This is a genomic window from Pseudoalteromonas sp. NZS71_1 (genome assembly GCF_015864305.1).
Lineage (GTDB): Bacteria > Pseudomonadota > Gammaproteobacteria > Enterobacterales > Alteromonadaceae > Pseudoalteromonas > Pseudoalteromonas arctica.
The window spans coordinates 1-115343 of the sequence record NZ_JADYXM010000008.1 but is presented as its reverse complement, the minus strand read 5'-3'; the positions used below and the strand labels follow the sequence as shown (position 1 = coordinate 115343).

The following is a 115343-nucleotide window of genomic DNA, read 5'->3' as shown; positions in this document are numbered from 1 at the left end:
GTACTCAAAGTAGTTGCTCATCAACTGATAGACAAGTTACAAACTATACATACTGGGGCAATACTTATTTAGCAAGAACAGTAACTAAAACAAATGGTGTGGGTGCAGTAAAGCAAGTTACAACGTATACCTATGATAATGCTGGGAGAGTAGCGATTGAAGATGGACCACTGGCAGGTACTGATGATGCAATATATTATCGATATGACAATGCAGGTAGAAAAACATGGGGAATTGGTGCAAAAAACCAGCGAGGGTATCGTGTAGCACAGCGTTTCACGTATCGTAACGAAGATGACCAATTTCGCATCATCGAAACAGGTACGCTGACATCACCTACAAGCACTTCGTTGAGTGTTTATAATACCGAAACAATCGCTTATAACACGAGAAATTTAGCGACTAAAAAAGAAGTTAGCTCGCCATCAAAAAAAGAAGCCGTTACACAGTTTACTTACGACACACGAAATAGGTTAATGTGTACTGCTACTCGCATGAACGCCTCTACATTCAATAGCCTACCAAGCTCTGCATGTTCACTTGCGTCAGAAGGTGTCGATGGCCCAGATCGTATTACCCGCAACTATTACGACAGACTCTCTCGTTCGACAAAAGTCACCTCTGGGTATAACACACCAGATGCTGGTAACGATATTGAGATTGCGTATACAGCAAATGGTGAAATCTACACACGTAAAGATGGTGAAGGAAATGTCACGTCTTATACGTATGATGGTTTTGACCGTTTAAAGCGTACTACATTTGAAGATAATACCTATGAGCAAAATAGCTATGATGCAAATAGTAATTTAAAAACGTGGCGCAAAAGGGACGGTAAAATACTTACACACTATTACGATGCTATTAATAAGAAAACGCAAACAACTGTTCCGGGTGAATCAACACTGTATTTTAATCACGATGGTCTAGGGCGAGACACAAGCGTAATACGCAGCTTAAGCGAGGTAAGTTTTACCTATGATGAATTGAGTCGATTAAAAACAACGACTACGAACAACCGTACATTAGCTTACATATACGATATTGGTGATAGAAAAACACGGTTAACTCACCCAGATGGTTTTTATGTGACTTACGCATTTGATGCGACAGGGGCATTAACATCAATAAAAGAAAACGGCAGTAACTTACTTGCAAATTATACCTATAACTCTAAAGGACAGCTTACTAGTATTTTCAGAGGGAATGATACATCAAGTTCAGTAGGTTACGACACAAAAGGACGTGTTACAGCGTTTAATCATTCAGGTATAAATAATACTAGTTTTGGTTATAACTATGCGAACCAGCTTAGGTCAAAAACAGTTAGTAATAACAATTATCAGATTCAAATCCCTACAGTCGGTGAGCAAAATTATTACACCAATGATTTAAATCAATATACAAGTGTTGGCGGTAAAAGCCTAACTTATGACACTAACGGCAACCTAAAAACTTATGATGGTTGGGGTTATACCTACAATGCGCATAACCGCCTAAAATCAGCAATTAAACTTGGTAGCAGCCTAGCGCTTGGTTATGATGCAATGGGGCGTTTAAATTATACTACTTTAAATAGAGTTAAAACGACCTTCTTATACGATGCAAACGAACTGGTTGCTGAGTACAACAGCAGCGGTAGTCTATTACGTCGCTATGTTCATGGTATTGGCGAAGATGACCCGCTGGTGTGGTACGAAGGTAGTGGCACAGGTAACAAGCGCTATTTACACGCAGATGAACGCGGTTCAATTATTAGTGAAACGAATGGCTCAGGTTCAATTGTCGCTACGCATAAATACGGCCCATTTGGAGAGCCGATTAATACCAGCTCATCGCGTTTTCGATATACAGGGCAAATCTTAATTCCGGGCACTGAGCTGTACTACTACAAAGCACGGATTTATCATCCAAAGCTAGGTCGTTTCTTACAAACTGACCCTATTGGTTATGACGATGGCATGAACATGTATGCTTATGTTGGGAATGATCCAATAAACAGTATCGATCCTACTGGACAAAAATGTGAATCTGCTGATGGTAGTACTACCTGTACACCTGAAAATTCAGACTTCGAACCTTTTACCTTCCCTACACCAGAAGGTTGGGAAGATTTTGGCAGTGGCGACTATGATTATCACGACTATACATTTGAAGATGACGCAGGAAATGGTGGAGATGGATATGGCTCAGCATTAAAAAGTGAGTTAGTGAATAGTCCTACTAATGATAGCAATGCTGCAACTGAATCTGGCGCTTTAAATGACGTAGGCCCTCTTGCACGATTTTCAGGTGTCGATAATGTGACATCTTACACTACAGGTGAGGGGATAATGAATGTTACAGAAGCAAATCATACTGTAGGGTCAGGTTTTGTAATGCGTAAAATTGTACCTAATGGAAAAGGCGGCTTTAAAATAGTAACTTACGGTGAAGGTAATTCATTAAAGCAATTAGTTCCGGGGGCTGATGGCATGGCAAAAAGGTTTTGGACAAGGAATGCTAAAAAAATAATATCTGGGGCTAGGAATTAAAAAATGGATAAATTGAATAAAGGCTTAAAAGTTTTAGTTCCTGTATTAGTTTATTTTGTTGTTCTAATGCTATTCAGTATCAAAACGATTTACTATTTTAATGAAAACCCAATATGGTGGGTTTATGTAATATGTTTCTCTGTATTATTTACATATTTTGTTTACCTCTGCCATTCGTTAAAACTAAGTGGTATATGGTTGTTAATATGTTTTTCATTTGTTTTGGGGTACATGCCATTTGAAACTGAGGTACCAAGAATATTCGATTTAATTACTAACAAACACGCGACTTTAAGTGGGCTAGCGAGCAATATTGATATTTATCCCATAGGTGTCTTTGTAGATTTATTTTTCTACCCAGTGTTGATTTTTATTTTGTTGCTAGTTGTAAAGCGCACTTTAAAACCTTAGAGGCCAACTTAAATTTATTCGGATTTATTTGAATCCAAAGCCTCGCTAGCCGGGGCTAGGGTTCAACCCACCAATCTATTTGCTCTCAACCCAAAGCCAGCGGAAGCTGGTTTTGTTTTTTGGGGTTCAATGAAAATAGTCGTCTGGTGCTAAATTCAATTGGGTGATTTGCTCAGGACTGAATCCGTGGCGAAGGAGTTGGAAATCTCTCATCTGCACTTCGGCTTTTTTTCCTTCGCCAATAACTTGATAAAGGCTACCGCTAGCGGTTTTGATTAACTGATTGTTAGGTGATATTTCTACTATTCTTGATGTGCTAATGTAATCGTTTGGTGCGAATCGGTACGTCATGTCATCGACACAGATACCCCATAAAATTTATCCAATCATTTTCTTCACCATCAAAAATTGAAACTTAACGGTGTTTAAGTCTTAATGAGAAATATCTATTTCTACTAAATTAATCGGAATTTTTTAGCATTAAAAAACTGGCTTTGGTATCAGGAGCTTTTAATTTAAGAAAACCAGTCACTTTATGCCATTTTATGATTCAACTCTATGTCAACTTACGCTTCACTTACGACGCTGTAGCTCAGTAAAAGTATATGTTCTTATGTCAACTTACACTTCAAACAACATTGGGTGTTTAAATTAATAAGCTTAATTCTTCAAAAACATTTCATCTCATAAAATAATGCAATTAATTTATGGATTACAGTACAAGTTATTGTTTTATTTTTGTTGAAAGTATTAATAACAACCACGTCTTAATATTAACAAGTTGTAAAGTTGTTTCTCTTTTTAGCATATTGCTTATCCCCACTTCGTAAATGCGACTTAAGTCTAGATTGTTTAGTACGAAGTTAGGATTAGAATAATGTGAAATTTAGAAAGGGGCTCAAAATGAACTTGGAACGTATTCGCAATAGTAATCTACACAATAAAGTTATGTCTGCTGAGCAGGCTAGTCTGTTTATTAAAGATGGAATGACTGTAGGGATGAGTGGTTTCACTCGCGCCGGAGAAGCTAAAGCAGTACCCAGAGCATTAATTGAGCAAGTCAAAAAAAATCCAATCAAAATAAATTTAATGACGGGTGCGTCATTAGGTAATGATCTCGACAAGCTATTAACAGAAGCGGGCATTTTAGCGCGTCGTATGCCTTTTCAAGTAGATAGCACTTTACGTAAAGCGATTAATAACGGTGAAGTAATGTTTATTGATCAGCATTTATCTGAAACAGTTGAGCATTTACGTAACCATCAACTAACCATGCCTGATGTGGCTGTTATTGAAGCCGTTGCCATTACCGAAGAAGGGCATATTGTGCCGACTACATCGGTTGGTAATTCAGCGAGTTTTGCTATTTTTGCCAAAGAAGTAATCGTTGAAATTAATATGCTGCATAACCCGAATCTTGAAGGTTTGCATGATATATACATCCCTTCGTATCGTCCTACTCGCCAACCAATGCCGTTAGTTAAAGTAGATGATAGAATTGGTAGTACTGCAATTCCTATCGATCCTGCAAAAATTGTTGGTATTGTTTTTACTAACCAAAGCGACTCGTTTTCTACCGTTACCGACCCTGATGAAGATACCGCATCTATTGCGCGCCATTTAGTTAACTTTTTTAAAGACGAAGTGGCTCAAAATAAATTGCCAGCTAATTTAGGCCCGCTACAAGCAGGCATTGGTAACATTGCTAATGCAGTGATGATGGGACTACTCGACTCTGACTTTAAAGACCTAACAATGTACTCTGAAGTACTGCAAGATTCGACGTTTGACCTAATTGACGCAGGTAAGCTTAGTTTTGCATCGGGCAGCTCAATTGTTTTGTCTGAGCGTTGTAATGCGCAAGTATTTAATAATTTAGAACAATACAAAGACAAGCTAGTATTACGCCCTCAAGAAATTTCGAACCATCCTGAAATAGTGCGCCGTTTAGGAATTATTGCAATAAACACTGCGCTTGAGTTTGATATGTATGGCAATGTAAATTCAACACATGTTTGTGGCACACGGATGATGAATGGTATTGGTGGCTCTGGTGATTTTGCTCGTAATGCTCATTTAGCAATATTTGTGACTAAATCGATTGCTAAAAATGGCGCTATTTCAAGCGTAGTGCCTATGGCCAGTCATGTTGATCATAACGAACACGATGTTGATATTTTAGTAACCGAGCAAGGCTTAGCTGATTTACGCGGTTTAGCGCCGCGTGAGCGAGCGATACAAGTCATTAAGCATTGTGTGCACCCAGATTACCGTGACGATATGTTAGATTACTACAATCGCGCTTGTGAGCGTGGCGGGCATACCCCTCATTTACTTGAAGAAGCGTTTAGCTGGCATATTCGCTTAGAGCAACAAGGCAGCATGAAAAAAGTATCTGTAACCGATGCTCAAGTGCAACTGTCTGCATAAGCATTTTGGTTTATTAAAATTGAATTAGTTAGTTTTATACTTACTTTTGAACCGCACTAGTGTCAGCTCAATCAGCTTTGATTAGTGCGGTTTGATATAAACTGTAAGTCCAAAATAATTTTATACCTACTCTTTGCATACCTTTCCCAACCACCTTTTATTATTTTATTCACTTAGGTTTAAGTGCTATTACCGTTATTAAGTGTGTAATGTGCTTATTAAAAATATAGGTACTAAATGGCGTTTGATAGAGGATTAGAAGAGCGACCTACAGTAAAACCAGTTAAGGGCTTGGTTTATATTTTGCCTGAAGGTTTTGAGTCTGATTCTGATTTAGCATATTGGGTAAATACGTGCGTTAACTTTGTAGAGTCTTTACCGCCCAAACCTTTTAAAAAACGACCTGTACTTAAGTAAATTAGCGAAGTATCACCTTAATTAAAATAAGCACTGCAATCAAATTACTGGCGCTATGAGCATGAATACTACATAATTGAGCGACTGCTCACTTATGTGTTTTTTACTTAAGTATGATTCATACTATTTCAAAAGACGCTTTGAACACTAGTTTGTAAAGCTGTTTATTAGCACAGCTTTAAATTTTTTAGTAAATAAAAGAGAGAATGTAATGATTAAAGTAAGCGTATTATACCCAAATAATGAAAGTGCTACTTTCGATATGGACTACTACTGTAAAACACATTTACCCCTAGTTGCAGAGTTAGTTGGTAAAGCGCTTATATCAAGTAGTGCAGATGCAGGTTTAGCAGGTGGCGCACCGGGCGAAGCGCCAACTTATATTGCTATGGGGCATTTAGTGTTTGAATCGGTAGAATCTTTTCAGCAAGCCTTTGCACCTCATCAAGAGGCAATAGCCGCTGATTTAGTTAACTTTACTAACGTGTCTCCAGTAATTCAAATTAGCAATATTGCTGGGTAAATTACACGCTAAAACTAATTTAAGAATTACTTAATAACCCCTACTGTATTTAATACAGTAGGGGTTTTATTTTAACTGCAATAAAAGGGCTAGCGCTCTGTTTTAAGTAAAATTAGTTCTAATATTTAGATGTATTAAACCCGCCCTTGTGTTGATTATGAAAATGATAAAAGTTATCATTTAGGTTGTTGGCTATCTACACTTCTCCCAGGAATTATCATGTTTAACCCTAATTATTTGGCATTAAGTATTGCTGCGTCTTTATCTGTTTTTTCTAATATAGCTTTTTCACAACAAAACGACGACATTGAAACTATTGAAGTAACTGGCCGTGCCCAGCAATTTTACTTAGAGACCGAAAGTAAAATTGGGACTAAAACTAATTTAGATCTTATTAAGCTTCCGCAATCTGCGCAGGTTTTAACAGAGCAACTTATAATTGACCAAGCAGCGCGTGACATTACCGATTTGTACCGATCTATTGCGGGAGTGAGCGAATATAGCTACTCAGGCGTTACTTTTCGTGGTTTTAGAGATGACGCAAATGTATTTTACGATGGTGTGCGTGGCGACCCATATTCGGGCTTTGGTGTACCGCAGTTATTTAATGTAGAACGTGTTGAAGTATTAAAAGGGCCAGCCTCTGCTTTGTATGGCGGTGGCGAACCTGGTGGGATGATTAATTACGTAACCAAAAAACCAAGCTACTTAGAAAAGCGCGAATTAAAGCTCACCTTGGGTAACTACAATACGCGTGGCGCATCACTCGATATGACCGGTGGTTTAAGCGATACAATGGCTTATAGGTTGGGTGGTTTTTATGAAGAGCAAGACAGCTTTCGTAACAATGCAGACTCAAAAAACACCGAGCTAACAGGTGGATTGTTATTTGATTTAAGTGATTCAACAACGCTTACAACAAGTGTTGATTACATAAAACAAGACTTAGGTGGCAATCGCTTACGTGGAGTACCGGTAGATGATAACGGCAACTTTCTGGTAGATCCTTCGTATAACGCGAACGAATCATTTGACTATCAAGATATGGAAGCTTTGGTGCTTCAAGCTGAGTTAAATCATAGTTTTTCTGATGATTTCTCTGTTAGCACTACTGTGCGATACCTTGATAATGAGCGCGACCAAGCGTATCACGAGTCGCAAAATTGGGTTGACGTAAATGGTGATGGCGTTGCTAATATAGATGATGAAACCATAAGACGAGAATACCGCAAACAGTTTCGAGCAAACGAAGAAATAAGCTTAACAACTGATTTTGTATATAACGTTGAGCAAGGTAATTTAGAGCATCAATTTTTATTTGGTGGCGATTACCATGTGGTAGAAACGCAGTACGATTACTTGCGTGCCCGATATGAGGCTGATGGTGTAGCAAACTTAAATATTTATACACTTAATTACGGTGAAACAGACCCTAGCACCTATAACTTAACCGATTTAGATCGTGATGGTGTAGATACCGATCGCTTTGGTGTATACGCTCAAGATGTTATAAGTATTGGCGAACAATGGACCGTAATTGCAGGCTTACGCTACGATTATTTTAAAGAATTAAATAAGGAAACAGGCTTTAGCTATTCTGACAACGGTGTAACGCCTCGCGTTGCAGTAACGTACCAGCCAATAGAAAACACCTCTGTTTACATAAACTACTCTGAAAGCTTTAACCCAACCTCGTCGGGCGATCAGGAAGATGTGGTAGGCGAGGGCAACTTAGACCCGGAAACAGGTAAGCAAACCGAGTTGGGCATGAAAAACAGATGGTTTGATGGCAAAATAATGAGTACATTTGCTGTTTATCAAATTAATAAAGAAAACGTGGTAATGAGCAACCCAGACGATACTGGCGCGGGAGATGGCATTGCTGCACTTTTAAATATAGGTGAAGTAGAAAGCCGTGGATTTGAAACAACCTTAGTAGGCGATTTATCCGAGCACTGGACAATAACGGCTAACTACGCATACAACGATACGCAAGTAGTGGACGGCGTAACGGGTGATACGCTTTCAGATACATTTGGTGATGGCTCGCGCTTTGCTAATGCGCCGCGCCATCAGGCGGGTTTATGGTCACGCTTTGGGCTCGATTCGATTAATTCCTCTATTGCGTTTGGCGCTAATTATGTGAGTGAGCAAGTAAGCTCCGATGGTCAAAAAGTAAAACCGTTTACCGTATTTGATATGAGCTGGACGAGTCGCTTTGATGACGTATTACTAAGTGTAAATATTAACAACCTGTTCGATAAGGAATATGCTGTAAGCGGATTTAGCCAGCGTAACGGTCACTTTCCGGGTAGCCCGCGTGAAATTGTTGGGCAAATAACCTACAAGTTTTAATACTTATTAGCGCGAGAGTCTCTCGCGCTTTGTTTTAAGTATCGCCTTGCACCTTTTTATCACTATTAAATTTAGCGGATTCTTGAGTCGTGTTAATAGCCGTAATAGGGAAGGGGATTACAATACCTTCTTTTTTATAGCGTTTATGCAAGGCTTTTATAAAAGCAGATTTAACCCAAAAGCGATTAAAGTATTCTTTTGCGCGCAGCATAACCGTAAAGTTAATACTTGATCTGTCAAAGGTATGAAAAACCACAAAGGTATTGTAATCATCAACGCCCCATTCGTGTGAAATAAGTATTTCACGAGCCACTTCAAGTGTTACTTGCTCAACAAATTCTAAATCCGAATCGTAATGCACGCTTATATCTACAGGGACGCTTAGCTCTCTTTCAGGATAAAAGTAATTAATAATACGCGATTTAGATAATTGGCTATTAGGTATAATAATCATATTATTAGGTAGCATTTTAACCCATGTAGAGCGCCAGCCTATATGATCTACAAAGCCTTGTTCTTTTGATTCAAGCTCAATAAAATCGCCCACTCTTATGGGTTTATCTATCACTAGCTGCACGCCAGAAAAAAAGTTTTCGAGGGTAGGTTGTAAAGCAAGGGCAACAGCCAGTGATGTAATGCCTAACGAGGCAATAATGGGTGTAATAGAAATACCTAACGTGCCCATTAATACCAGCAAACCCACTGACGATAATGTAACGCGTATCACGCCTTTAATTATGCTTTTTGAATTAAAAACCACGGCTGATTGTTTACCATAGTAATTAATAGTGCCAATAATAAAGCGGTCTAAAAACATAATAAGTGCAAGCAGCGCTAATACAATATTAATGCTATTAAAAGGGATCTGCTGAGAAATAGAAGTACTAATAATGAAGGTGTCGTGCTCTAAAATGGTGAGCAGCACAATAATTGTGCACAGTGTTAGCGGCTTAGATATTGACTCTATTAGTAAAGTATCGAATATAAATTTGGTTTTTGAAGTCCATTTTTTTAGCCAGTACATTACAAAAAAACGAATTAAAAACAGTAGTATAGCTATAAGTAAAAGGGAGGACGCTGCGCTTAACCAAGGTGTGCTGTTAGAAAATTCCAGCGCTTTATTTAGCATAACTTAAACCTGTTCAATATAGTTTTATATATATTGCAGCAAGTTATGTACCTTTGTTTGGGTAAAAGTAGCTGCCGAGTTTAGTCGGCAGCAAATATTATACTTTTTTGGCTAACCACATACCGCCTAGCACGGCTGCAAAAAACAATAAAAACTCCATTTTAAGAGATACTAATTGAACCAAGCCCGGGCCTGGGCATATACCACTTAAACCCCAGCCTAAACCAAAAAGTACCGAGCCGATAATTAAGCGCGCATCAATTTTTTTTAAATCACTTAAATTAAACGTTCCTGAAAGAAGTGGCTTCTCTTTTTTTGCAACCCATAACCATGTAAGCATCATTATTAGCATGGCAACAGCCATCACTATAATTAAGCTTGCGTCCCATTGGTTTCCATACGTAAGAAAGTTAATCACTTTAGCAGGGTTTGTCATCCCGCTAATAATAAGTCCTAAGCCAAATATAAAGCCTATAACAACCATCATAATTGCTTTCATTATTTATCCTACAAGGTTTGCTGTAATGAAGGCGACAAGCATAAATGTGCATGTTGCAACCCAAGAGCGAGTAGAAAAGCGCGACATGCCGCACACACCATGGCCACTTGTGCACCCATTAGCTAACGTTGTACCAGCGCCAACTAAAAGCCCTGCAACAACAATAAGCCAAGACGGTAATTGCAATTCGCCTTCTAATAAAGATGGCGCAAATACCCTTACAGCGACTCCTGCCAACAATAGCCCTAAAATAAAGTATAACTGCCAACGAGAGTCTGAATTTGCTTTAGCGAATACAGACTTAACAATGCCTGATATGCCCGCAATTTTTCCGTATAAAACCAGTAATAACGTACACGCAATACCTATTAACGCCCCGCCTATTGCAGCCGATACTGGGGTGAATTCTGTTATCATTTTTAAATTTCCCAAACAATAGAAACGCCTAAACCGGTTTGTTTCATTTCGATTGATAATTGTTGATTAGGTGCTAAGTAGTTAGCACCCGTTACTTTTTTTGCTGGCGAATAAAAAGCCATAGCGTTTAATTGTACCTTGTTGGTAAAAGAATGGCTAAAGCCAGTAGTAAAATGCCACTCTTGAACACCCGGCGCTAAAATATTTAATATAACTTGAGAAGAAGGAATAGGCTGCTCGGTGTAAGACACCCCAAAACGAATCTTTTGTTGCGATGTACGCTGCCATTGATAACCAAGCTTATAAATAGTCATATCGTTCCAGCCAAACCCAGCTCCTGCATCAGCCCCTAAAGGCGCTGACATCAAGTTATTAACTGGATTTGCAATACTTTTTACTTCGCTGTAATTTATTTTTTGCCAATCAAATACAACCTGATTACTAGGGGTAAGCTTATAAGCAGCCCCAAGTTGAAACGAACTTGGCAGATCAAATCCGCCTTGCTCTGCAAACAAACCTTTATAGCTATCAAACTCTTGCATAGACACTGATGAGCGGTAACTAGCCCCCCAGCTTAATGACGAATTTATATCTTGGCTAATACCCAGTTGAATGCCTACGCCTGTGCTTGTATCGGTACCATTATTTGTAAGCGCTTCTGGTGATTGCGAAAAAGGAGCAAAGTTTCCAAGCCCTTGCGCTTCAAACTGTTGCACCACGTAAATAGGGGAAACACCAAGGCGTGTTTGTTCATTCAACCTATAGCTTACTGTTGGGCTAATAAAGAGTTGTTTTAAATCAACGCCCGTTGTACCAGCGTAAAAAGTCCCCTCAGGAGAGGATTCTGCGCCGTACTCGGTATTCATACCGCCGTTGCCATACACTAATAAACCAATATTTACTTTTTCATTTAATTGATGGCCAATAGCAAACTCTGGAATTGCAAATACGGTGTTGTCGCTTTTTTGTGTTTTTGCTTCAAGATAAAATGCGCCAGGGTAAAAAGTATCTACTTTTGATGCAGTATATTTTCGTTCAGGTGAAAAAAGCTCTAAGCCCAGTGATAGCTCTGTTCCGTTAGGTAAAAAGGTTGCTGGATTATTAGCGCCAGACATTAACTCTTCTGACAGCGCTACACCTGCGCCAGCCATGCCTTTGTGGGTCATGCCATAGCCGTGAGTAAAATAACCATTAGTAGCAAATGCACTGAACGAACCTAACGCACACGTTAAAGCTAAGCCTGAAATTAACTGTTTTTTCATTTTAGTAAATACATAAAGTTGGAATGGGCGGACAATAGCTAATTTTTGATATTCTAAAAAGGAATTTAAATAGATTAGTTATAATAAAAGGTAATACGGCAATGGTTATAAAGTTAAAATAAATGAGCGTAGATTGCCACTCAACCTTAGCTTAAGTTAAAAGTTTCACTAACGTATTGAACTATAATGATATTTAAGCATGCAATCGGTCGCTATACATTTTGATAGTAAAAGCTTAGTGCTAAAAGGATCGTTTACGCATTAATAGCTGCATAAAGTAGATTTATTATTTAACGTTTAGCTCATCTAAACAATCACTCTTAAATAACGCCATTGTATGTAAAAGTAAAGCGGCGATTAATATCACCGCTTTTAAAAATCACATAGATTCGAGCGTTTTACCGCGTGTTTCTTTAATATATTTAACGACAAAAAATATGCTTATAAGTGCCGATAACGCATAAAAGCCATAAGCGCCTGCAAGTCCAATGTTAGCCAGCATAATAGGGAAGGTCATGGTAATTGCAAAGTTAGCAATCCACTGCGCACTGGCAGCAACGGCAAGGGCAGCACCACGAATACGGTTATTAAACATTTCGCCTAATAATACCCATACAATTGGGCCCCAACTTAAGCCAAAAAATACCACAAATAAGTTAGCCATAATAAGCGCAAACGTACCCATGTTATCGCTAAGTGCAAGTTTGCCTGCTTCATCAAGGCCTGCACTGCCAAATATATAAGTAAGCGCGCTTAAGCTAATAAACATACCAATACTGCCTACTAATAGCAGTGGTTTACGGCCAATTTTGTCAACTAGGGCAATGGCAATAAAGGTCGATACAATATTAGTAGTACCTGCGAGCACATTTATAAATAGCGATTGCGACTCATCAAACCCAGCGGCTTGCCAAAGCTCAGAGCCGTAATAAAACACCACGTTAATACCCACAAATTGCTGAAACACACTCAGCGCCACACCCACCCAAACAATTGGGTGTACCTTTTTACTGTTATCAATAAATAAATCGTGAATACTTGGCTTTGTATCGCTATGCAATGAGCGTTTTACATCGCTTATTTGCGCATCAACATTGTCGTTCGATATTTTACTAAATACCGCTTTTGCATCATCCACTTTACCTTGCGCCACTAAATAACGAGGCGACTCGGGAATAAACAACACACCGACTAAAAATAGTACAGCAGGCACAAGCTCTGCCCAAAACATCCAGCGCCAAGCGGCTATATCAAGCATTAAAATATTTTGCGCACTGCCTGCTGCATCAGCAATTAAGTAGTTACTTAAAAAAGCAGCAAATAAACCCAATACAATAGCGAGTTGTTGCAATGTAGCTAAACGACCACGTAGTGCTGGTGGCGCAACTTCAGCAATGTAAGCTGGCGCTAATACTGATGCAGCACCAATACCTAAACCACCAAATAAACGGTAAAAAATAAACTCCGCAGAGCTTTCGCTAATGCCTGAGCCAAATGCACTAATAGCAAAAATAATCGCAGTGATGATCATAATTGCACGCCGACCAAACTTATCAGCCAGCGGCCCCGCAGCAAGCGCACCTAGGGCGCAGCCAAGTAACACAGACGCTACATTAAAGCCCGTAGCTACACTGCTTGAATTAAATGCATTACCGAGTGCCGACACCGTGCCGTTAATAACGCCCGAGTCAAAACCAAATAAAAAGCCACCAATAGCAGCCACGGCAGAGATAAAAATTACGTAAAAAAGAGAAGTGCTTTCAGCTGTGTTGGCTGAGTGGGAAGGCGGTGTGTGCGTTGTCATTATATGCCCTGAAAGTTAATTTAAATTCAAAGGATCATAATATCGTAAAGCGTTATGGTTGAATACATTTGTGCAGATACAAAGGGTTTGGCGAGTATAAATTAAGTTGTTTTTAAAGGCTTTAATTTAAGGGTATTAGCTTAAAGGCGTTAGACTCAATACTTTGAAATTAAGTAGTGCCTTTTTAAATAACACATGCTGAATTTAAATAAACAATGTGCTTTGTATGGGAAGTAGCTGTTTGACCAATATTACTGTTCTCTACCATTTGAGTGTTTTTTTGCAATAACATAAACTGATTGGAAGTTAGGTAATTGTTTACAAGTGATTATTTGGTGGTTAAGGTAAATGCATTGAATATAGGGACATTTGTCGGCTTATAAAGCAACAAATGTCGTCACCTAAATTGTTATAAGCCTGGACTCTCGAAGCTAAGGACGGAGTATGAAAAAAAGATTAAACCGCGCGTATTGGATGCTAGCAGATACAGAGCTGCCCATTTCAAAAGATTTGTCTTATAAAAACTCTTTTGAAGCTCACTTTAAACATGGCTTGTTGTTTAATGAAAAATTAATGATTTCGGACGCTCAAGCGGTTAATTGTGTTAACTTTCGAACTTTAATTAATGAAAGCACAGAGTTTAAGCAGCTTATGTCGAACGATCTCTTATCAATTGCTGTTAGAGATCCTCTAGGCACACACAACTGTGACAGACTTACACAAGTTAGAGATGCTTTCCAAACAGAAAATAAACGTAATATGGAGATGCAGCAGTTTCTTTCAGATATAGATTTAGACTTCGTGAATGAGAATTGTGAAATTATTCCCTACACTTACTCATCGTTAAGAGAAAATTATACAGAAAATATATTTGAAATATTTAAAGGTGAAAATGCCAATCAAGTATTTGGGAGTGATATTCAAAAATTACTCATAGAGCGATTATTAAACGAGTCTGAACGTGATCAAGGACTTGGTAGAGTTTTTTTACATAAAAACTTTGAATCTGATTTACGCAAAGTTGGCAAGCATGAAATATGGGCTAAACATAAGAGCGACATAATTAGACTTTCTGATGCACCGTATGTGACAGGTATTTCTAAAGTACTTAATACAAACCCAATATACTCTCCTCTTCACCAAAGCAGTTTCGAGTTAGCATATCCGAAAAAGCCACAAACAATTGAGAAAAAATCATCCATAGAAATAGCGACAAATTTAAATTTAAGTAGTTATGAGCAAGCACTATCGAAGTTAATGCCTGAAGATATTTTATACCTTAGGGATAGCTTTGAGTTTAAAGAATATCAGAAAAAAATTAATTATGGTGTATCGAGTGAAAACTCACTAGAAAATACATTAGATGCATTAATTGCATATCAAAACCTTATTGATCAATACATAATAAGGCGCCATCTGGGTTTAAAGACATCTAAGCAGTTTAAAGCTAAAAGATTTTTAGAACCAATGAGAAAAATATCGCAAGAAAGCGGAGTCTTTGCGCTTGGTCTTGCGCTCACTGATGCAGTTTCCGGTGGGGCGCTTTCTATAGCTAACTTTTTTGTTAGTGAGGTTATCGATCGCCAATCGACAATGACAGAACAAAAAATCACCCGAGAGAAATATAAGTTACAAGCGGCGATAGAGAATTCCGCTGATAATGATAAAATCAAAGCACAACACTTTTCTAAGGGTGATGTAAATGAAACTATTTACACATCATTAGATAAATTCTGAGCAATAAAAAACATAGTCATAGGATCAATAATTTCTTTACTCAATAATAGTTCCTGCAATTCATGAGCTGCAAAGAAGCGAACATCAGAGATAGCTTCTTTGTTCTCTTGGTTCCTGATTGATGTTCGAGCATCAACTTCTACGTTGAATAGATAAGTATTTGATTGCTTCTCTGTGATCTTTTTATAAAGTGTCCAGTTACTCCCTATACAACCTGTTTCTTCGAAAAGCTCCTTTTTACTGCACTCTAAAGGAGTTAGCTCTTTTTCACCAAACCCTTTTGGTATTTCCCAAGACCAACATCTATTTTCATGCCTAAAATTCTTAACCAGTAGCAATCTCCCTGCTAAATCTTTAGCGAATATCATTACACCATATGGAGCGTTCCAAACAAATCGAAGATACTTGCCATGATTGCCAGAAGGAAAAATAACATCATCATTGTATAGAGTTGCGTATTCATTCTTGAACTCTATTATTTCTTGCGCTATTTCTATCTCGCCTTTTTTGTGATTACCCTTTTTCATTAAGCTTATTCCTTTAGTGAGTAAGTGATTGTATGATGGCATATCACAAGTTGTTTCTCACGGAAAATTATTCGCTGCGCCCGAAAACTAATTAGGATGACACCCATCCTAATTAATACGAAAAAAACGTGAAAAGTGCATCATCATAAATAATGAAACATGCAAAAAGCTGATCTACACCTATAAAATAAAGGAGGTAAAAAATAGACTTTACGAGGTAAAACCAAATTGCATACGCAATGGCAGCTGTATTGTCTTGTTCATAATATAGAAAAGCTGCAAAATACGATGCATTAAAAAGAGTAGGCCCTTTTAGCCTAAAATAAAGCCACTCAAATACCTGTAATCCTTCCAAAATGCCAATTAAAGCAATATCAAGCACTTCTTTATATGCTACATAAAAGTACAGTAATAGATTAAACCAAAATAGAAACTCAGCTATGGTTTGTTTACCAATAAAAACAAATAAAAAAGAGTAAATCTACAGGCTCGTTATGTTTCTCAAGGTGGTTATGCAAACTATTATCAAATCTCCAAGTGAGTGTACTGAAATAAAAATTAGTACTTTTGAAAAATTGACTGAAGATGGTGGGCAAGTTGTTAGCTACATACTTCGAGAAAAAATTGAACGCACACAAAAATTGGTATTCATCTGGAACGGTGATGTTTGCGTCGCAATTGGAACTCTAAAAAATCCAGCCTCGTCATACAAAAACAAGCTATTCAAAGCTGCTGGCGTAAGTGAAAAGTCATCGCTTTATAGTTTCGAAATAGGGTATATTTACGTAACAGTTAACGGCGTTGGCAATAAATTAATGGAAACTGTCTTAGAAGCTAATTACGATGTTATTACTTTTGCAACTACAGGGGACTCTAATGGTGCAAAGCAGCATTCATTTCCAAAGTTTGGTTTTAAAAAGTTAGGTAATTCTTATAATAATGAATCAGGTGAATACCTTCTTGGCTTATTCGGCAACGAAAGCTAACAAGTGGCTAAACTCATCAACGTTAATCTATCGCCATCATAAAAGTACTTTTAGTGCTATTTATACAGCTAAACCCTACCTAATCACTGCCTCACTACTCAAAGTTATCAAAGTACTCTTTTTGCAATTCTATAGTAAGAGCTTTAGGGCGAATGCCTTGTACTAGGCTGTACACATCATCCTTTGTGTAACCTGCCGAATTTAAAATAAGCGCAGCGACCAACCCTGTGCGGCCTGTACCGCCTTTACAATGTATGGCAATGGTTTTTTGTGTTGTATGGCCTGTAATATGTCGGTTTTGTGGGTGTTCCAGCTTGATGTAAAAGGCTGTTTGGGTGCTTCGTCGTCATTTATAGGTAAATGAAACCAGGTTATATCGTGCTTATTGCACTCACTATTAATTGTTTCTACGTTGTTTTTTTCAAGTTCTTTTTGCGGCATAAGTGAAAGCAGCATGTGAGTGCCAGCCGCCTTTAATGTGGTGATTGAATCCGCTAGGTTTTGCGTTTTTGTGCCAGGGCAGGGCGTAAAAATAATATTTGCGCCGTTGTTGAGTGATAAAACATCGTACGGGTGTGCGCTCATGGTAAGTCCTTTATTTTTAATGAATTTACTTTTATACGCTCACTATAGCGTGTTTTAGTTACAAGTTTAAGATTGAATAATAAGCACAAATGCTAGATACTGTTTTTATATACAGTTGTGGCGATATTATGAAAAAAGAATTACCAGCAAAATACTATTTAGCGCATTTTAGAGAGCTTATTGAGTTTGTAACAAGTAAATGTATGCATTTGCTTGAGCCCAAACATAGTGAATTTATTAGTAAAATTAATCAGCTAGATGAGCAAAGCCAGTGCATGTTGGCGCGTGTGTACTCGCGAAAGCCTTATTTAGTGCAGGCGCAATCGCTTAATTATGAAGAAATAACCTCGCCGCATCAGGCTATTTATACGCTAAAAAAAGCCGGTATTTTATTTGAGCCAAACGAGCAGCATTATTCGCAGCTTTTAGCGCACTTAACTAAGCCTTCTTTGGTTGAGTTGCTAAGTAATTACAGTGAGCAAATAAGCTTTAAAAAAAGCGCCGCTAAAGGCGCGCTGGTGGATGTTGCGCGTGAATTTTTTAAAGCATGCCCACAAGGGCTTGCGCCACTTTATAGCCAGTATGTAATTAACAACCGCAGTGATTACTACGAATATTTTGAGTTTTTATTTGCAGGCAAACTAAGCAGTGGCGATGTGAATCATCAAAACCGTTTTGTAATGCGAGACTTAGGCTTAACCGCTACGCGCGAAGGACACAGCGAGAGCTTGTCGCGCTTTGAAACACTTGACGAAGCGCAATCAAACTATTTATTAAACCGTTACCGATTAGCATTTAAAAATATTACAGATGAGAGCGATTACGTTGCTTTAGCGTCGCAGGTTTTAGTGCAAGCTGCACAGGGTGCAATTGCCGTTGCATTAAAAAACAAACTATTAGTTAGGCTTTATAGGCAGCTAAAAACAGTTGATAGCGAACTTGCTTTTAGTTTACTTGAAGGGTGTGTGGATGATAGCGAAGCACAAGAAATTCAAATAAGAGAGCAATACAGGCTTGGCAATAAAGAGTGGGTAAAAGCTCGATTAGAAGCCATTATCGAAAACCCACTTACTGATGATTTACTTTATTTTGCTGACGATTTTTTAATGCGTAAGTTTAATAAAAAAACACGTTCGCGTTTAAGTGCCATGCTTACCGATACTCAGTGCGTGCTAGAAATAGATGAACTGTACCGAGGTGAAGTAGAGCAGGGCGTAAACGATTATTATACTCGCCAAGGTATGGCTGTATTTAATACCGAAAACACGCTTTGGCAAAGTTTGTTTGGTTTAGTATTTTGGCATGAGTTATTTGTGGAGTCGCCTTATCCGCCATGCAATGAGTTTGATATTTATCCGCAAGTATTAAGGCTTGGTAATTTTTATGAAGCGCAGCAAACACAGATAAATGAGCGCTTAGCGCAGTGCCAAACGTCGCAAGCATTACTTAATTTAGTATGCAAACATGCAGCGCAATACTTTGAGCAACCTAACGGTTTGTTTAGATGGCGCAGCAATTTATTAGAGCCACTAGAGGCGCTTATTTTAAACAGCCCTATTAAGGCGCTAATTGCGCACTTAACGGCTATGAGTAAACATTATTTACAGCTAAAAGACGGCTACCCCGATTTAATGGTTATTAATAATGGCCAAGTACATTTTGAAGAAGTAAAAGCCCCAGGCGATAAGCTTAGGCGCAACCAATTAACCACCATAGATAATTTAAAAAATGTGGGCTTTACGGTACATATTGCCGCAGTTAAGTGGTTTGTAGACCCAAACCGTGTTTACAGCGTAGTTGATATAGAAACCACGGGCGGCTTAAAAGGCGGCAACCGAATTACCGAAATTGGCATAGTTAAAGTGCAGCACGGTAAAGTCATTGATACTTGGACAAGCTTAGTTAACCCCGAGCGCCATATACCTGGCTTTATTACGTCATTAACCGGTATTAGCGACAGTATTGTTTACAACGCGCCTGTATTTGTCGATATAGTTAAGCCGCTATTAGATATACTCGCAGGCAGTATTTTTGTAGCCCATAACGTTAATTTTGACTATGGCTTTATTAAAAAAGAGTGCGAGATGGCAGGGCACTTTTTTAAAATGCCAAAAATGTGCACCGTGGTTGAATCGCGCAAAGCGTTTAAAGGCTTAAAGTCGTATTCGCTTGGTAATCTCTCATCGCATTTTAATTTAAATTTAACTAGTCATCACCGCGCACTTGCTGATGCAACGGCTACTGCTGAGTTATTGTTACTTATTCAGCAATCCCAAATTAGTGAATAAGCAGTAAATCTTAACGCAAGAAGTAGTATGCAATTTAAAGCACTTAGCTTGTTTTAGCTAAGTGCTTTTTTCGTGGTAAGAAACCAGTAACCAGCATAGTGCCTACAATTACAAATAGTGCGCCTAGTAATGTATTTGGCCCTATTTGCTCATCTAAAAATAAATGCCCCCAAAATATGCCAAATAATGGAATTAAAAATGTAACCGTGAGTGCTGAGGTTGGGCCAATATCGTCGATTAATTTAAAAAATAAAATATAAGCAAGGGCGGTACATACTACGCCCAGTACTAATACACCTAGCATAATGTTGGTGCTTGGTATTTCTCGAATTGGCATAAATAAGATAAGCGGTAATACCATAAAGCTCGAAGCCCACATTGAGCCATGGGCGTTATCGAATGGAGCCAATTTGGGCGCATTTTTAGTGTAATGCGATGCAATGGCATAGCAAAGTGAAGCGCTTAATGCCGCTACTATAGCTATGATTGATTGGCTATTTAATACAAAGTGATTTTGCCCAACGAGTATTGCAACGCCTATTAAGCCAAGTAGTAAACCAAGCACCATACTTTTATTGGGCTTTGTTTTCGTCCATAAAATTCCAACGACAACACCCCATATTGGTGTTGTAGAATTTAAAATTGAGAGTGTGGATGCGCTAATAGTTTGGGCTGCGTAAGCAAAAAATAAAAACGGAAGAGCAGAGTTAAACGCGCCTATAATAAAAAAGTGTTTTTTATGTTGGACAAACGCTAAGCGGCGTTTTAAATACAAAGCAACAATAAATAAAGTAACTGCAGCAAAGCCTACTCTAAACTCAATTAATACCGCAGGCCCCAAGCTGTTAGCTGCCATTCGCATAAATAAAAAAGAAGCGCCCCATATAGCGGCCAGAAAAAATAATCGCAGTAAGCTTGCTAAGGTCATGATAGTATTTTAATTATGCTGATTGGTTTTTAGAATAACAGGGTTTATAAAAAGTGTAAGCCATATTCGGAACTGGCATATAAAAATAATACATTAAGGATAAGAATGAAAAAGTTCTCAGTAGTTTCTATGGTATTTATCACTTTTTTGGGTGGATGTAATTCAAGCTCAATCAACCTTTACAGTGATACCACCATGAAAAAGAATGAATACAATGGTATTAAAGCGTATCGAAAAGGACAGTTTGAAGCCGCTTTCAATTATTTAAAAGAGCCTGCTGGGCTAGGCTATAAAAGCGCACAATACACGTTGGCGTTTATGTTTTTGAAAGGCCAATACTTGGAGCAATCTACTAAACTAGGGATGGGCTGGCTAGGCGTTGCAAAAGAAGCGGGGGTTGAAAATTGGTCTGCGCAATACGATGTATTTTACAGTGCAGCGACTACGCAGCAAAAACAACAAATAGACGAAACAGTTGCGTTGTATATAACGCAATTTGGCGTTAAAGCACAAAATATGACCTGTCGTCGTTCAACTTCGCCTAGGCGTACATTTGGTGAAGTTAAAATTGATTGCACTAAGCACGAAGGTAGCGTTACCGAGCACGACATACAAATAATAGAATAGAGTTATGGCTTTTCTAGCTTTTTTTCAAAGTCGCTTTTAACAATATCGAGTGCTTTTAAGACCTCTTCTGGAGCAACATCGTGTTGCTCTAGTATCATAATTAAATCTACTGCAAGTTTAATATGTGTAGGGGCTTGATCAAGTGGGCTTGTCATTTAACTCTTTCTTTTTTGATATTTGGCTAATGGCGACATTTATTGCTGTTTGCACACGTTGTTCAATATGTATGCGTTCTGATTGCGGTAAATAAAACGCCATATCTACATCGTAGCGAATATATCGTGGCGGGAGCTGATTTAGTACCGTACAACAAAAGTCAGCCATTACATCTTCATCATATTTTTCATCAAGTTTAAGTTTGATGATTTCTTCAACTACAATCTTTTCGTAATAGTTGTGTATGTCTTCGTGTAATCGCATATTCCCACCGCTTTAAAATAATCCGTTTAACTGAGTCTATACTAAGGCTTACTATAAATCGATAGCGGCTTTAAATAGTTGTTTATGAACATTAATTAGTGAACTCAAATTACGCTGATAACCGCCGCCTAAAGCGCACATTAGTGGGATTTGATGTTGCTTACAGAAGTTGAGAACAAACAAGTCGCGCTCATATACGCCATTGAGCGATATATTAAACAAGCCTAACTCGTCTTTAGTGTAAATATCAACGCCTGCATTATACAAAATAATATCAGGGTTATGTATGCGCACGCAAAAATCGAGTGCTTGCTTTAATGTAGCAAGGTACTCATCGTCGGCTGTTTTAGCGGGCAATGCAAAGTCGTAAGTGGACTCTTGCTTATTACGAGGAAAATTTTGTTCACAATGAATTGAGCAGGTAATAATTTGGTTATGGTTTTGAGTGATTTGTGCTGTGCCATCGCCTTGGTGTACGTCGCAATCAAAAATTAAAACAGTGTCGGCTTGCTCTGTATTTATTAAATGTGCTGCTGCAATAGCTAAATCATTAAAAATACAAAAGCCACTGCCAAAATCACTATGAGAATGATGATAACCACCGCTTAAATTGAAGGTTAGATCGTGACTAAAAGCCGCTTCAGCAGCTTGAATACTCCCGCCAATAGATAAAAGAGTACGCTCTACAAGTTGTTGCGAATAGGGAAATCCCATCTTTTTAATTGCTTTATCACCTAGAGTCCCATTTAAAAAGTCATCTATATAACGTTGGCTATGACATAGCGAAAGTTGAGATTTAGTTGCTTTTATAGGCTCTTGAAAGTGAATAGCCGAAACACCTAGGTTTTCTATTTCTGTTTTAAGTAGCTTATACTTTTGAATAGGAAATCGATGACGTTCTGCAAGGATAAGGTCTGAATACAATGGATGATAATAAAGCTGCATAGTAAAGTTCGGCTTAACGCAGCTGCTGTTTTTCTACTTGTTGTATTTTGTCCTCGGTGGCAGAAATTGCTTTTCTGCAGCGGCCTAATCGAGCGTGTGTGCTTAATATTTCAAGGTTAAGCTTTTGTGCTTTAGCTGGCGATGCTTTATCCATTTGCATTTTACGCTCTTCAATCATGAGCACTAAACGGCGTTCAAACTCATGGTTTTGTTTTAATTCGTCGTAAAGCTCGTGCGATGATTGCATTATTTTTTGTACCGCTTGCTTATAAACGGTTTGCTTAGGGCGTGGTTTATAATGGCTTTTGTTTTCTTTAATCCAAATAGGCGTTGATTTAATAACGTTGAATACAGCTTGTACCTGAGCTCCTATACGTTCAAGCGCGTAGGTATAAGCATGGCGATGCTCACTTGGCGGTAATCTTGACACTTCATCTTCTATTTCTATTACGTAATCGACTAGGTTCATGCTTTTGGTACTAAAAACTGCGCGGTCAAACAAGCTAGGTTGCGCTTGCATGTAACGATTTTTAGAAAAAAGTTTAGCTTTATCAAATTGCTCAGCTTGTTGTTTTAGCGTTGCAACTTGTTGGCGTAGTTTATCTAAAGCTGTAGGGTGCATATTAAAAGTAAGCCTCGTAAATTAGTTTTAATGCTAAAAGTATAACCATAGTATTAAATACAGGGCGAATAAATTTACTACCAAAACGTATTGCTGAATGTGCTCCAAACCATGCGCCTAGCATAATAAAAAAGCCCATTGTTATGCCAAGTAAAAAGTTTACATGGCCGAGTGCTACAAAGGTGATGAGCGATATAAAATTAGAAACAAAGTTCATTGAACGCGCTAAACCACAATTGAGTAGCAAGTTCATTTTATAAAGCATGCCATTAGAAGCGGTCCAAAATGTCCCCGTACCTGGGCCTACTAAACCATCAAAAAAGCCTAATGCTAAACCCTGTAGCCATTGTTTTATTTTCATCGCTTTGTTGAGTTTAGGGAGTTCATCGCCTTCTGTGGTACTTAAATTACCAAATAAGCTATAAGCGGCAACTAAAATAATAATAATAGGCAGTAGTTTGTTTAAAAAATCGATACTTAAATGGTCAACAATAACAGTCCCTATCAATGCACCTATTGCGGTAGCAATAATAGAGGCTGCCCAAAACTTTGGACTAAATAAGTTCTTTTTGTAATAAGTATAACTGGCTGTTAAAGAGCCAAAACTTGCCGCGAGTTTATTGGTGCCTAGTGTTAAATGTGGAGGTAAGCCTGCAGTTAATAAAGCGGGCACAGTTAACATACCACCGCCACCGGCGATAGCGTCTATAAAACCTGCGGCAAGTGCAACAGCACATAAAACAGCCCAGGTTGTTGGATCGAGTGCGAGTTCAAACATTAATAATCAATTTGTCTTTTAAAAGGTGGTAGGGTGTCGAGCATGGCTTTACCGTATCGCTTAGTAACTAAGCGTCTATCGAGAATAGTAATACAGCCTTCGTCACTCTCTTTTCGCAGCAGTCTACCACAGCTTTGTACCAATTTCTTTGCGGCGTCGGGCACGGTAATCGTTAAAAACGGGTTACCGCCTTTGCTTTGTACAAATTCTGCTTGCGCTTCTTCTATCGGCGAAGTAGGTACAGCAAACGGAATTTTAGTAATTATTAAGTTCTCTAAATATTTACCAGGTAAATCAAGCCCTTCCGAAAGGCTTTGTGTTCCGAATAAAATACTGCCTTTGCCTTCGTCTACATTTTTAGTGTGTAATTTAAGCAACGCTTCTCGCGACATCTCACCTTGTACTAATAAGTTAAAACCTTTTGTTCTAAGAAACTTTGTTACGTGGTCCATTTGCCAGTAAGAAGCGAATAGTACAAGGTTCGCTTTTTTATCATTTAGGTACTCTGGTAAAGTTTTAGCTAAGTGATCACTAAAATCTTTATCGGTAGGTTCTACTTTAGATACCGGAATACGTAAAGTGGCTTGTTTGGGGTAATCAAAAGGAGAAGGTACTTTAATAAATTTAACGCCTTCTTCTTTAGCAAGCCCTGTTTCGTAAGCAAAGTGATCGAACGAGCCCAGTGCACTTAATGTAGCAGAGCACAAAACAGCGCCCGCGCATTCTCGCCACAATTTATCTTTTAAATAATAACCGACCTCGATAGGGCAGTCGCTTAATAAGTGATCGTGATGGCTTTTGTATTCAAGGCGTTTTATCCACCGTGCATGAGGAGCACCTTCGCCTTTTTTTGCGTAACTAAACCAAAGTTTGTTTAGTTGTTCTAACCGGTTTATGTATTGACCGCTTTCGCCTAGTATTGGGTCGGCAACGTAAGGTTTTATGTCGCCATCACTTACATCTTGGGTAAGGGTGTCGTGCATTTTGTTTAAACAGCGCAGCGCATCTTGCGTGGCTTCGCTTATATCTTTTGCTTTACTGTGCAGCGATTGTGGAATTTCACCGTGTTCAAAGCGATAAGTATCGTCTTTTGAGTATTCAAAGTCGGCATTATCAAGAATATCGCGAACTACTTTTAAATCTTTATTCGCGTCATTAATGCTGTCGCAAAGTTTAAAGTTTTGCCCAATAGCTCTTTGCCCCACTAAAACCTTCGCCATTTTCCCGCTAAACTTGGTGAGCTTATCAAGCCATTCTATTGTGCCTTTAATCGTTGCTGCGGCCGATGAAAAATCGCGTGTTATATGTGCTAAATGGTGTGCTTCATCAATTACATAAATGGTGTTGTCGGGCTCTGGTAAAATTTTACCACCGCCTAGGTCTAAATCGGCAAGTAATAAAGAGTGGTTAATTACCAGCACATCCATTTGCATTAATTGATTACGAGCAAGCTGAAACGGACACGTTTGATGGGCCTTCATTTGGCGTTGGCATGAATGTTTATCGCACGCTATTAAGTTCCACACTCTATCGGGTACAGTATCGGCCCAGCTGTCTCTATCGCCTTGCCATTTTTTATTCACATAGGCGTTATATAGCTCATTCAAACACTTGGTTTCCATTGCGCTCAATGGTGAAGTAAGCGTTGGCATAAAGTCCATTTGTGTTTGGCTATCGCCGTTTACAGCATTATGTAATTTGTGGGCACAAATATAACGATGGCGACCTTTTACTAAATCAAATTTAAAGTCGAGGCCTGAATGCTTTTTAAAAAATGGGAGTTCTTTTGCTATTAATTGTTCTTGCAGTGCAACGGTTGCGGTAGAAATAACTAGCTTCTTCTTTTGCGCTAAGGCAAGCGGTAATGCGCCTAAACAATAGGCAAGAGACTTACCTGTACCGGTGCCTGCTTCAATTACGCAAATGCGCTGCTTTTTATGGTATTCGCCAGCAAGCGTTTTTGCTATTTCGGCTACAAGGTAGTTTTGACTGCTACGAGGGCGATAATCGTTTAGGTTGCTAGCCACATGCTGGTGTACTTGCCTAATTGTTTTTTTTAGTGAGTCAGAAAGCATGGGATGATTTACCTAAAGTATGTATATAATTACAGTGCTATGGATTTTAGAGTTATAAGAGTGTAACTACAAGAAGTGATGAGATTAATTTAGCAAATAAAGTATCTGAGTGTTTATTTAGGTTGAATGTATGGCTTTAAAGCATTTTGAATTAAGTAAAAACTTACATATATATGTATAAGGTTTAGTAATAATGTACTTAACAGCCGGTTTTATTGTTTCTTCTCATGCTTATGATACTGCTAACGGCATCTGCTACGAAGCGTGGTTTTGTAGTAATAAAGGGCCTATAAAAACTATATCAGTTAACGAAAATGCGCTGTTTTTTATCAAAAGTAAAGATGCTGAAATAGCGCATGAAATATTAGCAGCTGAGTCACTTATCTTTAATATTAAAAGTCTTGGGTTAAAAAACTTTCAGCAAGAAGATATGTCGGCCTGTTACTTCAAATCACTAAAGCATTTTTATTCTGCTGCTAAAGCTTTAAAGCAACGTGGAGTTGTATTATTTGAAGAAGATATTCGACCAATAGAGCGCTACCTAATGGAGCGTTTTATAAAAGGAGGTGCTTGGATAACGGGTAATGTTTTTTATCAAAATGGTTATACATTAGTAACAGAGGCAAAATTAAAAGCAAATGATGAGTATTCACCAGCTCTTAATAAACTCTCATTAGACATTGAATGTAACGAAAGTGGCGTGTTGTTTTCTGTTGGACTTGTGGGCTGTAATTTAGACTGTGTTTTAATGATTGGCGAGCCAGATAGAGAGGCTGCAAACCTAGAGTTTGATATTATTTGGTGTGTAGATGAGGCTGAGCTGCTAAAGGGGGTAGAGCATTTTATTAAGCTTAGCGATCCTGATGTAATAATTGGCTGGAATGTAATTGAGTTCGATTTTTCGGTTATTCATGAAAGAGCTGAAGCACTAGGCATTAAGTTATTACTGGGTAGGGGAGATCAACCTTTATATGTTCGCAAAGGACACTTTACTCGAGTATCGATCCCTGGGCGATGTGTGGTTGATGGAATAGACACTTTAAAAAATGGTACATATAGCTTTGAGAGTTTTTCTTTAGCTAATGTTTCAAATCAAGTGTTGGGTGAGTCCAAATTAATCGACACGGCTAATAGTCTGCAAGAAATTATTAGGCAATTTAATGAAGATAAGCTTTCTTTAGCAAAATATAATCGACAAGATTGTATTTTGGTAAATAAAATTTTTGATAAATTAAAGCTACTCGATTTTTCTATTATAAGAACAAAGCTTACAGGATTAGAACTTGAAAAAAAGGGCGGCTCTGTCGCTGCTTTTATTAATATGTATTTACCATTACTGCATCGCAGCGGTTATGTTGCTCCTAATATGGGCGATCATGGACTTACATTTGAAAGCCCAGGCGGTTATGTAATGGAGTCTATTCCTGGGCTTTATAAAAATGTCATTGTTTTAGATTTTAAAAGCTTGTACCCCAGTATTATGCAAACTTTCTACATTGATCCACTTGGACTGATAGAAGGTTTAAAAAATCCAAACAAAAGTGTGCAGGGTTTTAATGAAGCCCTATTCTCGCGAGACAAGCATCACTTACCTTTACTTGTTAAAAGCTTAGCGTCCCAAAGGCAGCTTGCCAAAGACAATCAAGATCAAATGCTTTCTCAAGCAATTAAAATAATAATGAATAGCTTATATGGTGTTTTAGGCTCAAAAGGGTGCAGGTTTTACGATCCCAGGTTATCTAGCTCTATTACGTTAAGAGGGCACGAAATAATGCTACAAACTAAAAAATGGATAGAAGAGCTTGGTTATAGCGTTATTTATGGTGATACCGATTCTACATTTATTAAGTTGGATGATGAGCTAACACCAGATGAGTGTAATGAAATTGGCATGTTTTTAGCTAAAAAAATAACTACAGATTGGATTAACGAGATTAAACAAACGCACAACTTAACAAGTCACTTGGAGATAGAATTTGAATCTCTTTATAGCCCTTTCTTTTTGCCAACCATAAGGGGAAAGCTAGTTGGCTCTAAAAAGCGCTATGTCGGTAAATTAATTAAACCAAACGAATCAAAACTAGTATTTAAAGGATTAGAAACAGTAAGAAGTGATTGGACTAAACTTGCTCAACAATTCCAGTTCGAGCTATTTACTAGTCTTTTTGATGGAAATTTAAATATAAATGACCTTGTTAAAGACTATACAACAAAGTTATATCAAGGTGATTTTGACCATTTACTTATTTTCAAAAAGAGATTAGGTCAAAACTTAATCGATTATAAGAAAAATATCCCCCCTCATGTTCAAGCAGTTAAAAAACACCAGAAAAAAAATAGCGAATTTACAGTTAATAGAGGCGAATTTGTTACATTCGTTTACACAACTGCTGGAGTTGAACTGTATCAAGGCCTACATAGCTATGACTATGCAATTTATGTAGAAAAACAGATTGTACCGTTAATTGAAATGGTTGATCTTGTTTCGCACTCAAGTGTTTCTTTTGGGTTAAATTTACAAGAGAAACTTTTTTAATAACACCATAAATAGCAACATATCTGTGTTTTCATACTGTCCACATCTTATTTATTCTAGTTTATTGCGATTTTAATTATTATATTCGCAAATATTTCTTTTTCCGCAAAGGTTTGTTAACTTTTTGTTGGCTTTTTGGTGGTTTTTGTTTATTATTTGCCTTAGTTACTGTTAATCTTATGTAACTAAAATAATTAAATAATGATTACTACTATAAAGTAGTGACACCAGGGAGAATCAAATGTTAAACAATCAAGTAGCTAAAGCAGTGCGTGTCGCACTTGCATTTGGTGCAGCTTCAACAGCTGTATTTTCAGGTAATACAATGGCAGCCGAAGGCGCCGATAAAGTAGAAAGAATTGAAGTAACTGGTTCACGTATCAAAAGAACTGATATGGAAGGTGCGAATCCAGTACAAATATTAACACGCGATGACCTAATTGCTTCAGGTATTGGTAACGTAGGTGACATTCTTCAAGAAATTCCTTCAGTTGCTGGTGCGGGTACTAATGCTTCTGTTAATAATGGTGGCTCAGGCGCGGTGCGTGTATCTTTACGCGGTTTGGGTTCTTCAAGAACGCTAGTATTATTAAATGGCCGTAGAATGGTTGCGTCGGGTAGCGGTGCAAACTCTTCTGTAGATTTAAGTACAATCCCTACAGCAATTATCAAGCGAGTTGAAATTCTAAAAGACGGTGCTTCTGCAATTTACGGTTCAGATGCTATTGGCGGTGTAGTTAACGTTATTACACGTAATGATTTTGAAGGTTTTGAAGCTACAGCAAGTTACGATGCTTCGACACATGGCGGTGATGGCGAAACTAAAAGCTACGATTTTACTGTAGGTTTAGCAAGCGATAAAGGCAGCGTGGTAGCTAGTGCATATTACGTTCAGCAGGGTTCTCAGTCTTCTGGTGATAGAGATTGGTCTAAATTTTCTTTAGACATGGATCATACAGGTGAGCTTTCTAAAGGTGGTTCTTCAGCTCCACCATGGGGTCGTTACAACGGTATTGATGGTTCAGTAGCTGGTGAAGATTGTTCTTCTTTTACTCACGGTGCAGCTAATGGTCCTGGTCAATCAGATCCAAGCGATTTTTCTAATCCAACTGGTTATGATTGTTGGGATTGGGATAAAGATACTTACAACTTTGCGCCTGTAAACTTTCACTTAACTCCGGCTGAGCGATATGGCGTATTTGTTCAGAGTAACTATGAGTTTTCTGATCATGTTCGTTTCTTTTCAGAAGTTAGTTTAAACCGCCGTATTTCAGATACTAAGCTTGCTCCATTACCTCTAGCACCACTTGCGTTCTTTGGTGTGACAAATGCAAATTATTCTGCAGATAACTACTATAACCAACAATTTGGTCCTAAAGACAGAAATGGTGACTCAGTTGAGATTTCTGATTGGCGCCGTCGTATGGTTGAAACTGGCGGTCGAGATACTCAATTTCGCGTAGATACAGTTCGCGCAGTAGTTGGTTTTGAAGGCGATATCAATGACGATTGGGGTTATGAAGTTTCATACATCTTTGGTTCAAGTGATTCTACAACTAAACGAGCTGGTGGCGTAAACTTTGAAAAAGTTTCACAAGCCGTAGGTCCTTCATTCCAAGACGTTGACGGTAGCATTGTATGTGGAACTGTAGATGATCCTATCGCTGGTTGTACATCATTAAATGTATTTGGTATCCCAGGAACTGATACTCAAGTTACTCAAGAAATGTTAGATTTTATTTCGTTTGAAGCTCACGATTTTGGTTCAAACGAACAGCAAATTATTAGTGGTAGTGTGTTTGGTAGTGCATTTGAATTACCAGCAGGTAGTTTAGGTATGGCATTTGGTCTAGAGCATCGTGAAGAGAAAGGTGGTGATTTCCCTGATGCACTAATAGCATTAGGAATTACATCTGGATCTAGCCGTCAAGAAACATCAGGCAGCTACACTGTAGATGAGGCTTATGCTGAGTTTAATGTACCGCTATTATATGACGCACCTTTTGCAAAAGTGTTAGAGCTAGATTTAGCAATTCGTTATTCTGATTATGATACTTTTGGCGATACTACAAACCATAAAGTAGGAATTAAATGGTCTCCTATGGACGGCCTTATGTTCCGAGGAACATCATCTACTGCATTTAGAGCACCTTCAACTTCTGATTTATTCTCTGGCGCATCAGATAATAGCCCTGAAGTTTCGGACCCGTGTGCTACTAACCCTACATCATTCTGTATAGCTGACGGCGTACCAGCAGCTGGTTTTGAACCTATTGGCGACCAATTATCTTCTACTCTTGGTGGTAACCCAGAGTTGCAACCAGAAGAAGCTGATATATTTACAGTTGGTGTAGTTTATAGCCCTGAGTTTGTTGATGGTTTATCTTTCACAATCGATTACTGGGATATCGAGCTGGAAAATGCAATTAGCTCTGTAGGCGAGCAGTTAATTTTAAACAAGTGTGCTGAAAGCGGTACATACTGTGATCAAATAACTCGTTATACATCAGGTATTTTAGCTGGTAACTCAAGTGACATTGATAACAGAAACATAAATGTTGGTGGTGTAGAGTCATCTGGTTACGACTTTAATGTTGCTTATACAACTGATACGTCAATTGGTTCATTATCAGCAAGCTTAGATGCAACTTACTATGACGACTATACAATAACTCAAGCCGACGGTTCAACACTTCAAAATGCTGGCTACTACCGCCGAAATAGTGGTGATGGTAACTTCCCTGAGTGGAAAACTAACTTCAATGTATCGTTAGCTCAAGAGAATTGGTCTGCAACTTATGCATTGCGTTACATTGGTGAAGTTGAAGAAAACTTTACAAATATTGACCCTGATGATTTAGCTGATGTTAACTCTTCATTTAGAACTGAAGCCGTTAATATCAGTGGTACTCTTGATTCTTATGATGTTATTAGAACCGTTGACTCACAAGTAATACACAATGTTCGCTTTAGTTACTTCCTTGATAACTACACAGCTACTGTTGGTATTAATAACGTATTTGATGAAGATCCTCCGTATGCAGCAACAGGGTTTAACGATAATACAGACCCTCGTACTTACAATACAACTGGTCGTCATATATTCTTGACTCTTAACGCTAAGTTCTAGAGTTCAGAAAAACAATAATAAAGCGCTAATATTTATAATATTAGCGCTTTTACTTTAAGGGAATAAAATGAAAAAGCTAATCGTAATAATCATTTCAAGTTTACTATTTCTATCTGGTTGTAGTTCACTGAGTGAAGACTCTCTAAGCAGTAATGAAAATATGGTATGCGAAAAAATAGCGGTGACAGGTAGTAATATTAAAAAGCGTACATGCATGTCAAAAGAGTTGGCAGAAGAAAGACGCAAAAAAAACCAAGAGGCAATGAGAGAAATTAACAAAAGAGGAAATATTTACCAAGATAGGAACTAATTTTACTACTAAGTTTAATTGCAATACTTTAACTTATGTTTGAAATCTTGATGTGTTAGTACTAATAATAATACGGACAGGTTATCTATATTAAGTAAACTATTTGCTATTAAACTTACCCCTCCTCCAGGCTACATTATTTCATTGAATTTCGACTATCTGCCAAACCTTGTCAACGTGGTAACTTTGTATTTAGTTGGTGTTTTCTCGTATTTCAATAACGTATGTTTTACAAAAATATTATATGTTATTTATCTCTTCGTGAAATTAAGTGGTTGATTTTAATGGAAGTAAGTGTTTTAAGTGTTTGTCGTGATTTATAATTCATAGCTTATTTATTCTGAGTAACCATAAACTTTAGTTGTTCTATTTCTAGCGATAATCATTGTAGAGGCTCCCGGCAAAAGTATCTGTAAATATGAATATAGAGGGTATCCCGCATTACACTTAATAGGGGGCAACTCTTCTTAAGTACATCCAATATTAACAGTTAAGGCCGTATCAAATACATGTAGCTTATCTGATAATTTTGGATGTTTTAACTTTGATTTACCGGTTAATGTGATACTCAAGTGAATGTTATCAAATTAGTAAATAAAGAGATGATTTCAATATCATTAGAACAAGCCTTAAGAAGTAATATTGGCCAGTTAATAACCAAATGTTCAAGCACTACCTTCACAATTGAGTTCATAATTTCCTCTCATTAAACAAACACTCATCAGTCGATGCTCTTTTCGAGTATAAAAATGATAATGAACATTTTTTACGACATATCAAAGAAAGTTTATTTATGATTTGCAGCTGGCTAGCTCAATAAATCAGGTTAAACACGATGTAGGCCAAATTACAAAATAATATAACCAAACTTATAATCTGACATGTGTACCCAATAGTTCTAAACTGAATTTTTCAAACAAATTAAATGCAGGCAGTAGTAGGTATTTACATAAAAGCCACACAGGTAGCTTGGTTATAATCTGCTTATCCTAAAAAGATCAGGATAAAATTTAAGTGACTACTTCAAAAGGTTTTTTCCACATATCTAAGTTAAAAAACATAAAATTTACAACTCAGATTGCAAAATAAGGAAGGAGTAAGTAATTATGTATGTTTACACATTAATTGGGTCCATTCCTATAATAAATTTTACAAGCATACTATAAGTCATATACTCGAAAAGACTAAAGTAATCGCATATATATCTTATTGTTAAGGTATAAAAGTGAGGTTATCTAATTGATAGTAAGGTTGTTTTTTATTTCACCTTAAATAAAAGAGACACTTTTTTAAACCTGCAGCTTTAGATATTTCTACTAAATATGAATGTTTTTATATATTTTAGTGATGCTTTGTTACAAATCTTTACAAACATTCAAGTTGTTGTTATTAAAGTATTTTATTTTAAGGTGATATAAGCTTTAAATATACACATATTACTTTTTCAATAAAATCAGCTGCTTACTGTTGATTTTATTGTAATGGTGAAAGATACATTTGTTATTTTTACTGGTTTAAAGTTAATAATGTGTTGACCTCTTTGTTTCTCTAGTACTATCATCCGTCACACAATAAAGTCCTACTGTACCTTCATATAGGCATTTTTAGTCTTATTAAGTGGCTTTATTGCGCATTAATTTTAAAAATTAAGCATAAATAATAAAATAGTATTCTAGGGAGAATCAAATGTTAAACAATAAAATTTCAAAGGCAGTTCGCTTAGCGATTGCTTTTGGTACAGCATCAACGGCTGTTTTCGCTGCAAATTCAATTGCGGCAGAAGAAGGCGTTGAAAAAGTAGAACGTATAGAGGTTACAGGCTCGCGTATTAAGCGTTTTTCAGAGGTTTCACCTACTCCTGTAACTACAATTACTGGCGAAGAGCTATCTAATGCCGGCATCACAAACATATCAGATTTGTTACAAAAGCTGCCTTCATCTGGCGTAGGCTCTGCACCTACAACAACTACTAACACTATTTTTGGTGCGGGTATAAATACTACAGATCTTCGTCAGCTTGGAGAAGGTCGTACTTTAGTACTTGTAAACGGTCGTCGATACGTAGGTGCTTCTGTAGATAATCCTGCGGTAGATTTAAACGGCATTCCGACTGAAATGATTGAACGTATGGATATTGTTCATGGCGGCGCGTCAGCAGTTTACGGTTCAGATGCAATTGCGGGTGTAGTTAATATTATTTTGAAAAAGTCTCAAGATACTATGGACTTCAACTACAAAAAATCTATTACAGAACAAAGTGGTGGTGAAGAAGAGTCTTTTTCATTCACATTTGGTGGTGAAAGCGACAAAATAAGTTTTATTACGAGCTTATCTTACTCAGAAACAGAACAGCTTGAAGCTCAAGACCGTGACTTTCTTCGTAACCCAGTTTCTGGGATGTTAAACCCTGATAATGTTTCTGACACAGATGGAATTCCACAGAATATTTTAGCTACAGGTGAGTTTGCCGGTTTGCAAACACTAGGCTATTACGATCGCGCAGGTGATGCATTCTTACCTGATGGCCATGTTGTATTTGGTGATAATGGTGAGTTTAGTCCCGTTATAGTTGGTGGTGTAACAAGACCTGCGCCGAATAATCAACTTAGATATTTTGGTGACGGCTTCTCTAATGGTTACAAATTTATTGAACATCAAGATCTTGCAACACCACTTAATCGTTTTAATGTTTTTACAAACATTGTAAATAATTATGCTGACGATCATTCAATGAATTTTGAAGTTTCTTTCTCAAAAGCTAGTGCTTATGCAGAAAGTAGCCCAATTTTCCTTGCTGAATCGATTCGTTCAGATAATGCATTTTTAGACCCAGCTGCTAAAGCACAATTAGATGAAGCTGGTAGAGATTCAGTTACAATTTATAAGCTCGCTTCGGGTTTTGGTAATCGTACCTATGAAGATGATCGTACAACACTTAATACAACTCTTTCTTTCCAAGGGTTACTACTAGAAGAGTTCGATTACGAAGTATATTTTAGTTACGGTCGCAATAAAAACGACACTACATGGAACGGTGAATTCCTTACTGAGAACTTTAACAAGGCTATTGACGCGGTAGAAATTGACGGAGCAATTCGTTGTGCAGACCGTGATTCAGATGGTTCTTTAGTTGGTGCGTTAGATGGTTGTCAGGCATTGAGCCTGTTCGGTCTTAATGGTGCATCTCAAGAAGCTTTAGATTACGTTACTACCTCAGCATCAATTTCTAAAGTTAAACAGCAGCAAGTTATTGGTGGTGTTATTTCTGGTTATGCTTTTGATATGCCTGCCGGTGGTGTTTCTTTTGCTTTAAGTGCTGAGCATCGTAAAGAAACTGGTTCTAATGAACCTGGTGCAGCAATGCAGAATAATCTAGTGTTTGGTAACTTTGTAAAAGCATGGGATGGTGAATTTACAGTTGATGAAATTGGTGTTGAAATGTCAGTTCCATTATTAGTGGATGCACCATTTGTTGATTCATTAAGCCTTGAGTTAGCCGCTCGTTACATGGATTACTCTTCAGTGGGCGATAATGTAGCTTGGAAGGTAGGCTTTAACTATGCAATGAACGATGAACTTCGTTTCCGTGGTACAAAGTCTAAGTCGGTTCGTGCTCCATCATTATCTCAACTTTATTCTGCTGGTACTCAGTCATTCGCGTCTTATGGCGATCCATGTGACCAAACTAATATATCTACAGCGAGTGATAGCAAAAAAGCAAACTTAATTGCTAACTGTCAAGCTGCAGGTATTCCAAACCCAGGTACTACAGTTGGAGATTGGAGACCATCTGATGATTGGCGTAGTGTTACTCCACCAAGTGTGAATTCAGGTAATGCAAACCTTCAAGAAGAAACGTCTGACGATACATTATTTGGTGTAATTTATACCCCAACTGAAAATATCACGTTAATTGCAGATTATTGGAGTTTTGACGTTGAAGATGCAATTAACTCTTTAGGTGCACAGCGTGTAATTGATGATTGTTACGAAGCGTCTAGTTTAGATAATAGTGCTTGTGACTTAGTTGACCGTGATCCTACGACTCTTGATATTTCTGAGGTTCGTAATGGACCATATAACTTAGCATCTTACTCTCTTAAAGGTGTTGATTTAGAAGGTACATACAAGTATGAAACGAGCTACGGTTCATTTAACTTCCGTTTACTAGCAAGTTACCTTGAGCATAGAGAGTTTAATACAGATGTTTCTAGCGAAGGCTATGAACCAACACCTACAGTTGGTGAAGTAAGATACCCTCGTTGGCAGGGTAACCTAACGGTAGGCTATACTTACGATGATTTATACGTAGGTATGATTGGTAAATACCGTCATTCAACAGTATTAGACAGAGAGTGGACTGCTGAAAATAACAACTATAATGATGTTCCTTCTTATACAGAATGGTCAATAAATGGTCGTTATACTGTTAGCGAAATGCTTGAAGTAAGATTAGGTGTTTCAAACTTATTTGATATTACACCTCCTAGAAACCCTGGCACATACGATGAAGGTGAGTATTACGACGTATACGGCAGACGTTTCAACTTAGGACTAAACTTACGTTTCTAATATCTTTAGTAAATAAGTTTATAAACGAAAGTGTTTAATATTAAAGCCTACTGAAATTTCAGTAGGCTTTTTTTATATTTTACTTGCCCTAATATGTGTTTATACCAACCGGCTTATATATGGGGTTTATTTAACGATAAGTAAATTTCGCTATAACTAGGCAAAAATTTTTTATATCTAGTTGATATTACGTTTCTTTAGACTGGAAATTGTTGGATTTACTTAGCGGTTCTTCAGAAGTTTAAAAACATAATGGATATCAACAAAAGATTATCTTTCATTACTTAAGCTGAAAATGTGGTGATTGGATATATTATTTGGTAGTACAGCCCTCAACCTTGATCATATCTGATATGCCAATTACTGTATTGATAGAGTGATTACGTGCTTCAAAGCTACGTTAACAACGTCTTCGTATCCTTTAAAAGCCTATTCTAAATTTATTATATTCTAATCTAATGAATAGGGTGGTGCTTTAATATCTTTGAGTATTAAAGCTATCAGCAGCATCACATTACATCACGCATAACAGCAGCTCTTTCATTTTTTCGTTTCAGTATTAAGCTTGCGTCACTCGAATAGCGTCTTTATCTATATAAGGAGTTATTAACACTCCTACCTCGCCGACTTTCTGAAATACAGACTAAGCATTTATACATATTTAATAGTAATTACTATAAAAAGTGACTCAGCTATTTTAGTTAGCCTGCCATCGGTGTGCGATTTTTGAAATCAATGAAAATATAGCTTATGGATTCTTTCTTTTTTAGAAAGGCCAAGTAGTACTTTTTCAGATAGTTGAATAGCTATTGTTGTCTCAATCATTTTTGTTAATTTTATGTAGGTAATTTATTTTTTTGCATGCTTTTACACCTACATAATTCGCCACAATAAGGAAGTAAGTAACTTGTTTGAGGCGAGACTTAGATATGATTTCTTCAGTAAATAGCACTTATTCTAAATCAAGTTTTTGCAATAATGCAATAATGCAATAATGCAGAAAGAGCATTGTGTTTGTTTTTTGTTACTTTAAGGCTTTGTAAATAAAGGGTTTTATTTGGTTAGCCAAGTGTTGACCTTTTGCATAACTTGGGACTACTATTCAAATCGAAACAGGTACTGTGATTAATTACAGACCGTTTTGAAAACAAAATAATTAAAATAGAATTCTAGGGAGAACCATATGTTAAATAATAAAATTTCAAAGGCAGTTCGCTTAGCTATCGCTTTTAGTGCGGTATCCACCGCTGCTTTTTCTGCAAGCTCTATGGCAGCAGAAAAAGAAAAAGTTGAGCGTATAGAAGTAACTGGGTCTCGCATTAAGCAAGTTGATATGGAAACATCATCACCAGTAACTGTTATTACCGCTGCAGATCTACAATTATCAGGTGAAGCATCAGTTGCTGATGTTTTAAATAATACTTCTGTAAATAGCTTTGGTTCATGGCGTGGTATGTCTGGCTACGGTAACGGCGCAGCAGCAACAAGTAATATTAACATGCGTGGCCTTGGGGCTGAGTACACATTAGTGCTACTTGACGGTCGCCGTATGCCTGGTACAAGTTCGTCTTCAGGCGCTGCCGCAGATACTTCTCGTATTCCAATGGCAATAGTAGAAAGAATTGAGATTCTTCGTGAAGGTGCTTCTGCTGTATATGGCTCAGATGCTGTTGCAGGTGTAATTAACATTATTACAAAAAAAGACTTTAACGGTTTAAGTTTTTCATATGATACCGAGCTACCTAGTGCTGAAGGTGGTGATACAAATCGTTTTAACGTAAGTACAGGTTACTCTGGTGAGAAGGGTAATATTACATTAACTTATGAATATTATGATGCTGAATCAGTATACGATAGAGATATTTGGAAATTAAATGATGAGACTTATGCTGATTATTCGTCATTTAGCTCAGTTCCAAATGGTAATGGTGCTAGTGGTTGGGTTACAAGCCCTACTATGTGTGCAGAATCAAATAACACGGTTGATGGTGGCACTCGCTGTTTATATAACTATGGTGCAGTAACTAAGTTATTTGGTGATACTACTCAGAACTCAATGCTTTCAAATTTCAATTATGAATTCACTGATAACTTAAAGTTCCGCGGTCGCGCAAGTGCATCACTTTCTGAAACTGATTCTCGCTATGCAGGTACACCTGTATCTACAAACCAACCAACTATGTTGGCTGATAATCCTTTAAACCCTGTAGGCGAAGATTTAACTCTATACATGCGTTCAGCTAACATTGGTGAGCGAGATACTCGTACTGAAATTAATAGTATTGATTTCTTAGGTGGTTTAGTCGGCTTTGTAGATGTTGCAAATGGTATTGACTGGGAATTTAATGTACAACACAGCCGTTCTACAACTAACTCATTCAATACAAACCTGATAAATGATGATGTTGTTCAGAAATTAATTGATAGCGGCGAATATGATATCTTTAATACATCAGGAATGAGCTTTGCTAACTGGGATAGCAGCATGAAAGACTTGTATGGGCAAGCTGCTCACACAGGTGTGTATCAAGCTCGTTTTACAAGTACTCAATTTGATACGGTAGCATCTACATTATTGTTTGATAATGGTGATGTTTCGATTGCTGGCGTAGTTGGTGCTGAATTTGAGCAAGTAGAATTTGAACAAATGAGTGACCCTCAATCGGCTTCAGGTCGAGTGTCAGGTGGCTCAGGTGGTGACGATGTTAATGCAGAACGTGATAGAACATCTGTATATTCAGAGCTTCAAGTAAACCTACCATACAATGTTGATATTAAAGCAGCTGTTCGATACGACAAGTACGAGCAAGAAGGTGACGTTGGTTCACAATTTGTATCAGGAACATTCGATAATGTTGCCCCTCAAATTGGTGTTGCATGGCGTCCTTCTGATGCGCTATTAGTGCGAGCTAGCTGGGGTGAATCGTTCCGTGCACCTAACATGGGCGAAATGTTCTCTAGTCAGGCACTAAGCTTCGAAAAAGCTTACGATACAATTTGGTGTGATACGCAAGGCAATGCAGGTTCTGATGCTATTTACTGTAACCCAAATGCTTCACAGCAACATAAAACTTGGTTTGGTGGTAATCCAGATCTTGAGCCAGAAGAAGGTGAATCATTTACAACAGGTTTTGTTTGGAATGTAACAGATGACTTATCTGTAGAGCTTTCTTACTATAATATTAAGTTAGAAAACAGAATTGCAGCAGTAAGTGTTGAACGTCTATTAAAAGACGAGCAAGACAATGGTTCTAACCCTGCAGTAGTTCGCGATCCAAATACAGGTCGTATTGATGTAATGTACAGCTTTGACCAAAATATGGCGAGTTTAGAAACATCAGGTTTTGATTTTAAAACAGCTTACATGTTTGAATCTAGCATTGGTAACTTCGCTCTTAAAGGTGAGTTAAGTTATGTAAGTGACTTTGAAGAAGTAACAGAAGAGGGTGCTGACGCATTCGATTACGCTGGTTTACAAGAGTACCCAGAGCTTCGTGGTAATGTTACCTTTGATTGGACAAATGATGCATTTGGTGCAGCATGGACTACATACTACATAGGCGACCAAGACTCAGGTAATGAAGAGTATGGTGTAACATATTTAGCTGATATTCCAAGCTATATTAAACACAATATCCAAGTATCATATAACCATGAATGGAATGGTAAGTTTGTACTAGGTGTGAACAATGTGTTTGATAAAGAAGCACCACAGCTAAACGATGGCACTAGAGGTTATCGCGATGCTTCAACATCATTATATGATGTTTTAGGCCGAGCTGTATTTTTAAAAGTTGAACAAAACTTCTAAAAATCGTTTATAGATTATGTTTCGTCTTTAATACGTTGACGATTATAAAAAAAGGTCAGTTGCTTATGCTTCTGACCTTTTTACATTTGGTTTTCTATTTTATCTTTTAAAATTTTAATTATGGTTTGTATGTACTTACTGGCCCACTTTATTTTTAAGTTTGTTACCTTGTGATTTTCCGATTATATTCACCTGACACGAAAAATAGATAATGTGGTTTTTTAATAGAGTCGAAGTAATGATATTTGCAAATTACATATAAGTTCATAGCTGCTTTATTGTACTGAAAGCTGGCATTTATTATTCAACGGATTAGTAGTGTTTTTATCGACTATATATTTTATAAAATGAAGTTCCCTTATACATCGACAATTTATATTAAATTACTCCCAATTTAATAAGGTAGGACTAATAGCGTATATTTAACAGAGGGATTATTTAGTTTATATCTTGTAATAGTCATTCCTGAAAAATACCCTTATACTTAAAATGAATATTTAAACAAATCCAATCACACAATTTAGCGAGATATAAATGAAAGAAGTCCGATCTTTTATTAAAACAGCATCATTAACGGATCTTGAAAAAGCCCAACAGCTTATCAATGATGCAATTTCAAAATATACCCAGCAGCAAAAAGCGAAACAGGAAGTTTTGGATCTTTTAAAAGAAAAAGGACTTACGCTAGAAGATTTACAAGATGGAGCATCAGACAAACGTACTAAAGTTAAGCCTAAGTACCGCATGGAACTTAATGGTGAGACTATTGAATGGACAGGCCGTGGCCGTCGTCCTAAAGCGTTTGAAGGTGTTGAGCTTGAGAAATTTTTAGCCTAAAGCTAAATATAAGAGAAGCTTCGGCTTCTCTTTTTTGTTTCCCCCTCAATAAAATATAATTAAAGTTTAAAACTCCCAGCTATTATTTGCTAAAATCTCTTCACTCAAACCTATTTGTTTTCCCATGAGCTATAAACTAAGACCTTACCAGCAAGAAGCCGTAGAACGCACCGTTTTACACTTTAGAAAGAGTAATGATCCTGCCGTTATTGTACTACCAACCGGCGCAGGTAAGAGTTTGGTTATTGCTGAACTTGCCCGTATTGCTAAGCAAAAAATATTAGTACTTGCTCATGTAAAAGAGTTGGTAGAGCAAAATTCGCAAAAATATAAAAGTTTTGGTTTAGAGGCGAGTATATTTTCAGCAGGTTTAAAAGAAAAGTCATTAAACCATCAAGTAACCTTTGCCAGTGTGCAATCACTTTCTCGTAATTTAAATAAATTAAATGAGCATTATTCGTTACTTATTATTGATGAATGCCACAGAGTAAATGGGGATAAAAAAAGCCAGTACGGAAAAGTAATAAGTAGTTTAAAAGAATATAACCCTCAGTTAAAAGTATTGGGTTTAACAGCAACACCTTATCGGCTAGGGACGGGGTGGATATACCATCATCATTATCATGGCTTTGTTAAAGGGACTAATGAAAGCCTGTTTAAAAGTTGTATTTTTGAATTGCCGCTCAGGTATATGATCAAACATAATTATTTAACGCCGCCAAACGAAGTTGATGCAGCGATTAGCCATTATGATTTTTCGTCTTTAGATAGCAATGCATTTGGGCAATATACGACTGATGATATGAATGCGCTTTTAAAAAACAGTGAGCGCGCAACGAAAGCGATATTACAGCAAGTAATTCAATACAGTGAAGAGCGTGAAGGTGTTATGGTTTTTGCAGCCACGGTAATGCATGCTCAGGAAATATTAAGCTACCTACCAGCTCATCAAAGTGCACTTATAACAGGTGATACGCCAAACACTGAGCGCGATAAAATCATTAAGCAATTTAAAGCTAAGCAATTAAAGTATCTAGTTAATATATCGGTACTAACAACCGGCTTTGATGCGCCACATGTCGACTTTATAGCTATTTTAAGACCTACAGAATCAGTTAGTTTATATCAACAAATTGTGGGGCGAGGTCTCAGGTTATCTGAATCAAAAACGGATTGCTTAGTAATAGATTATGCCGGCAATGGTTTTAATTTATTTCACCCAGAAGTAGGCGATAAAAAAGGCGATAGTGATAATGAACCTGTGCAGGTACTTTGTCCTGGCTGTGGTTTTGCGAATATATTTTGGGGTAAAACTGATTCCGCAGGAAAAGTAATCGAGCACTTTGGCAGGCGCTGTAAAGGGCTGTTAGAAGATGATGATGGGCATAAAGAGCAGTGCGATTATCGTTTTAGGTTTAAAGAGTGTGAGCAGTGCGGTGCCCAAAATGATATTGCTGCACGTAAATGCCATGATTGTGGCGCGGTTATGGCCGACCCTGATGATAAGTTACGTAATGCATTAAACTTAAAAGACGCACTTGTGCTTCGATGTAGTGGGTTATCGGTAACTCAAATTAAAGATGAACTTATTAAAATAACGTATTTTGATGAAGATGGTGCAAGTTGCGATGAAGTATATAACCTCGCAAATAAAGGCGGGCAATTTATATTTAATAAGCAATTTGGTCAACGTGTGGGGCTTGGGCAAACACCTATTAATTTTAAAACTGCAGCGCAAGTAGTAAACGCACAATTTGAATTAGTACCACCGGATTTTGTTATTGCACGAAAAAGCAAAAAGTATGGTTGGAAAGTGGCTGATAAGCTATTTGACTATAAAGGGGGTTTTAGAAAGGCAAATCAGTTAAGCCGCTAAGCTTAACTGATAGAGTACATTGAACTAATACAATTAAAAGGCAACTAAGCCTCGTCACCGTCCATTAATCCCCAGCCATCACCGTATCCATTAAAGCTATTAGCAATACTTTCAATGTATTGCTCTGCTTGTCCTAGAAGGGTGTGCTCTGGCACCATTTGTACTTGAGTGATTACTTCCCAAACGCCAGTGTCTTTGCATTTTTCGAGCTCAGCATTTTGAACTAATGCATCAGAGACTATTTCTTTAGCAAATTTTTCAGCATCGGCTTCTTGTTCAAATAAAATAAAAAAATCGACTTGGTGCATTTTATTTAAATCAATGCCAGCAGCGGCTATTTCGGCTAAAAGTTGGCCGTTATCATCATCAGGGAATTGCATTAAAAACTCATTTAAAATTAATTTTTTATTCGTAGGCACTATTGTAACTAAAATATTGTCTTAACGCGTACTAATTTTAATTATGCTGATATTTATTCAAAGTTAAATTTACGCGTTAGATTGTTATTAAGTTAATGTGTTGCTCATTATGGCTATGCTAATATGCGGGTAATTAAACAGTTTTTTGTAAGATATTAAAAGTAAGGATATTTACTTGTTTATTAAGTTTTTACGTTGCATGTGTGTTGTGAGCGCTTTAATTGCGACAAATAGCTATGCGGCAGAAAAAGTCATAGAAGATTACGAAATTGAAGGGTTAAGTGGCGATTTAGAAAATAACGTAGCTCTTTACCTCAAGCAGTTAATTGGCGAGAAGCCAACCCGTACACTTCGCCGTTATGCTCAAAAACAAGTACAAAATAGCATCAAAGCACTTGGCTATTATAGCCCGACCGTCGAGGTTATTTATGATAAAGACGACAGCGAACTAATTGTTAAAGTTGAACGGGGGCCTGCAACTCGCATAGAAGCAATTAATATTACGCTAAACGGTGATGGTCAAAGCGATACCCAATTACAGGCATTGATTAAAAGCAATCACTTAAAGCAAGGTGATGTTTTAAATCATGGTAAATATGACTCTGCTCATAAAAAAATAGAATCTATGTTGCTGGAGCTTGGTTATTTTGATGCTAAGTGGCCAGCGCGCAAATTAGAAGTGTCGCTTAAAAAAAATAGTGCTGTTATTACTTTCATAATTGATACCGGAGTTAGGTATGAGTTTGGCGATATACAAATTGCCAGTAGTACACCCGCTGAAAAATACATACGCTCTATAGCGCCTTTCTCGCAGGGCCAACCTTATAAATCAACACATATTGCTGACTATAACTTGGATTTATCAAGTACCCCTTATTTTGCCAGTGTACGTGTTTATGCTGACATTGCAGCGCGCAAAAACAGCCAAGTACCGATTAAAGTTGAAGTATTACCCAAGCCAGCTAACAGCTATGAAATTGGCGGTGGTTTTAGTACTGACTTAGGGCCCAAGGTGCGTTTTAAATGGAGTAAACCGTGGATCACAGAAGACGGCCATTACCTCGAAACTAATTTAAATGTGGCACAAAAGCAGCAAGATATTTCCATGGCTTATACAATTCCGGTTGATGATCCTAATGATGATTTATGGCGATTCTCTGTCGGTTATAAATTAGAAGATGAGCTCACAAACGACACTTACAGTGAAATATTAACAGGGCAAGTTCAGCGCCAATGGTTGACCGAAAATAAGTGGGTGCGTACTGCATTTTTACGCCGCGACCAAGAAACCTACCGTATTGGTGATGAAGACGAAGAAAGTACCGAAATGTTAATGCCGGGCATTAGCTACGCGCGCAAAAAATCAAAAGGCGGCACGACTCCCTATTGGGGAGAGCAGTGGCTTATATCTGCTGAGTTTGGCTTAGATGATGTGCTTTCGAGTACTAATCTGATTAGGGTGCAAATGCAACATGCATGGCTACGCACTTATTTTGACCGCCACTTGGTTTTTTTAAAAGCGAATGTGGGAGCAATGCTTGTTGATGATATTAACAACGTGCCATTTTCACTTCGGTTTTACGCAGGTGGCGATCAAAGCGTTCGTGGTTTTGCGTACCAATCAATTTCGCCTGAGAACGATGACGGCGAGCTAATAGGTGGTAAGTATTTACTATCGGGCACGATGGAATATAACTACCAGTTTGCTAAAAATTGGCGAGCAGCTTTATTTGTTGATGGTGGTACTGCGACTAATGATTTTTCTGATGATTTTGAAGTAGGTGCTGGTTTTGGTTTTCGCTATTTAACACCCGTTGGCCCAGTGCGTATAGACCACGCTTGGGGATTAACAAAAGAAAGTAAAAGCACACGTTTAAGTATTACCATAGGGCCAGAAATTTAATGTCAGTATTAAAAAAGATAACAGCCGCCGTAAGTGCTATTTTTGTCACGTTAGTTGTTGCACTATTTTGTTTGTTATTTACCGCACCCGGTAATCAATTTATTGCTTATAGTGCAAACAAAGCGGTAGATGGACTACATATTGAAATTAAAGATGGCCGTTTTATTTATAATGATGCCTTTAATATACGCTTTGCTAGCAACGGATTGGACTTTAATGCACAACAATTGAAAATTGATTTGTTTTGGTGGCAGTGCGATGGAATTTGTATAGATAACTTAAGTGCTAAATCTATAAATTTAACATTACCAAAAACTGCAGAGTCACAAGAAGAAGCCGCGGCAGAGCCGCTTGAAAAAATCAGCTTACCTTTTAATATTGCTGTAAAAAACATTGCGATCAATAAATTTACTCTAGAGCATCCAAGTGCAAACGTAAGCGTTAATAACTTTAAACTCTCAGCAAAAGCAGAGGGTTCAAAGCTGACGGTTAAAAGCCTGAATATTCCCACCATACTTGTTGCCTTAAAAGAGCAAGAACAAGATGCGAAAACACAAACGGCGCAAAATACTCAAGCGCCTTTAACGCACCTACCCGCATTGCCTAATATAGAATTTACTTCGCCACTTGATTTAGTTGTTGAAGACTTTGAAATAGCTAAAATTACGATTGAGCAAAACGAAGCCCAACATGTTATTGAAAACATCTCGCTGCAATTAAGTGTGGAAGATGCGGTTATTAATTTAGAGTCATTCTCAGCAAAGTATGAACAGTGGCAGCTTAATACGCATCTTAATGCTGAGCTTGCAGGGAATTTGCCCGTGAAAGGGGATGTTGTTTTACAAAGTGACGAGTATCAAGCCAATTTGCAGTTAAATGGCGATTTATCAAATCTAAACTTAAATTTAGAAACACAGGGGCAATATCCTCTTAGTTTAACGGCAACGGCAAATTTAAAGCAGAAAAACTATCCGTTTGAGTTAAATGGCAAAATTAAACAGTGGCTTATTGATGCACAAAGTAATGAGCTTAAAGTGCGAAATGTAAGCCTTAACGCACAAGGTAATGCTGACGACTATCAGCTTAGCCTTCAGGCGAATAGCCAACTAGGCGCGTACCCAGCTGTTGACTTAAATACCCAATTAAAAGGCAGTCTTACCAAAGCAACTTTACAAGCGCTAAGCATTAAAGCGAACGAAAGCAGTGCAACTATAAAAGCCAATGTTGATTGGCAAAAAGGAATACAGGCTAACTTTAATGGCACGCTTGCTAACTTAAAAGCGCAGTACTTAACTGATGCCGCTACCAGTGATATTTCAGGACAGTTTAAAGGCTCGTTCAATGCAGCTGACGACAAGTGGCAGCTACAAATGAATAATACAAAGTTAAGCGGATTACTTAACGACGTGCCACTAGAATTTGCCTCAAACTTTAAGCTAGACAACACGTTAAAAGCTAATATTGATAGCTTTTATTTAAGTAGCGGCACCAATAAATTAGCACTAAGCGGGCAAGTTGACGATACTTGGCAGGTTGATGGCAAAGTAACGCTAAAAAGTGATGAAAAAGCTAATATTCCATTTACTGCTGACGGCAACGCAAATTTAAAAGTAAGGGGGGAAAGGTTAATGCCCTCTGTTGATTTAGCACTAATACTCGATCGCTTTATTTTTGATGAAATAAATATTAATAAATTATCAGTAAAAGGGCAGTTAGATACCGCAGCCGATTGGCAAACCGATGTTTCGGTAAGTGTTGGTTCGGCGCTTGTGGCCGAACAGCAAATTGATAGCGTTAAAATTGATATTAGCGGCGACAAAACAGATCACCAACTTACGGCATCTGTAGATGCTGAGCAAGGCAGTATAGAGCTTGAAGTTAATGGCAAAATTAATAATACCACTTGGAATGGCGAGCTTAGTAATGTAACGCTTAGCGATAAAAAGCTTAGTTTTAGTAATACTAAAAATATTGCCATTATGATTAATACACAAAGTGGCGACTTTGATGTAAGTGCACATTGTTGGGCATCTGAGCAAAGTAAATTATGCATAGACACCTTAGCGCAGTCAAAAAATCTCGGTCAGCTAAATGCTAAACTAAGCAATTTAGCACTTGAGGAGCTTAAGCACTTTTTACCTAATAGCATTCGTACTCGCGGTAATATAGCTGGCGATGTAGCACTTAATTGGCAAAGCGGCGCGCTTAAAACATTACGCGCAAATATCGATTCTAGCGACTTAGAAGCAGTGCTAACCTCGGAAGAAGATCGTTTTAAATTACCAATCGAAACATTAAGTATTAGTGCGTTTTCGGATTCTCAAATTGGCAAGCTTGAAGCTAATTTAGAATCAAGTGTATTAGGCAAAATTAATACACAAATTAATATCGACGATATACAAAATACGCAAGCTCTTAACGGCACTATTAATATTGATAAAATACTCCTTTCAGACTTACAACCATTTCTTGAAACCCTCGAGCAGTTAAAAGGAGATATTAGCGGAAAAGTCGCGTTAGCAGGTACGTTAAAAGATCCATTATTAAATGGCGAGCTTAATGTGAGCGATATTAGTTTAGAGGGCGAGCAATTACCTATAGCGCTGCAAAAATCAAATATAAACGTATTGTTTGATAAAACAACAGCCACAATAAAAGGCAACTTAAACGACAATCAGGGCGGTAAAATAAATCTAACTGGTGATGTTGATTGGCAAGGTGCGCAACCTGCTGTAAATGTGGCGGTAGTTGGCGAGCAGTTTTATGTACGCGCGCAGCAAGGGGTTACTTTTAAAGTATCGCCAGATTTAAAAATAGGCTTGGCTAATAATGCACTCAAGCTTGCTGGTGAGGTAGTTGTGCCTTACGGTCGTATAATGATTGAAGAGCTTCCTGAGGGCGCGGTGCAAGTTAGCGATGATGAAATTATTGTTGATCAAAAAACCGAGGCCACAGAAACAGTCCCGTTTGATTACGACATAGATTTAAAAGTGATTGTTAAAAACGATGTAAAAGTAGAGTCGTTTGGCTTGGAATCAAAAGTTGCGGGTGATTTAGCGATAAAAATGAGTCAAGGTGCGCCAATCATAGCCACAGGTGAGCTTAACTTAATTGAAGGTACTTACTTAGCCTTTGGGCAAGATTTAATAATCAGCACCGGGCAAGTAGGTTTTAGCGGTTCAATTGAACAACCATTTTTAAATATTAAAGCAATACGTAACCCCGATACGACTGCAAATGGTGTCATTGCAGGGGTTACGCTCACGGGTAATGTTGAACAACCAACGCTTAAAATATTTTCTGAGCCTGCGATGGATCAAGCTCAAGCACTCGCATATTTACTTAATGGCCAACCTTTAGGCGATGGAGAAAGTTCGTCAAGCGATGCTATGCTTACGCAGCTATTACTCTCTCAAGGTGTTAGCCGCAGCGAAGGGGTTGTTTCTAAGGTAGGTGAAACCTTTGGGTTGTCAGATGTAAGTTTAAGCTCATCAGGTAGTGGTGATAGCACCAAAGTAGAAATATCAGGTTACGTAGCACCTAGCTTACAAGTTAAATATAGCGTGGGTGTATTTGATTCGCTCAGTGAAGTGGCTGTGCGTTATCAGTTACTTTCACAGTTATACATAGAAATAACGAGCGGCCTATACCAAAATGTTGATGTGCTATATAAGTTTGATTGGGAATAACCAAAACTATAATAATTATAAGGATATAAGCGATGAAAAAAATTATATTGCCAGCTCTGCTTAGTGTTTTGTTGAGTAGTTGCGCTCAAAAAATAGGCAGTGATGTTACTAATCAAGAGCTACCTTTATTGAGCGCGAGTGAAGTAATTGCTAGTGCAACAGATAATGACTGGCGAGTAGTGGACGCTCAAAATACTTTAAAGTTAACGCTGCCAACGGGCGATGCGTACATTGAACTTAATGAACTGCTTGCCCCAAAGCACGTTCAAAACATTAAAAAGTTAGCGCGAGAAGGGTTTTATAAAAATACTAGCGTTTATCGGTTTGTTGAAGGTTTTGTAGCGCAAGGCGGGGACAGCTCGGGTAAAAAGTTAATTAAAACGGCAGATAAAACAGTCCCTGCTGAGTTTTATTTAACAACAAACAAACCACTTTTAATTACTGAGCTAAATGGCGACGGATATGCACCAGTTACTGGCTTTTTAAACGGCTTTGCAGTTGCTCAAAACTCAGCACATACGCAAACATGGCAAGTGCATTGTAGTGGTGTGTTTGCAATGGCGCGCGATAACGATATAAATAGTGCGAGTACGGAGTTTTTTGTAACGATAGGGCAAGGCCCGCGCTACCTTGATAAAAACATTACGGTGTTTGGTCTAGTGCTCGAAGGTATAGATCATTTTAATCGTTTAGCGCGTACACCAACTGAAGGAAAAGCATTTAACCCAATTACAAATATACAAGTGCTTGGCGATGTACAAAGCGATAAAAGTATATTTAAAGTGATGAAAACAAACTCACCGGTGTTTAAAAACTTAATCAGTGCTCGTAAAAACCGTGTTGAGCCATGGTTTGTTAAAGCACATAATTACGTTGATGTGTGTGGTATGCCCATACCCACTAAGCGTGAAGTTATACCAATCCGCAATAATACTTAATCATTTTGCGGGGCTAAACGTGTCGCTACCTGCGTTAAAAGATTCTCATTTACGACTGCATGGATGCAGAAGGTAGAGCAATGCAGGAGCAATTGCCGAGAACAACTAAATAGCGAATTTTTTGCCTAGCTATCAACACGTTTTCCCAGCCTCAAAATAGCTCACTTAATTAAGCGAATTGGTATTAATTAAATATACAAATAGAAAAGGAGCCTAGGCTCCTTTTTTAATATTCATATTCCAGTTTAAAATAACCTACTGACGATTAATTTTAACTGCAAATGGCGTGTCGTTATAATGCGTAGAGCGGTACGGGTTTATATCAAGCCCGCCGCGACGAGTATAACGCGCGTAAACCTCTAACTCTTTAATATTAAGTTGTGTTGTTAAATCGCTATAAATACGCTCAACACACTGCTCATGAAATTCGTTATGTGTTCTGAATGAAATTAAGTAACGCAATAACGACTCACGACATATTTGCTCGCCTGTGTATCTTACAATCACACTTGCCCAGTCAGGCTGGGAGGTAATTAAACAGTTCGATTTAAGTAAATGGCTATAGAGCGTTTCTGTAACTACGTTATCACTTTTTGCTTTAAGTGAATTAGCATCAATATCGTAATTATTAATCTCAATATCTAAGTCATCAATACATTCACCTGGCAGCGCTGTACACGGTAAGCAATTGTAATCATCAGGATTATATAAAGTCACTTTGACAGGGCTGTTAACCGCGTTTGATAAATCATCAATTAAATGCTGTTTTACTATATCAATGCTTTCAAATCGGGTTTGGTTAAAGCTATTCAAGTAAAGCTTAAACGACTTTGACTCAATAATATGGCTGCTTTGGCACTCAAAGGTAAATAAGGCTACGGCAACTTGCGGTTTACCTTTATTGTTTAGCCATGAAAGCTCGTAACCTGTCCAAATATCTTGGCCTTTAAATGGAAGCTCTGCTTCGTCAATATTTAAAGCATCACGATTTAGTTTGCGCGCAATAGGGAAAAGCAAGCTTGGCGTGTACACATCTACATACTCAGTAGATTGGCCTAATACGCTACCTTTAAGGTCTGGAGAATTGCTGTAATCTGTCATGTTTGCTCTTAAATAGTTACAATAGGGACATTATATCTAATTTAAATGAGTTTCACAGTATGTCTGTTGCATTGCTTATAGAACAACTTCATCAAACATTTAGCGAAAATATCCTGAAAAACACTACAAAGTACCCACTTATTGCGCACGACGAACAATGGCCAAGCCCATGTGAAGTTGGTGAGGTTGACGAGCAAGGAAACATTCAATGGCAGGGGGCGCGTCAGCAACCTGCAGGTTCGCTTAATGATTTAGCCAGTGCACTTGAGCTTGAGTTTCCAAAAGAGCTTAGCGAGCTATATGGGCATATGTACGGTGGAAGCATTTCAGCAAGTATTGATGGGCATCAGGTTGAATTACTACAAGCATGGAACGAAGAAGACTTTAATTTGTTACAGCAAAATATAACGGGTCACGTTTTAATGAAACGCAAGCTCAAGCAGCCAGAAACGGTATTTATTGGTTTAACAGATCAAGATGATTTACTAGTGAGTGTATTGGTGCACACTGGTGAAGTATGTTTAGAGCACGTAGGCAAAAAAACACACCATGTACTTGCACCTAACATTAATGCTTTTTTAAAGGCATTAGAGGTTTAAAACGTGTTTAATAAATCAGCTTAGCGTTATCACTAAGCTGATTTTTAGAGCCATTACTAGGGCGTGTTGACCTTTCGTGGTTGATTTTGCAGCTGTATGTTTGGTTTTTAGGCAAGGCAGAGCCTATGTAGTGTGGTTACTCCCCATAAATAGGCGATAACGAAGCATAAATGCCAAACATGCCTGCCCTTTGGGTTCTTTCTAGGGACGATTTACTCTTTGTTGCTCGGTTTTTACTTAGCCCACTAGGTTACAAACCTCGCGCCGCGATTAAATCGCCCCTAGATTGAACAAATTTCAATCCACAAAGGTCAACACGCCCTAATGGTTACTGAAAATCCCACGATATATTAGACACTAAGCCACACGGCTCACATCTAAAATCGAATAACCCAAACCACGATTCAGGTAATTTCCAGTCGCCATGACAGCTAGGGCATTTTCGTTCAAGTTCAGACGCTTTATCTACGCCGCCTACACGGTATAAATAATAATAGGTTGGCTTTTTAGTTAAAAAACTAATTCGCTTTGTTATGTCTTTTCCGCGTCTGTATAAGTCGCTTTGGATACTCGATATTTCTTCAAGTGCCGGAAACTCACAACGGGTTGCGCCATTAATTTGAATTTGATCGCAGGCTTGCCAATCTTCTTGCCATTTTATAAGCGTTTTATAGTCACCATTAGCAATTGCCGGAATACGAAATAACGGCACAGGCAAAAAGTCATCACCACAATAAAGCGGGCTACACGTATGCACATAGGTTGTGTATAAAATATAACTTGATGGTTCTTTACAGCAGTCAGCGCCGTTGGAGTGAATATCTTGCCCAATCACTTTTACTTTTGGCGCAAGTAGCCCCGCACTATGTAACTTTTCGATACTGTGCTTAACAAACGGGCTGTTATTTAGCGGGTGCATTGCATCTTCAGTAGGGCACATTACACGGGTAATAAAAAATCCATCTTTTAAAACGGTTGGAAATTCTTCGCCCATTATTTGACCATTAAAACGCAGTGCATTTACTAAGCGATTTATTGCTTGTTCGGCTTGTTCTAGGGTGGTGTCTTGGTAGCAATCAAAAGTTAAATCAACAACGAACATTTATAGTCTCAAATTATTTTTGTTCTAGCAGTGCAAGAAGTTTATCGAGTTTTTGCTCAATTCTATCTAATTGACTTGTTTTAAGCTCAGTACTATCTGACTGCTGTGGGTTTCTCATGAAGTTATTTATTGAATCAGGATTGTTTTTATATTGGCTTACTGCTGCAATAATCATCGGCATAGGAACCGGTTGCGCCAAACGGCTTTTAGTTAGTGCTACAGTAGGGGTTTTGCCTTCATCAAGAAGGGCTTTAATTGCATCAAATACAACTGAATTCATTAGATATATAACTCTTTAATAAAATAAATACGCAGCATATAAATGCTGCGCAGATGCTATGTTAGCAATAAATAAGGGAGGGTACATTAAATAAAATTACTTACTTTGACGAATGCGTACATCTAACTCGTCAATTACTTCACTCCAATCACCGTCTTGTGCAAGCGATTCAGCTAAAAAGTGCTGTTGTGCCTCATCCCAAAAAGAAGCTTCTTGGAGTAGTGTTGTGTCTTCTAATTCATGTGAGGCAATAAATGCATCTATTTGTTCATCAGAATTAGGTAATCCAAGCTGTGCAAATAGTGTATTGATGTCGTGTTTAGTCGTATCCATGATATTGCTCCTTTAAACGAATGAAAACTTATTCTAAGGATTAACTCTACTCCTAGCTAGTTAAACTCTCGCTGAATTTACGGTTAATAATTTTAGGTATATAGTTAGGTATAAAGTTAAACAGTCTACAGCTAAAATAATAAAGGAAATACAATGAGTGTAACCACGCCAGCTGATACGTTCAGCGTACAGTATTTAGCCGCAGAAGATATTAGCACTGCAGCAAGCCTAATTTATCAGGCTTATCATGACGATCCTGTATTACAAAACATGCTTAGCTACAATGACGAAAATAAATCAGTATACGAAAAAAAATTACGATCATTAATTCGCGAAGAGCTCAGTAGTTTTTGGCAAGAAAAGCAGCCATTAATTGGTTTATACCGCAACGATAAATTAAAAGCAGTAGCGTGTGTATTTGAATCTAATAGCCAATTACAAGCGCAGCGTTATTGGCACTGGCGTTTAAAATTAATGCTGAGTGCGGGCTACTTACAAACAAATCAATTAATAGATAAAGAACAAACAATTAGAGATGCCCTTAAAGAGAAGGGCAATTACTACTTTTTAGCTTTTATTGCCGTAGATCCACATTTTCATGGGCAAGGGTTTGGTCGTTACTTACTACGAGGGCTTGATGATTTAGTTAAATGTAACGCTGAGTCAACGGGGATGGCTGTATTTGTAACGCGTAAAGAACACACTGAATTTTTTAAAACCGAAAAGTTTGAAGCATTTAAACACCTTACTTTTAACCAAGTAGAGGGCGAGTTACTGTTTAAATCAATAATTGAGCCAACTATTTCAAATTATGATGTAAGCCAATGCGCCCAAACGGACATAAGGCCGTGAGATATATCTCACATTATCGTGAGCATTGTCAGTTAAAGGCTATTAATATGCAGCCTTTTTTCATTCAAGCTATTGTTATTTAAAGTTTATTTTTATTTTTCATTTTTGTGACGTTTATTTATTTAGTGTTAAGTCCTATTTCTCCCCCCTGATTGCTTTAAACTTCTCTTTGTCAAGACGACATAGCTCAATGATTGAGTTACTGCCAAGGATACGGAATAGGCAACATAGCAGACGCTAGCAGGAAGCATAAAGGACAAGCTAAAACGGATACAAGGAAGAATAAGGAAGTGCATGAAGCACTTAGTAGCTAGGAGTTACTTTAGGATAATCACGGATGACGCTACAGGAAGTAGCAGGAGCGTTAGTTTACGCAGGACGGCCAAGATGGCAAGTGGACATTGCAGGATGCAAAAGTGGCAGGAGCTACTTTAAAGGATTACCAGGGATGATGCTACGGGATGTAGCTAAACGATAGATTTCGTGGGTTTGCCAAGATGGCTATGGATATTGCAGGATGCAAAAAGTGGCAGGAGCTACTTCAAAGGATTACCAAGGATGATGCTACAGTATGTAGCCAAACGATAGATTTCGTGGGTTTGCCAAGGTGGCTATGGATATTGCAGGATGCAATGTGAGGGTAAACAAGGTTGTTTACTCGTTCAGGGGATGATAATACGGATTTAAGATAATGGATATCTAGCAGGATGCAGTCCAATTGGGGCGTAACTTTAGTTACGCCTTAGTTTTTTGTGTTGAATTAAATTTATCAACTTAAGACAAATACTCTTAAAGTATATTCAGTTTTATATTTTATGCGGTGGAACAACCACACTTTTCAAAAACTCATTTTCCATAATTAACACACCTTGATAAGCATTTTCACCATCGCTTGAAAATTCAAATATAAATTCACTTTTGATGCCTGGCTTGCCGTTCTTTAAAAAACCAAAGCGGCGTTTTGTGCATGCAACACTCATCAACTGCACCTGCAATTGCTCACTTTGACGTTTAGCATGAACGTTCGCCGCTTCAGCAACCTTTCGGTTAAGCCAAAATAAGTAAATTACACTACCAATAAGTATGAACGTCCATAAACTTGCCATTTAAGAGAATAACCTTCCAATTGCACGCGCGAGGGTTTCGCTACGATTTTCTTTACGTAATAAGCCTAATAAATGCGGGCGAATAGTCGGTATTGCAACTAAGTCAGCAAAAATACTTGGAAACAATTCTTCAATTTTTTGATGATGTGCGCAATTATCCATAAATACATGTAAGCGTTCAGGGTTCTCTAATTGCTTAAAACACCGCCCAGCTATTGTTAGTAACACGTCAGAGTCGTGCCTTACCGGCGAGCTTAGTACAGTATCAACTAATTGAGCGCATAACCCTTGAGCTTGACCTTTTGAAACAGATCTTAGTGCTGCGGTTATAGCTAATGTATCGTTATTACTAATTGCGGTCTGTGTGTAATCAACAAGTAACTCACTCATTGATGTTGGTATTTCAACGTGTTCAAGCATGGCACTGAGTGGTTGCAGTACTTCTATAGGTAAATGCGCCCATGCTTTTTGCAAATTACTTAAGTTTGTATCGCTGTCTAAGCGTAGTGCAAAATCGGCAATACCCTGCAGTGCAACACCTTGCCAATTATCAAAACCAATTTTACCGCTAAAGTATAACTGTGCATGCTCGTAATACTGCGACGTAGGCTGTTTTAATAGTACTTTTACTTGGGCGTTAAATGCCGCTAATTTATTTGCGTTTGGTGTAAAAACATAAGGGTTATTATCAAGTTTTCCATCGGCTTGCTCACCTGTGATTTCAGTGCCTAGCGCTTGAATAACCATATCAGCAAAGTGATCGCGACTTGCACTTACAAGCATGCTTTGCTCATCAAGTGGAAACTTTAAAAACCATACATACGGTTCTTTACTGGCTTTAGTATCCCAAAATTGAATAGCGAGCCAAGCGTGGCCAGCAAGAGGATAAGGGTAAGGCACTTGAGCTTGTTCAATAGCTAAAAATTGTTTTTTATCAAGCTTAGTAATGTGCCTGCCAATATCAAAAGCACGCCACTGAGTACCCGCACCATCTAAAAGCTGACCTAATGTAGCTATTTGATCACTCATTGTTTTCTCAACTGTTTTTACTGCAAAATTACGTTAATTATACGTCATAGCCGCCTATGAGGGAACAGGGTATAATTGCATTACATATATAAAAGAGGGTGGTTATGTACCAGCAAACCCAAACTTATTTAGTGCAGCTAACGGCACTTTTACAAAAACACGCGCTTTGGCAAAGTGAGCCAATAGACGCTGATGCACTGCTTTCAAATACTCCTTTTTGTCACGATACAATGGCGTTTGAGCAGTGGTTACAATTTGTATTTATTAATAAAATACAGCAATTAATAACACATAAACAACCATTGCCTCGTAACTTTGCTATTGCCCCTATGGCGCAAATGACACTTGTGAATAAAGCAGGGAGCGATGAAATAATTGAATTGCTAACAGCCCTTGATTCCTTTTTAGGAGAACCAAATGAGTGAGCGTCCGGCGCCTATAGAATATGGCGAGCTGACTATTTTGTATCAAGATGAAAACTATGTGGCTATAAATAAGCCTTCAGGTTTATTAGTGCATCGCTCGTTTTTAGATAAACACGAAACCCAGTTTGCCATGCAAATGTTGCGCGACCAGCTAGGGCAACATGTATTTCCAGTACATAGGCTCGATAGACCTACGTCGGGCGTATTGCTGTTTGCACTGAGCTCTGAAGCTGCTCGCGATATGAACCAGCTATTTATTGAAGGCACCATTGCTAAGCGCTATTTGGCCTTAGTGCGCGGCTTTGCGCCAGAGTCAGTATTTCTAGATAAACCGCTTAAAGAAGAACTTGATAAAATAGCCGATAAATTTGCAGATCAAGACAAAGCACCGCAAGAAGCGCAAACCCAGTTTAATTGCTTGCACCAAGTTGCATTGCCTATTCCTATAGGTAAGTACCCAACAGTGCGTTACTCGTTGGTTGAGTGTTTTCCAAAAACAGGGCGCAAGCATCAAATTCGCAGACACTTAAAGCACTTATCACTGCCTATTATTGGTGACGTAAATCACGGTGATAACCAGCATAATCAATTTTTTAGGGAGCATTTTGAGCTAAGACGCTTAATGTTATTTGCAACAGAGCTTAGTTTTGTGCACCCTTATAGTAATGAATCAATAACAATTAAAGCGCCACTAGGTGAAGACATGCTTGAAATATGTAAGCAGCTAGGTTGGCCAGAGCAAGAAAAGGATTATTAATGGCACATATTAGTATTTTTGTAGGCAGCGTTAATGGCGGTGCAGAGCGTTTAAGCGATGAAGTTGCAACCACAATTGAGCAAGCGGGTCATACTGCTACAGTAATTACTGAAGCATCACTTGATGATATAAAAAATGCATCGCATATTTTAATTGTTACCTCCACAACAGGGCAAGGTGATGTACCGAGTAATTTGGCAGGGTTGTACTTTGCAATGAATAGCACTTTCCCAATGCTTACCGATAAACCGTTTGGCGTAATTGCAATGGGTGACAGATGTTACGGCGATACATTTTGTGGAGCAGGACGTAGCTTTGACGAGTTACTACGCGATTTACAAGCAAAGCCTGTGGGCAACCGCCTAGAAATAGATGCATGTGAAGATTTTGAACCATGGCCAGTAACTGAGCCTTGGTTAAAAGTATGGCTAGAAAAACTACCTGCTTAATCCTTAACTTTAAGGTATTAAAAAAGGAGCGCATGCGCTCCTTTTTGCTTTTATAGCTTTATAAATTAACTACTTCTAACATCTACTTTAAGTTTTAGCTTTTGGCCAGGTTGTAAGTATTTTTGACCTGCTAAATTATTCCACTTAATAATTTCGTTAACGCTTAGATTAAACTTAGACGCAATACGTGCAAGTGAGTCACCACGGCGTACTTTGTATGTAATAGTACGGTTGGTACTTGCCGTTGCTTGTGGTTTATTAGCTGACTTATACACAGTTAGTTTTTGATTTAGGCGCAGTACAGAGTTTTTCTTTAGCTTATTCCATTTAGCCAGCTCATCCATAGTTACGTCATATTCGCGGCTAATGTCCCATAATGTATCGCCACTTTTAACTGTGTGCGAAAGCTTTGTGCGAGTTGCTTTATTAGCAGCTAAACGCATCTGCTTTGGTAAATGCTCGCTATTTATAGCGCCATCAGTAAGCGGGACTAATAACTCTTGGCCTACTTTAATCGTATTTGATTTGAGTTTATTAAGCGATCGGATTGCACTTGAGCTTGTTGTAAACTTTTTGGCAATTACCGATAAGCTGTCGCCTCGAGCCACAATATAACGCTGCCAGCGTAATCTGTTTTTAACATCAGTGTTTGCTAGTTTTTGGCTAAATTCCTCTGCTTTATCAACAGGCAATAATAAAGAATGAGGGCCATTAGGATCAGTTGCCCAGCGGTTAAAACCAGGGTTTAATCTGTATAACTCAGTAAGCGTCATATCAGCCATATCAGCAGCAAGCGCTAAATCTATTTGCGATCCAACATCAACCACTTCAACCACTTGTGCATTAATTACTGGTTGCCATGTAACGTTAAAATCATCTGAGCGTTTTAATAAATCGGCAAGTGCTAATAACTTTGGTACGTAGGCTGTTGTTTCGCTAGGTAAATCAAGAGACCAAAAATCGGTAGGTAAATGCTTTTTACGATTCTTTTTAATAGCGCGCATCAAGCGCCCTTCACCCGAGTTGTAAGCAGCAATCGCATTTAGCCAATCGCCTTCAAGTGTTTTATGTAAATACGATAAGTAGTCAAGTGCTGCGCGAGTCGATTGCACTATGTCGCGACGACCGTCGTACCACCAGTTTTGCTTTAAATCGAATCGCTCACCGGTTGCAGGCATAAACTGCCAAATGCCAGATGCGCTGCGATTAGAATAACCAAACGGGTCAAATGCACTTTCTACAATAGGCAGTAGTGCAATTTCGATTGGCATTTCGCGCTTTTCTACTTCTTCAACGATAAAGTGTAAGTAAGGTTCTGCACGTTTAGAAATACGATCTAAATAGGCTTGGTGGCGAGCGTAATAATTACGTTCAGTAACAACAGGGCGGTTTTGCGGTATTTCGATAGAAAGTTGGTAGCGAATTCGCTCCCATACATCATCAAACACGGGAGCTTCTTGCTCATCAGGGTCAACTTGCTGATATTGTGCGTTTACCATCAATGCATTGTTAATGTCGTTAGGACTTGCGCCTTCGAGTTGTTGGTTTGCTTGCGTGGCGACTTGAGAGTCTGAGTCTAGAGTTGTCACAGTTTGACAACCACTTAGCGCTAACGCCAAGGCTACTAATAGGGGAGATTTATTCATAAATACCAATACATCGGGTAAAAAACTCGGCGAATACTACCTGTTATGAGTTAACATTGCCACTTAATGACTTTTTAAAACGCAGAAATAGAATCATCACTATATCTTAAGTTAATGATTCTAATAAAATAAATATTAAAGTATTAGTTTGTGCATTAAAAATTGTCTTTGAACTGTCTCAGACTAGCAAAGTTTCCCCAAGGTTCATTGTTTTTTGTAACCGAGATGAATTTTTCTGGCACTAACTCTGTAATGGTTGGCAAATCGCTACGCATAAATGGATTTATTTTTAGCTCCTGTCCAATAGAAGTGGGTAGGGAGATTTGGTTATTACTGCGTAATTCATCTACTTTTTTACTGTACGCAAGGAGTTCTGGGTTACGTGGTTCAACCGCTTTGGCAAAGGCAAGATTAGCTTGCGTGTATTCGTGCGTGCAATACACACTGCAGCTTGCAGGCAGCTCTCTTAGTTTATTAAACGATTCCCACATTTGCTTTGGCGTGCCTTCAAATAAGCGCCCACATCCACCGCTAAACAATGTATCGCCTGTAAAAGCAAGTTCATCATTTGTATAGCAAATATGATCAAGCGTGTGCCCAGGAGTTGCCAAAATATTAAAGTTAATATTAAGCACACTGATGCTTTGACCATCAGTGAGTGCGTGAGTGACGCCTTTAAATGGACTATTTGCGGGGCCATAAACCGATATATCTGGATAGGCGTCAACTAATGCAGCTACGCCATCAGTGTGGTCGTAGTGATGATGCGTAATTAAAATACCACCAAGCGTTAGTTTGTGCTCAGCTAGATACGCTAATACGCTCTGTGCTTGGCCTGGATCGACTACCCATGCTTGGTTACTGTTATCGGTAGTTAAACACCAAATGTAATTATCAGAAAAGGCTTTAATTGCTTTGACTTGCACCATGGTAAATTGCTCTATAAAGTGACACTTACCGCATAGTATAACGAGCTCAAAAAATGAAACCAGCCCTTAGTTTTCAAGAAGGACCCAAACCACTGTCGTGGCAACAGTTTCCTCATGGGGATTATTTGCGCAAAGATATTGAACGCAAAATGGAGCAATGGCTGCCGCGTATGTTTGGCTATCATATGCTTAAGCTAGGTAATTTAAGTGGCGAATTAAATACAAGTATAAGTACGATTAAACACCAAGTGTGTGTTGCAGAGCCTGGGCCTTACACTGGGGTAGTTGCTGACATAGATGAACTGCCATTTTACGAGCACAGTATTGATGCATGCATACTAAGTCACTGCTTAGAGTATCATTCAGACCCACATCACATTTTACGAGAAGCACATCGCACACTTATTCCGGGCGGCTATATAGTAATTACGGGATTTAACCCGTTTAGTTTGTGCGGACTTGCACAAATGCTGCCTTTTAGTGGTCAGAAATTACCATGGACGGGGCGCTTTTTTACACCTGCGAGGGTTAAAGATTGGCTAAACTTACTTGGTTTTGAAATTGTAAGTGACGAACGTTTTATTTATTCATCACTGGCAAGAGGTAATAGGCTATCAAGGTTTGAGTTTTGGCGGACTTTTGCAAAACAGTATTTAAAACCGATGGGCAGTGTTTATATGCTGGTGGCACGAAAAAGAGTTGCGCCACTTACGCCAATAAAACCTAAGTGGCATGCAAGGCCGCAGTTTGCGCCAGTAAAAGGGGCAGGGCTTAGACAAACGTCAAAGCAACACTTTAAATCGTGCGAGCAAGAAAATAATACCAATTGCATTAAATAAGTGATCTATTATAGCGCTAAGAAAATAGCACATTAACAAGGCGAAATTGTGACATATAGTTGTTCTATATGAATAATTATTAACGCAGTTAGTGAGTTATATAATGCGATAGAATGAACATGTTTTTAATAAAATTGGTATAACAGCAACTAGCTTAGAATAAATTAAGGCTGGTAGCCTACATCTTCTAGTAAATCTTTACTGCCAGCGGCATCGCGCGCTAAATCGTCAACTATTTCGTTGTACTTATGGCCGCTATGCCCTTTAACCCATTTCCAGGTTACATTGTGCTCGCTACAGGCTTTATCTAGGCGTTTCCATAAATCGACGTTTTTAACCGGCTTTTTAGCTGATGTTAACCAGCCACGTTTTTTCCAGTTAGTGATCCACGATTCAATACCTTGCTTAACATATTGGCTATCGGTTGTTAGATTTACTTCGCATTCTCGAGTGAGTGATTCTAGGGCTACAATAGCCGCGAGCATTTCCATTCGGTTATTCGTTGTGAGTTTATAACCTTGGCTCATTTCTTTTTCGTGGCCGTTATAAATCATAAAAATACCATAACCGCCGGGGCCTGGATTACCTAAACATGAGCCATCGGTGTAAATCTCTACGGTTTTTTGCACTGTTTTACCTTGATCTTATGTACAATAAAGTGATTATAGAAAGATACCAGAATCAGGCTAAATTCGATATGGCACGTAGACAAATAGTTTTAGATACAGAAACCACCGGCATCGACCCTAAACAAGGGCACCGTATTATAGAAATTGGGTGTGTGGAGTTAGTAAATCGCCGTTTAACAGGCAATAATTTTCACGTTTATATAAACCCACAACGCCCAAGTGAAGAAGAAGCAATCGACGTTCACGGTATCACTAACGAATTTTTACGTGATAAACCGTTGTTTCATCAAATTGCCCAAGAGTTTTTCGACTATATTGAAGGGGCAGAGTTAGTTATTCATAACGCCCCGTTCGATGTTGGTCATATGGATAACGAATTTGCGCTGCTTAATCAGGGCTATCCTAAAACAGATACTTTTTGTCAAGTTCTCGACACGCTTAAAATGGCGCGTGACTTGCATCCAGGTCAAAAGAACAACCTTGATGCATTATGTCGTCGTTACGATGTAGATAACGGTAAACGAACGCTTCACGGCGCGCTTCTGGATTCTGAGATTTTAGCCGATGTTTACCTTGCCATGACGGGCGGTCAAACAAAGCTGAATTTGAATCAAAATAAAGATGACGGCAGCGAGCAACAGAAGGGCGGTATAAAGCGTTTAAATAGTGATAGAGCCCCATTAGTTGTTCTGCGAGCAAGCGACGCTGAGCAAAGCGCACACGAAGCACGATTAGATCTTGTAAACAAAGAAGGCGGCCAATGTATATGGCGCGCTGAATAAGGCGATTTAATGAAAACGATGTATTTTGTAACAGCGTTATGTGCAGCTAGTTTATTTACTGGCAATGCATATGGCGTAAAACAAGTAGAAGTGCTCAAGCGCGATGGGCATCAAAATGAGATCCCTTTACTTGATAATCGTTTTCGCATAGATAGCAAAATAGATGAAATAACACTGCTTTTTTTTAGAAAATCAGGTGCACCTGCTGTTATTTTAGTGAGGCCCGATGGCAGTAAGTACTTTGCTACTGACTCAGTTAAAAACCCTAACTTAGATTGGTTTGATGAACTCAGCTACGATTTAGTAACCATAAAAAAACCTATGGCAGGTCCTTGGCAAGTAATAGGCAGTATTTTACCCGACAGCAGAATAGTTGTATTAGGCGAGATATCTCTTGAAGCAGAGCCTCTTCCTTCAATGTTGTTTAGGGGGGAGACAATAAAAATCACCGGAAAAATACTAAATGACGGTGAGCCAATTAATACAAACCTATTTAGAGATGTTGTTAGCCTTAATGTTGACTTTGTAAGTACCAACAATGAAAACTTTGCTAACTTTGGCGCAGGCATTCAAGAAGTAGCTGAATTTAAAGACGATGGACGTGGATTTGATGAGCGCCCTAAAGATGGTGTATTTACCGGCGAGTTTACTTTAGATTTCCCTGCGGGTGAATGGACACCAGAGCTTTACGTTGCGACACCTTTGCTGCAGCGTCGCATTGTGCAAAATACAATAGAAGTGCACGAACCGCCTTTTGTAACCGAAGTCGCGTTAGCAGAGCAAGACACAGACGAGCATCTGTTAACTATAAATATAGACCCAAGTATTGTTAAGCCAGAAACAGTCATCATCCAGGGGAAAATCTACTATCCCAATAACGAAGAGCAAATGTTTACCATAGATGCTGCTGCTAACGATTCACGTCAACTTAGTGTAAAAAATTATGATTGGGGTAGATATAGTGTTGAACTGTCTGTTTTTGGCACTAATATTAATGGTCGTGAATTTATGGCAACGCTACCAACGTATAAATTTGAGATAGAACGACCCATAGAAGCTGTGCCCGAAATTGATCCGGCAACGATTATTACGCCAGATAAAATGATTGAGAGTGAGCCTGTTGAAGAAAAAATGGCCACATCTACAATTATTAGTTTAATTGTAGGCTGCAATACGCTCATTTTATTACTCGGTTGGTTGTTAATTCGTATATTTGTTCAGAAAAAACCGATTAAATTTAAAGTGAAGCTGCCTTTTTTAAAGAAAAAGAAAACAAGTGAAGGTGATGTTGCCGACACAGAAAAAAATCAAGTCGGTAAAAATGGCTCAAAAAATGACAGATCAGGTGAAATTTTAAACCTTTCGATGACAGATGACTAAAAAACCTATAAAAAAACAAAAAAGCCCTTGACGAAATAGGGGTTGGTTCGTATTATTCACGCCGCTGTCAGGGAGACCTAAACAGCAACGGAAATATGGAGTGGTAGTTCAGTTGGTTAGAATACCGGCCTGTCACGCCGGGGGTCGCGGGTTCGAGTCCCGTCCACTCCGCCATTTTCGTAAAACTTGTAAGTAAAAGCTGGAGTGGTAGTTCAGTTGGTTAGAATACCGGCCTGTCACGCCGGGGGTCGCGGGTTCGAGTCCCGTCCACTCCGCCAACACTTACACAACGTATGGTTGTAAAACATATTCTTATTATGGAGTGGTAGTTCAGTTGGTTAGAATACCGGCCTGTCACGTCGGGGGTCGCGGGTTCGAGTCCCGTCCACTCCGCCACACGTACACAACGTATGGTTGTAAAACATATTCTTAGTATGGAGTGGTAGTTCAGTTGGTTAGAATACCGGCCTGTCACGCCGGGGGTCGCGGGTTCGAGTCCCGTCCACTCCGCCAATAAGAAAAAATAACAGTTTAAATATGCGCTGGAGTGGTAGTTCAGTTGGTTAGAATACCGGCCTGTCACGCCGGGGGTCGCGGGTTCGAGTCCCGTCCACTCCGCCAACTATTTAAACAATGTTATATTACAAAATTTGTATGCTGGAGTGGTAGTTCAGTTGGTTAGAATACCGGCCTGTCACGCCGGGGGTCGCGGGTTCGAGTCCCGTCCACTCCGCCACTTGTTATTTCCTCAATAACAAGTGGCGGAGTGGACGGGACTCGACCCCGCGCCCCCCGGCGTGACAGGCCGGTATTCACACCAACTGAACTACCACTCCGCAATGGTATGTGCATGGGGTAATGCACTTACCACTGCGGAGTGGTAGTTCAGTTGGTTAGAATACCGGCCTGTCACGCCGGGGGTCGCGGGTTCGAGTCCCGTCCACTCCGCCATTTGATATCATGATTAAAATTAGTAAGTGCATTACCCCATGCACATACCACTGCGGAGTGGTAGTTCAGTTGGTTAGAATACCGGCCTGTCACGCCGGGGGTCGCGGGTTCGAGTCCCGTCCACTCCGCCACTTGTTATTTCCTCAATAACAAGTTTATAAAATCCTTGATTAAATAATTTAGTAAAACATTCTTTGGCTATCAGCTAAAAAATCGACTTTTTAATATTCCTCTTATTCCTAAATATTCATCTTCTTCTATCTCCATGAATAGTTAAACACTTAGCACTGAATACCGCTCCAGTCTTAAATTGCCCCATGGTGTCACACATGACGTAATTAGCTCTTATCGGCTATAACGGCTAGTTAAAGTATTTACTCGTGCCAGAAGCTATTTCAGCGATTTTAACCACCTTAATTTTTTCATGGGTGGTATGCAGTGTGAGCTACAGCACCACTCCAATCATTATACCAATCCGCAATAATACTTAATCATTTTGCGGGGCTAAACGTGTCGCTACCTGTGTTAAAAAATTCTCATTTAGAAAAACTAAATAGCGAATTTTTTGCCTAGCTATCAACACGTTTCTCCATCCTCAAAATAGATCACTTAATTAAGCGAATTGGTATTAGTTGTTTCTCATAACAGAATTCTTATAATGAATAGTCAGTTTAGAGGGATATTTTATGATTGAAGTCATAAGCTTAAATAAGCAATTTTCAGGCAATGTTGTTTTTAAGGATTACAACAAAGTTTTTTCAGATCAAAAGGGGTGTATTGAAGCGCCTAACGGCCAAGGAAAAACGACATTACTTATGATGCTAGCAGGACTTGAAAAGCCGCAAAGTGGTTCACTTTTATTCGCTGGTAGCCGATTGAACACTCCAACAAAAACCGTAGCAATTGCCAGTGACCGTATTGCGTTACCAGATTTTTTAACTGCAAATCAAATTATTGATTTATCTGTTAACACATTAGGTTGCGATTGGCCCCATTCGCTGGTTAACGGGTTTAACTTTAATGCATTTTTAAATACGCGATTCGAAGCACTGTCGTCGGGCAATCAAAAAAAATGCCAGCTAATTTTAGCATTAATGCGTAAATCACCTTATTTATTATTAGATGAGCCAAGTGCTGCGCTCGATCAAACCAGTATTCACACTCTTTTAAGCCAACTCGATGCTTATTTGGCTGACAAACCCAATGGGCAAATTATCATTACTTGCCACGAGCCCGCTGTGTTTATTGAGCATGGTTTTAAGTGTGTCTCGCTATGAGTATCATAAGCATAAAAAGCAAACTTAATCAGTATCTCGCGTTTATAGGTTACCGGTATTTAGCGTACACGTTTGAGCTTAAGCAATTGCTTCAACAGCTAAAAAACTTTGGTTTGTTATTTTTAGTGGTGTTGGGATCATCCGCTCTTGGTTTTGTATTATTGCTTTTTTTAGGCTTAGGGAAAATTATAGATAGTGCAGATACGCCTTTATATGGCGCGCAAATGGCACTATTTTACTTGTTATTGCAAAGCGTGATGATAAGCGCAATGAAACTGGCGATTAAAAATAGTAACCAACGGCTGTTTCAACTTACGATCGCTCACCCTAGCTGGCTTCACCTTGCCGATATTAAATTGTTATTTATCAGCAATGGCTGGCTTATCGCTAGTTTGTTGATAGCGCTTGATCTTACCTTTGAACAGTGGTTAAAGGTGCCGCATTTTATAGTATTTATGTTTATTCAGTTAGGATTAGGCATTGTGTGTTTATACAAACCTAGCGCACTAGTTTATGGTTTTATGTTAAGCGGCCTTTTTTTATTCACTCCCATCAACATACCGCCGCTTATTTATCATATTGTTTTTTCAATCATCTTTAGCATTAGCTTGCTTATACCTAGAGTTAATATAAATGGGCATGTCAGTGTTCGGTCACTGTTTGGTTTTTGGTTTTGCTACTTTATAAATCACAGCTGGACACTGGTATGGCGTATGTCGTTACTTTTATGTGTGTTTATGGCCTCGACTACGTTAGTCGCTGAGCGTGCTGATCTCGTTAATATACTTGATGCTGTGGCGATGGCTTTTATTGTATTATTTTGCAGCTCATTACAATTTGATTGCGCTAAAATTTATGCACAATATCGCTTGTTTTTTAATACATGCCAAAAAGCACGGACGTTTTATATTAGCCAGTTTATACCTAGTATGCTGTTGTTTTTAGCGACCTTTGTAACTTACAGCATTACGTTTGAGAGATTAAACATTATTTTGTTGAGTTTAGGTTTACCGTGGTGTTTGTTGCAGGTTAATTTTGCACAAAAAAAACCAGCGCATTATGCGCTGGTTTGGATTTTTTTTACAGCTGGGGTGCTTGCTTTACTAAATTAGTTAAGCAGCATCAGCTTCTTTTTTAACGCTATTACGTGCGGCTTTGCCTGCAAGTAAGTCAGCAGGGTCGAAGTCATCAACGTTAATAACATCTAAACGCGATTGCTCAACAGCAGCTAGTTTATCAGCCTCTGCTTGGCTTAATATGCCTGCTTCAAGCCCCATTTGCGCTACTTTATCAAGCTGGAAGAATGGCAGTTTAAGACCTTTTTCTTTGCATACACGGTCAAATAATGGCTCAACAGCAAGTACGTCTTTAAGCGTTTGCTCTTGACGACCTACAAGGTTGAGCGGCTCATTTGTTAAGTATACATAGCTTGCTAAACGGTTACGCGTTTCGCTAGGTACTTGTAGTAGTTGCGCAAGTTTATGCTCAAGTTGGTCAGTTGGTTTACGAACCGGGCGACCAAACGGGAATAACAATACTTTTAACACGGCACGTAGTGGAGCCGAAGGCATGTTATTAATTAAATCAGCAAGTGCACGTTGGCAATGGTAAAGGTGATCTTGGCAACTCCATTTTACTAGAGCAAAATCTTCTTTTTTACGGCCTTCGTCGTTGTAACGCTTAAGCGTTGCAGACACTAAGTATAAGTAACTAAGTAAGTCACCTAAACGTGCTGAAATACGTTCTTTACGTTTTAGTGAACCACCAAATACTGCCATGCTAATGTCTGACATAAGAGCAAGTGATGCACTAAAGCGTGACGCTATACGGTAAAACTCAGCGGTTTCGTCGTTGTACGGCACACTTGTAAAACGAGCGCCGGTAAGAGCAAGCCACTTAGTACGTACAAGGTTCGACATAGTAAAACCAATGTGACCCATTAGCGCTTTATCAAATACGCTAAGCGCTTCTTCACGGTCTTCAATTTCGCACGCACCTAGCTCGGTAAGTACAAATGGATGACAGCGAATAGCACCTTGACCATAAATAATCATATTACGGGTCAAGATGTTTGCACCTTCAACGGTAATGGCAATAGGTGCACCTTGATAGCCACGACCTAAATAGTTATTTGGCCCAAGCATGATGCCCTTACCGCCAAGTACATCCATTGCATGAATAGTTGCATCACGCATTTGCTCTGTCAGGTGGTATTTAATAATGGCAGAAACAACAGATGGCTTTTCGCCTAAATCAACAGCACCCGTAGACATACTAACCGCAGCATCAGAGCTGTAAGCGTAACCAGCTAATTTAGCAAGTGACTCTTCAACACCTTCCATTTTACCTATAGGTAAACGGAACTGACGACGAATGCGGCTATAAGCACCTGTCGCAATAGCAATCATTTTAATGCCACCGGCAGAGTTTGACGGCAATGTAATTGCACGACCAACCGATAAACATTCAACCAACATGCGCCAGCCTTGACCAGCCATATCTGGACCACCAATAATATAATCAAGTGGTACGAAAATGTCTTTACCGCGAGTAGGGCCATTTTGAAATGGTACGTTTAGTGGGAAGTGTCTACGACCAATTTCTACTCCAGGAGTATCCGTTGGAATAAGTGCACATGTAATGCCTGGCTCTTTATTGTCGCCAATTAGGCCGTCTGGATCTTGTAATTTAAACGCAAGTCCAAGCACGGTAGCCACTGGGGCAAGTGTAATGTAACGCTTATTCCACGTTAAACTAACACCCACAACCTCTTCACCATTCCATTGCCCTTTACATACCACACCGTAGTCTGGAATTGAACTTGCATCAGAACCCGCTTCTGGCGAAGTTAATGCAAAACATGGAATTTCTTGACCGCTCGCTAGGCGCGGTAAGTAATGATCTTTTTGCTCTTTTGTACCATAGTGTTGTAATAATTCACCTGGGCCTAAAGAGTTCGGTACACCAACAATTGACGAAAGTAATGTTGATTTACTTGTTAGTTTTTGAAGTACACAAGACTGTGCAAATGCAGAAAACTCTAAACCGCCGTATTCTTTTTTGATGATCATGGCAAAGAATTTATTATCTTTTAGATATTGCCATACATCTTGAGGAAGGTCGGTTAACTCGTGCGTTGCTTCCCAATCGTCCAACATGCTACATACTACTTCAACAGGGCCATCAACAAAGGCTTGCTCTTCAATAGTAAGTTTAGGAACTGGGTATTGGTGAAGTTTTTTCCAATCTGGGTTACCGCAAAATAAGTCAGCTTCCCACCACGTCGTACCGGCATCAATAGCTGATTTTTCAGTATCAGACATGCTTGGCGTTACTTTTTTAAACGTAGCAAAAATAGGCTTGATGATATATTGCTGACGAAGGCCAGTAACAGAAAGAGGAACCGCGATGATCAAAAAGATCAACCAGCTAATTAAACCAAAAGCACCTGCAAAGGTACCAATTAATAAAGTTATAGCCGAAACACCAAGTGCTGTGTTCCAACTTGCTCTGTGGTAAACCGCAGTGCAAAGCAACGCGATTAGAACCAGTGTAAATATGAGTGTCATTTTTATTCCTTAATAGAGGTCAGACCACCTCACTTAGAGTAGCGCTAGTAACAGTAATTTTCAAGTACATAACGATGTTAAATTGTAGTAGAAAGTAACTTAAATACGATATTTAATTACCCGACAGAGGAACGCACAATAACTATCGTATAGTCAAAGCATTAACCGTAAGTAGTGTTAATGTAAAAATAAATAAATCTAATAGCAAAATGACACTTTTTAAGTAAGTATAGCCGTTATAGCGGGCTGCAAATTAGTGTACGCTTAATACACAAATATAACGCTATTTATTTTAATGTATGGTTTTTAAGGGTTATTTTATTAATGTGTGAATTACTTGGCATGTCAGCCAATGTGCCTACCGATATTTGTTTTAGTTTTTCAGGCCTTTTAGAGCGTGGCGGAAACACGGGACCACATAAAGATGGTTGGGGTATTACATTTTACGAAGGTAAAGGCTGTAGAACCTTTAAAGATCCTGAGCCGAGTTATCAATCTGAAATTGCAAAGCTAGTTAAAGCATACCCCATTAAAAGTGTCTCGGTTATTAGCCATATTCGCCAAGGTAACCGCGGGAGAGTATGCCTTGAAAATACTCATCCTTTTACGCGAGAGTTATGGGGGCGTGAAATCACTTACGCTCATAACGGGCAGTTATCTAATTATCATGATTTAAAAACAGAGTACTATCGCCCAGTGGGTAACACCGATAGTGAACTCGCTTTTTGTTGGTTACTTGATAAAATTCGCGAAAAATACCCAAAGCGTCCAAGTAATATGGCGTCGGTTTTTAGATACGCTGCTAAGTTGTCGCATACGTTGCGTGAAAAAGGGGTGTTTAATATGTTATTGACCGACGGGGTGTTTGTTTTAGCGTATTGCACTAATAACTTACATTACATAACGCGCCGTGCGCCATTTGGTAAAGCAACGTTGATTGATGCCGACATGGTGGTTGATTTTCAACAAGAGACCACACCAAACGATGTAGTGACGGTAATAACAACAAGGCCATTAACTAACGATGAGCGTTGGCAAAAAATGGAGCCGGGAGAATTTGCATTGTTTAAGATGGGTGAGCTAATTTAGCCCACCTATTTTATTACTGATTTATTTAAAAGCTAGTTAGCTTCTTGAGGTTGTTGTGCTGTAGCAGGCGCAACAGCTGTAGGTGCAGTAACAGTAAATGAATTCATTTGAACTTCAAACTGCTCCATACCTTTTTCGCCTTTCCACATACGTACCAGCATGTAATCCATTTCTGGCGCAAACCACGCAATCGCTTGGCGTTTATCGTTATCGTATAAACGTTTTACTTTAATGGCTTCTACATTACCAATAGGCAACGAAATCATCTCGGTGCCAGATACTTCAAAGTTGTAGTCGCGGCGATTACCTTTTTTGTCTATAAGCGGGAATGAAAAGCTCGTTTCACCTTTTTTCAATCCTTCGCGCACTTGCACTTGGTACGAAATAGCATCCTGAAATTCATCAGTCCATTCGCATTTTAGTGGGTATTCGCTAGCGCTGCTAGTCACTACTTTGTTTGTTGTATCAAAATCAATTTTATAATCTTTATCTGGGCCTGTACCGGTGCGGATCATATTGTAATGATGCGGGGTAACCTTACCATCTTTAAAGGTAAACTCTGATGTTTCTTCACGAGAATCAGAAAAGATCATCCACTCAATATTGCTGTGGTATGTTAGTTCATAAGTATCATCGCCCGTTTTTTTGAGCTCACGAACAGCCTCACCATGATTTTTACCTTTGCGTAAAATATCGTAATTAGCTTGATACTGGGTCAATTCGCCTGCAATTAGGCTAGTTGGAAGTAAAGCGCCCGCACATAACAACAGGGCACTTATTTTTTTATTGTGGGTAGTGCGCGCCGTGTGCAGGAAGTTGTTTTTTGTCAAGAACTGCATAATCTGCTTCCATAGTAAGTCTGTGTTCACTGAACCACTTGACCACCAAAGGATAAATTATATGCTCTTGCTCATGCACGCGTTTTGCTAATGTTTCTGCTGTATCATCCTTGAGTACAGGTATTTGCGCCTGAAGGATAACGGGACCGCCGTCTAATTCTTCAGTAACAAAGTGAACACTTACGCCATGAACATCGTCTTTTGCATCAATTGCTCTTTGGTGGGTATTCAGCCCCTGATACTTAGGCAACAAAGATGGATGAATGTTCAACATTTTTCCAACATATTTTTGCACTAAGCCAGGAGTAAGAATACGCATAAACCCAGCTAATACAACTAGATTTGGCATAAAAGAGTCGATAACGTTCATTAATTGCGCATCGTACGCTTCGCGCGAGTCAAAATCTTTATGACTGAGCACTTTTGTAGCAATACCTGCTTTTTTTGCACGCTCTAGGCCATAAGCGTCTGCTTTGTTACTAATAACAGCCGCTATATGTCCGTTTATCTCGCCACGTTCGCAGGCATCTATGATGGCTTGTAAATTAGAGCCACTACCTGAGATTAAAACTACCAGACGAGTCGGTGCCATTACTTAGCACCACCTACAATTTCAACTTGCTCTTCGCCAGCTGCTGCATCTTGAATTTCACCAAGGTGCCATGCATTTTCGCCCAAGTCTTTTAGCATTGTTAAGCTTTGCTCAAGTTTGTCTGCAGGGACTACTAAAACCATACCTACACCACAGTTAAATGTACGGTACATTTCGTGTGTAGTAATATTGCCGTTTTCTTGTAACCAATTAAAAATTGGTGGCCACTGCCAGCTATCACCTTTAACTACAGCTTTTGCTGAAGCGGGTAATACACGTGGAATGTTTTCCCAAAAACCGCCGCCAGTAATATGCGAAAGCGCATGTACGTCAACGTTTTTGAATAACTCAAGTAAAGGTTTTACGTAAATACGAGTAGGCTCAAGTAAAGTTTCGCCTAAAGTTTTACCTTCAAAGTCAGCGCTGGTATCAGCTTTTGACACTTCAAGTACTTTACGAATTAAAGAGAAGCCATTTGAATGAGGGCCGCTTGAAGCAAGTGCAATAAGCTGATCGCCTGCTGCTACTTTTGTGCCATCAATAATTTTTGATTTTTCTACAACGCCTGTACAAAAGCCTGCCATGTCGTAGTCTTCACCATCATACATACCTGGCATTTCAGCTGTTTCGCCACCAATTAGGGCACAACCTGAAATTTCACAACCTTTGCCAATACCTGTAACTACGTCAGCTGCTGTGTCTATATCTAGTTTACCAGTTGCATAGTAATCTAGAAAAAACAGGGGTTCAGCACCTTGAACAATTAAGTCGTTTACACACATTGCAACTAAATCAATACCAACAGTATCGTGTTTTTTTAAGTCGATTGCTAAACGTAGTTTAGTACCAACGCCATCTGTGCCTGCAACTAATACTGGTTGCTTGTAGCCTTCAGGAATTTCGCAAAGTGCGCCAAAACCACCAATTCCGCCCATTACTTCAGGACGACGAGTTTTTTTAACTACGCCTTTAATACGCTCAACAAGTGCATTACCAGCGTCGATATCTACGCCCGCGTCTTTATAGCTTAGAGACTGTTTTTGTTCGCTCACAGGTTTTCCTCAAAATAGTTGTTTTGGGTTGCTTAGAAACGCGCGTATTTTACAACAATTGCAAGGTCGCGGCTAGCTCAAATGTAATTTTGAAATAATTAACAAGGACACTTGTCCGCTGTCTGTTGTTTAAATAAACAAAAAAACGCCCGTAGGCGTTTTTTTAGTATTAAAGGCGTTAAATTAACAGCTATGCTTTTGCGGTTAATATGGCTCGAAGTGGAGCGGGGTAGCCTTCAATTGTTTTACTTGTATCGTTTGGATCTAAAAAGTCGATTAACGATTCGTTTTCCATCCAATCGGTTTTGCGTTGCTCTTCAAGCGTTGTAATAGCGCAATCTTTTATTTGTACATCTTTAAAGCCAACGCGTTCCATCCACAGTTTTAATGCTGCAGTACTTGGAATAAACCAAACGTTGCGCATTTTAGCGTAGCGGTCGGTAGGCACTAATACTGTGTTTTCATCACCTTCAATTACTAGCGTTTCAAGTACGAGTTCGCCGCCGGGGCGAAGCTGGGCTTTTAACTGCGCTAAAAAGTCGATAGGTGAGCGACGATGATAAAGTACGCCCATCGAAAAAACCGTATCAAACGCTTTAAGCTCAGGTAATGCTTCAACGCCTAGTGGCAGTAAATGCACGTTTTCGTCTGGGTTGTAGTGTTTAATTGCCTGAAACTGACATAAAAATAAATCAGACGGATCAATACCCACTACAAACTCTGCGCCTTCACCGCGCATACGCCATAAATGATAACCTGAGCCACAACCAATATCTAATACGGTGCGGCCTTTTAATGGCTCAATATGAGGAAGCAGGCGGTCCCACTTCCAATCACTGCGCCACTCTGTGTCTATTTTAATACCGTGCACACTAAATGGGCCTTTGCGCCATGGCATCATGCGTTTTAATAAATGCATGGCTTGCTTTTGCTCGCCATCACTCATCTCCCCTGGTGCGCCAATTTCTACCTTAGTAGAAATATCAACGTGTGTTGTAGCCACCTCTGGCAAGTTTTTAAGTACTTTTTGCCATTTAGGTAAATCACCGTGGCTAGCCTCGTTTTGCCAATGTTTTAATTGTGCAGGAAGGGTTTCTAGCCAGTGACTAAGTGGGCTTTGTGCGATAGATGCGTAAAATTGATTAAACCATTGAGACATGGATGACTCTCTTTATTTAATTGCTACCATTGAGCAAAAATTAAAACATTGATACCACACTTGAGTTTGGCTAAAACCAATATCTTGTAAGCGAGTAAAGTGAGCGCTTAGTGTATCTGGGCGCATAACGTTTTCGATGGCGGTACGCTTTTGGCTTATTTCAAGCTCAGAGTAACCATTGTGTCGTTTAAAGTCGTGGTGCAAATCAATCAATAAATTGTCGCATTGCTCGTTTTCAGCTTTAATTTTTTCGCTTAACAGTAATACGCCGCCAGGTTTTAAATTAGCGTATATTTTTTCAAGTACGGCTTGGCGCTGCGCGTGTGGAATAAACTGCAGCGTAAAGTTCATTGCTACTACTGAGGCGTTTTGAATCTCAAGCTCGTTAATATCGCCCAAAGTAACAGTAACAGGCACATCTGATTTAAAACCTTGTAAATGTACCTTACAACGCTCAACCATAGCTTGAGAATTATCTACCGCTATTATATGGCAGTTATCGGTGCGAATATTTCGTCGCATGCTAAGCGTTACTGCACCCAGTGAGCAGCCTAAATCATAAAGATTTGAGTTACTTTGCGCGTATTCACCCGCAAGTTTACCCATTGTACTTACAATAGTTGCGTAGCCCGGTACCGAGCGCTGGATCATATCTGGAAAAACTTCGACTACATTTTGGTCAAAGCTAAAATCTTTTACTTGTTGCTCAGAGGCATAAATACTGTCTTTTATGGTCACGAAGGCAGTCTCTTTGTAAATAATGGCGCTATTTTAACATTTTATACTGGATAGTCAGTGATAAATTCAGTAGCTTGACTAGAATTATGAATAATAAGTATAAAAGAGAAGATTAAATGAGCAAAAGTAAGGTCATCAGCACAGACGATATATTAGCAACCCTTTGTCATTCAGTGACAGGCGTACTCACATCAGCCAGCGGTAATGGTATTAGCTACTCAGCCATGGTGCAAAAAATAACACGTACATGTATGCGACCAGATATTGGCTGCTTTGTTTTATTTGACGGCGGTTTTACAGGGCTTGTAATTACCAACTTTACTTCGCAAGCGGCGATGGAAATTTATGGCGATTACATGCGCAACATGGGGATGCCAGAAGATGAAATAGCACATAGCCATTTATCAGACGACGTATCAAACGTACTAGGCGAGTTGATGAATCAAATTGTTGGCGACTTTACGTCTAAAGTGCGCGAGCAATTACATACGTCTATTACGCAAAACCAGCCAAAAATGATGGCAATAAATAAGCAAGTGCAAATATCGGTAGATACCACAATGGATCGCCCGCAAGCCCGCCGCGTAACATTCACCACAAGTAAACAAAATATCTTTTACTTGGAATTAGCGATGGATAAAACAGAGTTTATTAAATTACACGACTTTGATATTGCAGAAGCACTAGACCCAGATGACATAATTGAAAACGAAGCTAAAAAGAAGGCTGAAAAAGAAAACTCAAAGGCTAAAGATGTTGTGCAAGACGATGCCGATGACGACTTTATGGCAGGCCTAGGGCTTTAAGTCTATTTACGTAGAAGAGATACAAGGTTGGGTTGAGTGAAACGAAACCCAACGTTTGCTCTATCAACTCTTCGCTATCTGCTTTTAGTAGGTTGATACGATCCATAAAAACGCGATTTGATATCGCGTTTTTTATTAACCAAAATATAAATTCTCTTTAGTATTAGTAAGGATATTTTAAATGACTGATATGGAAAACGGTGATTGCAAGCTTACAAAAGAAGTTGGGAAGTTTGTAAAGTCGCACATAATACCGAAATCCCTAACTAGGCCAAACATTTCAGGGAATAAATTTATTGAAAAGAAAGTGACTAATCGCGGACCCTTTTATGGCAAAGCAAGTGATAGCTGGTATGACCCAAATATAGTGACCCAAAAAGGTGAAGATATTTTAGCGTATTTAGATACTTTGGCTATTGAGGAGCTTCGAGGTTTAGGTTTGGTTTGGTCTAGTCATTTATTTAAAGCAAACTCTGCCAAACAGCAAAATAGCCTCAGACTAGTAAAATTTCAAAGACCCAAATTAATTAGAAAATACTTTCTTAGCCTTTTGTGGAGAGCTGCAGTAACAAAAATTTCGGCATTTAGTGAAGTTAATTTAAATGCAAAAAACATTGAACTTCTTAGACAGATTATAGTTGGTGAGAAGGAAGATAATAGAGCTATTTTTCCAATTAGCTTGGTTCAGTTATCTACAAAAGGTCATACAGTCAATTTAGCACCATTTAAGCAAAAGATGGATATTAATGGAGGTGAGAATATATATCGCTTCTATCATGATGGACTTGTTATTCATATGTATATTGATGATCCGCGGTTGTCTGTTTTAAAATCTTCGGTTGATTATAATCACCCTATGTTCATTGGATTGGACATAACTATTATTAACCAAATCAATTATGAAAATTCATTTCAATATCAAAATACTTTGAAACATACAAAAGAATATTTCAATCACTTTCCTAGCCAACGTCCAGCTAAAGCATCTAAGAGTACTCATAAATAAGGATTCTCTCCCATCGCCACTACTGCACAAAAAATTCTTAAATCTAACTCTAGCTGGTGATAACTCGGCTCCATATGGCAGCAACGTTTATAAGAGCCTTTTTTGTGGTCTTTTTCTTTAAAGTTAGCGAGCTCATGTACTACTAACGTTTTTAGGTATAGCTCAAGTGCGCGGGAGCAAATCATTGTTTATCGAAAAATTAATGCGTTGGGAACCATACTTCCCTCGTTTTTAATGCTGTTATTTTAAGCGGCTAAACCTACTCTTTAAATTTATAGCCCACACTATAAACCGCTGCTATTGGGTTTAGTCCTGCTTGAATGTCGTTAATCTTTTTTCGTATATTTTTAATGTGTGTATCAATGTTGCGATCGGATATGTCGGTTGTGTCGCTGTATACGTTATTAATAATATCTTCGCGGGTAAAAACACGACCTACGTGGCTTATAAATAATAAAAATATTTTAAACTCGACGGCGGTAAAGCCAATGCTTTTGCCGTTTAGGCGGGCTTCGTAATCGTCTTTGTGTAATTGAAAATTATTATGATTGATGATGTTGGTTTTAGGCTGGCTGGTCCTTCTTAGTACGGCTTTTATGCGTGCTATAACTTCTTTAGGGCTGAAAGGTTTGCATATGTAGTCATCGGCGCCGAGCTCTAAACCCAGTAAGCGGTCTATTTCTTCACTTTTTGCGGTAAGCATAATAATAGGCACACTTGAAAAGGCTCTAATTTGCTTACATAGCTCTGTGCCATCAACATCTGGCAGCATTAAATCAAGAAGTATTAAATCTACAGCGTTTTGTTTTACAAAACTAACTACACCTTTGCCACTATTAAAGTGCTCAGTTTCGTAATTTTGTTGCTTAGCATAGGCAATAAGTACCTCTGCAATGTTTTCTTCGTCTTCAACAATAAGTATTTTTTGTGATGCCATTATTTTAACCTAAAAGTGTCAGCGTTATTTTAACTTCTAGCCCACCAAGTGGTGAGTTGTGCAACGATATTTGACCGCCATGTGCCTCTACTATTTGTTTGCAAAGTGCAAGTCCTAAGCCCGAGCCGCCGTGCTCTCGGCTTCGAGATTTTTCAACGCGATAAAAACGCTCAAACAATTTTTGTAAGTCGTTTGGTAAAACACTTGGGGCTGAGTCTTGTAAAATAAGCTCAATGTTATTGTGTGTTTTGTTGGCAAGTATTATTACTTGCCCACCTTTATGCGTGTATCTGCAGGTATTTTCTAACAGGTTTGAAAATAATTGTACAAGGCGTTCTTTATCGCCATTTATTATACATTTGCCGGCTTTGGTTAAGCTTTTGCTATCTACATTTAATTCACGCTCTTTAAAGCGAGCGGTGAAGTTTTCAATTGATTGCTCAAAAATGTTTATTAAATCAATGCGTGCATTGTTATAGGTTAAATTAACGCTATCTGTTTGTGCTAGTTGGGCTAGGTCGTCAACAATGTGACTTAAGTTATCTACTTGGTTTATGAGTAAATTAATGCGCTTTGTGTCGGCTGTAAATACACCATCTTGTACGGCTAACAAGTGCGATCGTAGTACGGTAAGTGGGGTTCTTAATTCGTGGGATGTGTCTGACACCCATTGAAACCGCATTTGTTGGTTTTGCTCAAGCGTGTGGGCTAAGGCGTTAAAATTGTTGGATAGGGTACCTAGCTCATCTTTACTAGAGGGGATGATTCTGCTGGCAAAATTTCCGTTTGTTAACTCATCGGTGCCAGTTACTATTTGCTTTATTGGTTTTATTAAATGGCGAGATAACACAATAGCCATAATAAATGCGAGCACAATAACGAGTAACGTGATCATAAAATAGTTATGAAATTGCGCTGCTAAAAATGCTTTTGCTGGGCTACTTTGCACAAGTTTTGAAGGTACTAAACCTATCCAGCCTATAACGTTATTGTTTAATAAAATAGGCTCTATATGTGGGTTGTCGTTTAAATTAGCTCTACCAACAACAACTTTTTTATTTTGATCATATAAACTTATACGTTGCCCTGTTTTAAGGGAACCCGCAGGTAAGTGTATCCACAATAAAGAGGGCGTTGCATTGCTGCTATTTGGTTTGGGTGGGGTGCTTGTGTGTTTATTCGTTTCAGGCTCGCCTGGCTTTTTTTGCGGCTCTACAATAGAGCGCCATAATTGCGTGTTTTGCGTAATGGGTTGCCAACTGCCTAATTCGCTATAAAGCTCAATAAGTTGCTGCTTAACCATTGCTACATGCTTTGTTTCTTCTTGTTCAACAAAGTCGTTAAACCCTGACGAAAAGGTCATGTATATAAACACAAACATAAGCCCAACAAGGGCGATATTAGTGATAAAAAAAGCTAAAAAGAATTTATGTATTAATTTCACTGATTGGCAAATAGTAAAAATCATGACGTTAACGTACCAAGCAGTATTGCATATTGATTATGTGCCTACAATTAGCGTATTTAGGGAGTTGCTTACTAAAATCCTTTTTGAGTAAGCTTTTTAGGTATGTTGATTCTTGGGCTAGAACTTTATTTTTGCGGTATCGCCAGCACCCAGTAACTTATATTGTGGTTTTACAAAGCTTGCGTGTACTGCACCTAAACTTTTAGGGAACGATATGGCAAGCTCATCTACTGTTGTAAATGTGTGCTTCGCTTGAAAAACAATTTCTAGGTCGTGCGCTTCGTTGCTGCTGGTGGTAAAAGCGACGCGTTCAAACACGATAACTTGCTGATTTACACGTAAGCTCGTTTTTTGTTTAAGTGCATTTTTTACAAACTCTTCTTGTTGCTCTGCACTTAAGTTTGTAGGCATAAGCTTATCAATATCGCCCATAAGCCATGCTTGCTCGCTTTGCAGCGTTGAAATTAAATGCTCAGCATTAGTTAATACTTTAACCTCAACTTGCCCGTCTCTTAAAATCACTTGGGCTGTTGTGTTTTTTAATACATGGGCGCTCACTTGAGCGCTCATACTTGTTAAAATACACGCGAGCATTAGCCATTTTAATTTTTTTAAAAAATACATAATTACTACCTTTTATTGAGGCGGTTGACCTTTTTGTTTATTGAGGTTGCTCAATAGTTGCTTTACAAATAAGGGTGTTGTCGGTTTCTAAGTCTTCGCCCCATATGAATTTTGCATTTTCATCCCAGTTAATATCGTCGTAACCGTCTTTTGGTCCTACATCGGCAAAGTTGTGCTCTACTGCATTAGCCCAGTTTGCGTTATCAAAGTTACTTTGCAGCCAGTTAGTTGGCGCTTCTTTTGACATAAACGTACAAACGCCTTCGCCCGCAACTGGATTTGATTCGCTTTCGCATAATTTGTTAAGCGGCGCTTTGTGAAGTATTTCGCATTTAAAGCTTTGATCGCTAACGGCAACTACTTTATTTGTATCGGTGTCGGTAAGTTGCATAATAAAACCGCCATCACCCATTTGCTGATTTTTAGCACCGATGTATTCAAGCCCAGTGTCGTTTTGCTTAAAGTCTTTAATTATTAAATTAAGCTCAATAGGGTAGTTTGCAGAAAACGTAATGCTTTCGGCATTAAATGAACGCTCTGTGGTTATAGGCACAGAATCTTCAACAAGTAACTGCTCGCCTATGTAGGCTGTAAACCAGTTATCAGCCCATGCTTCTAGCTTTAAGTTATGCTTGCCTGTAATGGCAGGATTTGTATTTTGCTTAGTGACTGTTGGAGTAAGGTGATTTGGCTGCGGGCCTCTACAAAATGTACCTGTTTGAACTTTGCCACCATTACTGATGGTTTTTTGTTTAAAGCTATAGCAGTCTTTTCCCTGTGATGCAGGGCTGTAGGTAGTAAAGTAGTTTTCACCTTTGTATGAATAGCTCATTGTACGGCTGCCATTTTCAGAGATTGCGTGCGTTAGGTTTTCAACGCCTCCTTGTGGCGGGCGCAAGTCGGCTCTTATACCTTGAGTATCGCCATTAAGTGGTGACACTCTTGGTAATTTTGCGGTATCTACTTCACCTACTAAGCACTGAATAATATACGGCGGCGTAGCTGATGTTTGGTAGCGATAGCCAAATGTGTCATCGGTTTGTCCGTTACATACATCAAGGTCACCTTTGGCAATTGCACTACCGTCTGGGTTTTTACTGCTATACAGCGGGTAACCATCGTAAGCCCAACCAATAATGGCATCGCTTGATTGGTTTTTCATTGTGTCAATCATACACGTTGGCGATACATGATAATGGTAGTCATCACCTCGTCCTGCGTGTCCGCCACATATATCTAACTGTCCAAGTGCTAACGTGTCGTGTTTTTCATCGTAGCTATTTACGTCCAGTTCACCTTGCGAAGAATAGTCGTATATTGGTACGCCATTAACGGCAACACCTACGGCTGCATCAATTGTTGTTATTGTTTTTGCTTTTTTCGGGTTTAACTTTATAGGTGCGGCGTAGTCTTTAGCTGGAACGGGTATTTGCTCGTTAGTACCTGTAATACCTGTCATTACGTCATGATCAGGATAAGTAGATGAGGCAATATAAGCATATTGTTCATCGCACGTAACAGATACGCTTTGATCAAACCCTGCATTACTTACTGATTGTGTAATAGCATCACAACGAGGTGATTTTACGTTAGCGGTTAAATATGATTTATCAGGCTTTGGTTGCTCATTTGGTTTTAGTCTTGTATTAGGTTTGTGCTCGGCGCTACTGGCGCTTCGCGAGTATTTAACCGTCATACTTGCAGTATCGAGCGTAATATCTTTTACAGCAGCGAGTAATGCTGAGCGATCTACCTTTGTATCGCTATTAAAGGTAACCGGTGCAGATAATGCGTACACAGTATAAGTATAGCTTTTTTCACCCGGGCCTTTAGAGCAAGGTGGCGCGTATTGGTTTAAATCGTTTACGCTATTAGAGCCTACTTCACCGAGAGTTTCGCCCGCTTTAATTTGTGTTTTATTGGCGGTAATATTATACATGGTCCAATACCAATGCATTCCCTCTGGCGCTTTATGATCCATAATTAACGCATAATATTTGGTTGTGTCAGGTGCACCGCTCCAGTTAAGTGGAGGGCTAATGCTTTGCCCATCGCACGTATAAGTAATAGGCAAGTTACCGCCATCGCTTACCTTTGAGCTTGTTAGAGTAAAATCATTGAGGTTTGATTGTTCAAGTGATTGGCCGTTCTGCTCGTTGCAGGCACTTAAGGTTAAGCAGCACAGTGCACTGAGTAAAAAGGCATGGGTATTTTTCATCATTTAAAACTCCAAAGATTAAATTAACTTTTAAGAGTGTAGTTCTCAAATGTAGGGCAATTATGTAGTTTTAAACTTTTTTGTTTTTATTAAGGACAGGCGTTAAGTTGTGAGTTGCTTACGGGGATAAAAGACTGGGTATGAACGCTTGGTTATGGAAGGAAATATTAACTTAAGCATGGGCGTTATTTTCACTCAGTTAAACAACGGTAAAACCCTTATTTTAAATAAGGATTTTCTCCCATTGCGACGACCACACAAAAAATTCTTAAATCTAACTCTAGCTGGTGATAACTCGGCTCCATATGGCAGCAAAGTTGATAAAAGCCTTTGTTGTGATCTTTTTCTTTAAAGTGGGCAAGCTCATGTACCACTAACGCTTTTAATAATGGCTCGGGAGCACGCAGTAAGTCGCTGTTTATCGCTAAATCGTGCTTACGGGTTTTACCTTGCATTCGATACGTATGTGTACCAAGTGCGTTAGTGACCATGTCGCCTTGCTTTTTAAATGCTGCGCGCCCAAACGGTGGTGCACTTTTTAAATACTGTTTTTTAAGCTCGGTTGCGTAGTTATAAAGTAGTTTATCGCTAGTAATGGTATGTGCTTGCGGATACTTTTTAAGTAAGTAGTCACATACCTTGTTGTTATCTATAAGGCTTAATACTTGCTCAACAATGTTAGCTGGGTAGCCGGTAAAGTAACGTGCGTATTCACTCATTATTGCTTCTCTGTCGTTTTACTTTTAAAAAAGTGCTTGCTGGTGGGCTTCTTTTTCGCCAGTAAATGGGTTTAATGCTTTGTGATCATAACCAAGGTCTTTGCAAAACTGCCTTGCTAATAATGGCGCTTCTCGGTTATCTGCCGTATGAAAAAACACATAAGGCGTTTTTCCTTCATCAAGCCATTGTTTTACTTTACTCAGCCACGGTTTATAAAAGGGTTTATAGTCGTTTTGTAAATCGGCGATAACAAAGCGCGCCATGGGTTGCGTGCTTGTAGCAATGGCATGCACGGGTAAATGCGGCTTTTTTTGCTGTGCGTCTATTAGCGCTTCGGTTGTTGGTTTTACCGCAAATAGGGCGCGAGTATCCATCGATATGCGATTTATGTTGTTTGCCATTAATAACTGATTAAGCGCTATTTCGGCTTCGCCCTTTTGAAAAAACGCAGTATGACGTACCTCTACACCGTAATTAACCTCTTTTGGTAATAGGCTAATAAATTGTGCGAGTTTGGGTAAGTCACCAGGACCAAATGCTTTAGGTAATTGCAGCATGATTTGCCCAGTTTTTTCTAAAATAGGGGTAAACAAGTTTAGCCAATCAGTAAGCTCGGTTTGAACATTAGTTAGGTGCAGCTCGTGGCTAAAGCGACGATTAAACTTAAAAGTAAATTTAAAATCGTCGGGTACGCTGTTTGCCCAGCGCAATACGGTGCTTGGCGAAGGATCAGCGTAAAAGCTGGTATTGCCTTCAACAGAGTTAAAGTGTTGGGCGTATTGGCTAAGCATATCGGCGTTTTTACATTGGCTTGAAAATAAATTGCCTTTCCATGCATTACTCGACCACTGCGGGCATCCAATATATAACATACAAACTAGCGCCTTATTATAAAGTGGCGATAGTGTAGCAAATAACAAAACGAGCTGCTGTAAATTCAAGGGTAAAAGCCGTACACGGCTAGGGTGTGTTGAGCTTTGTGGATTGAAATTTGTTCAATCTAGGGGCGATTTAATCGCGGCGCGAGGTTTGTAACCTAGTGGGCTAAGTAAAAACCGAGTAACAAAGAGTTAATCGTCCCTAGAAAGAACCCAAAGGGCAGCGCATGTTTGGCATTTATGCTGCGTTATCGCCTATTTATGGGGAGTAACCACACTACATAGGCTCTGCCTTGCCTAAAAGCCAAACCGTCTGCTGCAAATTCAACCACCAACGTTCAACGCGCCCTAGCATCTTAATGTTAGTTGAGTATAATGCAGGGCTTAATTTGATTATTTTTAGATTGCTAGCGGCTTTATTTGTATTGTGGTGACCTGTTTTTTAAATCACACGCCTTAAAACAAATAAGTTTAGCCGTTTAAGCCTTTTATCTGACAGGAAAACTATGCGCTCTATATATTGCGGACAGCTAAATAAAACTCACGTAGATCAAGAAGTTGAACTATGTGGCTGGATCAACAAACGACGTGACCTTGGTGGACTTATCTTTGTCGATTTACGCGATAGAGAAGGTTTAGTACAAGTTGTATTCGACTCTGACATTGAAGAGTTAATGAGTTCGGCTAACACACTTCGCCAAGAATTTTGTGTTCAGTTAAAAGGTATTGTTCGCGCACGCCCAGACAGCCAAGTAAATAAAGACATGGCAACAGGGGAGATCGAAATTTTAGGTAAAGAGCTTAATATTATTAACCGCTCAGAGCCATTACCACTTGATTTTAACCAAGTAAACTCAGAAGAGCGTCGTTTAAAATACCGTTACCTAGACTTACGTCGTCTAGAAATGAGTGACCGTATTAAATTACGTGCTAAAGCAAGCAGCTTTGTTCGTCGCTTTTTAGATGAAAACGGCTTTTTAGACATCGAAACACCTGTACTTACTAAAGCAACACCTGAAGGCGCGCGCGATTACTTAGTACCGAGTCGTGTTCATAAAGGTAGCTTTTACGCTTTACCACAGTCTCCACAGTTGTTTAAGCAATTGTTGATGATGTCGGGTTTTGACCGTTACTACCAAATTGTTAAATGTTTCCGTGATGAAGATTTACGCGCTGATCGCCAACCAGAATTTACCCAAATAGATATAGAAACCTCGTTCATGAGCTCTGATCAAGTACGTGGTATGACTGAAAAAATGATCCGCGAAATGTGGCAAACATTGCTAAACGTTGATTTAGGCGATTTTCCAATTATGCCTTACAGCGAGGCAATGAGCCTTTACGGTTCTGATAAGCCAGATTTACGTAACCCGATGAAATTAGTTGATGTTGCAGATTTAGTTAAAGACGTAGAGTTTAATGTTTTCTCAGGTCCGGCTAACGACGAAAAAGGTCGAGTTGCTGTGTTAACTGTACCAGGTGGCGCTAAGCTTTCTCGTAAACAGCTTGACGATTACACTAAGTTTATTGGTATTTACGGCGCTAAAGGCATGGCGTGGATGAAAGTAAACGACCACACTGCGGGCGCTGAAGGTGTTCAATCACCAGTAGCTAAGTTTTTAAGCGAAGACGTAATTACTAAATTACTTGAGCGTACTAATGCACAGTCTGGCGATATCATTTTATTTGGTGCCGATAAGCGCAATACAGTAAATGAAGCAATGGGCGCACTGCGCGTTAAGATTGGTGTTGATTTAGAAATCACTAACCTTAATAGCTGGGCACCACTTTGGGTTGTAGACTTCCCAATGTTTGAAGAAGATGACGAAGGCACATTACATGCTGTACATCATCCATTCACTGCACCAAAAGACATTAACGCCAGTGAGCTTGAAGCAAACCCAGCAGCTGCTATTTCAGATGCCTACGATATGGTATTAAACGGCTACGAAGTTGGTGGCGGTTCGGTACGTATTCATAATGCAGATATGCAAGAAACTGCATTTAGAATTTTAGGTATTAACGAGCAAGAGCAACAAGACAAGTTTGGTTTTTTACTTGATGCACTTAAATACGGCACACCACCGCATGCTGGTTTAGCATTTGGTCTTGACCGTTTAGCAATGCTTTTATGTGGTACCGATAACATTCGTGACGTTATTGCTTTCCCTAAAACAACACAAGCGTCGTGTTTATTAACCAACGCGCCAAGCAAACCTAACCTTGACTCGTTAGCTGAACTTGCAATAAGTGTTGTAGAAAAAGCGATACCTAACGAAGAGTAATCTTGTTTCGCTTTTTTGAGCTAAATTTAAAAACCCTTAAGTTATATGCTTGAGGGTTTTTTTATGGTTAAATTTATAGCAGAGTGTGTTTTAAACGAACAGATGAAAAGGAATTATTATGTCGATCAATGCAACCTTATTTGGTGAGTTTTTAGTTTTTATTATTGTGCTGTGTATTCCTATTTTTGCTGTAATTAGCTACAAAATAGGTAAGCGTAAAAGTACTATGCCGGGTGTTTTAGCTTTTGTGGGTGGCTGTTTAGCGCTATTTCCACTATTTGCTTTGATTTTTATTGCAGTGCTTGCGCTTAAAAAAGATTTACCTAAAAGTAATGGCTACACGGGTTAAATTTAATAGGTGAATTGTGTTGTTAAGTAACAATAACCAGTATTTTGATGAGCAATTTAATGCTTTGCAGTACGCAGAGCAGCTAACTGAAAACTCTGAGTTTGAAGAGTGTATATTTATCGATTGCGACTTTTCAGACGGGCAGTTTAAACATTGCCGATTTATAGAATGTAGTTTTAAAAACTGTAATTTATCGTCACTTAAATGGAACTACAGTTCGCTTGAAAATGTAAGTTTTAGCCACTGTAAATTAAATAGTTTGCAATGGGCTGATGTAGATTGGCCAGCGCTTAGTATTAACGCACCGGTGAGTTTTAATTATTGCGAGCTCAGTAATAGTTCTTTTTTTGAATTAACCCTCAAAGCCCTCAAACTAACACACTGCTTTGCCAAAAATGTTGATTTTAGACACGCTGATTTAAGCGGTAGTGAATTTACAGGAACAGATTTTCGCGATAGTGAGTTTTTTCAAACTAACTTAACAAAATGTGATTTTGTAGGTGCTACAGCGTTTAATATAGATTTGAATAATAATATTTTAACGAATGCTAAGTTTGATCGCTTCGAAGCACTTAATTTGCTTACCAGCCTTAATATAGAACTATGTGATTAATTTAGTTTAATATGATTACATATCTAGAAGCGACAGCTTAGCTGGGCTTCTAGATACTGCGTGACTGCGTAATTAACGGCTTGGGCCATTTTTATTACGTGCACTGGCAAGCTGTCTTGCGATTTCTAATAACGCAGGTGAAATATCTTCAGCGCCATCTTTAATTAGTTTTGTAACGTCACCTGACGAAAACAAACCGTCACGTGGTGATTTAATACCTAACTCACGAACAAAATCCTTCGTTTTACCTGTGCTGCCTGTTTCAATAAACTTAAAAATAATACGTTCATTGTTGTTTTTAGCAGGTGCTTTTAGTGTTTCGATTTCGTCATGTATTGCCGTTAGTTTGTCTTCTAGGATTTCTATACGTTCTTGAATGCTATTGTATGATTTCATTTATTGGATCTTTTACTAAATATATTTAAACAATGGCGGCTATTATCGCATAGTTTGACAATAGAGAATGCAAAGCTATAAAGTAAAAGTTATTTTTAATTAAAAACAATAATTTATATAAATTTAAATATGCAAAAAACACTTAAAAAGCTTTTTATATTAAGCGCACTAGCTCTAAGTACATCAGTAATAGGCGCAACAAGCTATGCAAACGATGGCGTTATAACTGATGAAAGCCGCAATCGCACTATTCCTATCAATATTACATTACCAAGTAACAATGCTAAGTGCACTGAACAAGTAAAATGCCCTGTAGCGTTCATTAACGCAGGTTATGGGATTAGCCATAACGAGTATACGTTTGCCAGTAATGCGTTTAATCAGCGTGGATATTTAACAATAGCAGTTGCACATAAACTAAAAAGCGACCCTGACCTTAATCGTGAGCAGCCTTACTTAACAACGCGTATGGAAAACTGGCATCGTGGCGTAGTAACGCTTAAGTTTTTAGTTAATGAGCTAGCGAGTAAATACCCAGCGTACGACTTTACAAAGCTCACCTTATTTGGGCACTCAAACGGCGGGGATATTTCGTCATTATACGGCTCTATTTACCCCAATGAAGTTAGCACTATTATTACGCTCGATCATCGCCGCATGTTGATCCCACGCAATAAAAATATACGCGTACTTACTCTACGCGGTAGTGATTACCCAGCTGATGCGAATGTGCTGTTAAACGATTCAGAGCTGGATAAGTTTCCTGTTACACAAACACTAATAGAAAAATCTCGCCATAACGATATGTACGATGGCGGGCCAAAATGGCTGGTGGACAGAATCAGTAAAGAAGTAGAGGGATTTTTAGATAGTAAAAATTAGGTTTATAAAAGTTAAATCACAGCGCAGTGTTAGCTGCGCTATATTAATTTTATGGTAGTTACTCTACCAGTTCACTTACAATAACCGGGTTGTTATGCAGTGTTTTATGTACTGGGCATTTGTCGGCTATTTCGAGTAAACGCTGGCGCTGTGGCTCAGTTAAGTCGCCACGTAAGGTGATTTTACGGGTAATGGCTTCAAGATTACCTGTTTGCTCACAATCGTCGCAATCTTTGTTGTAATCGCGAGTGTGATCAAGCTCTACTTTTACATGCTCCAGTGGTAAGTTTTTACGTGTAGCGTACATGCGTAGTGTCATTGCTGTACAGGCACCAAGCCCCGCTAATAAGTGATGATACGGATCGGGACCTAAGTTTTTACCGCCTACTTTTATTGGCTCATCTGCAAGCCAAGTATGATCTTTTGTACTTACGTGCTGAGTAAATACATGGTCTTTTTCTTCAACAAGTACATTACCACCCGTTAAACTTGCCGTGTATTTAGTTTTGTCGTACTTAACATAACGGTTTGCCCACGTTGCAATTATCTGTGCAGCGTAGTCGGCATCGTTTTTATTTGTTAAAAGGTGATCGGCGTTATCTAGGCTAATAAAGCTTTTAGGATGCTTAGCTGATGCATAAATTTTTTCAGCTTCACTAATATTTACAGTCGCATCAATAGGGGAGTGCATTACTAATAATGCGCGCTTAAGTTTACTTATGTGGCTTTTATCGTACTTGGCTATATCGTCAATAAATTGCTTTTTAATGGTAAATTCACGACCAGCTAAGTTAACTTTAGCTTCACCTGCTGCGTTAATTTCATCAAGGTGTGCTTCAAAGTTATGCGCTACGTGCTGCGCATCTGACGGTGCGCCAATGGTTGTAATAGCCGATACTTCAGGAATATGCTCAGCAGCAGCAAGTACCGCAGCGCCGCCTAAACTGTGGCCAATGAGTAGTTGCGGCGCCGCAAAATGCTCACGTAAATGATTTGCCGCAGATACTAAATCTTGAATGTTTGATGAAAAGTTACTGTTAGCAAAATCACCATCACTATTACCTAAACCGGTAAAGTCGAAACGCAGTACGGCGATACCTTGTTGTGTGAGTGCACGACTAATCCGTGTAGCTGCTGCAATGTCTTTACCGCATGTAAAGCAGTGTGCAAATAGCGCGTAAAACTTAACGTCACCAGAGGGAAGTTCAAGTTGGCCGGCAAGTTCTAAATCGCCGCTTTTAAAAGATACTTTTTGTCGCATGGGGGGCCTTATTTACACAAATAAAATATATTCTAATAATAGACCAGAGATAGTTACTAAACCTTGCAAATTCAACGTTTTTTTATAACTTGATCTTGATCAAGCAAAGTGGCAGTGACTATGCTTTGAGGACATATGTCCTTATGTTTTTGAGGTCATTTGTCTATCCTCGCATAGCGCTATAATGAAGGCTTTGCTACTTTATATAAGTAATTTAGCACTATTAAAAGCAACTCACTTCACACAACCTATTCACTGGAACGTACAATGCAATTACCTACTGTTGATTATAAAGCTCCCGATGCGGCTGCACAATTTGTTGAATCGTTAAGAAATACTGGATTTGGCGTTTTAAAAAACCACCCAATCCCACAGTCTTTAGTTGAGTCTATTTACAAAAATTGGCAAGACTTTTTTAACTCAGAGCAAAAGCACGACTTTTTATTCTCTAAAGAAACTCAAGACGGTTACTTTCCGCCTTCAGTATCAGAAGTAGCGAAAGGCTTTACAATAAAAGACATTAAAGAGTACTTTCATGTGTACCCTAAAGGTCGCGTTCCTGCCCAGCTTGAAGCTGATGTACGTCAATACTACCGTTTAGCAAGTGAATTTGCTGGCACATTATTAAGCTGGGTTCAGGCTGAAGCACCAGCTGATGTGCGTGCTAAGTTTTCGATTGATTTAAAAGACATGATTGCCGATTCTGAGCAAACATTGTTACGTATCCTACATTATCCGCCTATGACGGGTGATGAAGAGCCAGGTGCTATTCGCGCAGCAGCCCATGGCGATATTAACTTATTGACTGTATTACCAGCTTCTAATGAGCCTGGTTTACAAGTTCAAAAAACAGATGGCGGTTGGTTAGACGTGCCATGTGATTTTGGCAGCTTAATTATTAATATCGGCGACATGTTACAAGAAGCGTCGGGCGGGTATTTCCCATCGACAATTCACCGTGTAATTAACCCAACGGGTAAAGCATCTACTAAATCGCGTATTTCACTACCGTTATTTTTACACCCGCATCCAGATGTTGTGCTTTCAGAGCGCTACACGGCAGATAGCTACTTGCAAGAACGCCTGCGTGAGTTAGGTGTTAAGTAACTCTTATACTTAGAGTAATTAAGTATAAATATAAAACGGCTTATGGCCGTTTTTTGCATTTTTAAGCAACTTGAACACAGGTTTAATTTTATTAAGCTATGCTCAATTGCTCGCAACGTAAATAATGGCATGCATTCTTAGCTACTACAGGTATAATGCGCGCAACTGGCTAATGTAGCCTAATTTAAAAGAGAGTTTATATGAGTTTTGAAGGTTTAGGTTTATCACAGTCTTTGGTTAATGCGGTTTTAGAAAAGGGCTATGAAACGCCAACGCCGATTCAGGCTCAAGCAATTCCTGCAATTATTGAACGCCGTGATGTTATGGCAGCAGCGCAAACAGGTACAGGTAAAACAGCGGGTTTTACATTACCACTTATTGAGCGTTTGTCGTCAGGCCCTAAAGCTAAAAGTAACCACGTACGTGCACTTATTTTAACGCCTACACGTGAGCTTGCTTTGCAAGTAAGCGAAAACGTTGAAGAGTACGCTAAGCATTCGGATGTGAGCTCATTTGTAGTTTACGGTGGCGTTAAAATTAACCCACAAATGCAGCGTCTTCGTAAAGGTGTTGATATTTTAGTAGCAACGCCGGGTCGTTTAATCGACTTACATAATCAAAATGCAGTTAAATTTGATAGCGTTGAAGTGCTTGTACTCGATGAAGCTGACCGCATGTTAGACATGGGCTTTATTCATGACATTAAACGCTTAATTGCTAAAATGCCTGCTAAACGTCAAAACTTGATGTTTTCGGCTACATTTTCTGACGAAATTCGTGCATTAGCAAAAGGGTTAATTAATGACCCTGTTGAAATTTCAGTTGCTGCAAAAAATACTACTGCAAAAAGTGTTACTCAGTGTGTTTATGCGGTAGATAAAACACGTAAAACAGCATTGCTAAGCCACTTGATTCGCACTAACGATTGGCAACAAGTATTAGTGTTTAGCCGCACAAAGCACGGTGCTAACCGCTTAGTTAAACAACTAGAGCGCGATGACATTGTAGGCGCGGCTATCCATGGTAATAAATCACAAGGCGCACGTGTTAAAGCACTTGATGGTTTTAAAAGTGGTGAAGTACGCGTACTAGTAGCAACAGACATTGTTGCACGTGGTTTAGACATTGTTGAATTACCGCATGTTGTTAACTACGACTTACCAAATGTATATGAAGATTACGTTCACCGTATTGGCCGTACAGGCCGTGCCGGTGCGTCGGGTCATGCGATTTCGTTTGTAACAACAGAAGATGCTGTTGATTTATACGGTATTGAGCGCTTTATTGGTGAGCTTATCCCACGTGCTGAAGAAGACGGTTTTGAGCCTATTAACCCAGTAGCAGAGCGCGCATTAGATGCTCGCCCACTGCCGTCTAAAAAGCCTAAGAAAAAGCAGCCTTTTAATAAGCCTAAATCTGATAGCAGCAAGCCTAACAGTAAAAAACCGAACAATGGTGGTAATGGTACCGGCCCACGCCGTGGTGGTTCTAAAAAGCCAGCAGCTAAAACAGATGATAACGCGCAAAACCCATGGGCAAAGCGTGAATCTGTTGGCGGTAGTGGCCAACGCCGTCGTCGCACAAATAACGATTAATGATCATATTGGCGTTTAATTAATTTAGAACTTGGTTAAAGGCTGATACAAAAAACGCGCTCTCTTCTTTTGAATAAATAGAAGCAGCGCGTTTTTTATTGTCTGTAATTTGTACTTACTGTATTGCCTACCTGATTAAATAGTTAATACCCAAGCCGACAAATAAAGTAACACTTACGCTAAGTAGTGTGCCGAGCATAACGTACTCGGTAAGTTTTTTATCTTTGCTTGCACTTAAATCGCCAAACCTAAATACTGACTTTGCCGCAAGTAAAAAGCCAAGCCCTGCAAATTGGTCAAGCAATATAAAGCTCAGCATAAGTACGCGCTCAAGCATACCTATGCTTTGCCCTGCAAGTGGTAAGCTACCAGTACTTGAAAAGTTACTTGTTAAACGCTCTAACATCATTCTTATAAATACGGCGCTAGGACTTAAAATAATTAAATAACCGCATACCACCCACAGTATTTTGGGATCAGTGAGCATATTATTAATTGCTGTCATAAAGCTATTGTTATCAGTTAGCCAAATACTGAGCGCAATAATAACGAGTATGTGCGCTATTTGATCAAGTAAAAAAGGCACCACGCCTTTATTAGAATACGATTTAGCTATATCAATAAAGTAATGGCTCAACATAATGCTCGCCGTGGCAATTAAAACACTGCTTAGTTGTTGCCACCCGAATGTGTATTCCCACACGGTAATAATGAGTGCACTTGTTACACCATGCACAAGTACATGAAAATAAAGCTTACTGGCTTTAAAGTGACGGGTGTTTCTGTCGTTTACCCAACTCATAGGTTGCCAGTAAAAATCAGCGAGTAAGTGGCCAATAATAAGCGCGACAAGTAAAAGTGAAAACTCCATTATTCACCTCCTTTAATTATATTTTTTATAACGTGTTGTGTGTGCTTAATAAAGCGCTCTATAAGTTGGTAGTGCGCTAAATTTAGTAGTTTTGTTACATTTTCGCGACTTGTTTTAAGCTCTTTAGCCAGTGCCGCGTGGCTGTTGTCTGATGATGTTAAATAGACATACAGGGCATTTGCTTGTTTTTGCGTGATTTTAGTGAGTAATACGTCGGCAAAGGCTAAATTAAGATTTAAGCTTTCATCAAGCTGCTGCTCATTAATATTAAAAACAAAGCGTTGATTACCTATTTTATCAAGGCCTTGCCCCGAAAGGGTAAAAGCAGAACCGGTTGCTGTTTTTATATCGCTGCGTGGGTTATCTATTTGCCCAAGTGCCAAGCTTTGCCGTAGCTCATAACCTGACGATTTAAGGTGTAAATATACAAGTATGGCATTTTTAAAAAGGAGCTCAGGATTATTAACTTGTAACTGAAAGGCATCGCCTCGGTATATATTCCAAAGTGTTTGCTCCCCCGAAATGTTTCGCAAACTTTGCTCTAGTTGATAAAGCATGGCATCGTATTGCTGCTTAGGGATTGTTTGCGATTTAATAATATCGCCGCTGATCACACCAATCATAAAAATCTCAAAATGGTTACTTTTTAATATGTAACCAATATTGGTTACATAAGGGTATGTAACTAATTTAGGTTACTTAAATATAAATTGCAAGGTACACTTATTTTATAACGTTACTTTTATTGCTATTAATCCTCACTAGGACACTAAATGACTTTACAAAACGAGCAGCAAAGCACGAAACCACGCGTAGGTATTTTTGTTGATGTGCAAAATATTTATTACACGTGCCGCGAGAGTTACGGAAAAAACTTTGACTACAATGCGTTTTGGCGGGTAATGCAGGCGCAATACAATATTGAGTGTGCTTTTGCGTACGCTATTTATCGAGGTGATGAAAAGCAAAATCAGTTTCAAAATATTTTGCGTGCGATTGGTTTTGACGTAAAGCTAAAGCCATTTATTCAACGCCGTGATGGAAGTGCTAAAGGCGATTGGGATGTAGGTATAACAATAGACATGTTAGAGCAGGGTAAAAGCCTTGATAAGGTTATTTTGCTCTCTGGCGATGGTGACTTTGCTTTGTTACTTGGGCATTTAAAAAATCAATATAATGTACCGTGCGATGTATACGGTGCTGACCGGTTAACCGCTGAGGTATTAAAACAAAGCGCAGAGCAATTTCATTTAATTGATAATACTTTGCTACTTTAACAGTAAAAAATAGTTAAAAAAGTGCAAGCTAAGTGCCTGCAACATGAGAGATTTTAATACAAAGCCGTAATAGATGAATTAAGCCTTATATAGGCTTTTTTTATTACTGTAATCAATTGGGTTTGCTAAATGATTATGGTAATTTTAAAGCATAACGAGTTACCAAGGACTTACATGCTTCATTACAGCAACATGCCACTAGACAGAGGCTCAAACTTTCGTAAAGACCCATCGTGGCTTAAAGCGCAAATGTCGGCGCAAAGTAAATGGGTTTTAGTTAAAAATAATCAAACCCTATTTATTAAAGATACCCCTAAAGTAAGCTATTTAACGTATCAACAAGTGGCGCATTTAGATTTGACGAGTGCTATTTTTGTTGGTTTAAATAATGCTAAACATGGTGTGTTTGCATTGGATGTATCTGATCTGGATGAAAGCATACTTACGCCTTTAATAGAGGGCGCTCAGTTTTTTGATATTCGCCAATATGGGCCTCAAGTAACCATTAAATATGCCTCAATAGCCGCCCTTGCGAGAGGGTTATGTTATTGGCATGCCACGCATCGTTTTTGTGGGCGCTGTGGTAGTAAAAACCGTTCAGTGGAAGCCGGGCACTCTAGAGTGTGTGAAAACGAAAACTGTAAGCATCCTACATTCCCGCGCACCGATCCTGCGGTAATTATGGTAGTTACTAAAGTCTTTGCTGACGGAGTAGAGCGCTGTTTATTAGGTCGCCAAGCCGCGTGGCCCACTGGTATGTATTCGTCGCTTGCTGGATTTGTAGACCCAGGGGAGACACTGGAACAAGCTGTTGCGCGTGAAGTTAAAGAAGAGGCAGGTATAGAGGTTGATAACGTACGTTATGTTGCATCTCAGCCATGGCCGTTCCCATCGTCAATTATGCTTGGTTTTTTTGCAGAGGCGACATCTGAGGAAATTAACGTAGATAAAGAAGAGCTAGACGATGCAAAATGGTTTAGCCGTGAAGACTTAGAGCAATTTGGTAATTGGCACGAAGAAGGGGAGCATTTAAAGCTGCCTAGAACCGATTCTATCTCTCGTTATTTAATTGAGCATTGGCGCACAAACCCTTAAGGATTAACAATGTCGAGTAAAAGTAATAAAAACACTCAGCTGGTATCATCAGGGCGCAAAAAAGCCTATACACATGGCGTAGTAAATCCCGTTGTACAGCGTGCATCTACCATTGTATTTGATACTGTAGCAGATTTAAAAGAAGCTGCTAAAACCCGTGGCGATAAAACGTTATTTTATGGGCGCCGGGGCACAACAACACACTTTGCACTACAAGAAGCGATTACAGAACTTGAAGGCGGCGAAGGCTGTGCACTATACCCTTGTGGCGCAGCGGCGATTAGCCAAGTATTTTTATCGTTTTTAAAAACCGGTGATCATATTTTAATGGTTGATAACGTGTACGAACCAACTCGCGATTTTTGCGATAAAATTTTAGTGGGACTGGGCATTACAACAACCTACTACCCGCCAACCATTGGCGCAGGTATTAAAGACTACATTCAGCCAAATACTAAAGTGTTGTTTTTAGAATCTCCAGGTTCTATTACGATGGAAGTGCAAGATGTGCCTGCTATGGTAAAAGTAGCCAATGAGCATAGCGTAATGACCATACTTGATAATACCTACGGCAACGGTTTGCATTATCGTCCGCTAGAACACGGTGTTGATATTAGTATTCAGGCTGCAACGAAGTATATTGTCGGCCATTCAGACGTGATGATGGGGGTGGCTGTTGCTAATAAAAAGTACTGGCCAACCTTGCGCGAAAACTCGTACTTACTAGGGCAATGTACCAGTGCCGATGATGCGTATTTAGCGCTTAGAGGCCTTCGTACAATGGGTGTGCGTTTAAATCAACATGAAAAAGCAGCAATAGAAGTAGCTAAATGGCTTGAACAACATGAGCTTGTTGATCATATTCGCCACCCTGCATTTGAAACCTGCCCAGGGCATGAGTTTTTTAAACGTGACTTTGATGGCAGTAATGGGTTGTTTTCATTTGTGATGAAAACCGGTAATCAAAAAGCGATTGATGCATTTTTAGATAGCCTTGAGCATATTAAAATGGGCTTTTCGTGGGGCGGTTTTGAAAGTTTAGTAACCGCTAATTTAACTATGAAAGGGCTGCGTTCAAATACAGGTTGGGATTTAGGCCCGGTTATTCGCTTGCATATTGGTCTTGAAGATGTTGAAGATTTAATTAGCGATTTAAGCCAAGCACTTGAGGTTTATAAGCAGCATTTATAATTTATATCGCAATTTATGCTGTTACATTTAAATGTATTGTTACAAAGCTCACCATAGGTGGGCTTTTTTTTGCTGGTAATTCAAGGTGTTTACACTTAGTGTGGATAAATACACAGAGAATAAAAAGTCATTAAGGATAGTCAATGGCAACACCATTACCGATAAACGTAGGGCGATTAACGCAAATAGCGGGATTTGAGCTTGTACGTATGTTTTTAACTAAACGTGGACTTATTGCATTAGCTGCCTTTGCATTGGTGTGGCTAATAATACTACGCTACCCAATAGGGCAGGCAGTAGGCATTGTAAGTGCGCCCGATTTTGAGCAAATAGCCCGTGATATATCAGGTTCTATTGGTTTAAGTAAATTATTGGATTGGCCTGAGGCCGAATTTGCTATGTACTGGTTAATAGCCTTGTATAGCTTTCCCGTTTTTGGTTTATTTATTTGTAGCGACCAAACGGTAGGCGATAGAGAGCGCGGCACACTAAGGTTTTTATCACTGCGCTCCACTCGCTTTGAAATACTGTTTGGTCGTTTTTTAGGACAATTAGCGGTATTAGCCTGCTTAGTGGGCATTACTCTTGTGGCCACGCTCGCGGTACTAGGGTTTAGAGATCCAAGTTTACTGGCTGGTGGTTTTGCCCGTGCGCTTTCTATATTTTTAATATTAGTGATTACTCTGTGTCCATTTGTAGCACTTATGACGTTAATAAATACCTTTGCTCGCTCATCGCGTTTATCTATTGTATTGGCAATTTTATATTTTGCAGCAGGCGGTATTGTAGTTGGTATATTGCAATGGCAAATACCCGCATTAGGCTTGCTTGATTATTTATTTCCGGGTGTGCAAATAGAGTTATTAGCGGGGCAAAATTTACCATTATTAAGCGCTGTGGCTATTCCCCTTGTGCAAACAGCGGTGTTACTAAGCGTTGCTCAACGTATTTTTGCAAGGAGCTCACTATGAGACCATTAATTACAGCCAGCGGTTTGAGTAAATCGTATGGTGCAAAACTTGCGCTTAATAATGTGGACTTTGAGATTAATAAAGGTGCGCCAGTGGCGCTTGTTGGGCCAAATGGTGCGGGTAAAACCACCTTATTTAGTTTGTTGTGCGGCTATATAGCGCCAAGTAAAGGCAGCCTTGAAATATTAGGGCATAAGCCAGGGAGCGCTGCTTTATTTAATAAAGTAAGTGCATTACCACAAGATGCACAACTTGACCCTCGTTTTAATATAGATAAGCAACTCGCTTTTTATGCAAAACTGCAAGGTATGGGTGCTAAGCAAAGCCAAACTGAGGCGCTACGTGTACTTGACTTGGTTGGCTTAAAAGAGATTGCAAAGCAGCGTGCGGGGGATTTATCGCACGGTATGCGCAAGCGCGTTACGATAGCGCAAGCACTTATTGGCGCGCCACAAATTGTAATGCTTGATGAAGCAACCGCAGGGCTTGATCCGATTCATGCCAGAGAAGTACGCGAGCTAGTATCTGAATTAAGTGAACAGGCTACGTTTATTTTAAGCTCTCACGATTTAACTGAGCTTGAGCGACTATGCTCACAGGTGCTTCATTTAGATAAAGGCGTACTAAGCGAGCATCAAACAAAAACAAATAATACTGATAAACACTTTTATACATTAATGCTAAGCGAAGCTTATCAAAATGTTGAGCAACAGCTTCAAGCAATTGCAGGGGTGAGCCGAGTGTATATGAGCCAACATAAAGAATATGTTGTTGAGTATCAACCAACGAGCGATCCACTTGATATTGCACTACTGAATTTTTGTCATCAACAACACTGGCAGTACAGGCAGTTAGTTAATGGTCACACATTAGAGAATCAAATATTTAAACAGGAGAAAGTATAATGGGTTTACTTAGCGGACTTATGGGTAATGCAAGCGAAGTTGACGATTCTGATTTAGAGAAAATTCTCGCCAATACATTAATTGACGGCGAGCAAGTAGAAAAAGCATATAAAGTAGTACGTGATATGTTTATTTTTACTAATAAGCGCTTAATCTTAATTGATAAGCAAGGTATGACCGGTTCTAAAATGGAAATGGTGAGTATTGCTTACTCTAAAATTACCAAGTTTAGTAAAGAAAGTGCAGGCCATTTTGACTTAGATGCCGAGCTAAAAATATGGGTTGGCTCAGATCCAACACCAATTAGTAAAGAGTTTAAGTCTGGCGATAATATTAACGATGTTTACCGTATTATTAGCCAACACGCGCTTTAAGCTGCGGTACATGTTTTAAGTAGTTGTTGACTAGATGTTGCAACTACTTTAATTTTACAGTTTACAACACTTCCTTACAATTAACTTAATAAATACAACTGGTTAGTTAAGTTTTCATTCAGTTTCCTAACGTTAGCATGTGCCTCGACTTTAGCAATACAGCTAGAGCATAAAAAGCAATGTACATAGGGAAGTCTTACAATGAAAAAATTAGCAGTTATTATTTCGAGCATTTTATTATCTAGCACTGCGGCTGCTGCAGACAGCTATAATTCAATTAGTAACCTAAGCTATAAAAATAGCGATAACAACGACACCGTTGCTGTAGATTCTATTTACTACTTATCTCCTAAAAAAACTTTAGGTCCGTATGATCAGTTTGAATACATCAATAAACAAACTAACGTATATGGTGGCTACGCAGATGACGACTTTGGCGATTTAACATCAGTTGGTGGTGAATACTTCATTAATGAATTTGTTGTTGGCGCATCTTACGAAAACCTAGACCCAGATTCAGGTTCTAACAGTGAGCTTTATAAACTGACGGGTGGTTACTTTTTCAACCCTGATTTACTTGCAAAAGTAACACTAGTTGAAAACAAAGACGGCGATGATTACGCATTATTTGATTTAGCTTACAACTACATGCTAAACAGCACTGATTACGTAGGTGTTACACTTACATCAGACGACGATTTTGATTACCGTGCAGTAGCTGCTAAATACTTTATTGATTTACAGCAAGGTAACTACCTTACTTTTGAAGGTAAATACGAAAGCATTGATGATGCAGAAAACCAATGGGTAGCAGAAACTAACTACTACTTATCAAAAGCAACATCTGTATTTGCTAACTACAATAAGCAAGATACTTATAGCTTTGGTGCTCAACACTTCATCAATAAAAATATTGGTGTGAAGGTGGGTTACGAAAACAACGCTGATGATTCTGATAACGATGCGTACTTTGCTAACATGCGTTTTCAGTTTTAATTAAGTCCCGTACTTAGTTAATACAAAAGTAATATTAAAAAGCCCGCTAAATTTAGCGGGCTTTGTCGTTTTTAAACGTTTGAGCTTTTAACTATAAACTTTTACCAGTCATAATAACGGCCTTTATTATACTCATCTAAATAACTCCTTTAAGTTATAAATAGAGTCGCCATGAATGGCTAAATTGTTATTAAAGCTATTAAGTGCAGTCGATGATAATAGCTATAAAATAGTAAGTATTGGAGTTGTTTTTGCTAGTAAACAATGGTTATTGGAAAAAAACAGATAAAAATATGCACGGATACAAACCTATTTTTCATTATAAATACAGAAATAATGAATTAAATAGAGTAATTTTTTGAGAAATTAAAAAAATTTAGTGAGAGGAAATTATATTGATGAGGTTTATCGAATAATTAAGTTGTGTTCAATTTAGCGACAGTTTGTACCGTATTTGTTACTTTTTAAATTTAAATGATGACATGATATTGTCTTGTAAATTTGATGGATACTTTGTATTTACATTTGCATATAAATTATTACAACTCCGCTGGGTTTAATTTGACCTTTATTCAGTTTTCGTTCATTTTTTTGGCGTTAGGATGCGCCCCGACTTTGGCTAGACAGCTGAGGCATAAAAAGTAATATTTATAGGGAATTTAAAATGAAAAAATTAGCCGTTATCATTTCGAGCATTTTATTATCAAGCGCTGCAACCACTGCAATAGCCGCAGATACTTACCAATCAATCAGCCATGTAGGATATGTGGACGTAGATGGTGATGACACAGTAAGTGTTGACTCAACATATTATTTTTCTCCAAAAGCGACTTTAGGTCCTTACGATCAATTTGAATACATCAATAAGCAAACAAATGTTTATGGTGCATACAGTGATAATGATCTTGGAGATGTTACTAGCATTGGCGGTGAGTATTTTGTAGAAGATTTTGTATTAGGTGCACAGTACAATAATCTCGATAGTGATTTTGGCTCAAGCACGGATGTAATTGAACTTTCAGCGGGTTACTTCTTTAATCCAAACCTTGTATTAAAAGCAACGTTTGTTGATGTAGAAGATGCTGACAATCAGTTTGTGTTTGATTTGGCATATAACCATCAGTTAAACAGCACTGATTATATCGGCTTTACAGTAACAGCAGATGATGAGTTTGATTACCGTGCAGTAGCAGCTAAGTACTTTGTTGATTTACAGCAAGGTAACTACTTGACTGTTGAAGGTAAATTTGAAGATGTTGATGGCGGTTCAAGTAACTGGGAATTAGCATCTAACTACTATTTCAGCAAAGCAACATCGGTGTTTGTTACAGTTAATAAAAATGATGACTACACTCTTGGTGCTCAACACTTCTTCAACAACAATGTTGGTTTAGAAGCAGGTTACGGCAATAACTGGGATGATTCTGATTATGATGCTTACTTTGCAAATGTAAGCTTACAGTTCTAATTTAACAGAAAATTAGAATATGAATAAAAAGCCCGCTCATTTGAGCGGGCTTTTTGTTCAGCGCTATTTACCAGCCGCAGTTGCGGCCTTCGTTTTGTTTATCTAAATAAGTTTGTAATGGTGCAAAGTAATCGAGCATTGCTGTTGCATCCATTTGCGGCTTACCTGTTACAGTTTCAAGCGCCTCTTGCCAAGGGCGAGACGAACCCATTTCAAGCATAGCGTTTAGCTTATCCCCTGCTTCTTTTGAGTTATAAATAGAGCAGCGATGAATGGCTTTATCGTTACCGGCAATTTCACATAAGCTGCGATGAAACTCAAATTGCAAAATATGCGCTAAAAAGTAACGTGTATAAGGCGTGTTACCCGGAACGTGATACTTAGCACCCGGATCAAAATCATTTTCGCTACGTGCGATAGGAGCTTGCACTCCTTGGTATTTTTCACGTAGTTCCCACCATGCTTTATTGTAATTTTCCGGTGCTACTTCCCCTGAAAATACCTGCCAGCGCCACTGATCAACCATTAAGCTAAACGGCACAAAGGCGACTTTATCAAGTGCCATTTTCATTAATAAACCAATATCTTTAGATTCATCAGGTACTTGTTCAAGTAAGCCGATTTCTTTTAAGTAACCCGGTGTAACCGATAAGGCAATGGTGTCACCAATGGCTTCATGAAAACCATCGTTTGCACTTTCTTGATAAAATAAAGGCTGCTTGTTATATGCGCGTTGATAAAAGTTATGACCTAATTCATGGTGAATAACTGAAAACTCTTCGCCTGTGCGCTGAATACACATTTTAATGCGTAAATCGTCTTTGCTATCGATATTCCATGCCGATGCATGACACTGCACATCTCTGTCTTTTGGTTTTACAAACAGTGAACGCTCGTAAAATGTCTCTGGTAGTGCGTCAAAACCCATTGAGGTAAAAAAGTTTTCAGCCCCTTTTACCATTTTAAGTTCGTCGTAATTATTTTGAGCTAATAACTCGGTTACGTCGTAACCCGGATCGGCGTTTTCTGGTGCAACTACATCGTAAATATTACCCCATGCTTGCGCCCACATATTACCAAGCAAGTGCGCTGGTATTGGCTGATCTTGAGGTACTTTGTCGGTGCCGTACTTTTCACCTAACTTTGCGCGAACATGGCAGTGTAGCGAGTTATACAGTGGTTTAACTTGGCCCCAAATACGGTCAAGCTCAGTGGTAAAGTCATCAGCAGGCATATCGTATTTACTGCGCCACATAGCGCCCGTATCGGCATAACCAAGCTCCTTTGCACCTTCGTTGGTCAGCACTACTTGTTGCTCGTAAAGTGAGCGCATTGGTTTTGATATTTCACGCCAGCCTTGCCATAAATCAAGTAGTTCGTTGTAATCTCGGCTGGTGGCCATTTTTGAAGTCATGTCGCCAAGGCTTAAACAGGTGCCATCTTCTTTACAGTATTTACCTTTACCGTATAGCCCGCCAAGCTCTGCGACAATTTGTGAAAGTTGCGCTGTTTTATCAGCGTCTTGTGGGGCAGGAAGTGTAAGTGCTAGTTTTAGTTTATCAAGCTTACGGCGAGCATCGTAATCAAGCTCTAGTTCGTCGTATTTTGCAGCTTCATTTGCTAAACGCACGACTGTTTCGGTCATTTTACGGTTAACTTCAGCCGATAGAGCCGACGTATCATGAGTAATAAAGTTTGCGTAAATCCATTCTGCACGGCTCGATTCTAAATAAAGTGCACTTAGTTCTTTTTCTGTGTTTGTTATAAATGTATTTGCATCTTTAGCTGTTACAGCTTTTTTAGTGTGTGCTGAATCGGTAGTGTCTATCGTTACTTCTGCATCGCAGGCCGTTAAAGCAAGAGTACTTGCTACCATTAAGGCGCTCATACTTAGTTTAAATCGAAAGGGGGTCATGCTATTCCTTTAATTTATTGTTATTAAAACGTTGATAATAGCAGTGATGTTTAAAACAATAAAATGAATGCGTTAAGGCTCTCGACTCGTCGTTCAATGATTGTATTTAAATTAAGATGGGTCATAATTAAGTTACTATTTTCATTCACTGTGTAAGGAATGTGCGCATGTTAATATTTATAATATTGCTGGTCGTGGTGGTGGTTATTTTTGCAGTTAAAGATATTCGCCTAAACTTGATTAGTCGTCCTACGTTTAAAATGTTCAAAAAGGTGCTTCCGCCATTATCGCAAACAGAGCGAGAGGCGATGGAAGCAGGTGATGTTTGGTGGGATGGTGAGTTATTTAGTGGTAACCCAGACTGGCAAAAACTGCACCGCTTTCCTAAACCAGAGCTTAGCGATAAAGAAAACGCATTTATGGCTAACCAAGTAGAAACCTTATTGGCGATGCTTGATGATTATCAAATTGTACAAAAAGACAAAGACTTACCAAAAGAAGTGTGGGATTACCTAAAAACAGAAGGTTTTTTTGCGCTGATCATTCCTGAAAAATTTGGCGGTCGTGAGTTCTCGGCAATTGCTAATTCAACGATAGTGTCAAAAATTTCGACTAAAAGCTTAACAGCCGCAGTCACTGTTATGGTGCCTAATAGCTTAGGTCCGGGCGAGTTACTTCTTCACTATGGTACTAAAGAGCAGCAAGATCGTTGGCTGCCAAGTTTAGCTAATGGTACAGATGTTCCTTGTTTTGCATTAACGGGACCAGAGGCGGGCTCTGATGCTGGCAGCATTCCTGATTCGGGCGTGGTGTGTATGGGTGAGCACAATGGCGAGCAAGTAATGGGCCTGCGTTTAAATTGGTCAAAGCGTTACATTACGCTTGCACCCGTGGCTACTGTACTCGGCTTAGCATTTAAAATGTATGACCCTGATGCTTTATTAGGTGATAAGAAAGAGCTAGGCATTACATGTGCTCTAATACCAACCGATCATCCGGGTGTTGAAACGGGTGAGCGTCATTATCCGCTTAATATGGCCTTCATGAATGGTACCACTTACGGTAAAGATGTATTTATACCACTGGACTGGATCATTGGTGGGCAAGAGTGTGCAGGGCGTGGCTGGAGAATGCTTGTTGAGTGTTTAAGTGCAGGGCGTGGTATATCACTACCGGCATTAAGTGCAGCAACTGGACATTTAGCTTCAAAAATGACATCGGCATACGCCATGGTACGCCAGCAGTTTGGTGTATCTATAGGGCAGTTTGAAGGTGTGCAAGAGGCACTTGCACGTATTGGTGGTTTAACTTACACACTTGAGTCGTGCCGATTAATGACCGCAGGTGCGATTGATTTAAAATTAAGCCCGTCGGTTGTAACCGCGATTGCTAAATACCATATGACTGAAATGGGTCGTACGGTAATGAATGATGCAATGGATATTCATTCAGGTAAAGGAATTCAAGTAGGGCCTAATAACTATTTGGCACATGGCTATATGGGTATTCCAGTATCAATTACGGTTGAAGGCGCGAATATTTTAACGCGTAACTTAATGATATTTGGCCAAGGTGCAACACGCTGTCATCCATTTGTTTTAAAAGAAATGGAAGCCGCTGCAATGGAAGATGACGACGCAGCACTTGAACAATTTGATGGTTTATTAATGAACCATATAATATTTGCAGCAAGTAATGCAGGTATGGCATTTGTGCATGGCTTAACACGTAGTTATTTTGCTAAAGCGCCTGTAGGTGGTGAAACGGCTGTTTATTATAAGCAACTGAGCAGAATGAGCCGAGGCTTAGCTATTTGCACAGACGTGGCTATGTTAATGCTTGGCGGTGAGCTTAAACGAAAAGAAATGATATCGGCACGTTTGGGTGATGTATTAAGTCATTTGTACTTAGCATCAACTGTTTTAAAACGTTATGAAGACGAAGGGCGCCAACAAGCTGATTTACCATTTGTAAAATATGCTATTGAGAACTCATTATTTGAAATTGGCCAAGCGTTTAATGGCTTCTTTAAAAACTTTTCAAATCCGGTTGTTAATTTTACCCTTAAACGTATCGTATTCCCGCTTGGAAATCATTACCACAGACCAAGTGATGAAATAGCACAAAGTATTTGTGAGCGTATGACTCAACCGGGTGTATTTAGAAACCGCTTAACGCATTTATGTTATGTAGATGAAAATGCAGGTACAGGGGTCATGGAAAGCGCATTTTTAGCTATGCATGATATGCAAGCGCAGTTTAAAGATCTAAAACAATGGCAGCGTAAGGGCAGTGTACCTGCAACGCTTGATATTGAAGGTGCTATAAATTATGCGCTTGAAAATAAGTTGTTAGAGCAAACTGATGCTGATGCAATGCATCACGCTAATAAGTTACGAAAGAAAGCCATCGCAGTTGATAATTTTCAACCAGGTGAGCTGTAGCGCAGTATTTTAAATACTAGGGCGTGTTGACCTTTCGTGGTTGAATTTGCAGCAGACTGTTTGGTTTTTAGGCAAGGCAGAGCCTATGTAGTGTGGTTATTCCCCATAAATAGGCGATAACGCAGCATAAATGCCAAACATGCGCTGCCCTTTGGGTTCTTTCTAGGGACGATTAACTCTTTGTTGCTCGGTTTTTACTTAGCCCACTAGGTTACAAACCTCGCGCCGCGATTAAATCGCCCCTAGATTGAACAAATTTCAATCCACAAAGATCAACACGCCCTGCTAAAACGAAAAAGGCCTTACAAATGTAAGGCCTTTTTATGTTTAATTCATTTATTTTAACGAGCGTAAGGGTCGGCAACTATTTTATCTATGTACCATTTACCCTTTTTACGAAGCATTTTTACACTGCGCATTTCGTCAATTTTATCACCATTTAAATAGCCGGTAAAAATAAGGTTTATTTTGGCGTTATCACCGTATTGTTCACGGATGCTCATATTGGTCATATCAACTTCAATGGTTACTTCATCATATTGCATATTTACTAAGTTACGGGAAAACTGTTTTGCAGTGCCGTAGGATTTCATGATGCGCGTAAGATTGGGTGTTGCCATGGTGCTGGCTTTTTGAAGGTCTTGCTGGTTATAAAGCGCATCAAAATAAGCGGTTGCTGTATCGCCAGGAGTGTCGCCAAGTGTTTTGGTATCGTCTCCACAGGCTGATAAAAATAAACAGATAACCAAACTTAATAAACTCGTGATTTTTTTCATATTAGTTATTATTAATTAGTTTTTTTAAAGTGTGTGGTTTATCTAGGAAGATGTAAAGGTATGGGGGGCAATAAATAGAAAATTGGATAATAAATAATAAAAAAGGATGCCTAAAGCATCCTTTTAAAAATCTTAAAATTACTTATTGTACTAGCTCTTGCTCACTAAATTCTTCATCAAACATTGGGCTTGATAAGTAACGCTCAGTTGCACTAGGTAGGATAACAACAATATTTTTATCTGCGTTTTCAGGTTTTTCAGCAATTCGCTTAGCTGCAACAACCGCAGCACCTGACGAAATACCGACTAAAATACCTTCTTTTTTCATTAACTGATGCGCCATTGCAATTGCGTCTTCGTTAGATACAAGCTCGGCACCATCAATTAAGTCCATATCTAAGTTGCCAGGGATAAAGCCAGCACCAATACCTTGGATTTTATGAGGGCCAGGTTTAATTTCTTCACCGGCAAGCGTTTGGCTAATAACAGGAGAGTTAGTTGGCTCAACAGCAATAGACTTAACGTTTAAACCTTTTTCTGTTTTAAGGTAGCGGCTAACACCTGTAATAGTACCACCAGTACCTACACCTGCTACAAAAAAGTCTACTTTGCCGTCAAGCGCATCGTAAATTTCAGGGCCTGTTGTTTCAAAGTGAATTTTTGGGTTTGCAGGGTTTTCGAATTGTTGTAATAAAATATACTTATCAGGAGCTGTTGCTTGAATTTCTTTTGCTTTTTCAATTGCGCCATTCATACCTTTAGCACCGTCGGTAAGTACTAGATTTGCACCTAATGCTTTTAATAGCTTGCGACGTTCTAGGCTCATGGTGTTTGGCATAGTAAGTGTTAACTTGTAACCACGTGCTGCTGCAACAAATGCAAGTGCAATACCGGTGTTCCCCGACGTTGGTTCTATAAGTTCTTTACCTTCAACAAGCTGACCTGACTTTTCAGCTTCCCAAATCATCGATGCACCAATGCGGCATTTGATACTAAAGCTTGGATTACGAGATTCAACTTTAGCGTATACATTCCCACCTGTAACACGGTTAAGTTTTACCAGCGGTGTATTACCGATGCTTAGTGAGTTATCTTCAAAAATAGTAGACATAATGTTCCTTTGGATGCAATCTGATCAACGTGTTAATAGCCTTTGCTACTAACTATATAAACACACTTTACTGTGAGTTTAAAAAAACTAAAGTAAAGTTTGGCTATAACATATATCTATTGGGCTTATAACCAGCCGAAATAAAAATCAATTATTAACGGTGCTTTAGTTATTATAAGTGCGGGCTTAATTTGAAATTTAAAGAGTAAAAACTCGTTTAGTCAAAAAATGTTCGAAAGAGCATTGGATCAAGCTGTATTTGTTCGTTATTTGTGCATATGAATGTAACTTGAATAGTTTTATCACACAATGCGTCTAAAACATGATAAAAACACGTATCTAAATTCAATTAAGCAATCACAATGAAGTTAATCTTAAAATTAATTGCCGGTATTGTGGCCGGTATCCTAGTTGGACTATATGTACCTATAACTGGTGTTGAACTTTTATTCACAGTAAAAGAGCTGATTGGTCAAATTATCTCTTTTACCATTCCACTTATTATATTATTTTTTATTGCATCGGGTATTGCAGGCCTACCAAAAGGGTCTGGTCACTTACTTGGTAAAACAGTCGGGTTTGCTTATAGCTCTACCATTATTGCAGGTACGCTTGCATTTTTATTAGTAAGTGCTGTTATACCTTTTTTAAGTGGTGGCATTACATTTGAAGCAGAAGTTGCTACTGAAATAGGTAGTTTTATTGATTTAGAAATTCCACCTCTTATGGGGGTAATGACCGCATTAGTGACTGCTTTTGTATTTGGTATAGGCATGAGCCAACTAGAACTTGATACGCTTAAAAAGGTGTCTGATCAGGGTCGTGATGTAGTGGACGGGTTATTATCGAAAGTAATTATTCCAGCTTTACCATTTTACATTGCTGGTGTATTTGCCGAAATGACGGTGGCAGGCACTGTGGTAGATACGTTGCAAACATTTGGTGTAGTACTAATTGCAGCGCTTGTTATGCATTGGTTATGGTTAAGCGTTTTATATATAGCGACAGGTATATTGTTAAAACGTAATCCAATCGAATTAGTTAAAAATATGCTACCAGCTTACTTTACAGCATTAGGTACTATGTCAAGTGCAGCAACGATTCCAGTATCGCTTCAATCAAGTAAAGCAAATAACGTTAAAGAAGATGTAGCTAACTTTACAGTGCCACTTTGCGCGACTATTCACTTATCTGGCTCAACTATCACTATAGTAACCTGTGCAATGGCTGTTATGTTTTTATCGCCAAGCATGGAAGTTCCTTCATTAATGGGTATGCTACCGTTTATTATGATGTTAGGTGTAGTAATGATTGCAGCACCGGGTGCGCCAGGTGGTGCAGTCATGTCGGCGCTTGGTTTATTAACAAGCATGCTTGGGTTTAATGAAGGTGCTGTTGCATTAATGATTGCACTTTATTTAGCACAAGATAGCTTTGGTACTGCGTGTAATGTAACGGGTGATGGTATCATTGCGTTATGGGTTGACAGATTTAGCGAAAAATCGTCATCTTAAACTATTAGAGCGAGGCAATAATATTAATTATTGTTTCGCTTTATGTATGTTACTGTGGCAAATTAATTTAATTAAATTGCATGTTGTTAGGTAAGTGAGGATGTTCCATTGATTAATGTACTTTTAGTTGATGACCATGAACTTGTACGAACAGGAATCAAGCGTATTCTTGATGACGTACGAGGGTTTAAAGTAATTGGCGAAGCTAAAACTGGCGAAGAGGCTGTACAGTTTTGTCGTCAGCATGCGCCAAACATAGTATTAATGGATATGAATATGCCAGGCATGGGCGGATTAGAAGCGACTAAAAAGATTTGTCGTTACTGCCCAGATGTAAAAATTATTGTGCTTACTGTTAATTGTGAAGACCCGTTTCCGAGCAAGGTAATGCAAATTGGTGCACATGGCTTTTTAACTAAAGGTGCGGGCTCTGATGAAATGGTTCGTGCCATTCGTTGTGTTCATGCTGGTCAGCGTTACATTGCACCTGAAATTGCACAGCAGATAGCGCTTGCACAAGTGACAGGCCGCACAGATGAAAACCCTTTTCAGAGTTTATCTGAGCGCGAACTGCAAATTATGCTTATGATCACCAAAGGTGAAAAAGCACAAAATATAGCTGAACGCTTAAATCTAAGCTCTAAAACAGTAAATAGCTATCGTTACCGTATGTTTGAAAAGTTAAATGTAGGTGGTGATGTTGAGCTTACCCATTTAGCTATTCGTCATAAAATGATTGATATAGACGTTTCGTACTAACTATAATTTATGTCTGAATTCGATCACGTACATTTTCTCAAAACGCTATCAAGTGAGCCGGGCGTATACCGCATGCTTGATAGTGACAACCAAGTTATTTATGTTGGTAAAGCAAAGCATCTAAAAAAGCGTGTGAGCAGTTACTTTAGAAGTAACATTACCGATAGCAAAACACGCGTTTTAGTGAGTAATATTTGTAACATTGAAGTCACCCTCACCAATACTGAAACCGAAGCGCTGCTGCTTGAAAATAATCTAATAAAAAAATATCAGCCTCGGTACAACATATTATTACGCGACGATAAGTCGTACCCCTATATTTTACTCACTAGCCATAAACACCCTCGTTTAGCATTTCATCGTGGCAGTCGTAAAATTAAAGGTGAGTACTTTGGGCCTTTCCCAAGCGCAGGAGCGGTATCTGAAAGCTTGCGCTTAATGCAAAAAATATTTCCTGTTCGTCAATGTGAAGATGCTTATTACCGCGCAAGAAGTCGCCCGTGTCTGCAATATCAACTTAAACGTTGCTCAGCTCCATGTGTAAATAAAGTAACTGATGATGATTACAGTGAGCAAGTTGACTATGTTCGTAAATTTTTAACGGGTAAATCTCACGAAGTTATTGCTGATTTAATAAAAAAAATGGAAGCAGCCAGCCTGCAATTAAACTTTGAATTAGCGGCAAAAGTTCGCGACCAAATAATGCTACTTCGTAAAATGCAGGAGCAACAGTCTATTTCTGGTAACTTTGCAGAAATGGATGTTGTCGGTTTTGCGCATTTAAACGGGTTAAACGGCATTCATTTATTAATGATCCGCGATCATAAAGTACTGGGTAGTAAAACCTATTTTCCAAAAGTACCTAAAGATTCGAGTGAGCAAGAAATATTGACTTCATTTTTAGGACAGTATTATTTAGCGCCAGGAGCAACAGGGCGTATCGCAAAAGAAATCATATTACCGTTTGAAATAGAAGAGAGCGGGGCACTCGGTGAAGCACTCACACAAATAAGTGAGCGCAAAGTAACCCTTAAAGTAGTTACCCGTGGTGAGCGTGCTCAATACTTACAACTGGCCAATAAAAATGCATTAAACAGTATTGCGGTTAAACAAAGTACCCAAGACTCTATTAATAAACGTTATGCACAATTAAAAGCAACACTGCGACTTGACGATATTACCCGAATGGAGTGTTTTGATATAAGCCACACCATGGGGGAGAACACCGTTGCAAGTTGTGTTGTATTTGACTCACAAGGCCCAAATACAAAAGAGTATAGACGCTACAACGTAACAGGTATTACAGGTGGCGATGATTATGCTGCAATGGAATTTGCACTTAACAAGCGCTATAACAAGTTAGTAGACGAAGACAAAATTCCAGACGTTATCTTTATTGATGGCGGTAAGGGGCAGTTAGGACGCGCTGAGCAGTACTTTTCTAATTGGCCGCACACTAAAATGCCTTTATTAGTCGGTGTTGCAAAAGGAACGAGTCGTAAACCCGGTCTTGAAACACTATTGATTGATGGTGGACGCAAAACCATTCCGATGGATTCAGATGCGCCTGCGCTTCATTTGATTCAGCATATACGTGATGAGTCTCACCGTTTTGCTATTGCAGGGCATCGTAATAAACGACAAAAACAACGTACACAATCACTACTAGAAGAAATAAATGGAGTAGGTTCTAAGCGTCGCCAAACATTATTAAAATATTTAGGGGGCATGCAGGGTGTAAAAGCTGCTAATATAGAACAGTTAAAGAAAGTTCCTGGGATCAGCCCTGACATGGCTGAGAAGATATTTAACCATTTGCATGACAAGGGCTAGCCCTACATGCGAATATAGCAAAAAAGACATATCCAAGTAGTTATGTGGAATATTCCAAACACACTCACAACATTTAGACTTTTTCTTATCCCCGTTTTTTTGGTGATATTTTATTTGCCTTATAGCTGGGCTTTTTTTGCTGCCGCCTTTATTTTTTGGCTTGCATCGATCACCGATATATTAGACGGTTATTTGGCAAGAAAACTTGAGCAATCAACTCCTTTTGGTGCTTTTTTAGATCCTGTTGCTGACAAAGTAATGGTATGTGCTGCACTTGTAGCGTTATCTGATCAGTACCAGTCAATGTATATGACAATACCTGCTCTTATTATAATAAGCCGTGAAATTATCATATCTGCACTTCGTGAATGGATGGCAGAGCAGGGTAAGCGTGGTAATGTAGCTGTATCAAATATGGGTAAAATAAAGACGGCTGCACAAATGTTAGCCATTATCGGTTTGATTTGGCAATATGATACGTGGATGAACTATTTAAGTTTTGGACTACTGTACATTGCGACCTTTTTAACCTTGAGTTCTATGATGCAATATTTACGTGCAGCATGGGGTGAATTGACTAAAAATTAACTCTAAATGTATAATAACGCACCGTTTTAGATAAAAAACAAGCAAACAGTTCAAAACTAGCATTTTTTGTATTGACGCGTTTAATAATCTCTGTAGAATGCGTCCGTGTTGAGAGGGCATAGCCCCCGAGATAAACAAAACGGTAATTAATCAGTTACCTGAATGTTCACATAAATCATCATGTGTTGATTCAAATAACTGATAAATAAAATGCGGTACTAGCTCAGTTGGTAGAGCGCGACCTTGCCAAGGTCGAGGTCACGAGTTCGAGCCTCGTGTACCGCTCCAAGTTTATCTCAAGGTTATTACTCCAGTATTGGGGCGGAATGGCAGAGTGGCCATGCACCGGATTGCAAATCCGTTTACCTCGGTTCGACTCCGGGTTCCGCCTCCATTTCAACACTCCACACGCTTTAATTAGCAAACTCGATGCCCGAGTGGTGGAATTGGTAGACACAAGGGATTTAAAATCCCTCGACTAACAAGTCGTGCCGGTTCAAGTCCGGCCTCGGGCACCACTTTGTGGTTTAATTACATTACCAAGTGTAATTTGTAAAATAGTTAATTTAGAATTAATATGATGCGGTACTAGCTCAGTTGGTAGAGCGCGACCTTGCCAAGGTCGAGGTCACGAGTTCGAGCCTCGTGTACCGCTCCATATTAGTTTTATCCACTTGCTTTTATTAGCAAACTCGATGCCCGAGTGGTGGAATTGGTAGACACAAGGGATTTAAAATCCCTCGACTAACAAGTCGTGCCGGTTCAAGTCCGGCCTCGGGCACCACTTTAAATTATTTTACCAAGATGATTTTAAGTTGATAAAACAGTATTTTGCGGTACTAGCTCAGTTGGTAGAGCGCGACCTTGCCAAGGTCGAGGTCACGAGTTCGAGCCTCGTGTACCGCTCCAAATTATTTGGATACATTTAGGCGGAATGGCAGAGTGGCCATGCACCGGATTGCAAATCCGTTTACCTCGGTTCGACTCCGGGTTCCGCCTCCATATAATTTACTCCACACGCTTTAATTAGCAAACTCGATGCCCGAGTGGTGGAATTGGTAGACACAAGGGATTTAAAATCCCTCGACTAACAAGTCGTGCCGGTTCAAGTCCGGCCTCGGGCACCATCTATATATTAAGCGCTCTGCTTAAAAAGTATCTAATAAATCTTCCAATATCTATAAAATATCCAGTAAAAATCCTGATTTATCATTTTTATGTTTTCTATGATTTATATTATCTTGATATGCACTATTTTATGCATGGTCTACCCAATAATAGCGTTGTGTGATAGTTCATTAAGAGTTTGTATATCTATCGTATTAAAGATATATATGAGTAAGCATAATGTAATATTTCCAAACCCAATCCTATAGCGCCTCAAATAAACCAGCCATGCAATCCTTAGCGACACACAGTACGAATACACTTTGAACTGAACTAAAGCGTCATAGACTTATGATACTAACCAGTAAAGTAGGCCATTAGCTTTAAAAAATTCAAAACAGTAAAGCAATCTACACCTCGAGAGCAAATAACCTTGAAAGCAAAGTTCAAACACCTATGTGCTGGTAGCATAAAGTAATACCAATCTGCTTATATATGGGGTCTATTTAAGGTTAAGGAAATTACGCTAGATTTAGGCAAAAATTTTTGTATCTAGTGTTCTAAATAAAAATTTTTAACGACGTTATAGTGCAATTTAATTCGTTAAATTACTCAGAGATTTATGCAGGTTGGTATAGTTGTCGAATTGGTTACTAACACATGCTCATTGGAAGTTAAAAATCGCGGGTAAGAGTAAGTCTAGAGTTATGGTGAGAACTTCAAATAGGTAAACAATAAAGTGCTTATGCATAATGCAGAGCTGTGGGCATTAAGCATCTGTTTTTGTAGGTTGTCTTATCTAGGCTGATAATCAGATAATGTCTATACAGTTCTTATCGTCCGTAACAGCTTTTACTTATAAATGATCGAGTGCTATGTGTCAGGACTTTTTATTTTTAGAACTAAAAAAGCGAGCCGTAGCTCTAATGCCGTTCACTTAAGGTGGACGGCTTTTTTATTTCTAGCGTACCGCTGTGGTCTTGGGTTGACTGAACGAGGAAAACTTCGCCCCCTTCGTGGCTCTAGAATGAGGCTTTCTGCCATCGCATAAAAGTATCTTAATTGACGTGGTATGGCTCCAGGTGTTGAATAAGGTAATCCAACAAGCAACCTCATTATTTGAGCTAAACTACCATTGAAACTGAGTTGGTATGGTAAATAATCACCTTTTAATGTGTG

The 115343-nt window shown here is 38.9% G+C and carries 94 protein-coding genes, 17 tRNA genes and 4 pseudogenes (1 of these 115 running past the window's edge); 68 read left to right on the top strand and 47 right to left on the bottom strand.

Features of this window, described 5'->3' with window-relative positions; translation table 11 throughout:
• Positions 1-2534 carry the 3' portion of an RHS repeat domain-containing protein gene (locus I6F43_RS13015; RefSeq protein ID WP_197102695.1) on the top strand. The gene continues 1516 nt to the left of window position 1, outside the view, so only the last 2534 of its 4050 coding nucleotides appear in the window; its start codon lies beyond the left edge, outside the window; the stop codon is at positions 2532-2534.
• 537 nt (positions 2535-3071) lie between these two features.
• Here the strand turns inward: I6F43_RS13015 and I6F43_RS13010 are convergent.
• On the bottom strand, positions 3072-3296 hold the full coding sequence (locus I6F43_RS13010) for a hypothetical protein (RefSeq protein ID WP_231614084.1): 225 nt from the start codon (positions 3294-3296) through the stop codon (positions 3072-3074).
• A 552-nt stretch (positions 3297-3848) separates the two neighbouring features.
• On the opposite strand from I6F43_RS13010, the gene I6F43_RS13005 reads away from it, so the two are divergent.
• The 4 genes from I6F43_RS13005 (at position 3849) to I6F43_RS12990 (ending at position 8670) form a co-directional block, all read left to right on the top strand.
• Positions 3849-5375, top strand: a complete 1527-nt coding sequence (locus I6F43_RS13005; protein WP_197102693.1) for an acetyl-CoA hydrolase/transferase family protein — start codon at positions 3849-3851, stop codon at positions 5373-5375.
• 237 nt (positions 5376-5612) lie between these two features.
• Positions 5613-5792 (top strand): hypothetical protein, encoded by a 180-nt coding sequence (locus tag I6F43_RS13000; RefSeq protein ID WP_231609242.1) that lies wholly within the window; start codon positions 5613-5615, stop codon positions 5790-5792.
• Positions 5793-6003: 211 nt separating this feature from the next.
• Positions 6004-6315 (top strand): EthD family reductase, encoded by a 312-nt coding sequence (locus I6F43_RS12995; protein ID WP_007584064.1) that lies wholly within the window; start codon positions 6004-6006, stop codon positions 6313-6315.
• 219 nt (positions 6316-6534) lie between these two features.
• Positions 6535-8670 (top strand): TonB-dependent siderophore receptor, encoded by a 2136-nt coding sequence (locus tag I6F43_RS12990; protein ID WP_197102691.1) that lies wholly within the window; start codon positions 6535-6537, stop codon positions 8668-8670.
• Between the two features lie 34 nt (positions 8671-8704).
• On the opposite strand, the gene I6F43_RS12985 is transcribed toward I6F43_RS12990, so the two are convergent.
• From I6F43_RS12985 to I6F43_RS12965, 5 genes are all read right to left on the bottom strand, one after another.
• Positions 8705-9799 carry a mechanosensitive ion channel family protein gene (locus I6F43_RS12985; RefSeq protein WP_197102689.1) on the bottom strand — a complete coding sequence of 365 codons (1095 nt, stop codon included), beginning with the start codon at positions 9797-9799 and terminating at the stop codon, positions 8705-8707.
• Between the two features lie 97 nt (positions 9800-9896).
• Positions 9897-10298 (bottom strand): DUF6691 family protein, encoded by a 402-nt coding sequence (locus I6F43_RS12980; RefSeq protein ID WP_002958285.1) that lies wholly within the window; start codon positions 10296-10298, stop codon positions 9897-9899.
• A 3-nt stretch (positions 10299-10301) separates the two neighbouring features.
• Entirely contained in the window at positions 10302-10715 is a 414-nt protein-coding gene (locus I6F43_RS12975; protein ID WP_082007390.1) for a YeeE/YedE family protein, read from the bottom strand.
• A gap of 2 nt (positions 10716-10717) precedes the next feature.
• Positions 10718-11977 carry an OmpP1/FadL family transporter gene (locus I6F43_RS12970; protein WP_197102687.1) on the bottom strand — a complete coding sequence of 420 codons (1260 nt, stop codon included), beginning with the start codon at positions 11975-11977 and terminating at the stop codon, positions 10718-10720.
• Positions 11978-12356: 379 nt separating this feature from the next.
• Positions 12357-13781 carry a sugar porter family MFS transporter gene (locus tag I6F43_RS12965; protein ID WP_197102686.1) on the bottom strand — a complete coding sequence of 475 codons (1425 nt, stop codon included), beginning with the start codon at positions 13779-13781 and terminating at the stop codon, positions 12357-12359.
• A gap of 444 nt (positions 13782-14225) precedes the next feature.
• On the opposite strand from I6F43_RS12965, the gene I6F43_RS12960 reads away from it, so the two are divergent.
• Positions 14226-15518 (top strand): hypothetical protein, encoded by a 1293-nt coding sequence (locus I6F43_RS12960; RefSeq protein ID WP_197102684.1) that lies wholly within the window; start codon positions 14226-14228, stop codon positions 15516-15518.
• On the opposite strand, the gene I6F43_RS12955 is transcribed toward I6F43_RS12960, so the two are convergent.
• Positions 15494-16045, bottom strand: coding sequence for an NUDIX hydrolase (locus tag I6F43_RS12955; protein ID WP_197102682.1), 552 nt, complete (start codon positions 16043-16045; stop codon positions 15494-15496). The genes I6F43_RS12960 and I6F43_RS12955 overlap by 25 nt on opposite strands.
• 207 nt (positions 16046-16252) lie before the next feature.
• Between I6F43_RS12955 and I6F43_RS20325 the strand changes: the two are divergent.
• Positions 16253-16342 (top strand): annotated as a pseudogene (locus I6F43_RS20325) (transposase); the annotation flags it as partial.
• Positions 16343-16557: 215 nt separating this feature from the next.
• The gene (locus I6F43_RS12950; RefSeq protein WP_197102680.1) at positions 16558-17031 is read left to right on the top strand and encodes a hypothetical protein; all 474 of its coding nucleotides are present in this window, start codon (positions 16558-16560) and stop codon (positions 17029-17031) included.
• Positions 17032-17125: 94 nt separating this feature from the next.
• On the opposite strand, the pseudogene I6F43_RS12945 reads toward I6F43_RS12950, so the two are convergent.
• A pseudogene (locus I6F43_RS12945) lies at positions 17126-17616 on the bottom strand (phosphatase domain-containing protein).
• Between the two features lie 89 nt (positions 17617-17705).
• Between I6F43_RS12945 and I6F43_RS12940 the strand changes: the two are divergent.
• A complete protein-coding gene (locus I6F43_RS12940) occupies positions 17706-19904 on the top strand; it encodes an exonuclease domain-containing protein (protein WP_197102678.1) in 2199 nt (732 codons plus the stop codon).
• Positions 19905-19947: 43 nt separating this feature from the next.
• Here the strand turns inward: I6F43_RS12940 and I6F43_RS12935 are convergent, their stop codons facing one another.
• Complete coding sequence (locus I6F43_RS12935; protein WP_197102676.1) at positions 19948-20832, bottom strand: DMT family transporter; 885 nt, start codon at positions 20830-20832, stop codon at positions 19948-19950.
• Between the two features lie 105 nt (positions 20833-20937).
• Here I6F43_RS12935 and I6F43_RS12930 point away from each other — a divergent pair, with 105 nt between their 5' ends.
• Positions 20938-21459, top strand: a complete 522-nt coding sequence (locus tag I6F43_RS12930) for a sel1 repeat family protein (protein ID WP_197102674.1) — start codon at positions 20938-20940, stop codon at positions 21457-21459.
• Positions 21460-21461: 2 nt separating this feature from the next.
• On the opposite strand, the gene I6F43_RS12925 is transcribed toward I6F43_RS12930, so the two are convergent.
• The 6 genes from I6F43_RS12925 to dinG are packed head-to-tail and all read right to left on the bottom strand — an operon-like array spanning position 21462 to position 26299.
• Positions 21462-21614, bottom strand: coding sequence for a DUF2496 domain-containing protein (locus I6F43_RS12925; RefSeq protein WP_007584045.1), 153 nt, complete (start codon positions 21612-21614; stop codon positions 21462-21464).
• On the bottom strand, positions 21598-21879 hold the full coding sequence (locus tag I6F43_RS12920) for a late competence development ComFB family protein (protein WP_197102672.1): 282 nt from the start codon (positions 21877-21879) through the stop codon (positions 21598-21600). Before I6F43_RS12920 ends, I6F43_RS12925 begins: the two co-directional genes overlap by 17 nt.
• A gap of 51 nt (positions 21880-21930) precedes the next feature.
• Positions 21931-22824: a histone deacetylase family protein gene (locus I6F43_RS12915; RefSeq protein WP_197102670.1), complete on the bottom strand. Its 894-nt coding sequence runs from the start codon at positions 22822-22824 to the stop codon at positions 21931-21933.
• A 13-nt stretch (positions 22825-22837) separates the two neighbouring features.
• Positions 22838-23446: a primosomal replication protein gene (locus I6F43_RS12910; protein ID WP_197102668.1), complete on the bottom strand. Its 609-nt coding sequence runs from the start codon at positions 23444-23446 to the stop codon at positions 22838-22840.
• A 1-nt stretch (position 23447) separates the two neighbouring features.
• Complete coding sequence (locus I6F43_RS12905) at positions 23448-24224, bottom strand: sulfite exporter TauE/SafE family protein (RefSeq protein ID WP_197102666.1); 777 nt, start codon at positions 24222-24224, stop codon at positions 23448-23450.
• A complete protein-coding gene (gene dinG, locus I6F43_RS12900) occupies positions 24224-26299 on the bottom strand; it encodes an ATP-dependent DNA helicase DinG (protein WP_007584036.1) in 2076 nt (691 codons plus the stop codon). Before dinG ends, I6F43_RS12905 begins: the two co-directional genes overlap by 1 nt.
• Positions 26300-26492: 193 nt before the next feature.
• Between dinG and I6F43_RS12895 the strand changes: the two genes are divergently transcribed.
• From I6F43_RS12895 to I6F43_RS12865, 7 genes are all read left to right on the top strand, one after another.
• Entirely contained in the window at positions 26493-28835 is a 2343-nt protein-coding gene (locus tag I6F43_RS12895; RefSeq protein ID WP_197102664.1) for a DNA polymerase II, read from the top strand.
• A 241-nt stretch (positions 28836-29076) separates the two neighbouring features.
• Positions 29077-31965 (top strand): TonB-dependent receptor plug domain-containing protein, encoded by a 2889-nt coding sequence (locus tag I6F43_RS12890; protein WP_197102662.1) that lies wholly within the window; start codon positions 29077-29079, stop codon positions 31963-31965.
• Between the two features lie 67 nt (positions 31966-32032).
• Positions 32033-32275 carry a hypothetical protein gene (locus tag I6F43_RS12885; protein ID WP_024593662.1) on the top strand — a complete coding sequence of 81 codons (243 nt, stop codon included), beginning with the start codon at positions 32033-32035 and terminating at the stop codon, positions 32273-32275.
• Between the two features lie 1686 nt (positions 32276-33961).
• Positions 33962-36847, top strand: a complete 2886-nt coding sequence (locus I6F43_RS12880; protein ID WP_024590778.1) for a TonB-dependent receptor plug domain-containing protein — start codon at positions 33962-33964, stop codon at positions 36845-36847.
• 1183 nt (positions 36848-38030) lie between these two features.
• Positions 38031-40658 (top strand): TonB-dependent receptor, encoded by a 2628-nt coding sequence (locus I6F43_RS12875; protein WP_076924415.1) that lies wholly within the window; start codon positions 38031-38033, stop codon positions 40656-40658.
• Between the two features lie 534 nt (positions 40659-41192).
• Complete coding sequence (locus I6F43_RS12870) at positions 41193-41495, top strand: H-NS histone family protein (RefSeq protein ID WP_007586043.1); 303 nt, start codon at positions 41193-41195, stop codon at positions 41493-41495.
• 124 nt (positions 41496-41619) lie between these two features.
• Positions 41620-43371, top strand: coding sequence for a DEAD/DEAH box helicase (locus I6F43_RS12865; RefSeq protein ID WP_197102660.1), 1752 nt, complete (start codon positions 41620-41622; stop codon positions 43369-43371).
• 44 nt (positions 43372-43415) lie between these two features.
• Here the strand turns inward: I6F43_RS12865 and I6F43_RS12860 are convergent, their stop codons facing one another.
• On the bottom strand, positions 43416-43751 hold the full coding sequence (locus tag I6F43_RS12860) for a ribonuclease E inhibitor RraB (protein ID WP_007378192.1): 336 nt from the start codon (positions 43749-43751) through the stop codon (positions 43416-43418).
• Between the two features lie 214 nt (positions 43752-43965).
• Between I6F43_RS12860 and I6F43_RS12855 the strand changes: the two genes are divergently transcribed.
• The 3 genes from I6F43_RS12855 to I6F43_RS12845 are packed head-to-tail and all read left to right on the top strand — an operon-like array spanning position 43966 to position 50320.
• Entirely contained in the window at positions 43966-45693 is a 1728-nt protein-coding gene (locus I6F43_RS12855; protein ID WP_010553690.1) for an autotransporter assembly complex protein TamA, read from the top strand.
• Positions 45693-49382 carry an autotransporter assembly complex protein TamB gene (gene tamB / locus I6F43_RS12850; RefSeq protein WP_197102658.1) on the top strand — a complete coding sequence of 1230 codons (3690 nt, stop codon included), beginning with the start codon at positions 45693-45695 and terminating at the stop codon, positions 49380-49382. The genes I6F43_RS12855 and tamB overlap by 1 nt, the downstream gene beginning before the upstream one ends.
• Before the next feature lie 32 nt (positions 49383-49414).
• A complete protein-coding gene (locus I6F43_RS12845; protein WP_197102656.1) occupies positions 49415-50320 on the top strand; it encodes a peptidylprolyl isomerase in 906 nt (301 codons plus the stop codon).
• A 255-nt stretch (positions 50321-50575) separates the two neighbouring features.
• Here the strand turns inward: I6F43_RS12845 and queF are convergent, their stop codons facing one another.
• Positions 50576-51421, bottom strand: coding sequence for an NADPH-dependent 7-cyano-7-deazaguanine reductase QueF (queF, locus tag I6F43_RS12840; protein WP_197102654.1), 846 nt, complete (start codon positions 51419-51421; stop codon positions 50576-50578).
• 59 nt (positions 51422-51480) lie between these two features.
• Here queF and syd point away from each other — a divergent pair, with 59 nt between their 5' ends.
• Positions 51481-52020 (top strand): SecY-interacting protein, encoded by a 540-nt coding sequence (gene syd, locus I6F43_RS12835; protein ID WP_197102652.1) that lies wholly within the window; start codon positions 51481-51483, stop codon positions 52018-52020.
• A 328-nt stretch (positions 52021-52348) separates the two neighbouring features.
• Here the strand turns inward: syd and I6F43_RS12830 are convergent, their stop codons facing one another.
• The 3 genes from I6F43_RS12830 to I6F43_RS12820 all read right to left on the bottom strand — a co-directional run bounded on the left by I6F43_RS12830 (position 52349) and on the right by I6F43_RS12820 (position 53735).
• Positions 52349-53122, bottom strand: a complete 774-nt coding sequence (locus tag I6F43_RS12830) for a Zn-ribbon-containing protein (protein WP_010553685.1) — start codon at positions 53120-53122, stop codon at positions 52349-52351.
• A gap of 13 nt (positions 53123-53135) precedes the next feature.
• On the bottom strand, positions 53136-53402 hold the full coding sequence (locus I6F43_RS12825; protein WP_010553684.1) for a hypothetical protein: 267 nt from the start codon (positions 53400-53402) through the stop codon (positions 53136-53138).
• 96 nt (positions 53403-53498) lie between these two features.
• Positions 53499-53735 carry a DUF2789 domain-containing protein gene (locus tag I6F43_RS12820; RefSeq protein WP_002958240.1) on the bottom strand — a complete coding sequence of 79 codons (237 nt, stop codon included), beginning with the start codon at positions 53733-53735 and terminating at the stop codon, positions 53499-53501.
• Positions 53736-53888: 153 nt separating this feature from the next.
• Here I6F43_RS12820 and I6F43_RS12815 point away from each other — a divergent pair, with 153 nt between their 5' ends.
• The gene (locus I6F43_RS12815; protein WP_197102651.1) at positions 53889-54587 is read left to right on the top strand and encodes a GNAT family N-acetyltransferase; all 699 of its coding nucleotides are present in this window, start codon (positions 53889-53891) and stop codon (positions 54585-54587) included.
• Positions 54588-55393: 806 nt separating this feature from the next.
• Here the strand turns inward: I6F43_RS12815 and I6F43_RS12810 are convergent.
• Together I6F43_RS12810 and I6F43_RS12805 are read right to left on the bottom strand one after the other, a co-directional pair.
• Positions 55394-55693 carry a DUF3301 domain-containing protein gene (locus tag I6F43_RS12810; RefSeq protein WP_002963032.1) on the bottom strand — a complete coding sequence of 100 codons (300 nt, stop codon included), beginning with the start codon at positions 55691-55693 and terminating at the stop codon, positions 55394-55396.
• Positions 55694-56722 (bottom strand): DUF3549 family protein, encoded by a 1029-nt coding sequence (locus I6F43_RS12805; protein WP_197102650.1) that lies wholly within the window; start codon positions 56720-56722, stop codon positions 55694-55696. It abuts the gene before it with no gap.
• 104 nt (positions 56723-56826) lie between these two features.
• Here I6F43_RS12805 and I6F43_RS12800 point away from each other — a divergent pair, with 104 nt between their 5' ends.
• Genes I6F43_RS12800 through I6F43_RS12790 form a run of 3 tightly spaced genes read left to right on the top strand, consistent with a single transcriptional unit; the run spans position 56827 to position 58353 of the window.
• On the top strand, positions 56827-57147 hold the full coding sequence (locus I6F43_RS12800) for a YqcC family protein (RefSeq protein WP_197102649.1): 321 nt from the start codon (positions 56827-56829) through the stop codon (positions 57145-57147).
• Positions 57140-57904 (top strand): tRNA pseudouridine(65) synthase TruC, encoded by a 765-nt coding sequence (gene truC, locus I6F43_RS12795; protein WP_024593675.1) that lies wholly within the window; start codon positions 57140-57142, stop codon positions 57902-57904. The genes I6F43_RS12800 and truC overlap by 8 nt, the downstream gene beginning before the upstream one ends.
• Positions 57904-58353 carry a flavodoxin gene (locus I6F43_RS12790; RefSeq protein WP_193154415.1) on the top strand — a complete coding sequence of 150 codons (450 nt, stop codon included), beginning with the start codon at positions 57904-57906 and terminating at the stop codon, positions 58351-58353. Before truC ends, I6F43_RS12790 begins: the two co-directional genes overlap by 1 nt.
• A 65-nt stretch (positions 58354-58418) precedes the next feature.
• Here I6F43_RS12790 and I6F43_RS12785 read toward each other — a convergent pair whose 3' ends face one another.
• A complete protein-coding gene (locus tag I6F43_RS12785; protein ID WP_007586008.1) occupies positions 58419-59999 on the bottom strand; it encodes a LysM peptidoglycan-binding domain-containing protein in 1581 nt (526 codons plus the stop codon).
• A gap of 155 nt (positions 60000-60154) precedes the next feature.
• Positions 60155-60928 carry a hydroxyacylglutathione hydrolase gene (gene gloB, locus I6F43_RS12780; protein ID WP_101217181.1) on the bottom strand — a complete coding sequence of 258 codons (774 nt, stop codon included), beginning with the start codon at positions 60926-60928 and terminating at the stop codon, positions 60155-60157.
• Positions 60929-60981: 53 nt separating this feature from the next.
• Between gloB and I6F43_RS12775 the strand changes: the two genes are divergently transcribed.
• Entirely contained in the window at positions 60982-61767 is a 786-nt protein-coding gene (locus I6F43_RS12775) for a class I SAM-dependent methyltransferase (protein WP_101217180.1), read from the top strand.
• A 164-nt stretch (positions 61768-61931) separates the two neighbouring features.
• Here the strand turns inward: I6F43_RS12775 and rnhA are convergent, their stop codons facing one another.
• Positions 61932-62396: a ribonuclease HI gene (rnhA, locus tag I6F43_RS12770; RefSeq protein WP_007378210.1), complete on the bottom strand. Its 465-nt coding sequence runs from the start codon at positions 62394-62396 to the stop codon at positions 61932-61934.
• 68 nt (positions 62397-62464) lie between these two features.
• Here rnhA and dnaQ point away from each other — a divergent pair, with 68 nt between their 5' ends.
• The 8 genes from dnaQ (at position 62465) to I6F43_RS12730 (ending at position 65294) form a co-directional block, all read left to right on the top strand.
• On the top strand, positions 62465-63178 hold the full coding sequence (dnaQ, locus tag I6F43_RS12765; RefSeq protein ID WP_007586004.1) for a DNA polymerase III subunit epsilon: 714 nt from the start codon (positions 62465-62467) through the stop codon (positions 63176-63178).
• 9 nt (positions 63179-63187) lie between these two features.
• On the top strand, positions 63188-64558 hold the full coding sequence (locus tag I6F43_RS12760; protein ID WP_197102648.1) for a TIGR03503 family protein: 1371 nt from the start codon (positions 63188-63190) through the stop codon (positions 64556-64558).
• Between the two features lie 97 nt (positions 64559-64655).
• Positions 64656-64732, top strand: a tRNA-Asp gene (locus I6F43_RS12755).
• A 27-nt stretch (positions 64733-64759) separates the two neighbouring features.
• A tRNA-Asp gene (locus I6F43_RS12750) sits at positions 64760-64836 on the top strand.
• Positions 64837-64877: 41 nt separating this feature from the next.
• Positions 64878-64954, top strand: a tRNA-Asp gene (locus I6F43_RS12745).
• A 40-nt stretch (positions 64955-64994) separates the two neighbouring features.
• Positions 64995-65071: transfer RNA gene (locus I6F43_RS12740), tRNA-Asp, on the top strand.
• 31 nt (positions 65072-65102) lie between these two features.
• Positions 65103-65179, top strand: a tRNA-Asp gene (locus I6F43_RS12735).
• 38 nt (positions 65180-65217) lie between these two features.
• Positions 65218-65294 (top strand) — tRNA-Asp (locus tag I6F43_RS12730).
• 23 nt (positions 65295-65317) lie between these two features.
• Here the strand turns inward: I6F43_RS12730 and I6F43_RS12725 are convergent.
• Positions 65318-65394: transfer RNA gene (locus I6F43_RS12725), tRNA-Asp, on the bottom strand.
• Between the two features lie 38 nt (positions 65395-65432).
• On the opposite strand from I6F43_RS12725, the gene I6F43_RS12720 reads away from it, so the two are divergent.
• From I6F43_RS12720 to I6F43_RS12705, 4 genes are all read left to right on the top strand, one after another.
• Positions 65433-65509: transfer RNA gene (locus I6F43_RS12720), tRNA-Asp, on the top strand.
• 54 nt (positions 65510-65563) lie between these two features.
• A tRNA-Asp gene (locus I6F43_RS12715) sits at positions 65564-65640 on the top strand.
• Between the two features lie 555 nt (positions 65641-66195).
• Positions 66196-66786: an ABC transporter ATP-binding protein gene (locus I6F43_RS12710; RefSeq protein ID WP_101163173.1), complete on the top strand. Its 591-nt coding sequence runs from the start codon at positions 66196-66198 to the stop codon at positions 66784-66786.
• Entirely contained in the window at positions 66783-67898 is a 1116-nt protein-coding gene (locus I6F43_RS12705; RefSeq protein WP_121954354.1) for a DUF6136 family protein, read from the top strand. Before I6F43_RS12710 ends, I6F43_RS12705 begins: the two co-directional genes overlap by 4 nt.
• Here I6F43_RS12705 and fadE read toward each other — a convergent pair whose 3' ends face one another.
• The gene (gene fadE, locus I6F43_RS12700) at positions 67899-70355 is read right to left on the bottom strand and encodes an acyl-CoA dehydrogenase FadE (RefSeq protein ID WP_121954353.1); all 2457 of its coding nucleotides are present in this window, start codon (positions 70353-70355) and stop codon (positions 67899-67901) included.
• 324 nt (positions 70356-70679) lie between these two features.
• Here fadE and I6F43_RS12695 point away from each other — a divergent pair, with 324 nt between their 5' ends.
• Positions 70680-71444, top strand: coding sequence for a class II glutamine amidotransferase (locus tag I6F43_RS12695; RefSeq protein WP_024597920.1), 765 nt, complete (start codon positions 70680-70682; stop codon positions 71442-71444).
• Positions 71445-71476: 32 nt separating this feature from the next.
• On the opposite strand, the gene I6F43_RS12690 is transcribed toward I6F43_RS12695, so the two are convergent.
• The 5 genes from I6F43_RS12690 to cmoA form a co-directional block, all read right to left on the bottom strand.
• On the bottom strand, positions 71477-72211 hold the full coding sequence (locus I6F43_RS12690) for a DUF3108 domain-containing protein (RefSeq protein ID WP_076924399.1): 735 nt from the start codon (positions 72209-72211) through the stop codon (positions 71477-71479).
• Between the two features lie 16 nt (positions 72212-72227).
• A complete protein-coding gene (gene purN / locus I6F43_RS12685) occupies positions 72228-72875 on the bottom strand; it encodes a phosphoribosylglycinamide formyltransferase (protein WP_197102647.1) in 648 nt (215 codons plus the stop codon).
• The gene (purM, locus tag I6F43_RS12680; protein WP_101163170.1) at positions 72875-73927 is read right to left on the bottom strand and encodes a phosphoribosylformylglycinamidine cyclo-ligase; all 1053 of its coding nucleotides are present in this window, start codon (positions 73925-73927) and stop codon (positions 72875-72877) included. The genes purN and purM overlap by 1 nt, the downstream gene beginning before the upstream one ends.
• Before the next feature lie 190 nt (positions 73928-74117).
• Positions 74118-75086 (bottom strand): tRNA 5-methoxyuridine(34)/uridine 5-oxyacetic acid(34) synthase CmoB, encoded by a 969-nt coding sequence (cmoB, locus tag I6F43_RS12675; protein WP_197102646.1) that lies wholly within the window; start codon positions 75084-75086, stop codon positions 74118-74120.
• A 12-nt stretch (positions 75087-75098) separates the two neighbouring features.
• The gene (gene cmoA / locus I6F43_RS12670; RefSeq protein WP_007378000.1) at positions 75099-75824 is read right to left on the bottom strand and encodes a carboxy-S-adenosyl-L-methionine synthase CmoA; all 726 of its coding nucleotides are present in this window, start codon (positions 75822-75824) and stop codon (positions 75099-75101) included.
• A gap of 116 nt (positions 75825-75940) precedes the next feature.
• Between cmoA and I6F43_RS12665 the strand changes: the two genes are divergently transcribed.
• Both I6F43_RS12665 and I6F43_RS12660 read left to right on the top strand, forming a co-directional pair.
• Positions 75941-76630 (top strand): DUF3334 family protein, encoded by a 690-nt coding sequence (locus I6F43_RS12665; protein WP_197102645.1) that lies wholly within the window; start codon positions 75941-75943, stop codon positions 76628-76630.
• A gap of 181 nt (positions 76631-76811) precedes the next feature.
• Positions 76812-77636: a hypothetical protein gene (locus I6F43_RS12660; protein ID WP_197102643.1), complete on the top strand. Its 825-nt coding sequence runs from the start codon at positions 76812-76814 to the stop codon at positions 77634-77636.
• On the opposite strand, the pseudogene I6F43_RS20150 reads toward I6F43_RS12660, so the two are convergent.
• From I6F43_RS20150 to I6F43_RS12630, 7 genes and pseudogenes are all read right to left on the bottom strand, one after another.
• A pseudogene (locus I6F43_RS20150) lies at positions 77627-77828 on the bottom strand (metal-dependent hydrolase); the annotation flags it as partial. The gene I6F43_RS12660 and the pseudogene I6F43_RS20150 overlap by 10 nt on opposite strands.
• A 67-nt stretch (positions 77829-77895) precedes the next feature.
• A complete protein-coding gene (locus I6F43_RS12655) occupies positions 77896-78573 on the bottom strand; it encodes a response regulator (protein ID WP_197102641.1) in 678 nt (225 codons plus the stop codon).
• A gap of 4 nt (positions 78574-78577) precedes the next feature.
• Positions 78578-79936 (bottom strand): ATP-binding protein, encoded by a 1359-nt coding sequence (locus tag I6F43_RS12650; RefSeq protein ID WP_231614083.1) that lies wholly within the window; start codon positions 79934-79936, stop codon positions 78578-78580.
• Positions 79937-80158: 222 nt separating this feature from the next.
• Positions 80159-80665 carry a hypothetical protein gene (locus I6F43_RS12645; RefSeq protein WP_197102637.1) on the bottom strand — a complete coding sequence of 169 codons (507 nt, stop codon included), beginning with the start codon at positions 80663-80665 and terminating at the stop codon, positions 80159-80161.
• Between the two features lie 37 nt (positions 80666-80702).
• Positions 80703-82886: a YHYH protein gene (locus I6F43_RS12640; protein ID WP_197102635.1), complete on the bottom strand. Its 2184-nt coding sequence runs from the start codon at positions 82884-82886 to the stop codon at positions 80703-80705.
• Positions 82887-83101: 215 nt separating this feature from the next.
• Positions 83102-83602, bottom strand: coding sequence for a M48 metallopeptidase family protein (locus I6F43_RS12635; protein ID WP_197102633.1), 501 nt, complete (start codon positions 83600-83602; stop codon positions 83102-83104).
• A gap of 24 nt (positions 83603-83626) precedes the next feature.
• Positions 83627-84475 carry a DUF72 domain-containing protein gene (locus I6F43_RS12630; RefSeq protein WP_197102630.1) on the bottom strand — a complete coding sequence of 283 codons (849 nt, stop codon included), beginning with the start codon at positions 84473-84475 and terminating at the stop codon, positions 83627-83629.
• 512 nt (positions 84476-84987) lie between these two features.
• On the opposite strand from I6F43_RS12630, the gene aspS reads away from it, so the two are divergent.
• The 3 genes from aspS to I6F43_RS12615 all read left to right on the top strand — a co-directional run bounded on the left by aspS (position 84988) and on the right by I6F43_RS12615 (position 87728).
• Positions 84988-86766: an aspartate--tRNA ligase gene (gene aspS, locus I6F43_RS12625; RefSeq protein WP_024591308.1), complete on the top strand. Its 1779-nt coding sequence runs from the start codon at positions 84988-84990 to the stop codon at positions 86764-86766.
• A gap of 118 nt (positions 86767-86884) precedes the next feature.
• Positions 86885-87115 (top strand): hypothetical protein, encoded by a 231-nt coding sequence (locus I6F43_RS12620; RefSeq protein ID WP_007586979.1) that lies wholly within the window; start codon positions 86885-86887, stop codon positions 87113-87115.
• 16 nt (positions 87116-87131) lie between these two features.
• Positions 87132-87728, top strand: coding sequence for a pentapeptide repeat-containing protein (locus I6F43_RS12615; RefSeq protein WP_197102628.1), 597 nt, complete (start codon positions 87132-87134; stop codon positions 87726-87728).
• 72 nt (positions 87729-87800) lie between these two features.
• Here the strand turns inward: I6F43_RS12615 and I6F43_RS12610 are convergent, their stop codons facing one another.
• Positions 87801-88124: a hypothetical protein gene (locus I6F43_RS12610; RefSeq protein ID WP_010555318.1), complete on the bottom strand. Its 324-nt coding sequence runs from the start codon at positions 88122-88124 to the stop codon at positions 87801-87803.
• 129 nt (positions 88125-88253) lie between these two features.
• Between I6F43_RS12610 and I6F43_RS12605 the strand changes: the two genes are divergently transcribed.
• Positions 88254-89006 carry an alpha/beta hydrolase gene (locus tag I6F43_RS12605; protein WP_197102626.1) on the top strand — a complete coding sequence of 251 codons (753 nt, stop codon included), beginning with the start codon at positions 88254-88256 and terminating at the stop codon, positions 89004-89006.
• A 58-nt stretch (positions 89007-89064) separates the two neighbouring features.
• Here I6F43_RS12605 and I6F43_RS12600 read toward each other — a convergent pair whose 3' ends face one another.
• The gene (locus I6F43_RS12600) at positions 89065-90267 is read right to left on the bottom strand and encodes a bifunctional alpha/beta hydrolase/OsmC family protein (protein ID WP_007586983.1); all 1203 of its coding nucleotides are present in this window, start codon (positions 90265-90267) and stop codon (positions 89065-89067) included.
• 267 nt (positions 90268-90534) lie between these two features.
• Between I6F43_RS12600 and I6F43_RS12595 the strand changes: the two genes are divergently transcribed.
• Positions 90535-91374, top strand: coding sequence for an isopenicillin N synthase family dioxygenase (locus I6F43_RS12595; RefSeq protein ID WP_197102624.1), 840 nt, complete (start codon positions 90535-90537; stop codon positions 91372-91374).
• Positions 91375-91574: 200 nt separating this feature from the next.
• Positions 91575-92969 carry a DEAD/DEAH box helicase gene (locus tag I6F43_RS12590; RefSeq protein WP_007586988.1) on the top strand — a complete coding sequence of 465 codons (1395 nt, stop codon included), beginning with the start codon at positions 91575-91577 and terminating at the stop codon, positions 92967-92969.
• 127 nt (positions 92970-93096) lie between these two features.
• Here I6F43_RS12590 and I6F43_RS12585 read toward each other — a convergent pair whose 3' ends face one another.
• Both I6F43_RS12585 and I6F43_RS12580 read right to left on the bottom strand, forming a co-directional pair.
• A complete protein-coding gene (locus tag I6F43_RS12585) occupies positions 93097-93840 on the bottom strand; it encodes a DUF3307 domain-containing protein (protein WP_024594122.1) in 744 nt (247 codons plus the stop codon).
• Positions 93840-94463, bottom strand: a complete 624-nt coding sequence (locus I6F43_RS12580) for a hypothetical protein (protein ID WP_010555313.1) — start codon at positions 94461-94463, stop codon at positions 93840-93842. The genes I6F43_RS12585 and I6F43_RS12580 overlap by 1 nt, the downstream gene beginning before the upstream one ends.
• A 150-nt stretch (positions 94464-94613) precedes the next feature.
• Here I6F43_RS12580 and I6F43_RS12575 point away from each other — a divergent pair, with 150 nt between their 5' ends.
• The 8 genes from I6F43_RS12575 to I6F43_RS12540 all read left to right on the top strand — a co-directional run bounded on the left by I6F43_RS12575 (position 94614) and on the right by I6F43_RS12540 (position 102117).
• Entirely contained in the window at positions 94614-95117 is a 504-nt protein-coding gene (locus I6F43_RS12575; protein WP_007586991.1) for a LabA-like NYN domain-containing protein, read from the top strand.
• Positions 95118-95291: 174 nt separating this feature from the next.
• A complete protein-coding gene (nudC, locus tag I6F43_RS12570) occupies positions 95292-96212 on the top strand; it encodes an NAD(+) diphosphatase (protein ID WP_197102736.1) in 921 nt (306 codons plus the stop codon).
• 9 nt (positions 96213-96221) lie between these two features.
• A complete protein-coding gene (locus I6F43_RS12565) occupies positions 96222-97403 on the top strand; it encodes a cystathionine beta-lyase (protein ID WP_024608065.1) in 1182 nt (393 codons plus the stop codon).
• Positions 97404-97546: 143 nt separating this feature from the next.
• Positions 97547-98374, top strand: a complete 828-nt coding sequence (locus I6F43_RS12560; protein ID WP_024599820.1) for an ABC transporter permease — start codon at positions 97547-97549, stop codon at positions 98372-98374.
• On the top strand, positions 98371-99279 hold the full coding sequence (locus I6F43_RS12555) for an ABC transporter ATP-binding protein (protein WP_007377980.1): 909 nt from the start codon (positions 98371-98373) through the stop codon (positions 99277-99279). The genes I6F43_RS12560 and I6F43_RS12555 overlap by 4 nt, the downstream gene beginning before the upstream one ends.
• Positions 99279-99653: a PH domain-containing protein gene (locus tag I6F43_RS12550; protein ID WP_007377979.1), complete on the top strand. Its 375-nt coding sequence runs from the start codon at positions 99279-99281 to the stop codon at positions 99651-99653. Before I6F43_RS12555 ends, I6F43_RS12550 begins: the two co-directional genes overlap by 1 nt.
• Positions 99654-99854: 201 nt before the next feature.
• Positions 99855-100649, top strand: a complete 795-nt coding sequence (locus tag I6F43_RS12545; RefSeq protein WP_197102622.1) for a putative porin — start codon at positions 99855-99857, stop codon at positions 100647-100649.
• A gap of 664 nt (positions 100650-101313) precedes the next feature.
• Positions 101314-102117 carry a putative porin gene (locus I6F43_RS12540; RefSeq protein ID WP_197102620.1) on the top strand — a complete coding sequence of 268 codons (804 nt, stop codon included), beginning with the start codon at positions 101314-101316 and terminating at the stop codon, positions 102115-102117.
• Between the two features lie 67 nt (positions 102118-102184).
• Here the strand turns inward: I6F43_RS12540 and I6F43_RS12535 are convergent, their stop codons facing one another.
• The gene (locus tag I6F43_RS12535) at positions 102185-104032 is read right to left on the bottom strand and encodes a M2 family metallopeptidase (RefSeq protein ID WP_197102618.1); all 1848 of its coding nucleotides are present in this window, start codon (positions 104030-104032) and stop codon (positions 102185-102187) included.
• Positions 104033-104199: 167 nt separating this feature from the next.
• On the opposite strand from I6F43_RS12535, the gene I6F43_RS12530 reads away from it, so the two are divergent.
• Positions 104200-106476 carry an acyl-CoA dehydrogenase gene (locus tag I6F43_RS12530; protein WP_010555304.1) on the top strand — a complete coding sequence of 759 codons (2277 nt, stop codon included), beginning with the start codon at positions 104200-104202 and terminating at the stop codon, positions 106474-106476.
• Positions 106477-106817: 341 nt separating this feature from the next.
• Here the strand turns inward: I6F43_RS12530 and I6F43_RS12525 are convergent, their stop codons facing one another.
• Both I6F43_RS12525 and cysK read right to left on the bottom strand, forming a co-directional pair.
• Positions 106818-107252: a hypothetical protein gene (locus I6F43_RS12525; RefSeq protein ID WP_007587009.1), complete on the bottom strand. Its 435-nt coding sequence runs from the start codon at positions 107250-107252 to the stop codon at positions 106818-106820.
• 142 nt (positions 107253-107394) lie between these two features.
• On the bottom strand, positions 107395-108363 hold the full coding sequence (gene cysK, locus I6F43_RS12520) for a cysteine synthase A (protein ID WP_002963138.1): 969 nt from the start codon (positions 108361-108363) through the stop codon (positions 107395-107397).
• Between the two features lie 362 nt (positions 108364-108725).
• Here cysK and I6F43_RS12515 point away from each other — a divergent pair, with 362 nt between their 5' ends.
• From I6F43_RS12515 to I6F43_RS12460, 12 genes are all read left to right on the top strand, one after another.
• Complete coding sequence (locus I6F43_RS12515) at positions 108726-109877, top strand: dicarboxylate/amino acid:cation symporter (RefSeq protein WP_007587010.1); 1152 nt, start codon at positions 108726-108728, stop codon at positions 109875-109877.
• A gap of 108 nt (positions 109878-109985) precedes the next feature.
• On the top strand, positions 109986-110636 hold the full coding sequence (gene uvrY, locus I6F43_RS12510) for a UvrY/SirA/GacA family response regulator transcription factor (RefSeq protein ID WP_002963136.1): 651 nt from the start codon (positions 109986-109988) through the stop codon (positions 110634-110636).
• Positions 110637-110645: 9 nt separating this feature from the next.
• The gene (gene uvrC, locus I6F43_RS12505) at positions 110646-112469 is read left to right on the top strand and encodes an excinuclease ABC subunit UvrC (protein ID WP_165726639.1); all 1824 of its coding nucleotides are present in this window, start codon (positions 110646-110648) and stop codon (positions 112467-112469) included.
• A 42-nt stretch (positions 112470-112511) separates the two neighbouring features.
• Entirely contained in the window at positions 112512-113057 is a 546-nt protein-coding gene (gene pgsA, locus I6F43_RS12500; protein ID WP_032827134.1) for a CDP-diacylglycerol--glycerol-3-phosphate 3-phosphatidyltransferase, read from the top strand.
• Positions 113058-113269: 212 nt separating this feature from the next.
• Positions 113270-113345: transfer RNA gene (locus I6F43_RS12495), tRNA-Gly, on the top strand.
• Positions 113346-113377: 32 nt separating this feature from the next.
• Positions 113378-113451, top strand: a tRNA-Cys gene (locus I6F43_RS12490).
• Positions 113452-113488: 37 nt separating this feature from the next.
• Positions 113489-113575, top strand: a tRNA-Leu gene (locus I6F43_RS12485).
• A 64-nt stretch (positions 113576-113639) separates the two neighbouring features.
• Positions 113640-113715, top strand: a tRNA-Gly gene (locus I6F43_RS12480).
• A 39-nt stretch (positions 113716-113754) separates the two neighbouring features.
• Positions 113755-113841, top strand: a tRNA-Leu gene (locus I6F43_RS12475).
• A gap of 49 nt (positions 113842-113890) precedes the next feature.
• A tRNA-Gly gene (locus tag I6F43_RS12470) sits at positions 113891-113966 on the top strand.
• Positions 113967-113985: 19 nt separating this feature from the next.
• Positions 113986-114059, top strand: a tRNA-Cys gene (locus I6F43_RS12465).
• Positions 114060-114097: 38 nt separating this feature from the next.
• Positions 114098-114184: transfer RNA gene (locus I6F43_RS12460), tRNA-Leu, on the top strand.
• A gap of 913 nt (positions 114185-115097) precedes the next feature.
• Here I6F43_RS12460 and I6F43_RS12455 read toward each other — a convergent pair.
• A pseudogene (locus tag I6F43_RS12455) lies at positions 115098-115343 on the bottom strand (IS4 family transposase); the annotation flags it as partial.

Coding starts and splice junctions, on each gene's coding strand:
- I6F43_RS13010 (WP_231614084.1), bottom strand. CDS start 3,296: ATGACGTACCGATTCGCACCAAACGATTACATTAGCACATCAAGAATA.
- I6F43_RS13005 (WP_197102693.1), top strand. CDS start 3,849: ATGAACTTGGAACGTATTCGCAATAGTAATCTACACAATAAAGTTATG.
- I6F43_RS13000 (WP_231609242.1), top strand. CDS start 5,613: ATGGCGTTTGATAGAGGATTAGAAGAGCGACCTACAGTAAAACCAGTT.
- I6F43_RS12995 (WP_007584064.1), top strand. CDS start 6,004: ATGATTAAAGTAAGCGTATTATACCCAAATAATGAAAGTGCTACTTTC.
- I6F43_RS12990 (WP_197102691.1), top strand. CDS start 6,535: ATGTTTAACCCTAATTATTTGGCATTAAGTATTGCTGCGTCTTTATCT.
- I6F43_RS12985 (WP_197102689.1), bottom strand. CDS start 9,799: ATGCTAAATAAAGCGCTGGAATTTTCTAACAGCACACCTTGGTTAAGC.
- I6F43_RS12980 (WP_002958285.1), bottom strand. CDS start 10,298: ATGAAAGCAATTATGATGGTTGTTATAGGCTTTATATTTGGCTTAGGA.
- I6F43_RS12975 (WP_082007390.1), bottom strand. CDS start 10,715: ATGATAACAGAATTCACCCCAGTATCGGCTGCAATAGGCGGGGCGTTA.
- I6F43_RS12970 (WP_197102687.1), bottom strand. CDS start 11,977: ATGAAAAAACAGTTAATTTCAGGCTTAGCTTTAACGTGTGCGTTAGGT.
- I6F43_RS12965 (WP_197102686.1), bottom strand. CDS start 13,781: ATGACAACGCACACACCGCCTTCCCACTCAGCCAACACAGCTGAAAGC.
- I6F43_RS12960 (WP_197102684.1), top strand. CDS start 14,226: ATGAAAAAAAGATTAAACCGCGCGTATTGGATGCTAGCAGATACAGAG.
- I6F43_RS12955 (WP_197102682.1), bottom strand. CDS start 16,045: ATGAAAAAGGGTAATCACAAAAAAGGCGAGATAGAAATAGCGCAAGAA.
- I6F43_RS12950 (WP_197102680.1), top strand. CDS start 16,558: ATGCAAACTATTATCAAATCTCCAAGTGAGTGTACTGAAATAAAAATT.
- I6F43_RS12940 (WP_197102678.1), top strand. CDS start 17,706: ATGCTAGATACTGTTTTTATATACAGTTGTGGCGATATTATGAAAAAA.
- I6F43_RS12935 (WP_197102676.1), bottom strand. CDS start 20,832: ATGACCTTAGCAAGCTTACTGCGATTATTTTTTCTGGCCGCTATATGG.
- I6F43_RS12930 (WP_197102674.1), top strand. CDS start 20,938: ATGAAAAAGTTCTCAGTAGTTTCTATGGTATTTATCACTTTTTTGGGT.
- I6F43_RS12925 (WP_007584045.1), bottom strand. CDS start 21,614: ATGACAAGCCCACTTGATCAAGCCCCTACACATATTAAACTTGCAGTA.
- I6F43_RS12920 (WP_197102672.1), bottom strand. CDS start 21,879: ATGCGATTACACGAAGACATACACAACTATTACGAAAAGATTGTAGTT.
- I6F43_RS12915 (WP_197102670.1), bottom strand. CDS start 22,824: ATGCAGCTTTATTATCATCCATTGTATTCAGACCTTATCCTTGCAGAA.
- I6F43_RS12910 (WP_197102668.1), bottom strand. CDS start 23,446: ATGCACCCTACAGCTTTAGATAAACTACGCCAACAAGTTGCAACGCTA.
- I6F43_RS12905 (WP_197102666.1), bottom strand. CDS start 24,224: ATGTTTGAACTCGCACTCGATCCAACAACCTGGGCTGTTTTATGTGCT.
- dinG (WP_007584036.1), bottom strand. CDS start 26,299: ATGCTTTCTGACTCACTAAAAAAAACAATTAGGCAAGTACACCAGCAT.
- I6F43_RS12895 (WP_197102664.1), top strand. CDS start 26,493: ATGTACTTAACAGCCGGTTTTATTGTTTCTTCTCATGCTTATGATACT.
- I6F43_RS12890 (WP_197102662.1), top strand. CDS start 29,077: ATGTTAAACAATCAAGTAGCTAAAGCAGTGCGTGTCGCACTTGCATTT.
- I6F43_RS12885 (WP_024593662.1), top strand. CDS start 32,033: ATGAAAAAGCTAATCGTAATAATCATTTCAAGTTTACTATTTCTATCT.
- I6F43_RS12880 (WP_024590778.1), top strand. CDS start 33,962: ATGTTAAACAATAAAATTTCAAAGGCAGTTCGCTTAGCGATTGCTTTT.
- I6F43_RS12875 (WP_076924415.1), top strand. CDS start 38,031: ATGTTAAATAATAAAATTTCAAAGGCAGTTCGCTTAGCTATCGCTTTT.
- I6F43_RS12870 (WP_007586043.1), top strand. CDS start 41,193: ATGAAAGAAGTCCGATCTTTTATTAAAACAGCATCATTAACGGATCTT.
- I6F43_RS12865 (WP_197102660.1), top strand. CDS start 41,620: ATGAGCTATAAACTAAGACCTTACCAGCAAGAAGCCGTAGAACGCACC.
- I6F43_RS12860 (WP_007378192.1), bottom strand. CDS start 43,751: ATGCAATTCCCTGATGATGATAACGGCCAACTTTTAGCCGAAATAGCC.
- tamB (WP_197102658.1), top strand. CDS start 45,693: ATGTCAGTATTAAAAAAGATAACAGCCGCCGTAAGTGCTATTTTTGTC.
- I6F43_RS12845 (WP_197102656.1), top strand. CDS start 49,415: ATGAAAAAAATTATATTGCCAGCTCTGCTTAGTGTTTTGTTGAGTAGT.
- queF (WP_197102654.1), bottom strand. CDS start 51,421: ATGACAGATTACAGCAATTCTCCAGACCTTAAAGGTAGCGTATTAGGC.
- syd (WP_197102652.1), top strand. CDS start 51,481: ATGTCTGTTGCATTGCTTATAGAACAACTTCATCAAACATTTAGCGAA.
- I6F43_RS12830 (WP_010553685.1), bottom strand. CDS start 53,122: ATGTTCGTTGTTGATTTAACTTTTGATTGCTACCAAGACACCACCCTA.
- I6F43_RS12825 (WP_010553684.1), bottom strand. CDS start 53,402: ATGAATTCAGTTGTATTTGATGCAATTAAAGCCCTTCTTGATGAAGGC.
- I6F43_RS12820 (WP_002958240.1), bottom strand. CDS start 53,735: ATGGATACGACTAAACACGACATCAATACACTATTTGCACAGCTTGGA.
- I6F43_RS12815 (WP_197102651.1), top strand. CDS start 53,889: ATGAGTGTAACCACGCCAGCTGATACGTTCAGCGTACAGTATTTAGCC.
- I6F43_RS12810 (WP_002963032.1), bottom strand. CDS start 55,693: ATGGCAAGTTTATGGACGTTCATACTTATTGGTAGTGTAATTTACTTA.
- I6F43_RS12805 (WP_197102650.1), bottom strand. CDS start 56,722: ATGAGTGATCAAATAGCTACATTAGGTCAGCTTTTAGATGGTGCGGGT.
- I6F43_RS12800 (WP_197102649.1), top strand. CDS start 56,827: ATGTACCAGCAAACCCAAACTTATTTAGTGCAGCTAACGGCACTTTTA.
- truC (WP_024593675.1), top strand. CDS start 57,140: ATGAGTGAGCGTCCGGCGCCTATAGAATATGGCGAGCTGACTATTTTG.
- I6F43_RS12790 (WP_193154415.1), top strand. CDS start 57,904: ATGGCACATATTAGTATTTTTGTAGGCAGCGTTAATGGCGGTGCAGAG.
- I6F43_RS12785 (WP_007586008.1), bottom strand. CDS start 59,999: ATGAATAAATCTCCCCTATTAGTAGCCTTGGCGTTAGCGCTAAGTGGT.
- gloB (WP_101217181.1), bottom strand. CDS start 60,928: ATGGTGCAAGTCAAAGCAATTAAAGCCTTTTCTGATAATTACATTTGG.
- I6F43_RS12775 (WP_101217180.1), top strand. CDS start 60,982: ATGAAACCAGCCCTTAGTTTTCAAGAAGGACCCAAACCACTGTCGTGG.
- dnaQ (WP_007586004.1), top strand. CDS start 62,465: ATGGCACGTAGACAAATAGTTTTAGATACAGAAACCACCGGCATCGAC.
- I6F43_RS12760 (WP_197102648.1), top strand. CDS start 63,188: ATGAAAACGATGTATTTTGTAACAGCGTTATGTGCAGCTAGTTTATTT.
- I6F43_RS12710 (WP_101163173.1), top strand. CDS start 66,196: ATGATTGAAGTCATAAGCTTAAATAAGCAATTTTCAGGCAATGTTGTT.
- I6F43_RS12705 (WP_121954354.1), top strand. CDS start 66,783: ATGAGTATCATAAGCATAAAAAGCAAACTTAATCAGTATCTCGCGTTT.
- fadE (WP_121954353.1), bottom strand. CDS start 70,355: ATGACACTCATATTTACACTGGTTCTAATCGCGTTGCTTTGCACTGCG.
- I6F43_RS12695 (WP_024597920.1), top strand. CDS start 70,680: ATGTGTGAATTACTTGGCATGTCAGCCAATGTGCCTACCGATATTTGT.
- purN (WP_197102647.1), bottom strand. CDS start 72,875: ATGGCACCGACTCGTCTGGTAGTTTTAATCTCAGGTAGTGGCTCTAAT.
- cmoB (WP_197102646.1), bottom strand. CDS start 75,086: ATGTCTCAATGGTTTAATCAATTTTACGCATCTATCGCACAAAGCCCA.
- I6F43_RS12665 (WP_197102645.1), top strand. CDS start 75,941: ATGAGCAAAAGTAAGGTCATCAGCACAGACGATATATTAGCAACCCTT.
- I6F43_RS12660 (WP_197102643.1), top strand. CDS start 76,812: ATGACTGATATGGAAAACGGTGATTGCAAGCTTACAAAAGAAGTTGGG.
- I6F43_RS12655 (WP_197102641.1), bottom strand. CDS start 78,573: ATGGCATCACAAAAAATACTTATTGTTGAAGACGAAGAAAACATTGCA.
- I6F43_RS12650 (WP_231614083.1), bottom strand. CDS start 79,936: ATGACCTTTTCGTCAGGGTTTAACGACTTTGTTGAACAAGAAGAAACA.
- I6F43_RS12645 (WP_197102637.1), bottom strand. CDS start 80,665: ATGTATTTTTTAAAAAAATTAAAATGGCTAATGCTCGCGTGTATTTTA.
- I6F43_RS12640 (WP_197102635.1), bottom strand. CDS start 82,886: ATGATGAAAAATACCCATGCCTTTTTACTCAGTGCACTGTGCTGCTTA.
- I6F43_RS12635 (WP_197102633.1), bottom strand. CDS start 83,602: ATGAGTGAATACGCACGTTACTTTACCGGCTACCCAGCTAACATTGTT.
- I6F43_RS12630 (WP_197102630.1), bottom strand. CDS start 84,475: ATGTTATATATTGGATGCCCGCAGTGGTCGAGTAATGCATGGAAAGGC.
- aspS (WP_024591308.1), top strand. CDS start 84,988: ATGCGCTCTATATATTGCGGACAGCTAAATAAAACTCACGTAGATCAA.
- I6F43_RS12620 (WP_007586979.1), top strand. CDS start 86,885: ATGTCGATCAATGCAACCTTATTTGGTGAGTTTTTAGTTTTTATTATT.
- I6F43_RS12610 (WP_010555318.1), bottom strand. CDS start 88,124: ATGAAATCATACAATAGCATTCAAGAACGTATAGAAATCCTAGAAGAC.
- I6F43_RS12605 (WP_197102626.1), top strand. CDS start 88,254: ATGCAAAAAACACTTAAAAAGCTTTTTATATTAAGCGCACTAGCTCTA.
- I6F43_RS12600 (WP_007586983.1), bottom strand. CDS start 90,267: ATGCGACAAAAAGTATCTTTTAAAAGCGGCGATTTAGAACTTGCCGGC.
- I6F43_RS12595 (WP_197102624.1), top strand. CDS start 90,535: ATGCAATTACCTACTGTTGATTATAAAGCTCCCGATGCGGCTGCACAA.
- I6F43_RS12590 (WP_007586988.1), top strand. CDS start 91,575: ATGAGTTTTGAAGGTTTAGGTTTATCACAGTCTTTGGTTAATGCGGTT.
- I6F43_RS12585 (WP_024594122.1), bottom strand. CDS start 93,840: ATGGAGTTTTCACTTTTACTTGTCGCGCTTATTATTGGCCACTTACTC.
- I6F43_RS12580 (WP_010555313.1), bottom strand. CDS start 94,463: ATGATTGGTGTGATCAGCGGCGATATTATTAAATCGCAAACAATCCCT.
- I6F43_RS12575 (WP_007586991.1), top strand. CDS start 94,614: ATGACTTTACAAAACGAGCAGCAAAGCACGAAACCACGCGTAGGTATT.
- nudC (WP_197102736.1), top strand. CDS start 95,292: ATGCTTCATTACAGCAACATGCCACTAGACAGAGGCTCAAACTTTCGT.
- I6F43_RS12565 (WP_024608065.1), top strand. CDS start 96,222: ATGTCGAGTAAAAGTAATAAAAACACTCAGCTGGTATCATCAGGGCGC.
- I6F43_RS12560 (WP_024599820.1), top strand. CDS start 97,547: ATGGCAACACCATTACCGATAAACGTAGGGCGATTAACGCAAATAGCG.
- I6F43_RS12555 (WP_007377980.1), top strand. CDS start 98,371: ATGAGACCATTAATTACAGCCAGCGGTTTGAGTAAATCGTATGGTGCA.
- I6F43_RS12550 (WP_007377979.1), top strand. CDS start 99,279: ATGGGTTTACTTAGCGGACTTATGGGTAATGCAAGCGAAGTTGACGAT.
- I6F43_RS12545 (WP_197102622.1), top strand. CDS start 99,855: ATGAAAAAATTAGCAGTTATTATTTCGAGCATTTTATTATCTAGCACT.
- I6F43_RS12540 (WP_197102620.1), top strand. CDS start 101,314: ATGAAAAAATTAGCCGTTATCATTTCGAGCATTTTATTATCAAGCGCT.
- I6F43_RS12535 (WP_197102618.1), bottom strand. CDS start 104,032: ATGACCCCCTTTCGATTTAAACTAAGTATGAGCGCCTTAATGGTAGCA.
- I6F43_RS12530 (WP_010555304.1), top strand. CDS start 104,200: ATGTTAATATTTATAATATTGCTGGTCGTGGTGGTGGTTATTTTTGCA.
- I6F43_RS12525 (WP_007587009.1), bottom strand. CDS start 107,252: ATGAAAAAAATCACGAGTTTATTAAGTTTGGTTATCTGTTTATTTTTA.
- cysK (WP_002963138.1), bottom strand. CDS start 108,363: ATGTCTACTATTTTTGAAGATAACTCACTAAGCATCGGTAATACACCG.
- I6F43_RS12515 (WP_007587010.1), top strand. CDS start 108,726: ATGAAGTTAATCTTAAAATTAATTGCCGGTATTGTGGCCGGTATCCTA.
- uvrC (WP_165726639.1), top strand. CDS start 110,646: ATGTCTGAATTCGATCACGTACATTTTCTCAAAACGCTATCAAGTGAG.
- pgsA (WP_032827134.1), top strand. CDS start 112,512: ATGTGGAATATTCCAAACACACTCACAACATTTAGACTTTTTCTTATC.